The organism is Uliginosibacterium paludis, assembly GCF_039631355.1.
Lineage (GTDB): Bacteria > Pseudomonadota > Gammaproteobacteria > Burkholderiales > Rhodocyclaceae > Uliginosibacterium > Uliginosibacterium paludis.
In genome coordinates this window covers 1-115343 of sequence record NZ_JBDIVF010000007.1, presented here as the reverse complement: position 1 = coordinate 115343, position 115343 = coordinate 1, and the positions used below count along the sequence as shown (strand labels likewise).

Annotated in this window: 96 protein-coding genes and 2 tRNA genes (1 of these 98 running past the window's edge); 58 read left to right on the top strand and 40 right to left on the bottom strand. The window is 64.0% G+C overall.

The genetic code is table 11. From position 1 onward, the window contains the following. The 5 genes in view from ABDB87_RS15785 to ABDB87_RS15765 are tightly spaced (at most 20 nt apart) and all read right to left on the bottom strand, a layout consistent with a single transcriptional unit that may run on beyond the window. Positions 1–287, bottom strand: partial view of a site-2 protease family protein gene (locus ABDB87_RS15785; protein WP_345928801.1) — the start only. It extends 1822 nt beyond the left edge of the window; only the first 287 of its 2109 coding nucleotides appear in the window; the start codon lies at positions 285–287; its stop codon lies off the left edge, out of view. Next, the gene (locus ABDB87_RS15780; RefSeq protein WP_345928800.1) at positions 284–1633 is read right to left on the bottom strand and encodes an efflux RND transporter periplasmic adaptor subunit; all 1350 of its coding nucleotides are present in this window, start codon (positions 1631–1633) and stop codon (positions 284–286) included. Before ABDB87_RS15780 ends, ABDB87_RS15785 begins: the two co-directional genes overlap by 4 nt. A 2-nt stretch (positions 1634–1635) precedes the next feature. Next, entirely contained in the window at positions 1636–2385 is a 750-nt protein-coding gene (locus tag ABDB87_RS15775) for an efflux RND transporter periplasmic adaptor subunit (protein WP_345928798.1), read from the bottom strand. Next, entirely contained in the window at positions 2382–4280 is a 1899-nt protein-coding gene (locus ABDB87_RS15770; protein ID WP_345928796.1) for a TolC family protein, read from the bottom strand. Before ABDB87_RS15770 ends, ABDB87_RS15775 begins: the two co-directional genes overlap by 4 nt. A 20-nt stretch (positions 4281–4300) precedes the next feature. Beyond that, positions 4301–13354 carry an Ig-like domain-containing protein gene (locus ABDB87_RS15765; protein ID WP_345928794.1) on the bottom strand — a complete coding sequence of 3018 codons (9054 nt, stop codon included), beginning with the start codon at positions 13352–13354 and terminating at the stop codon, positions 4301–4303. A 346-nt stretch (positions 13355–13700) separates the two neighbouring features. Between ABDB87_RS15765 and ABDB87_RS15760 the strand changes: the two genes are divergently transcribed. From ABDB87_RS15760 to ABDB87_RS15710, 11 genes are all read left to right on the top strand, one after another. Beyond that, positions 13701–14093, top strand: coding sequence for a hypothetical protein (locus tag ABDB87_RS15760; RefSeq protein WP_345928793.1), 393 nt, complete (start codon positions 13701–13703; stop codon positions 14091–14093). Positions 14094–14175: 82 nt separating this feature from the next. After that, a complete protein-coding gene (locus ABDB87_RS15755; RefSeq protein WP_345928792.1) occupies positions 14176–16311 on the top strand; it encodes a TonB-dependent siderophore receptor in 2136 nt (711 codons plus the stop codon). 8 nt (positions 16312–16319) lie between these two features. Further along, the gene (locus ABDB87_RS15750; RefSeq protein WP_345928790.1) at positions 16320–17879 is read left to right on the top strand and encodes an ABC transporter substrate-binding protein; all 1560 of its coding nucleotides are present in this window, start codon (positions 16320–16322) and stop codon (positions 17877–17879) included. After that, positions 17876–18850, top strand: coding sequence for an ABC transporter permease (locus ABDB87_RS15745; protein ID WP_345928788.1), 975 nt, complete (start codon positions 17876–17878; stop codon positions 18848–18850). The genes ABDB87_RS15750 and ABDB87_RS15745 overlap by 4 nt, the downstream gene beginning before the upstream one ends. Next, positions 18843–19643 carry an ABC transporter permease gene (locus ABDB87_RS15740; protein ID WP_345928786.1) on the top strand — a complete coding sequence of 267 codons (801 nt, stop codon included), beginning with the start codon at positions 18843–18845 and terminating at the stop codon, positions 19641–19643. The genes ABDB87_RS15745 and ABDB87_RS15740 overlap by 8 nt, the downstream gene beginning before the upstream one ends. Beyond that, on the top strand, positions 19640–21055 hold the full coding sequence (locus tag ABDB87_RS15735; RefSeq protein WP_345928784.1) for an ABC transporter ATP-binding protein: 1416 nt from the start codon (positions 19640–19642) through the stop codon (positions 21053–21055). The genes ABDB87_RS15740 and ABDB87_RS15735 overlap by 4 nt, the downstream gene beginning before the upstream one ends. A gap of 336 nt (positions 21056–21391) precedes the next feature. Continuing rightward, positions 21392–22351: a sulfonate ABC transporter substrate-binding protein gene (locus ABDB87_RS15730; RefSeq protein ID WP_345928782.1), complete on the top strand. Its 960-nt coding sequence runs from the start codon at positions 21392–21394 to the stop codon at positions 22349–22351. Between the two features lie 67 nt (positions 22352–22418). Next, positions 22419–23585 carry an FMNH2-dependent alkanesulfonate monooxygenase gene (ssuD, locus tag ABDB87_RS15725; RefSeq protein WP_345928780.1) on the top strand — a complete coding sequence of 389 codons (1167 nt, stop codon included), beginning with the start codon at positions 22419–22421 and terminating at the stop codon, positions 23583–23585. A 9-nt stretch (positions 23586–23594) separates the two neighbouring features. After that, positions 23595–24371: an aliphatic sulfonate ABC transporter permease SsuC gene (gene ssuC / locus ABDB87_RS15720; protein WP_345928778.1), complete on the top strand. Its 777-nt coding sequence runs from the start codon at positions 23595–23597 to the stop codon at positions 24369–24371. 13 nt (positions 24372–24384) lie between these two features. Next, the gene (locus tag ABDB87_RS15715) at positions 24385–25188 is read left to right on the top strand and encodes an ATP-binding cassette domain-containing protein (RefSeq protein WP_345928776.1); all 804 of its coding nucleotides are present in this window, start codon (positions 24385–24387) and stop codon (positions 25186–25188) included. 19 nt (positions 25189–25207) lie between these two features. Further along, on the top strand, positions 25208–25759 hold the full coding sequence (locus ABDB87_RS15710) for an NAD(P)H-dependent oxidoreductase (RefSeq protein WP_345928775.1): 552 nt from the start codon (positions 25208–25210) through the stop codon (positions 25757–25759). Between the two features lie 728 nt (positions 25760–26487). On the opposite strand, the gene ABDB87_RS15705 is transcribed toward ABDB87_RS15710, so the two are convergent. From ABDB87_RS15705 to ABDB87_RS15680, 6 genes are all read right to left on the bottom strand, one after another. Further along, the gene (locus ABDB87_RS15705; protein ID WP_345928774.1) at positions 26488–28434 is read right to left on the bottom strand and encodes a family 2A encapsulin nanocompartment cargo protein cysteine desulfurase; all 1947 of its coding nucleotides are present in this window, start codon (positions 28432–28434) and stop codon (positions 26488–26490) included. After that, a complete protein-coding gene (locus ABDB87_RS15700) occupies positions 28409–29338 on the bottom strand; it encodes a family 2A encapsulin nanocompartment shell protein (protein ID WP_345928773.1) in 930 nt (309 codons plus the stop codon). Before ABDB87_RS15700 ends, ABDB87_RS15705 begins: the two co-directional genes overlap by 26 nt. A gap of 100 nt (positions 29339–29438) precedes the next feature. Continuing rightward, positions 29439–29660: a helix-turn-helix domain-containing protein gene (locus ABDB87_RS15695; RefSeq protein ID WP_345928771.1), complete on the bottom strand. Its 222-nt coding sequence runs from the start codon at positions 29658–29660 to the stop codon at positions 29439–29441. Beyond that, positions 29657–30634 (bottom strand): serine O-acetyltransferase EpsC, encoded by a 978-nt coding sequence (gene epsC, locus ABDB87_RS15690; RefSeq protein WP_345928769.1) that lies wholly within the window; start codon positions 30632–30634, stop codon positions 29657–29659. Before epsC ends, ABDB87_RS15695 begins: the two co-directional genes overlap by 4 nt. Further along, a complete protein-coding gene (gene cysK, locus ABDB87_RS15685) occupies positions 30631–31617 on the bottom strand; it encodes a cysteine synthase A (RefSeq protein ID WP_345928767.1) in 987 nt (328 codons plus the stop codon). Before cysK ends, epsC begins: the two co-directional genes overlap by 4 nt. Positions 31618–31688: 71 nt before the next feature. After that, on the bottom strand, positions 31689–32219 hold the full coding sequence (locus ABDB87_RS15680) for a rhodanese-like domain-containing protein (RefSeq protein ID WP_345928765.1): 531 nt from the start codon (positions 32217–32219) through the stop codon (positions 31689–31691). Between the two features lie 262 nt (positions 32220–32481). Here ABDB87_RS15680 and ABDB87_RS15675 point away from each other — a divergent pair, with 262 nt between their 5' ends. Further along, positions 32482–32967, top strand: a complete 486-nt coding sequence (locus ABDB87_RS15675) for a hypothetical protein (protein ID WP_345928763.1) — start codon at positions 32482–32484, stop codon at positions 32965–32967. A 66-nt stretch (positions 32968–33033) separates the two neighbouring features. Here ABDB87_RS15675 and ABDB87_RS15670 read toward each other — a convergent pair whose 3' ends face one another. The 7 genes from ABDB87_RS15670 to gcvA all read right to left on the bottom strand — a co-directional run bounded on the left by ABDB87_RS15670 (position 33034) and on the right by gcvA (position 42580). Next, positions 33034–35730 carry an exo-rhamnogalacturonan lyase family protein gene (locus ABDB87_RS15670; RefSeq protein ID WP_345928761.1) on the bottom strand — a complete coding sequence of 899 codons (2697 nt, stop codon included), beginning with the start codon at positions 35728–35730 and terminating at the stop codon, positions 33034–33036. A 3-nt stretch (positions 35731–35733) separates the two neighbouring features. After that, positions 35734–38181, bottom strand: a complete 2448-nt coding sequence (locus ABDB87_RS15665) for a TonB-dependent receptor (protein WP_345928759.1) — start codon at positions 38179–38181, stop codon at positions 35734–35736. A gap of 79 nt (positions 38182–38260) precedes the next feature. Further along, positions 38261–39040 (bottom strand): DUF6250 domain-containing protein, encoded by a 780-nt coding sequence (locus ABDB87_RS15660; protein WP_345928757.1) that lies wholly within the window; start codon positions 39038–39040, stop codon positions 38261–38263. Between the two features lie 53 nt (positions 39041–39093). Further along, entirely contained in the window at positions 39094–39501 is a 408-nt protein-coding gene (locus ABDB87_RS15655; protein ID WP_345928754.1) for an ExbD/TolR family protein, read from the bottom strand. After that, positions 39501–40199: a MotA/TolQ/ExbB proton channel family protein gene (locus tag ABDB87_RS15650; RefSeq protein ID WP_345928752.1), complete on the bottom strand. Its 699-nt coding sequence runs from the start codon at positions 40197–40199 to the stop codon at positions 39501–39503. Before ABDB87_RS15650 ends, ABDB87_RS15655 begins: the two co-directional genes overlap by 1 nt. 10 nt (positions 40200–40209) lie before the next feature. Further along, entirely contained in the window at positions 40210–40971 is a 762-nt protein-coding gene (locus ABDB87_RS15645; protein ID WP_345928750.1) for an energy transducer TonB, read from the bottom strand. Between the two features lie 697 nt (positions 40972–41668). Then, complete coding sequence (gcvA, locus tag ABDB87_RS15640; protein WP_345928748.1) at positions 41669–42580, bottom strand: transcriptional regulator GcvA; 912 nt, start codon at positions 42578–42580, stop codon at positions 41669–41671. 173 nt (positions 42581–42753) lie between these two features. On the opposite strand from gcvA, the gene ABDB87_RS15635 reads away from it, so the two are divergent. From ABDB87_RS15635 to ABDB87_RS15610, 6 genes are read left to right on the top strand one after another with little or no spacing between them, the layout of a single operon-like run. Continuing rightward, positions 42754–43527 (top strand): SDR family NAD(P)-dependent oxidoreductase, encoded by a 774-nt coding sequence (locus tag ABDB87_RS15635; protein ID WP_345928746.1) that lies wholly within the window; start codon positions 42754–42756, stop codon positions 43525–43527. A 24-nt stretch (positions 43528–43551) separates the two neighbouring features. Beyond that, positions 43552–43830, top strand: a complete 279-nt coding sequence (locus ABDB87_RS15630) for a hypothetical protein (RefSeq protein WP_345928744.1) — start codon at positions 43552–43554, stop codon at positions 43828–43830. A 59-nt stretch (positions 43831–43889) separates the two neighbouring features. Beyond that, positions 43890–44231, top strand: coding sequence for a carboxymuconolactone decarboxylase family protein (locus ABDB87_RS15625; RefSeq protein ID WP_345928742.1), 342 nt, complete (start codon positions 43890–43892; stop codon positions 44229–44231). 55 nt (positions 44232–44286) lie between these two features. Continuing rightward, positions 44287–45390 (top strand): flavin monoamine oxidase family protein, encoded by a 1104-nt coding sequence (locus ABDB87_RS15620; RefSeq protein ID WP_345928740.1) that lies wholly within the window; start codon positions 44287–44289, stop codon positions 45388–45390. Continuing rightward, complete coding sequence (locus ABDB87_RS15615; RefSeq protein ID WP_345928738.1) at positions 45387–46415, top strand: alcohol dehydrogenase; 1029 nt, start codon at positions 45387–45389, stop codon at positions 46413–46415. Before ABDB87_RS15620 ends, ABDB87_RS15615 begins: the two co-directional genes overlap by 4 nt. Next, the gene (locus ABDB87_RS15610) at positions 46415–47644 is read left to right on the top strand and encodes an MFS transporter (RefSeq protein WP_345928736.1); all 1230 of its coding nucleotides are present in this window, start codon (positions 46415–46417) and stop codon (positions 47642–47644) included. Before ABDB87_RS15615 ends, ABDB87_RS15610 begins: the two co-directional genes overlap by 1 nt. A 576-nt stretch (positions 47645–48220) precedes the next feature. On the opposite strand, the gene ABDB87_RS15605 is transcribed toward ABDB87_RS15610, so the two are convergent. Continuing rightward, positions 48221–48305 (bottom strand) — tRNA-Leu (locus ABDB87_RS15605). Positions 48306–48359: 54 nt separating this feature from the next. Here ABDB87_RS15605 and queA point away from each other — a divergent pair. The 8 genes from queA to ABDB87_RS15565 all read left to right on the top strand — a co-directional run bounded on the left by queA (position 48360) and on the right by ABDB87_RS15565 (position 55430). Next, positions 48360–49394: a tRNA preQ1(34) S-adenosylmethionine ribosyltransferase-isomerase QueA gene (gene queA / locus ABDB87_RS15600; RefSeq protein ID WP_345928734.1), complete on the top strand. Its 1035-nt coding sequence runs from the start codon at positions 48360–48362 to the stop codon at positions 49392–49394. Then, positions 49394–50503 carry a tRNA guanosine(34) transglycosylase Tgt gene (tgt, locus tag ABDB87_RS15595; RefSeq protein WP_345928732.1) on the top strand — a complete coding sequence of 370 codons (1110 nt, stop codon included), beginning with the start codon at positions 49394–49396 and terminating at the stop codon, positions 50501–50503. The genes queA and tgt overlap by 1 nt, the downstream gene beginning before the upstream one ends. A gap of 75 nt (positions 50504–50578) precedes the next feature. After that, entirely contained in the window at positions 50579–50902 is a 324-nt protein-coding gene (gene yajC / locus ABDB87_RS15590; RefSeq protein ID WP_345928730.1) for a preprotein translocase subunit YajC, read from the top strand. 55 nt (positions 50903–50957) lie between these two features. Beyond that, positions 50958–52805, top strand: coding sequence for a protein translocase subunit SecD (gene secD / locus ABDB87_RS15585; protein ID WP_345928728.1), 1848 nt, complete (start codon positions 50958–50960; stop codon positions 52803–52805). Between the two features lie 18 nt (positions 52806–52823). Further along, positions 52824–53762, top strand: a complete 939-nt coding sequence (secF, locus tag ABDB87_RS15580; RefSeq protein WP_345928726.1) for a protein translocase subunit SecF — start codon at positions 52824–52826, stop codon at positions 53760–53762. A 103-nt stretch (positions 53763–53865) separates the two neighbouring features. Continuing rightward, complete coding sequence (locus ABDB87_RS15575; RefSeq protein WP_345928724.1) at positions 53866–54540, top strand: cytochrome b/b6 domain-containing protein; 675 nt, start codon at positions 53866–53868, stop codon at positions 54538–54540. Between the two features lie 32 nt (positions 54541–54572). Further along, a complete protein-coding gene (locus tag ABDB87_RS15570) occupies positions 54573–54899 on the top strand; it encodes a DUF2322 family protein (protein WP_345928723.1) in 327 nt (108 codons plus the stop codon). 81 nt (positions 54900–54980) lie between these two features. Continuing rightward, the gene (locus tag ABDB87_RS15565; protein WP_345928720.1) at positions 54981–55430 is read left to right on the top strand and encodes a c-type cytochrome; all 450 of its coding nucleotides are present in this window, start codon (positions 54981–54983) and stop codon (positions 55428–55430) included. Between the two features lie 48 nt (positions 55431–55478). On the opposite strand, the gene queG is transcribed toward ABDB87_RS15565, so the two are convergent. Next, positions 55479–56555 (bottom strand): tRNA epoxyqueuosine(34) reductase QueG, encoded by a 1077-nt coding sequence (gene queG, locus ABDB87_RS15560; RefSeq protein ID WP_345928885.1) that lies wholly within the window; start codon positions 56553–56555, stop codon positions 55479–55481. Between queG and tsaE the strand changes: the two genes are divergently transcribed. The 6 genes from tsaE to ABDB87_RS15530 all read left to right on the top strand — a co-directional run bounded on the left by tsaE (position 56550) and on the right by ABDB87_RS15530 (position 62233). After that, entirely contained in the window at positions 56550–57038 is a 489-nt protein-coding gene (gene tsaE, locus ABDB87_RS15555; protein WP_345928718.1) for a tRNA (adenosine(37)-N6)-threonylcarbamoyltransferase complex ATPase subunit type 1 TsaE, read from the top strand. The genes queG and tsaE overlap by 6 nt on opposite strands. Further along, on the top strand, positions 57008–58297 hold the full coding sequence (locus ABDB87_RS15550) for an N-acetylmuramoyl-L-alanine amidase (RefSeq protein ID WP_345928716.1): 1290 nt from the start codon (positions 57008–57010) through the stop codon (positions 58295–58297). Before tsaE ends, ABDB87_RS15550 begins: the two co-directional genes overlap by 31 nt. Positions 58298–58475: 178 nt before the next feature. Next, complete coding sequence (locus ABDB87_RS15545; RefSeq protein WP_345928714.1) at positions 58476–59954, top strand: M48 family metallopeptidase; 1479 nt, start codon at positions 58476–58478, stop codon at positions 59952–59954. Positions 59955–60008: 54 nt separating this feature from the next. Then, positions 60009–60707: a fumarylacetoacetate hydrolase family protein gene (locus ABDB87_RS15540; RefSeq protein ID WP_345928712.1), complete on the top strand. Its 699-nt coding sequence runs from the start codon at positions 60009–60011 to the stop codon at positions 60705–60707. Between the two features lie 34 nt (positions 60708–60741). After that, entirely contained in the window at positions 60742–61311 is a 570-nt protein-coding gene (locus ABDB87_RS15535) for a LemA family protein (RefSeq protein WP_345928710.1), read from the top strand. Between the two features lies 1 nt (position 61312). Further along, positions 61313–62233 carry a hypothetical protein gene (locus tag ABDB87_RS15530; protein ID WP_345928708.1) on the top strand — a complete coding sequence of 307 codons (921 nt, stop codon included), beginning with the start codon at positions 61313–61315 and terminating at the stop codon, positions 62231–62233. A gap of 1 nt (position 62234) precedes the next feature. Here the strand turns inward: ABDB87_RS15530 and ABDB87_RS15525 are convergent, their stop codons facing one another. Both ABDB87_RS15525 and ABDB87_RS15520 read right to left on the bottom strand, forming a co-directional pair. Further along, positions 62235–63095, bottom strand: coding sequence for a 5'-nucleotidase, lipoprotein e(P4) family (locus ABDB87_RS15525; RefSeq protein WP_345928706.1), 861 nt, complete (start codon positions 63093–63095; stop codon positions 62235–62237). 184 nt (positions 63096–63279) lie between these two features. After that, positions 63280–64182, bottom strand: a complete 903-nt coding sequence (locus ABDB87_RS15520) for an amino acid ABC transporter substrate-binding protein (protein ID WP_345928704.1) — start codon at positions 64180–64182, stop codon at positions 63280–63282. Between the two features lie 385 nt (positions 64183–64567). On the opposite strand from ABDB87_RS15520, the gene ABDB87_RS15515 reads away from it, so the two are divergent. Both ABDB87_RS15515 and ABDB87_RS15510 read left to right on the top strand, forming a co-directional pair. Beyond that, positions 64568–65062, top strand: a complete 495-nt coding sequence (locus ABDB87_RS15515; protein WP_345928702.1) for a bacteriohemerythrin — start codon at positions 64568–64570, stop codon at positions 65060–65062. A 158-nt stretch (positions 65063–65220) separates the two neighbouring features. After that, positions 65221–66252, top strand: a complete 1032-nt coding sequence (locus ABDB87_RS15510) for an alpha/beta hydrolase (protein WP_345928700.1) — start codon at positions 65221–65223, stop codon at positions 66250–66252. 7 nt (positions 66253–66259) lie between these two features. On the opposite strand, the gene ABDB87_RS15505 is transcribed toward ABDB87_RS15510, so the two are convergent. Then, positions 66260–66844, bottom strand: a complete 585-nt coding sequence (locus ABDB87_RS15505) for a helix-turn-helix domain-containing protein (RefSeq protein WP_345928698.1) — start codon at positions 66842–66844, stop codon at positions 66260–66262. 109 nt (positions 66845–66953) lie between these two features. On the opposite strand from ABDB87_RS15505, the gene ABDB87_RS15500 reads away from it, so the two are divergent. From ABDB87_RS15500 to ABDB87_RS15490, 3 genes are all read left to right on the top strand, one after another. Then, complete coding sequence (locus tag ABDB87_RS15500) at positions 66954–68138, top strand: benzoate/H(+) symporter BenE family transporter (protein ID WP_345928696.1); 1185 nt, start codon at positions 66954–66956, stop codon at positions 68136–68138. Positions 68139–68284: 146 nt separating this feature from the next. Then, positions 68285–69220 (top strand): intradiol ring-cleavage dioxygenase, encoded by a 936-nt coding sequence (locus tag ABDB87_RS15495; protein WP_345928694.1) that lies wholly within the window; start codon positions 68285–68287, stop codon positions 69218–69220. Positions 69221–69311: 91 nt separating this feature from the next. Further along, positions 69312–70367, top strand: a complete 1056-nt coding sequence (locus ABDB87_RS15490) for a threonine aldolase family protein (protein ID WP_345928692.1) — start codon at positions 69312–69314, stop codon at positions 70365–70367. On the opposite strand, the gene ABDB87_RS15485 is transcribed toward ABDB87_RS15490, so the two are convergent. Then, on the bottom strand, positions 70361–71170 hold the full coding sequence (locus tag ABDB87_RS15485; RefSeq protein ID WP_345928690.1) for an AraC family transcriptional regulator: 810 nt from the start codon (positions 71168–71170) through the stop codon (positions 70361–70363). The genes ABDB87_RS15490 and ABDB87_RS15485 overlap by 7 nt on opposite strands. Positions 71171–71202: 32 nt before the next feature. Further along, complete coding sequence (locus ABDB87_RS15480) at positions 71203–72441, bottom strand: DUF2252 domain-containing protein (RefSeq protein ID WP_345928688.1); 1239 nt, start codon at positions 72439–72441, stop codon at positions 71203–71205. 201 nt (positions 72442–72642) lie between these two features. Between ABDB87_RS15480 and ABDB87_RS15475 the strand changes: the two genes are divergently transcribed. After that, the gene (locus ABDB87_RS15475; protein WP_345928686.1) at positions 72643–72771 is read left to right on the top strand and encodes a hypothetical protein; all 129 of its coding nucleotides are present in this window, start codon (positions 72643–72645) and stop codon (positions 72769–72771) included. Positions 72772–73254: 483 nt separating this feature from the next. Beyond that, the gene (locus ABDB87_RS15470) at positions 73255–73572 is read left to right on the top strand and encodes a hypothetical protein (RefSeq protein ID WP_345928684.1); all 318 of its coding nucleotides are present in this window, start codon (positions 73255–73257) and stop codon (positions 73570–73572) included. Between the two features lie 33 nt (positions 73573–73605). On the opposite strand, the gene ABDB87_RS15465 is transcribed toward ABDB87_RS15470, so the two are convergent. From ABDB87_RS15465 to ABDB87_RS15405, 13 genes are all read right to left on the bottom strand, one after another. Next, on the bottom strand, positions 73606–74532 hold the full coding sequence (locus ABDB87_RS15465) for a restriction endonuclease (RefSeq protein ID WP_345928682.1): 927 nt from the start codon (positions 74530–74532) through the stop codon (positions 73606–73608). A gap of 146 nt (positions 74533–74678) precedes the next feature. Continuing rightward, positions 74679–76031, bottom strand: a complete 1353-nt coding sequence (hflX, locus tag ABDB87_RS15460) for a GTPase HflX (protein ID WP_345928680.1) — start codon at positions 76029–76031, stop codon at positions 74679–74681. A 122-nt stretch (positions 76032–76153) separates the two neighbouring features. Next, a complete protein-coding gene (locus ABDB87_RS15455; RefSeq protein WP_345928678.1) occupies positions 76154–77809 on the bottom strand; it encodes a methyl-accepting chemotaxis protein in 1656 nt (551 codons plus the stop codon). 88 nt (positions 77810–77897) lie between these two features. After that, the gene (locus ABDB87_RS15450; protein WP_345928676.1) at positions 77898–79331 is read right to left on the bottom strand and encodes a pectate lyase family protein; all 1434 of its coding nucleotides are present in this window, start codon (positions 79329–79331) and stop codon (positions 77898–77900) included. A gap of 127 nt (positions 79332–79458) precedes the next feature. Further along, the gene (locus ABDB87_RS15445; protein ID WP_345928674.1) at positions 79459–80964 is read right to left on the bottom strand and encodes a pectate lyase family protein; all 1506 of its coding nucleotides are present in this window, start codon (positions 80962–80964) and stop codon (positions 79459–79461) included. 458 nt (positions 80965–81422) lie between these two features. Then, complete coding sequence (locus ABDB87_RS15440; RefSeq protein WP_345928672.1) at positions 81423–83333, bottom strand: ATP-binding cassette domain-containing protein; 1911 nt, start codon at positions 83331–83333, stop codon at positions 81423–81425. A 127-nt stretch (positions 83334–83460) separates the two neighbouring features. Next, positions 83461–83535 (bottom strand) — tRNA-Arg (locus ABDB87_RS15435). 60 nt (positions 83536–83595) lie between these two features. After that, entirely contained in the window at positions 83596–85209 is a 1614-nt protein-coding gene (locus ABDB87_RS15430; RefSeq protein WP_345928670.1) for a methyl-accepting chemotaxis protein, read from the bottom strand. Positions 85210–85371: 162 nt separating this feature from the next. Then, positions 85372–85659, bottom strand: coding sequence for an acylphosphatase (locus tag ABDB87_RS15425; protein WP_345928668.1), 288 nt, complete (start codon positions 85657–85659; stop codon positions 85372–85374). After that, positions 85656–87287 (bottom strand): SulP family inorganic anion transporter, encoded by a 1632-nt coding sequence (locus ABDB87_RS15420; protein ID WP_345928666.1) that lies wholly within the window; start codon positions 87285–87287, stop codon positions 85656–85658. Before ABDB87_RS15420 ends, ABDB87_RS15425 begins: the two co-directional genes overlap by 4 nt. A gap of 123 nt (positions 87288–87410) precedes the next feature. Then, complete coding sequence (locus ABDB87_RS15415; RefSeq protein WP_345928664.1) at positions 87411–87671, bottom strand: hypothetical protein; 261 nt, start codon at positions 87669–87671, stop codon at positions 87411–87413. Beyond that, positions 87671–89749, bottom strand: a complete 2079-nt coding sequence (gene metG, locus ABDB87_RS15410; RefSeq protein WP_345928662.1) for a methionine--tRNA ligase — start codon at positions 89747–89749, stop codon at positions 87671–87673. Before metG ends, ABDB87_RS15415 begins: the two co-directional genes overlap by 1 nt. A gap of 78 nt (positions 89750–89827) precedes the next feature. Beyond that, on the bottom strand, positions 89828–90244 hold the full coding sequence (locus ABDB87_RS15405; RefSeq protein ID WP_345928660.1) for a GNAT family acetyltransferase: 417 nt from the start codon (positions 90242–90244) through the stop codon (positions 89828–89830). Between the two features lie 158 nt (positions 90245–90402). Here ABDB87_RS15405 and apbC point away from each other — a divergent pair, with 158 nt between their 5' ends. From apbC to ABDB87_RS15380, 5 genes are all read left to right on the top strand, one after another. Further along, positions 90403–91494: an iron-sulfur cluster carrier protein ApbC gene (gene apbC, locus ABDB87_RS15400; RefSeq protein WP_345928658.1), complete on the top strand. Its 1092-nt coding sequence runs from the start codon at positions 90403–90405 to the stop codon at positions 91492–91494. Next, positions 91494–91859 (top strand): c-type cytochrome, encoded by a 366-nt coding sequence (locus tag ABDB87_RS15395; protein ID WP_345928656.1) that lies wholly within the window; start codon positions 91494–91496, stop codon positions 91857–91859. Before apbC ends, ABDB87_RS15395 begins: the two co-directional genes overlap by 1 nt. Before the next feature lie 154 nt (positions 91860–92013). Beyond that, positions 92014–93132, top strand: coding sequence for a hypothetical protein (locus ABDB87_RS15390; RefSeq protein ID WP_345928654.1), 1119 nt, complete (start codon positions 92014–92016; stop codon positions 93130–93132). 129 nt (positions 93133–93261) lie between these two features. Beyond that, positions 93262–93831: a dCTP deaminase gene (gene dcd, locus ABDB87_RS15385; protein ID WP_345928652.1), complete on the top strand. Its 570-nt coding sequence runs from the start codon at positions 93262–93264 to the stop codon at positions 93829–93831. Positions 93832–93986: 155 nt separating this feature from the next. Further along, entirely contained in the window at positions 93987–96236 is a 2250-nt protein-coding gene (locus ABDB87_RS15380; RefSeq protein ID WP_345928651.1) for an Orn/Lys/Arg family decarboxylase, read from the top strand. A 48-nt stretch (positions 96237–96284) separates the two neighbouring features. Here the strand turns inward: ABDB87_RS15380 and ABDB87_RS15375 are convergent, their stop codons facing one another. Then, the gene (locus tag ABDB87_RS15375; protein ID WP_345928649.1) at positions 96285–96734 is read right to left on the bottom strand and encodes a hypothetical protein; all 450 of its coding nucleotides are present in this window, start codon (positions 96732–96734) and stop codon (positions 96285–96287) included. 131 nt (positions 96735–96865) lie between these two features. Here ABDB87_RS15375 and ABDB87_RS15370 point away from each other — a divergent pair, with 131 nt between their 5' ends. From ABDB87_RS15370 to ABDB87_RS15335, 8 genes are all read left to right on the top strand, one after another. Continuing rightward, complete coding sequence (locus ABDB87_RS15370) at positions 96866–97633, top strand: ParA family protein (RefSeq protein ID WP_345928647.1); 768 nt, start codon at positions 96866–96868, stop codon at positions 97631–97633. A 59-nt stretch (positions 97634–97692) separates the two neighbouring features. Continuing rightward, the gene (locus ABDB87_RS15365; protein WP_345928645.1) at positions 97693–98652 is read left to right on the top strand and encodes a bifunctional riboflavin kinase/FAD synthetase; all 960 of its coding nucleotides are present in this window, start codon (positions 97693–97695) and stop codon (positions 98650–98652) included. Continuing rightward, complete coding sequence (gene ileS, locus ABDB87_RS15360) at positions 98645–101437, top strand: isoleucine--tRNA ligase (protein ID WP_345928643.1); 2793 nt, start codon at positions 98645–98647, stop codon at positions 101435–101437. Before ABDB87_RS15365 ends, ileS begins: the two co-directional genes overlap by 8 nt. Next, the gene (gene lspA / locus ABDB87_RS15355) at positions 101434–101940 is read left to right on the top strand and encodes a signal peptidase II (protein ID WP_345928641.1); all 507 of its coding nucleotides are present in this window, start codon (positions 101434–101436) and stop codon (positions 101938–101940) included. The genes ileS and lspA overlap by 4 nt, the downstream gene beginning before the upstream one ends. Next, positions 101937–102368 carry an FKBP-type peptidyl-prolyl cis-trans isomerase gene (locus ABDB87_RS15350; protein ID WP_345928639.1) on the top strand — a complete coding sequence of 144 codons (432 nt, stop codon included), beginning with the start codon at positions 101937–101939 and terminating at the stop codon, positions 102366–102368. Before lspA ends, ABDB87_RS15350 begins: the two co-directional genes overlap by 4 nt. Positions 102369–102423: 55 nt before the next feature. Next, positions 102424–103362 carry a 4-hydroxy-3-methylbut-2-enyl diphosphate reductase gene (ispH, locus tag ABDB87_RS15345; RefSeq protein WP_345928637.1) on the top strand — a complete coding sequence of 313 codons (939 nt, stop codon included), beginning with the start codon at positions 102424–102426 and terminating at the stop codon, positions 103360–103362. A gap of 114 nt (positions 103363–103476) precedes the next feature. Further along, on the top strand, positions 103477–104106 hold the full coding sequence (locus tag ABDB87_RS15340; RefSeq protein WP_345928635.1) for a DUF47 domain-containing protein: 630 nt from the start codon (positions 103477–103479) through the stop codon (positions 104104–104106). 5 nt (positions 104107–104111) lie between these two features. Continuing rightward, positions 104112–105119, top strand: a complete 1008-nt coding sequence (locus ABDB87_RS15335) for an inorganic phosphate transporter (protein ID WP_345928633.1) — start codon at positions 104112–104114, stop codon at positions 105117–105119. Between the two features lie 13 nt (positions 105120–105132). Here ABDB87_RS15335 and ABDB87_RS15330 read toward each other — a convergent pair whose 3' ends face one another. Continuing rightward, the gene (locus tag ABDB87_RS15330; RefSeq protein WP_345928631.1) at positions 105133–106899 is read right to left on the bottom strand and encodes an ABC transporter ATP-binding protein; all 1767 of its coding nucleotides are present in this window, start codon (positions 106897–106899) and stop codon (positions 105133–105135) included. 197 nt (positions 106900–107096) lie between these two features. Between ABDB87_RS15330 and ABDB87_RS15325 the strand changes: the two genes are divergently transcribed. From ABDB87_RS15325 to ABDB87_RS15300, 6 genes are all read left to right on the top strand, one after another. Further along, the gene (locus ABDB87_RS15325) at positions 107097–108671 is read left to right on the top strand and encodes a phospholipid carrier-dependent glycosyltransferase (RefSeq protein ID WP_345928629.1); all 1575 of its coding nucleotides are present in this window, start codon (positions 107097–107099) and stop codon (positions 108669–108671) included. A gap of 173 nt (positions 108672–108844) precedes the next feature. Beyond that, positions 108845–109165, top strand: a complete 321-nt coding sequence (locus ABDB87_RS15320; RefSeq protein WP_345928627.1) for a hypothetical protein — start codon at positions 108845–108847, stop codon at positions 109163–109165. Between the two features lie 21 nt (positions 109166–109186). Further along, positions 109187–111343, top strand: coding sequence for a type I secretion system permease/ATPase (locus ABDB87_RS15315; protein WP_345928625.1), 2157 nt, complete (start codon positions 109187–109189; stop codon positions 111341–111343). Beyond that, positions 111343–112725, top strand: coding sequence for an HlyD family type I secretion periplasmic adaptor subunit (locus ABDB87_RS15310; protein WP_345928883.1), 1383 nt, complete (start codon positions 111343–111345; stop codon positions 112723–112725). Before ABDB87_RS15315 ends, ABDB87_RS15310 begins: the two co-directional genes overlap by 1 nt. Before the next feature lie 4 nt (positions 112726–112729). Next, on the top strand, positions 112730–113347 hold the full coding sequence (locus tag ABDB87_RS15305) for a helix-turn-helix transcriptional regulator (RefSeq protein WP_345928624.1): 618 nt from the start codon (positions 112730–112732) through the stop codon (positions 113345–113347). A gap of 158 nt (positions 113348–113505) precedes the next feature. Next, on the top strand, positions 113506–115343 hold a 1838-nt coding region (locus ABDB87_RS15300), incomplete at its 3' end, for a retention module-containing protein (RefSeq protein ID WP_345928621.1).

Below are 115343 nucleotides of genomic sequence, written 5' to 3'. Positions count from 1 at the left end.
GCCAGCAGCTGGTTCTCGGCCAGGAAGGTCAGCAGGGTTTCGAGCTCCTCGGCGGAAGGCACCAGCAGCGTTTGCTGTGCGGTCTGCTGCAGCACGCTGAGCGGATCGCCGAGCGACCAACGCGAGAGCAGCTCGAACTCCAGCCAGCCGATGCGGTAGAACTGGTTGCTCACCGGATCCTGGATCACCCAGCCGGGCGAGCCGTCGGCATGTCGGGCCGCCTGGTGCAGCTGCAGGTCTTCACGCAGTGCCGGAAGCGAATCCGGCAGCATGACCGCGGCACTCACAGCCCCACCCACTGCCGCAGCGTGCCCAACGGGCGCCGCATCACCCAGTAGACCAGCGGCTGCCAGCCCCCGTAGATCTTGGCCACGCCGCGCAGACCGATATGCGTGCCCTGCCCGCCACGCAGTTCACCACGCACACGGTAGGCCGTGATGCCTTCGGGCGACACGGCCGCCTGGTAGCTGGTCTGCACCAGCTCGGCCGACAAGGCGTCGAGCGGTGCGGCCTGCAGGAAAACGCGCATCTTCGCGCCGGGCTCGAGCATGATCGCATCCCCTACCGGCACCCAGACCAGCACACCCTGCGGCGCCGGCTCCGCCAGCTGCGCGATGCGCTCGCCGGTGACCACCGGCTTGCCCAGCCAGTCGTCTGGGTCGCCATAGATCAGCAGGCCATCATGCGGCGCGCGCACCTCGATGCGCTTGAGCATTTCGTCGAGCCACTCCAGCTCGGCTTCGCGCTCCCGGACATGGCCCTGCAGGCTCGCCAGCTCGGCACGGCTCTGCGGCGAATCGAAGGATTTCTGGCTGGCGCTCAGTGCATCGGCACGCGCCACCGCGAGCGAGCGCGAGGCGACCTCGCGGCGGTTGCGCAAGGTGGTGTCGTCCATCGAAAACAGGAGCTCGCCCTGCTTCACCGCCTGATTGGGCGGCACATGGAAGCTGCGGATGACGCCGTCGGTAGGTGCGGCCACCGCCTCGGCGCGCAGCGCAATGATTTCGGCCGGCGCGATCACCGAGAGCCGCACCGGACACAGGCACACCGCAGCCAGTAGCGCACCGGCCCACAGCATGCGGCGCGGGCGCCGCTGCCAACGCGCCAGATAGCGGCGCCAGCCCAGCCGCGGACGCAGCCGGGCCATGCAAACGGAATAATGCACATGAAGCAGCGCAAGCAGCTCGGCCTCTGCCGGCAGCCAGGGTGTGTCGCGCACATAGGCGACCACGCCCAGCCGGCCTTCGCGCGCCGTGCCCAGCGGCACCAGCAGCACATATGCCGGCCACCATTCGGCCCAGCCGGCCTGCAAGGGCTCATCAAGCCCGGCGGGCGTGGCCACGATCGGCGTGCAATCACCTTCGGCGCGACCGGATTTTTCAAGCAGCAGCGTGCAACAGCGCTGAATCCACTGCCGGAAAGGCGTGTCTTCCTGCACGCTGGCAAGGCCGGACACCACCCGCAAGCCGAGATGACCGAGCTCGTCGAAGACGAGGAGACAGGCTTGCGAATACGGCTGCACCTGCCAGCTGTCATTGGCGATCAGGAAACCGAGCGCGGTTTCATCCTCGGCAAGGCTCGCGCGTTGCTGCAGGCTGACAATCAGGGGCCAGTTCGGCACTGTTGCGGACATGGTCAGGACGGAGGCGCGAAACGCGCGGTGCCGCTCATGCCCGGCAGCAGTTCGGGCGCGCTCTCGGCGATCACGCCTTCAAGCTCGATGGTCTGGCTGACGGCATCCACGCGGCCATTGAGCGCGGTGACGCGAGCCTTGTAGCGCTTGCCGGTTTCATCGATCTGCACTTCGAAACCGGTGCCCGGTTTGAGCCAGCCCGCCCATTTCGCTGGCGCGTTGAGGCGCAGTTTAAGCGGCCCGTCACTCACGATTTCGAGCAAGGGCTGACCCTGGGTCACGCCCTGATGCGACTTCACCGAGAGCTTTACAACCCGGCCGGCAAAGGGCGCCGCGAGCGTGCAGTAGGCGGCCTGCGTGCGCTGCAAATCGATCTGCGCGCGTGCCCGGGCCACATTGCTTGCAGCGGTGGCGACTTCAAGCTCGCTGGCCTGCTGCAAACCCTGCAGACGAACCTTCGCCTCATGGGTGTCACGAGCGGCGGCGAACTCGGCTTCCGACATGTGAAGGCGCGCCAGCTGCTCGCTGCAATCGAGCCGCACCAGCACCTGGCCACGCGTGAAGCGCTCGCCAAGATTTGCCTGTACCGCCACCACCCGGCCGGCCATCTGGCTGACCAGCGTCGTTTCCAGCGAAGGCGCGAGCAGCACCCGAATGCCCTCTTCTGCCTTCGCCGGCTCGGCAGCCTGCGAAAGCCCCGCAAGACTCAGGCCTGCCAGCAGCCCGCACAGGATCCCGCAGACGGGCTTCATTGCGCGCTCCCCGAGAGCCAGCTTTCGAGCTGACGCAGGTTCGCCAGTGCGGCCGCTTCGGCAAAGGCCGTCATGACACCCGCATTGCCGGCCGCCGGCAGGCTGCTCGCATGCTCCAGATGCTGCGCAGGCAGCCCGGTCTGCTCGAAGTCCAGCGCCCACTTCACGCGACGCACGCCATCCCGCACCGGCTCAGGCAGGAATCGCATCGTGAGCCGCGGCTCGCCGGTGCTGCCGGCAGCCTCGGTGATGCGGATGCCGTTTCGCGCCAGCGCGGCAACGATGGCTGCGCGGAGGCCGGCCTGCTGATCCGCACTGATGGCAGGGTCGGCACGGGTGTCGATCTGCAGCACCAGGGCGCGTTGCGCGACCGGCACGGTGCGCGGAGACGGAAACACATCCCCTTCCACCATGGCAACATGGCGCGTGACCGTTTGCGCCACCTCCTGAAGGCTGCTCGAAGACAGGTCTTCCGGCACCACCTCCAGCCCGATGGCGTTATAGATTCGCCCGAACGCGGCCTGCGCCGAAGCATAGGCCGCATTACGCTGGTATTCGGAATTGAGCGCCCGGACTTCGGCGCGCACGACCTCGAGTTCGCTGTCGGTGCGGCTCGACACGGTGGCCCGCGCGAAACCCAGCAGGCGCTGATCCACCACGCTCGAATCGCGCGCCACCTCCAGATCGGAGAGCGCGGTGCGATAGCGCTCGATGGCGACGCGCACCTGCGTGAGCACTGCCATCGACAGCGCGAAACGTCGCGCCTCGTCAGCCTTCTGCTGCGAGTCGAGCAAACGGTGCGTGGCCGGCGCGGCAAGCAGCTTGAAGAGGTTGAAATTCACGCGCAGCGCGGACTCCACCCAGTTGTTGTTGTAGAGATACTTGTTGGAGTCGTACTGCAGTCCGGTACTGAGGCTCAGGCCCGGCAGCAGGGCGAGGAGCTGGCGCCGGGCTTCGTCCGCGGTTACGCGCACACGGTAGTCTTCCTCACGCAGCTCCGGGCGATTCTGCAGGGCGAGCTCTTCAAGCTCGGCCACATTGAAGGGCACCGGCCGCAGCCCGGGTTCCTCGCTCTCGACCAGCGAGAACTCCGAACCGGGCGGCACATTCATCAGCGCGGCAAGCTCGCGCCTGGCTAGTTCCAGCTCCTGGCGACGGGCCGACAGCAACTGCCCGGCGTCGAGCAGCACACGCTGATAGTTGAGCGCGTCACGCGGCGAGAGCAAGCCCTGGGCCTCGGCCTCGCGCGAGCGGGCCAGCGCATCGCGCGTGCGCAGCGTGAGGCGCTGCGTTTCGCGGGCCAGGCGCTGCGCACCCACCGCGCGCCAGTAGGCCGAGCGCACGTCCTGCAGGATGTTCTGAATCACGCGCCGGCGGCGCTCCTCGGCAATCAGATACTGGTTGGACTGCTGTCGCGCGCGGTAATAACTCACACCGAAATCCAGCACGTTCCAGGAAAACTCGATGCCGGCCGCCACCCGCTGGCGCTCCTGCGAGGTGGAAGGCTCCAGCGAGACCTGACCAGTCCCCAGACTCACGCTGGTGCCGCCCGAATCATTGGAGCGGGTGTGATACCCGGCCGAGGCAAGCAGGTTCGGCAGCATGTCGTAGCGCGACACGTCTGCCAGCCCGGCGCTGAGGGCGGACTCCATGAGCTTGAGGCGGTAGTCGAGGTTGTACTTGAGCGCGCGGGCCACCGCTTCGTCGAAGCTCACCGGTTTGAAGATCGGCTCCTGCTCGGTATAGAGCTTGAACTGGTCGGCATTCACGCGGGCCCGGACTTCGTCGTCAGTCAGCGGCTTCGGCGTGATGGCGCAGCCGCCCAGCAGCAAGGCACCGAGCATCAGGGCAAGCGGCAGCGCCGACGGAGAAAGGCTTTTCAATGAGGCAGGCATATGACGGATCCTGTAATGACTCAAGAGTGTGTGGCGCTCGTACGTGGCAGCGCGATGCGCTGCGCGGCGTGACGACGCAACTGTTCGGTAAAGCTCGTGCGGGTCGGCAGCGGTACGGCGGCCGGTGATGGAGTGTCCTCAGGCAGGGTGGGCAGACGCTCACCCGCAAGCGGAGAAACCTCTTGCGCGGGGCGCTCCGCCTCGGCCGCGTCGGTCCACCTGCCCTGCCCGACCGCCACGCCGGCGCCGTCCTCAAAGCCCGATGTAGCACGGGTGCCGGCAGCGCCGGCGTCGGCATCCAGACGGGTCGCCAGTTCACTGGCCAGCGCGCGGGCCACCTGGCCTTCGCGCTCGGCCAGGCTCACCGCAGGCAGCACATGCAGGGAGGCGTCGAGCGCGACCTCGCCCAGCACGCCGCGGCCCAGTCCGGAGGCATTACCGGCGGCGGCCCCGCCCTGCTGCACTTCGCGCACGGCCGGCAGCACGAAGCTGTCATCGGAGCCGCCAAGGCTGGTGCCGAGGCTCGCAGGCGCCCGGGCGTCCGCGATGGGTGGCGATGCCGTCGTGGGCGCGGGAACGGCCGGCGTCACGATTCGGGGCAGAACGGAGACCACCGACGAGGCCAGCGAGGGGTTGCCTGCTTCATCACTCGCGGCGGCGGCACGGACGCTGGCGCTCACCGTGGTATTGCCCTGGGGCTGGAGGGAGAGCGCCCAGGTGCTCGCGTCGATTTGTCGCAGCGCCAGCAGACGCGCGCCGCCCAGCTCGATGCCTGCGGCACTCACCCCCTGCACCGGCTCATCAAAGCGGATCTGCAGCTCGAAGGCATCCTGCCCGTTGTGCACCGCAACCGAAGAGACGATCGTGGCACCCGGACCGCGAGTATCCAGATTCACAGCCAGCGCACGCGACATGTCGCCGGCATTCCCGGTCGTATCGGTGATCCCGGCCGTAAAGCTCAGCGAGCCCTCACTCTGTGCGCTCGCGGTGATATCGACGTAGCCGCTGCTGATGTCGCCGGACGACAGCGTGGCCGAGCCGACCAGCACGTCGCCCTGGTAAAGCTTCACCACGTCTCCCGCGACGGGGGCCGTCGCGCCGGATCCATTAAGCGTGACGCGCAGGGTCGGCGTGCTGTCGTTGGTCTTGGCGTCACTGCTGCTGGCGCCGGTGTCGGACGATGGCAGCAAGGCGAGTGTGGGCGCCACGGGAGCGGTGGTGTCCGGACTTGCGTTCGTCACGCTCTGGCTGCTGAAAGCAGCGGCCGCGTTGCCGGCAATGTCCTGCAGCGCGGTGCCACCCGGGGTGTAGCTCACCCGCACGTTGCTGTCGGCGTTGGTGATCGCGGAAGCCAGCGTGAGCGTCACGGTCTTCGCAGTGGGATCAACAACAACGCCAGCGACCGTTACGCCCGTTCCACCGTTCTTGCTGACCACGAAGTCGCTCGCCGAGGGTGTGCTGCTCGCCAGGCCGACGCCAGCTTCGTTGTAGCTGAGCGTAAGCGTGCTGCCCGACACACGGCCACTGAGGAGCGCCGGAGCGGTGGTGTCCAGCGTGAGCGCCACGGCATTCGAGTCGGCACCAAGGTTGCTCGCAGCGTCGGTGATGTTGGCCGTGAAGCTCAGGCCGCCTGCGCTCTGCGCGCTCGCGGTGATGTCGATGTAGCCCGCGCTGATGTCGCCAGAGGACAGCGTGGCCGAGCCGACCAGGCTTGCGCCCTGATACAGCTTCACCACATCACCCGCGACCGGCGCGGTGGCGCCCGTGCCATTGAGCGTGACGCGCAGGGTCGGCGTCGTGTCGTGGGTCTTGGCATCGCTGTTGCTCGTGCCGCTGTCCGACGACGCCAACAACGCTAGTGTCGGAGCGGCTGGCGCGGTGCTGTCACCACTCGCGTTCGTCACGGCCTGGTTGCTGAAGGCAGCGGCCGCATTGCCAGCAATATCCTGCAGCGTCGTGCCGCCCGGGGTGTAGCTGACGAGGATGTTGCTGTCGGCGTTGGTGATCGCCGCGCCCAGCGTCAGGGTCACGGTCTTCGCCGTGGTATCGACCACAACGCCAGAGACCGTTACGCCCGTGCCGCCGTTCTTCGTCACGATGAAGTCGCTCGTCGACGGCGTCGTCCCGGCCAGCCCCACACCTGCTTCGGCGTAGCTCAACGTGAGCGTGCTGCCCGAGACGCTGGCGCTGCTGAGGGCCGGTGCGGTGGTGTCCAGCGTGAGTGCCACGGCATTCGAGTCGGCACCAAGGTTGCTCGCAGCATCGGTGATGTTGGCCGTGAAGCTCAGGCCGCCTGCGCTCTGCACGCTCGCAGTAATGTCAACGTAGCCCGCGCTGATGTCGCCAGAGGACAGCGTGGCCGAGCCGACCAGGGCCGCGCCCTGATACAGCTTCACCACATCACCTGCGACCGGAGCGGTGGCTCCCGAGCCATTGAGCGTGACGCGCAGGGTCGGCGTGCTGTCGTTGGTCTTGGCGTCGCTGCTGCTGGTGCCGGTATCCGATGCGGCCAGCAAGGTCAGCGTGGGTGCCGCAGGGGCCGTGCTGTCGGCCGCGCCGTTGGTGACGGCAACCGTCGCAGTGGCCGTGCTGGCGCTGTTGCCAGCTTCGTCTTGCGCGCCGAAGCCGAAACTGCGATTGCCGACGGTGACGGTGCCAGCCGTGTTGCGATACTGGATATCGCGCAGGATACTCTGCGCCTCTGCCGTGCTGAGGCTACGGTAGTCCGCCTTCTGAATCGTGAAGACGCCACTGGCATAAGCGATGTTCACGCTGACGCCCCCCACGCTCACCGCACTGGCGCCGCCCGCACTGCCATCGGCGGCGAGCGTGGTGCTGCCGAAGCTGAGCGCTTCGCTGGCACCATCAGCCAGCCCGCTCACGCTGAGGGTCAACCGCGTCAGGCGGTTCGAAGCCTCCGTCAGTGTCAGGGCGTCGGCGTTGTTGTCCAGACTCACCTGCGCGCCATTGCTGCTCGTCAGGCTGCGCGAGATTGTCGTGCCATCAGAGGGCGCAAGATCGATGACGGGCGGCGTGGTGTCGGCGATGGTGAGCTCGCCAGTGCTGGCGTCGCTCAGGCTGTTGCCGGCCGTGTCGCGAATCGTAGCGGTCACGTTGTAGACGCCGTTGAAGCCCGCACTGACCGAGGCCGGCGTCAGCGCGTCGGCATCGGGAATCTGCAGGCTCCAGCTGTGGGCGACCGCGTTGTAGCTCAGCGCGCCGTCGCCATCGGTATAGGTCTTGCCGTTGACGGTGACGCTCAGCGTTTCACCCGCGCCGAGGGTGGCGCTGCCACTCAGGAGCGGCGTGCTGTCACTGGTGCTGAGACTGCTCACAGTGACCGGGCCACCGGGCGCGGTGGTGTCGATGACGATGAGCTGGGTCACCGGCGTGCCACCGGTGTTCACGCTCAGTGTGTGATTGCCGTCGGCCAGTGTGTGGCTCGTGTAATCGTACGACCAGGCGCCCTGCGCATCCGCCGTCACGCTGCCGAGCAGGTTGCCGTCCAGCGTCACCGCGACACTGTCGCCGGCGGTGGCCGAGCCGCGGAAGACGAGCGTGTTGTCCGAGGTGATGAAGTCGGTGGCGATCCGGGTGTCATTGCTGACCGAATCGATGCTCACCGGGCCGGACTTGTCGTGCAGCACGCGTGCCACCGCACTGACCGGTGTGCCGCTGGCGTCCACATAGGTCGCGGTGATTGTCAGCGTGCCGTTGGCAAGGTTGCGCAGGTTCAGCGCCCCCAGCTGCCACAGGCCGCCATTCTGCACAGTGGTGGTGTCAGTGATCGTCTGGCTGCCATCGGTGATGCTGATCTGCAGCGTGGCGCCGAGCGGCGCGGTCGTCGTACCCTGGATGACGACACTGCCATCTTCGGAACGGGTCAGGATGCTGTTGCCATCGCCGGCCGAATCGATCGGCGTGCTGATGCTGACGGTGGGCGCACTGAGGTCGATCAGCACCGTCTTGCCAGCGCTCGCGCTGTTGCCGGCGCGGTCGGTTCCGCTGATGCTGATCGCATACTCGCTGCCATCTGCCAGCGGGGTGAGGCTGCCGCTGGCAGGCACTGCACTGGCAAGATCCAGAGACCAGGTACCACCGCTCTGAACGATGACACTGTAGGTCGCACCACTGACGACGACGTCGAGACTGCGGCCGGCCTCGATGTCGGTCGTGCCGGTGATGACCGGCGTGAGGCTCGCGAGCTTGTAGTTGGTGGTGAAGCCGATGCTGGCCTGGGTGTCGACGATGACGTCCTGCGTTGCTGTGGCGCTGTTGCCGGCCGCATCGGTCGCCACGGCGGTGAGGCGATAAGTGCCGTCAGCCAGGGCGGCGAAGGCGCTGCGGTCCACCGACCAGGCGCCGCCGGTGGCGGTCACGGTGGCACTGAAGACGATGGCGTTGCTGGCGTCGCGCAGGCTGACCAGCACCTGCGAATCAGCCTCGGCCGTGCCGCTGAAAACCAGGGTGTTGTCACGCGTGAGGTAATCGGTGCCGCTGCTGCCGGTGTCCGTACTGATGCCGGTGATCGCCACGGCCGGCGCAGCGGTGTCAACGATCAATTCGTTGCTGCTGACGTCAGTCTTTCCGGTGCCGCCGCGGGTAACGGTGGCCGTCACTTCGTAGGTGGCATCTGGCAGCGCCGAGGCCGGCGTGAGCGACCAGTTGTCGCCGCTGATCGTGAGATTGCCGTTGGCCTGCGAATAGGTCGTGCCGTTGAGCAGCACGCTCAGCGTGTCGCCACCGAGATTGGTCCAGGTGCCGCTGACGGTGGGCGTATTGTCGTTGCTGCGCTGGGCATTGACCGCTGGCTTGTTATGACCGGTCGCCGTCGTGCTGTTGCCGTAGGCGTTGGTCGCCACCGCAGTGATTCGCGCATCGCTCGGAATGCCATTGGCAGGCAAGCTGCCACTGCTGGGCGTAGCAGTACCGAGATCGATACTCCAGTTGCCGCCGGCCTGCACCGTCGCGGCATAGCTGACGTCATTGACGCCGTCATTGTCGGTGTCGACCCAGACCACGATGGGCGCCCCCGCAGAAAGACTGGTGGTCCCGGTAATGAGCGGCGTACGGTCAGTCGCGAGGTTATCGGTGTTGATCGTCAGCGTGGGAGCGGTGGCAGCGCCAGTGGTCTCGAAAGCCTGTGTCGCTGAGGCGGCCACGCTGGTGCGGCCAGTCGTGCTGCCGGTGGCTGCTGCGGCTGCCACCGACACGCTGATGTTGCCGCTGCTGGCCGCAGTCGGCGTGACGACCAGCGTGTAGGTATGGGCATCAACGGTGCTGAAAGTGCCCGCAGTGCCATTGCTGACGCTGATGTTGCCGGCGACGAAGCCGGTCACGTCTTCGCTGAACGTGAAAGTGAAGGTGACCGGACCGGTAGCGGTACCGGCCACGTTGTCGGTGATGGTCGGCACCGGCGCGGGCAGCGACAGCGTGGGCAAGGCGACGGCACGGATGGTGATGCCGCCGTCGGGAGCGGTGGCCGTGACCGTCAGCGGTCCGTTGGCAAGCGTCTTGATCTGCGCGTTGGTGAGCGTGGTCGACCAGGCACCCGAGGCGGCGCTTGCCGTCAGGTTGACCGAGGTCGTGCCGTCGCTGACCACCAGGTTGATGGTGGGCGTACCGGTCAGCGTGGTGGTGCCGCTGAGAGTGACACCGCTGGCAATCTCGCCACTGGTGATGAGGTTGTCACCGGCAATGGTGCCGATGCTGATGGTATTGGTTGTGGCATTGGCGGTTACCGCCTGAGACCAGCTCAGCGCCTGGGCAATGTTGCCGGCAGTGTCCGTCGCCTGGCTCGTCGGCGCCACCGTGATGATGACGGTGCCGGTGGATCCGGACACCAGGTTGCCCGAGGTGGTGGCAGTCCAGTTGCCCGAGGCGTCGGTGGTGACAGTGCCCGTCCATTTGGTGGTGCCACTCTCGGCAACGGTGACGGTCAGCGAAGTATTTGCCAGCTCGCTGCCGCCCTTGATGACGCCGCCATTTTTCTTGATCTCGCCCGGTGTCGTGTTGAAGATACGGGGCGCCAGCGTGTCATGGGTGACCGAGCTGTCGGTGGCCGACACCGCAGTGCCGGAGAGCGTTGCCGTAACGGTGAGCACGCCGTTGTCGAGCGCGGACAGGTTGATGCCGGTGGCGGACCAATTGCCGCTGGTAACGCTGACGCCGGACACACTCACATGGTGGCCGTTGGCGTCAGTGATCACCAGATCAACCTGGCTCGCACCGGCAGCGGTACCGCTGATGGTGACGGCATCGTCTTCGGTAAGGTTGAGCCAGCTCGCTCCGCCCGCGCTGTTGCTGACCACGGCAGCGGCATTGGTGCTGGCCGTGCTGCTTATGCCGGAGATCGCCACGCTGGGCGTGGTGATGGTCAGCACCTGGGTGGCCACGGCGACGTTGTTGCTGTCGGTGGCCCGCACGCCATTGCTACCGGTAAAGCCGCCGGCGGGCTTCTGGCCGGCGATCGGCATGCTGCTGGTGTCCAGACTCCAGTTGCCGCTGCCATCGGTCGCGACTGAATAGGTTACTGCGTCACTGAGGTTGCCGTCGTTACCGGGGTCCAGCCGCACGATCACATAGCTGTTGGGCGTGCTGGAGCTGCCGGTAATGGTTGGCCAGATGGCGCTGCCGCTGCTGCCACTGGTGATGCCGACGCTCACCACCGGCACCGCGTTGATCACCAGTTCTCCGCTGCTGCTGTCGGAAATGCTGTCGCCGCCTCGCGTGGCGGTAGCCACCACGTTATAGGTGCCCACGCCAAGTGCATTGCCGCCGGGAATCGTCAGGCTCCAGCCGGTTGCGGTGGTCGTCAGGCGGCCATCGCCGGCCGTATAGGTCTGGCCGTTGACGCTGACCGTCAGCACATCGCCACTATTGCTGAGCCAGGTGCCGGTCAAGGTCGGCGTGGTCTGGGTGGTGGAAAGGCTATTGACCGTCGGAGCTGCCAGCGCAATGGTGCTGGCGCTGTTGCCGGCAGCATCCTGGCCGCTGGCCGTGATTTTGGCGTGACTGGTCAGGCCACCGGCAGGCAGGCTGCCGCTGGAGGGCGCAACGATGGCGGTGTTGAGCGTCCAGTTGCCGCCACTGCCGACCAGCACCGCGTAGCTGACAAGGTCGGTCAGCACGCCGTCGCCATTTGGATCGATGGTCACGGTCAAGGTGGAGCCGGCCGGCACGTCGGTGCTGGTGCCGCTGATCGTGGGTGTGCCAGTGGTGGCGAGCGGCGTGATCGAAATTACTGGCGGCAGACTGTCATGGGTGAGCGTCGTGCTGTCGCTGGCCGAACCGGTGACGATGCTGGTGCTGGCGTTGCCGCTCACCAGGTCGGCGCTGAATTGCAGGGAGCCCTGTGCGAAGTTCGACAGATCGCCGCTACCCACGCTCCAGTTGCCGCTGGCATTGGCCTGTGTCCACAGCGTGGTGGTGTGCGCGTTGCCAGTGTCAGTAATCGTGACACGCACCCAGCCATTGGCCGTGGCAGTGCCGCTCACCGTGAGGCCGTTGTCCTCGGTCGCGTTAACCAGGCCATTGGCATCGAGCGGCGTGGTGATGTGCACCGCGTCCGCCGCGCTGACCGGATTACTCGGAGACATCGGTGTGGTGAAGGCGCCCAGCGCAGCGAAGGTCGCATTCTTGTCGTAACTGGCGCCGACGCCGTTGAGGTCACCATTGATGGGGCCGGGCTGCGTCTGCGTAAAGGAGACGTAGGCGACCGCGGTGTCCTTGTTGAACCCCTGGATGCCGGTGGCACCGCGCGGCCCGTAAACACCGCTGCGATCCGTTTGCGAGGGTTTGGCCAGTACCGTGGCCACATCGGCCAGCGGCACCTTCCAGCTGATGAACACGTCGGTCTTGCCATCACCGGTCAGGTCGGAAGCGGTACCACTGCCGCCCAGCTGGCTCGCGCCCCAGTTCGGATCGTTGCCGGCACTGACGGCCGCCACCGAGTAATTGCTCGTCGCGAAGGGATACAGGCCATTGTTGGGCAACCAGCCGGTGGGCAAGGGGCTGGTGGTGGTGGTGTTGGGCGAGAGGTTGGCGCCGGTGCCGGGGTCCAGCAGGCGTACGGCCTGCGTGTTGTTGCGGCCATCAACCGAGAAGAAGATGTCGATGCGTCCATCCAGATTGGCGTCCATGCCGACGATGGCGACACCGGAGCAATTCGTGCTGCTGGTCGGGTTATCAATGCGCATCCGGAACGCCATGAAATCATCGTTCGGATTGTTGGGCGTGCCGTTGTCGTCAAAGGCTACATAGAGCGAGCCGTGCGCCGAGTCACCGATGATGTCGGTGTCGGCCGCACCGGCCTGGCTGTCACCATCCGGATCCTTGTTGGGGCCATACATGACGGCCGTCCAGCCATCCTTTCCGAGCAGAGAGAAGGCCGAAAGCGTGGCGTCGTAACGCTGGGCAGCCTCAAGCGTCAGGCAGACCTCGGCGGTGACATCTCCCCGCTGGTATTCGAAGTTCCAGTCACCGCTGAGCGCGCTGGAGCCGGTCGAATCGCGCGACGCCGCCACATCGGTACCGGTCAGGCCCGCCAGGGTGTCGACGAAGGATTCGCCGCTGCCATCGCGCGCCACATTGCAGCCATAGAGCAGCACATCGGCGCCACTTGCGAGCAGGCCTTGCCATTGCTGCAGCAGCGGAGCCTCTCCGGCAAGGCCCGCGGTGTCGTAACTCGCGCCCCCGATGTTCAGCACACCGTCGGAACCGTGCGAGAGCAGATGCACTGCCTGCGCGCCCGGACGGGCAGCCAGCGCAGCGGTCATCTGCGCCCAGGGGTCACTGCCCGGCTGCAACCAGACGATCTCGACACCCGCCCGCACACCGTTCGCGAGCTCGCCGGCATTCGGCAGGGACACATCAATGAAAGCGATCTCATGCCCGGCAGGTGCCGCCGCTGCAGGCGCGGGAGCTGCATCGGGGTGTGGATCACCCGCCGGCGCCGGGTCTGTCACGGCCTGCGCGGCCTCGGCCACCAATGCGCCATCAAACAGGATGCGCTGCTCAAGCTTGAGCAGGCGCAGGCGACCAGCGCCGGTACTCTTCCGAAGTCGGGCATTCATGAGTTTTCCGCTTTGTCTTTACCAGGTAACTCATGCGGGAACGGAAGCCGCAAAACGAACTTGAGTAGAGATTTACCGCCTTTTCTGCAAACCTTTGTGCCGTCACAGATCTCGGCAAAAACCTTGTCGCCAGAAGGGCAGCTTTCCTGCAAGCCGCAGCGGACAGCAGGCAGAAGCGGTTTTTCGCATGGTGTGCGAAGGATGGCTGTGCCGCAGCCCCGGCATTCACTGCGCCGTCCGGAACGCGGCACCAAGCCCATATGCAACAAGGTTGCATATGAGAACGGCTTGTGTTTGAATCCGCTTTCCCTGCGCTCGTGCGCCCGCGGCCCCTGATTCAGCTTCCATGAGACCACGCCTCTCCGCCTTGTCCGCGCTCTGCCGCATGCCTGACTCAGGACGTGGCAGCCTGCGCAGCGGCCAGCGGATCGTGCTGCGCTTGCTGTTGCTGGTGATCTGCCTCAATGCGTCCGTCATGCTTGGCCTGCATGAGGCCCAGCATCTGGAAAACCAGCTGAGCGCCTTGACCACGCAAGCTCCCGCGGACGATGACACGCCCGATCAGGGCTACTGCAGCCTGTGCCTCGCGCTGGCGCAGCAGATCGCGCCCGGCACTCACGACACCGCCCTGCCCCTCCTTCCCGGCAGCAGTGTATTGCCGCTGCGGGACGCACACGCTCTTCACTCCGCCCGTCTCGACGGACTGCGCTCGGCGCGCGCCCCACCGCGCGCCGCCTGATCGCCTTCCCCGCAGTGATCTCCCGCCGTGGCGCTGCCGCGCGCGGCAGCCTTTTGCACGTCCCGAGAACAACGGAGTTCCGATGAAATCCCCAACGCTGACAGCGTCCAGCCTCACGCTGGCCGTGCTCGCCACCCTTGCCCCTTTCTGCGCCCGCGCCCAGAGCGCCGACGCCCCGGTCGAACTTGACACCGTCAACGTGGTTGGCCGAAACAGCAGCGGCAGCTACCTCTCGGAGGAAGCCTCGGCCGCCAAGACCAGCCTGCCGGTTCGCGAGGTGCCGCAGTCCATCCGGCTCTTCACCCGCCAGGCCATCGACGACCTGGGTGCGACCCGCCTCGACGAGGTGCTCGACTATGTCGGCGGCATTTCGAGGCAGAACAGCTTCGGAGGCCTGTGGGACAACGTGGCCATCCGCGGCCTGCCCGGTAACGAAAATACCGGCATCGCCACCCTGCTCAACGGCGTATCGGCCAGCCGCGGCTTCAACGCGCCGCGCGACCTGGCCAGCGTGGAGCGCATCGAGTTTCTCAAGGGTCCGGCCGCAGCACTCTACGGCAGCAGCGAACCCGGCGGCACGCTTAACATCGTCTCCAAGCGGCCGCTGTGGAAAACCGCGAACTCGATCGAGACTTATGCCGGCAGCCATGGTGACTGGCGTACCGCACTGGACAGCACCGGCCCCTTGAGCGAAAGCCTGGCCTATCGCCTGAATCTGGCTGCCGAGAGTCGCGACGGCTTCCGCGACTACACGGATTCCGATCGACAGGTTATAGCCCCCGCCTTTACCTGGAAAATGGGAGCTGACACCAAGCTTGAATTCGTGGGCGAGTACCTTCGCCACGCCGCACCACTCGATCGCGGCGTGGTGGCAGTGGACGGCCAACTGGGCCAGATTCCGCGCGAGCGTTTTCTGGGCGAGCCAGCCGACGGCAAGATCACCTTGCGCAACAACAGCACGCAGGCGATCCTGAGCCATGCTTGGAGCGCCGACTGGCTCAGCCGTTTCGTGCTCTCGGAGCGCGAAACGCGTCTCAAGGGCTATTCCACCGAAGCCTCTGCGCTGCTGAGCGACGGCAGCCTGCGCCGCCAGCGCCGCTATCGGGATTTCGACTCGCAGGACATCGGCCTGCAGGCCGAGCTGCAGGGCAATCTGTCACTCGCAGGCTTGCCCAGCGAGCTGCTGGTCGGCTACGAGACCTATCGCTTCACGATGGATTCGCTGATGCTGCGGGCGAACCCGAGTGCTGCCGCACCCTATGCCATCAACATCTACAGCCCGGTCTATGGTCAGACTCAGCCCACACCCGTGGCCAACACCGACACCTATGAAACACAGCGCAACCAGGCCGTCTATCTGCAGGACACGCTCACGCTGGGCCCGGCCTGGCGGCTGATGGGGGGCCTGCGTGCCGACCAGTACACGCAGTCGCTCGAGAACTGCCGCAGCGGCAGTACCAGCCGGCAGTCTCCGTCTGCCGTTTCGCCGCGCCTCGGCATTAGCTGGTTGCCCTCACCGCAGTGGACCTTCTTTGCCAACAGTGGTCAGTCCTTCCGCCCGAATGCCGGCGCCGACCGTAACAGCGAGGCCTTCGAGCCCGAGAAGGGGCGCTCGTTCGAGCTCGGCAGCAAGTGGGAAAGCGCAGGCGGCAAGCTCGCCGCGAATGCCGCGCTGTTCCAGATCCGCAAGCAGAACGTGCTCACGGCCGATGCGCAGAACAGCAGCTATTCGGTGGCCGCAGGTGAAGTGCGCAGCCGGGGCGCGGAGCTGGAATTCTCCGGCCAGATCACCCCGCGCTGGCGCGTCAACAGTGCCGTGTCCTACACCCAGGTCGAAGTGCTGCGCGACAACACCCTGGCCATCGGCGAGAGCCTGCTCAATGTGCCCGCGGTGGTCGCCAGTGCCATGGCGATGTACGAGAACACGTTCAGCAATGGTCAGCGCTACGGCGTCGGTGGCGGCGTGACCTATGTGGGCGAGCGCCTGGGCCAGGCCCGCACCCAGGCCGAGGCAAACGCTGGCAGCCCCGCCTTCGAACTGCCGGCGTACACCACGGTGCGCCTGAATGCGTACTGGCGGCCGACGAAGTCGCTGCGCCTCACGCTGGACATCGACAACCTCTTCGACACCACCTACTACACCAGCTCCTACAGCACGCTGTGGGTGGCACCCGGCGCCGGCCGCAGCTTCACGCTCGGCGCGCAGTACAGCTTCTGAGGCTCCGCATGAATCAGACTCCCCCCAACCCGGCACGCCGCCGCCTGCTGAATGCCACCGGCATGGCGGCACTGGCAGCCGCATCAGGCCGGCTCCTCGCGCAAACCACCCCGCGCCCCCTGCTGATCGTTTCCTCCTGGGAAATCAGCGGACTTTCGCCTGCGGCGAGCGGCTACATCTTCACCCGGCTTCAAGTCACCGAAACCCTGCTGGGCTCGCGTGACGACGGCACGCCGGAACCCGCGCTGGCGGGCCGCTGGCAAGTGTCCGCCGACGGGCTGGAATGGCGTTTCGAGCTGCGCCCCGGCGCACGCTTTCATGACGGCAGCCCGGTCAGCGCGCAGGCGGTGCTTCACAGTCTGGAACGGGTACGCACGCCGCCGGGCCTGCTCGCGACCGTGCCGATCCGCAGCATGGATGCCCCCGACGGAAAGACGCTGCGCATCCGCCTCAGGAGCCCCTTCGTGCTGCTGGGCAGCGTGCTCGCCCACAGCAGCACGATGATCCTGGCGCCGGCCAGCTTCGACGCAAAAGGCACGGTGCGGGAGGTCATCGGCAGCGGCCCCTACCGCGTCGCGAAACTGGAAGCGCCGCATCAGGTCGAAACCCGCGTCTCCGAGTACTACGACAGCCCCCGGCCTGCGATTGGCGCAGTGCGCTACATGGCGGCCGGACGAGCCGAGACCCGTGCCCTGATGGCGGAATCGGGCCAGGCGGATCTCGCCTGGAATCTGGATCCGGCCAGCATCACGCGGCTGCGCAGCCGGAATGCCGTGGGCATTTCATCCGTGACCCTGCCCCGCACCCTTGCAGTGAGTCTGAACGCCGGCATTCCCGGCCTCAGCGATGTGCGGGTGCGCCGGGCACTGAGCCTGTCGATCGACCGCGCCGGCATCTCGCGGGCACTGCTGCGCGAGCAGGATCTCGCCGCCACCCAGCTCATGCCACCGACACTCGCCGGCTGGCACGAACCCTCGCTGCCACCCCTCACCCGGGACCCGGCGACTGCCGCACGCCTGATGCGTGAAGCTGGCTGGACAGCAAGCCCCGCTGGCTGGCGCGATGCCAAGGGGCAACTGCTGGAACTCAGACTCCAGACATTCCCGGACCGGCCCGAGCTGCCGGTGCTGGCTGCCGCGCTGCAAGCGCAATGGCGCGAGGCCGGGTTTGCGGTCAAGGTGAGCATCGGCAATTCGGGGGACATCCCCCTGGCGCATCGCGACGGCAGCCTGCAGATGGGGCTCGCCGCGCGCAACTACGCGATGCTGCCCGACCCCACCGGCACGCTCGCCCAGGACTTCGCACCGAACGGCGGCGACTGGGGCCCTGCGGGCTGGAGCAGTCCGATCGTCAGCGACGCGCTGCAGAAACTGCTGCGCGGTGGACTCACGCCTGACGAACAGCGTGCCGAACGCCGACGCATCCTGCTGGCACTGCAGCAGGAGCTGCCGGTGATTCCGGTGTGCTGGGTTCGCGCCCATGTGGCGGTGAATCGCCGCCTCGAAGGCGTGCGCCTCGATCCGCTTGAACGCAGCTTCCGCCTGACCGAAATGAGGTGGAAAGCATGAGCCCGCGTCATCTCCTTCACTGGCGCGGCGTGCTGCTGCGCCGTGCGCTGCAGATCGTCGCCCTGCTCCTCATCATCGGCAGCGCCAGCTTCCTGATGGTCCGCTCACTGCCGGGTGACATGGCCATGCGTGTCGCCGCGAGTCGCTATGGCTACGATTTCGTCGGGCAGGCTGCGGCCGGAGCCGTCAGCCAGGCGCTGCAGCTGCAACGCCCGCTGTGGCAGGCCTGGCTGGACTGGTTCAGCGACCTCCTGCGGCTCGACCTCGGTGAATCGCTGGTCAGCGGCGAACCAGTCTGGCATGAAATTGCCCATCACCTGGGTGCGAGCATCGATCTGGCCGTCGTAACGCTGCTGCTTGCCGTGCTGATCGGCCTGCCGCTGGGCATTGCCGCGGCCTGGCGACCCGGCGGACTCGCCGACCGCTTCATGCTGCTGTTTGCCGTGACGCTGCGCGCGACGCCGGCCTTCCTGCTGGGCATCCTGCTGATGCTGCTGCTCGCCGTGCATTGGGGCGTGCTGCCTGCGGCGCACGACGACCAGGGCGGCACGCTGTGGCTGCCGGCGCTCACGCTCGCGCTGGGCCTGGCCGCCGGGCTTGCCCGCATCAGCTGCAGCGCGCTGCGCGAAGCCCTCGCCTCGCCGGCCTGCGAGTTCGCCCGCAGCAAGGGGCTGACCGATCTGCAGGTTCTCATCCGCCATGCCTTTCGTCTCGCGGCCCTGCCGGTACTGGCCTATCTGGGCGTGCATCTCGTGCTGCTGGTCGAGGGCACCGTCGTGGTCGAAAGCCTCTTCGCCTGGCCCGGCCTGGGGCATGCCCTGGTGCACGCCGTGTTCGCGCGTGATGTCCCCGTCATACAGGGGGCCGCCCTCAGCCTGGGCCTCGTGTTCATTCTCTTCAACCTGCTGCTGGACACGCTGATGCTGGCCATCGATCCGCGCCAGCGCAAACCGGGAGCTTCCGATGCCTGATCAACAGACTTCACCCTTCATCCATAGGACAGGCTTCGGCCTGCTCCTGCTGGTGGGGGCCTTCGCATTGGCCGGGCCTGCGCTGGTCGGCGTCGATCCGGCCGCGCAATCGCTCGGCGACTCGCTGCTGCCGCCCGATGCCCGCCACTGGCTGGGCACGGACGTCTTCGGACGCAGCGTGCTGGCTCGCCTGGCGCAGGCCGCGCAGCGCTCGCTGGGCCTCGCGCTGCTCGCTGCCCTCAGCGCAGCACTGCCCGGCGTACTGGCCGGCGTGTGTGCCAGCTGGTGCGGTGGTCGCATCGAGCGCGCACTGGTAATGCTGGCCGACGCCTGCATGGCCGTACCCGGGCTGCTGCTGGTCATGCTGTTCGCCGCAATGGCGCCTGGCCACTACTGGGCGCTTTATGCAGGCCTGGCACTTTCCCTGTGGGTGGAATATTTCCGCATGGCGCGGGCCGCAAGCCGGCCGGTGCTGCACGGCGACGCGGTGCAGGCCTCGCGTCTGCTGGGCTTCGGCCGGCGCTACATCCTTCGCCATCATGTGCTGCCGGCACTGGCCCCGCTGCTGGCGACGCTGCTGCCACTGAGCGTGGCGCAGGCGGTGCTGGCTCTCGCCGCGCTGGGCTTCATCGGCGTGGGTCTTCAACCCCCGACCGCCGAACTCGGCGTGATGATGATCGAATTCTTCCCCTTCTACAGCGAAGCCCCGTGGCTCATCGCCGCCCCGGTCACGCTGCTGGTTTTCCTCGTGCTGGGAATGATGCTGCTGGCCGGCAACAAGGAGCACACATGAGCCAGGACATGCTTCTCCAGGCACAGGACATCGGCGTGCACGCCGGTGCACAGACCCTGTTGCGCGAACTCTCATTCAGTCTGCGGGCCGGCGAGGTGCTCACCATCCTGGGTGAAAGCGGCGCGGGCAAATCCCTGCTGGCCGACGCCTTGATGGGTAATCTCGCGCCCGGCCTCACTGCCACCGGCGAAGTCAGCGTGCGCGGCACGCGCAGCGCCGCGAGTGATACCCGCGCACGACGCGCGCTCTGGGGGCACCAGATCGGCCTGCTGCCGCAGGAACCTACGCTGGCGCTGAACGCCGTCCGCCGTGTCGGCCCGCAGCTTGAGGAAGTACTCCGCCTGGTGCGCAAGCTGCCTCCAGGCGAGGCGGCCGGGCAATGCGCGACCAGGCTCTCCGAAGCCGGTCTCGATGCCGCTGCGGCGCAGTATCCCTGGCAGCTCTCGGGCGGCATGGCACAGCGCGTCGTGGCCACGATGGCACTGGCCGGCGGCGCCTCCCTGCTGATCGCCGACGAGCCCACCAAAGGGCTCGACACGCACTGGCGCGACCATGTCACCGACATGCTTCGGCGCGTCGCGGCGGCAGGCGGCGCCGTGCTGCTGATCACCCATGATCTGCGCGTTGCCGGAGCACTCGGTGGCCGCATGATGGTACTGCGTGGCGGCGAGCTGATCGAATCCGGCACCACCGCTGATGTCCTCGCCGCACCGAGGGAAGCCTACACACGCGAGCTCATCGCGGCCGACCCGGCCCACTGGCCCGTTCGTGCAGCGCCGGTCACCGGCATGCCGGTGCTGCGGGCGCGCGGCCTTGCCAAGCGCTTCGGCGAGCGCCGCCTGTTCGCGGGCTTGAACCTCGACCTGCATGCCGGCGAGCGCCTGGTGGTGCAAGGCCCGAGCGGCACCGGCAAGAGCACGCTGGGCAATGTGCTGCTCGGCCTGCTGAAGGCAGATGCCGGCGAAGTGATCCGCGCGCCGGGGCTGGCTGCCACTGCGCTGCAGAAGCTCTATCAGGACCCGGTCGCCTCCTTCGCGCCATCACGCAGCCTGCTGGGCAGCCTGCAGGACGCCGCCCGGCTTCATGGCGAGGCCTGGTCGGCCGTCGAGGCGCGGCTCGCGGGGCTCAAGCTCGACGCCTGCCTGCTCGCACGTCGCCCGCATCAGGTCTCGGGGGGCGAGCTGCAGCGCATCGCGCTGGCACGCGTCCTCTGCGCACGCCCTGCGCTGCTCTTCGCCGACGAACCCACCTCGCGTCTGGACCCCATCAGCCAGCGCCAGGCCCTGCAGCTGCTGGGAGACGCGATGGACGAAACGGGTGCTGCGCTGCTGCTTGTCACGCATGATGAGGACATCGCCAGAGTGTTCGGCCAGCGCCTGCAACGCTTCACCGGAGAGGGGATCACCACCTGACACGGGTCGCGTCCGGCAGAGATGCAGGGGCCGGCGCGGACCGGCCTCCTGAATACGGCTCGGCAGGTGTTGGCCGCGCTCTCTGGCGCGCTCCGCCGCGGCCCCTCCTGCCGCATCAGGCGGAAGCGCACAACGCGCCTTCGGCGCGGCGGAGTACCCGGGGACGCGCGGTCGTTCCCGGACACAGTGAGGAATGGACCGCCTCCGTCATCGTATTCAACGCCATATAAGCTATTCGAAATTCCTTCGTTCTCAGCCTTGGGCTCTGTTCATACAGTGTGTCTCGACAACAAGACATGCATTGAACTTCACCCCGATCCGAGACAGGAATTACTCATGAACGCGTCCCAACGCATCCGGCGTCATCTCGTGGCAGGACTGGCTTCCAGCCTGGCACTCAGCTTCTTTCCCGCAGCCCACGCGGCCTATGAACCGAAACTTCTGCGCATCGGATTCCAGAAATCAGCCGCCACGCTGACCTTGCTGAAGGCCGAAGCGACCCTGGAAAAACGCCTGGCTTCGCTCGGCGTGGACGTGAAGTGGATCGAGTTTCCGGCCGGCCCGCAGCTGCTCGAAGGGCTGAACGTCGGCTCGGTGGACTTCGGTTTCGTGGGCGAGGCCCCGCCCATCGTGGCGCAGGCAGCCGGCGCCAACTTCGTGTACGTCGGGTATGAGACCGAAGCCCCCGCAGCCGAGTCGCTGCTGGTGCAGAAGGACTCCCCGATCCGGACCGTGGCGGAGCTCAAAGGCAAACGCATCGCCCTCAACAAGGGCTCGAACGTGCATTACTTTCTGGTCAAGCTGCTCGAAAAGCACGGGCTCAAGTACAGCGATGTGCAGGTCAGTTTCCTGACACCGGCGGATGCGCGCGCTGCGTTTGAAAAAGGTTCGATTGATGCCTGGGTCATATGGGACCCCTTCACTTCGGCCGCGGAAAAGCAGCTCGGGGCCCGGCAACTGGCCAACGGCGCCGGCGTGGTGAAGAACTATCAGTTCTTCCTGGCTGAGCGCGAGTTCGCGACCAGACGTCCCGAGGTCGTGAAGATCCTGCTCGAAGAGATCAACCGCAAAGGCCAGGCGATCCGCCAGGACATCCGGGGTGCAGCCAGCCGCCTCGCGCCCCTGCAAGGCCTGCCGGAAGACGTGCTCGAACAGGCGCTGACCCGGTACCAGCACGGGGTCTCTCCGATTACCGCGGAAGCGCTGGACTCACAGCAGAAGATTGCGGACACCTTCACCGAACTGAAGCTGATCCCCAGGACCTTCAAGGTCACGGACGCCACGCTGAAGAACTGATCCCGCCACAAGGCTTTGACGCGCATTGACGCCCGGACGCAGCCATCCGAACAGAGAGACACCCATCATGAAAGTACTCTGGTTCCTGCCCACCCATGGGGACAGCCGCTACCTCGGCACCAGCGAGGGCGCCCGCGAAGTGGACTACGACTATCTGCGCCAGATCGCCCAGGCGGCCGACCAGCTGGGCTACTACGGCGTGCTGACCCCCACGGGCCGCTCCTGCGAGGATCCGTGGGTCGTGACATCGAGTCTGATCGGCGCCACGAAAAACCTGCGCTTTCTCGTCGCGGTGCGCCCCGGGCTGCATCAGCCGGCTCTTGCTGCGCGGATGGCCGCCACCTTTGACCGCCTCTCGGGCGGACGCCTGCTGATCAATCTGGTGACAGGCGGTGATGCCGCAGAGCTCGCCGGTGATGGCGTTCCCACCTCCCATTCCGAACGCTACGAAGCCTCGGCCGAGTTCATCCGTATCTGGCGCGAGATCATCACCCGGAGCCATGCAGGTGAATCCTTCGATTTCGAAGGCAAGCACCTCTCGGTCAAGGGAGCGAAGCTGTTCTACCCGCCGCTGCAGCAACCGCATCCTCCTGTGTGGTTCGGGGGCTCTTCGGACGCAGCGCACGATCTGGCTGCCGAGCAGGTGGAAACCTATCTGTCATGGGGAGAGCCGCCTGCCGACGTGAGGAAGAAATTCGACGATGTGCGCGCCCGGGCTGCCCGGCTCGGACGCAAGGTGAGGTTCGGCGTGCGCCTGCATGTCATCGTGCGCGAAACCGAAAGTGAAGCCTGGGCCGCCGCCGAAAAGCTGATCAGCCGGCTTGACGACGAAACCGTGGCGCGTGCCCAGGCCAGTTTCGCGAAAATGGATTCCGAAGGTCAGCGTCGCATGGCTGCGCTGCACAGGCAGGGTGGCGGTCGCAGCCGGGCCGAGCTCGAGATCAGCCCTCATCTGTGGGCAGGTGTCGGTTTGGTGCGGGGCGGCGCCGGCACCGCCATTGTCGGCAATCCGGAGCAGGTCGCCGCCAAGCTGCGCGAGTACCAGGACGCCGGCGCGGACGCATTCGTGCTCTCCGGCTACCCCCATCTGGAAGAAGCCTACCGCTTCGCGGAGCTGGTCTTCCCCTTGCTGCCGCTGGAGCACGCGCTTCCCGAGAGCCTGCCGGGGCGCAAGCTGTCGGGGCCTTTCGGCGAGGTGGTGGCCAACAACCACATCCCGAAACAGGCCGCCTGAGCTCCTGCGATGAGTACGCTTTCGTCCCACCGCTGGAACCGGCTGCTTCCATGGATTCCGCCCGCATTGCTGCTGATCCTCTGGCAGCTCCTCGCGCAGACCGGCGTCATATCGGTGCGGGTGCTCCCTTCGCCGGCAAGCATCGTCCGCGCAGCCTGGACGCTGACCGCTTCCGGTGAGCTGCTTCAGCATGTAATCGTCAGCTCGCGGCGGGCGCTGACGGGTTTCGCCATCGGCGGCGGGCTGGGTCTGCTGCTGGGGCTCGCTACCGGCAGCAGCCGCAGGCTGGAGCTCCTGCTCGATACCAGCCTGCAGATGCTGCGCAACATTCCGCCGCTGGCCCTGATACCGCTGGTGATCCTGTGGTTCGGCATTGATGAGGCGGCCAAGCTCTTCATCGTGGCCATCGGTGTGTTCTTCCCGCTCTACCTGAACACCTTTCACGGCATCCGCTCGGTCGATCCCGGTCTGATCGAAATGGCCAGAAGCTACGGTCTCTCTGGCTGGCGGCTCTACCTCGACGTGATCCTGCCCGGTGCGCTGTCGTCCATCCTCGTTGGCGTACGCTTCTCGCTGGGCCTGATGTGGGTCTTGCTGATCGTGGCCGAAACCGTGTCCGCGGCGGACGGCATCGGCCACATGACCATGAACGCGCGCGAGTTCCTGATGACCGACGTGGTCCTGGTGGGAGTCCTGATGTATGCCCTGCTCGGCAAGCTCGCCGACGTCATCGCCCGCGCCCTCGAGCGCCTGCTGCTGCGCTGGCACCCCGGCTATCAGAGCTGAAAGGATGGATCGCATGGAACACAATCCCGCCGCCATCGAAGCCATTTCACGGCATGACGGACATCTGCGCGGCACCGCGCTGAGCCTGCGTGGCATCGTGAAGCGCTACGGTGAGCGTGAAGTACTCCGGGGCATCGACCTGGAAATCCAGCCGGGCGAATTCGTCGCCATCGTCGGCCGCAGCGGCTGCGGAAAAAGCACCCTGCTCCGCGTGATCGCGAGGCTGGAAGACACGCAGGGCGGCGTGCAGCTGCACAACGGTCGCCAGCAACTCACGCTTGATGACACCCGCATCATGTTTCAGGAGCCGCGCCTGCTGCCCTGGAAACGCGTCCTTGCCAACGTCGCGCTGGGCCTGCCACCTGCGCGGCATCCGGAGGCGCTCGAAGTCCTGACCGAAGTCGGCCTGGCCGAACGGGGACAGGAATGGCCCAGCCGGCTCTCGGGCGGGCAGCGACAGCGTGTTGCGCTGGCCCGGGCGCTGGCGCATCGGCCGCGCCTGCTGCTTCTCGACGAACCGCTCGGCGCACTCGATGCACTCACCCGGATCGAGATGCATGAACTGATCGAGCGACTCTGGCTGCAGCACGGTTTCACTGCGCTGCTGGTCACCCATGACGTTCAGGAGGCCATCGCCCTGGCCGACCGGGTGATCCTGATCGAAGACGGTCGCGTCACGCAGGACCTGGCTGTCCGCCTGCCGCGCCCCCGCGCCCGGGGCGACGCCAGCTTCGCCGCCCTTGAAGCGCGCCTGCTCGATCAACTCCTCGGCCGACAGCCGCAAGACAGAGACCACGCGTCGGATCTCGCCGCCTGACCACGGAAAGCACAACGCCATGGCACACATCATCACCCTCGCCGGAAGTCCCTCTGCACACTCGCGCTCCACCCGGCTGCTCGGCGAAGCCGAGGCGCAGCTGCGCGAGGCCGGCTTCAGCGTACAACGCTTCTCGATCGAGGATTTCCCGCCGGCAGACCTTCTCAGGGGCGGCACCGACAGCCCGGCCGCCCAGGCACTCAACGCCGCAATCGAGGAGGCCGACGGGCTGCTGATCGCCTCACCGGTCTATCAGGCTTCCTTTACCGCCGGGCTCAAGGGCATCCTTGACCAGATCCGGCACCGCGGACTGCGGGGCAAGGTGGTGATGAGCCTCTCGACCAGCGGCAGTGCTGCATCCCGCCACGCACTGGAGCTCTCACTGCTGCCGGTGCTCCGCTCACTGGAGGCCCGGCATATCGAGCCCGGGCTGAACGTGCCTGACAAGGACTTTCCCTCTCCGGCGGAAACGACTGCGCCCGATATTCCCGACGAAATCCGCATTTACCTGCGAAATGGGCTCGCCACATTCTGCGAGCGCGTCGACTCGGCCCAGACAACGCTGGTCTGAATTCATCGCGCACGACACGCCACCGAGCCTGGCGCAAACGCCTCATTAAGCTCCCCTGCTTTGCCGGAGCAGTCGGGCAAGGTTCGCGCTCGTCTGGCTCAGCCGGTGAGCTGCCGCGCGCAGGCTCTGAAACGTCCGGGACGGAAAGACGCGACAGCGCAACGCAGTCCGATCCGCAGCACAGCCGCTTGAGGATGGAAGTCGCGCGTCATGACGATCGCATCGTGCGCCCCGAAACAGCACATCCTGATTCCGGACTGCCCGCATCGCTGGCGAGCATGCCATCTGTACTTCTTGCGGATTGTCCGCCAAGGTGTCGGGTCGAAGCGCTCGCTTCGCGCACGCCCTTCTTCTTCCCTCGGTGCTGAGTGCTTGCAGGCTGAAACCGGTGGGCGTGCTGCCTGGTGCGCGATAAAGGTCCGACATGGCTTCGTGTGCTGCGCTGTCGGCGCCCTCCCTCACCAGCGCTGCTTCCTGCCTGCGCCGCGCGCATGCGCCGACACCGCGCATCTCCCGAAGAAAAACGCCGACCCCGGATTGCGGTCGGCGTTTTCTGTTTGCGGCAGCCGGTGTCTCACGGTCCGGGACGGCTCAGTCCTGATCCGGATCCTCCCGCCGACGCACCCGCGGCAAAGGCTCGAGTAATGCAGCCATCAGCACGATCAGCACCAGCACGCCCAGAACGATGCGCTCCCCTTCCGACATGCCGGCGGCAGCCTTGCGATCACTCAGCGCCTTGCAGTAGCAAGGCGATACACCACCTGCACCATGCGATCCACTTCTTCGCAGGTGTTGTAGAAGGCCAGCGAGGGCCGCACGGTCTGCTCGACACCGAAGCGCCGCAGAATCGGCTGCGCGCAATGGTGGCCGGTGCGCACCGCAATGCCTTCGCGGTTCAGCGCTTCGCCCACTTCCTGCGTGGTGAAACCCTTGAGCACGAAAGACGCGACACTGGCCTTCTCGGCTGCCGTACCGATCAGGCGGATGCCCGGAATCGTGAGCAGGCCTTGCGTGGCGTAAGCCAGCAAGTCGTGCTCATAGCTGCCGATATTCTCGATGCCGATGCGATCCACATAATCCAGCGCAGCACCAAGGCCGACTGCATCCGCGATGTTGCCGGTGCCGGCTTCGAAGCGGTTGGGCGGCGGCTGATAGATCGTGCGCTCAAACGTGACGTCCGCAATCATGTTGCCCCCACCTTGCCAGGGCGGCATGTTCTCCAGAATGTCACGCTTGCCATAGACCACGCCGATGCCGGTCGGGCCGAAGATCTTGTGGCCCGAGAAGACGAAGAAGTCGGCATCCAGCTGCTGCACATTCACCCGCATGTGCGACACGGATTGCGCACCATCGACCAGAGCCTTGGCGCCCACGCTGTGCGCGAGGGCGACAATGTCCTTGATCGGCGTGACCGTGCCGAGCGCATTCGACACCTGCGTCACCGCGACGATCCTGGTCTTGTCGTTGAGCAGCTTGCGATACTCGTCGAGCAGGATCTGGCCGGTGTCATCCACCGGAATCACGCGCAGCTTCGCCCCCTTGGCGGCAGCCAGCTGCTGCCAGGGCACGATGTTGGCATGGTGTTCCAGGTTGGAGACGATGATCTCGTCGCCCTCGCCAACGTTCTGCGCGCCCCAGGTCTTGGCAACCAGGTTGATGGCCTCCGTCGCCCCACGCACGAAGATGATCTCGTCGGAAGAGCTGGCACCAATGAAGCGCTTGACCTTGTCGCGCGCGCCTTCGTAGGCATCGGTCGCCCGTGCAGCCAGTTCATGCGCCGCACGGTGAATATTCGAATTCTCGTGGGCGTAGAAATAGGCCAGACGGTCGATCACGGCCTGCGGCTTGTGGGTGGTGGCGGCATTGTCGAACCAGACCAGTTGCTTGCCACTGCTTTTGCCACTGAGCCGCTCCTGCAGGATCGGGAAGTCACGACGCACGGCGTTCACATCGAAAGGCGGACGTGCGCCTGCTTGCGAAGCCGGGGCGCGGCCGTGTTCCGACTTGTCGTGGCCACGCGTCAGATCGGTGAAGTAGAACCACTGCTCCTTTTTATCAGGTCCCGCGTCGGGGCTTCGCGGAGCTGTGCCGACCAGCAGATCGCGCAAACTGTCTTCGCCGGGCAGGCCAAAGGCACGTGCGGTGACGCGGTCTTCGCGCGGTGGCTCGATCTCGGCAGACGGTCTGGGATACGCGCTTGACTCGCCAATGAAATAGAAAGGCGAAGCAGGCGGATTCCCGGGAAGCGGCGCCGGCGCATGCGTACGCGCCTCTGTCGGCTCGATGGCCGGCAATGCGGCAGCATAGGCCTCGGGCACGCCCGGCGACGGCGCACGGCTCGAGGCGCCGCGCGCATCGGCCACCTTCTCCGGCACGCCGGTCTGGGTCTGCGCGGCGGGCGCCAAGGCGGGTCCGCGTGCGCCCAATGCCAGCACCGGCTCCGGCGCCTGCGGTGGCGTGCCGAGCTGGGAGGGGCCGCCGAGATGGCTCAGTCCGAGCGGCAGACCGTTGGCAACGCCTCCCGGTGCAGCCGTCGTCGCTCCCGCGCCCGGCAGGGCCGCAAAGAACTCGTTCGCCAGATCCGCCAGCGAAGCGATGTCGATAAGGCCCGCGGGCGGTGCGAGCCCGCTCGCTCCCGATGACGCCGGATTACTTGTAGGTGTCGGGATAGTCATGGAACTTGCCGATCTCCACGTCATCAAGCACGGCGAGTGCGTCGTCGGTCAGCACGGCCAGCGAGCAGTACAGCGAAATCAGGTAGGACGCGATGGCGTTGCGGTTGATGCCCATGAAGCGCACCGACAGACCCGGACTCTGTTCGCCGGCCAGGCCCGGCTGGAACAGCCCGATCACGCCCTGGCGCTTCTCGCCGACGCGGATCAGCAGGATCTTGGTCTTGCCATCGGCCACCGGTACCTTGTCCGAAGGAATCAGGGGAATGCCGCGCCAGGTGAGGAACTGCGAGCCAAAGAGCGACACGGTGGGGGGCGGCACGCCACGACGGGTGCACTCGCGGCCGAAGGCGGCAATCGCCAGCGGATGGGTCAGGAAGAAGGCCGGTTCCTTCCAGACCTTGGTCAGCAGCTCATCCAGATCGTCCGGCGTCGGCGCGCCGGTGAGCGGATAGATGATCTGGTCCGGATGCACGCTGGCCAGCAGGCCGTAGTCCGGGTTGTTGATGAGTTCGGATTCCTGGCGCTCCTTGATCGTCTCGATCGTGAGCCGCAGCTGTTCCTTGATCTGGTCGTGCGGGCTGCTGTAGAGATCCGATACCCGGGTATGCACATCAAGTACGGTACTGACCGCGTTGAGGAAGTATTCGCGCGGCTGGTCCTCGTAGTCGACGAAGGTGTTCGGCAGCTCGCCCGAGCCTTCGCGCTGGGTGCAGGCGACCTGCACGTCCTGCGGATTCCGGACCTTGTTGAGGCGGTAGATGCCGGCTTCGACCGGCTGCCATTGCAGCAGGTGGGTCAGCCAGCGAGGCGTGATGATGGAAAGCTGCGGAACGGTTTTTGTTGCATTGGCAAGCTGGCGTGCGGCGTTGTCACCCAGTGCGTGCTGAACTTCATTCTCGGCCATTCATGGCTCCCGGTTGGATTCGTGGGACAGGAAAAATCGTGTCGCGGACTATGCATTTCCCGTGATGGCCACTCAACATGCTATCGCCATCACGAATGCCTCATGTTTTCTCGCAGCGGGCAAGCAGCAGCGAGGGTTGAAGCCCCAGTCCCGAGGCAAGCTTGGCGACGGTGGCAATGGAAGGCGTCGCCACGCCGCGCTCGATCTCGCCGACGTAGGACCGGTTGAGATTGGCGCGCTCGGCCAGCTCCTCCTGCGTCCAGCCGCGCGCTTCGCGCTGTTCGCGCACGACCCGTGCGAAGCGGTGTTCAAGCAGGCTCATGTATCAGACTCCGTCGCCTCGGCAGGCAACTCGTGACGCGAGCTGGCCTGGGTCACGTTGCTGCCGGGCGGGATGCTGTGCGTGAGCCAGACGTTGCCGCCGATCACCGAGCCACGGCCGATCGTGATCCGACCCAGCACCGAAGCTCCCGCGTAAATGACCACGTCATCCTCGACCACCGGATGACGCGGCAGGCCCTTGTGAAGAAGCCCTTCCGCGTCGCTGGTGAAGCGCTTGGCGCCCAGCGTGACCGCCTGATAGATCCGCACATTGCTGCCGATCACACAGGTTTCGCCGATCACGACCCCGGTGCCGTGATCGATGAAGAAACCCGGTCCGATGCGCGCCCCCGGATGAATGTCGATACCGGTTTCCGAATGGGCGAGCTCGGCAATGATGCGTGCGACCAGCGGCACGCCCAGGCCGTGCAGGCGATGCGCAATACGGTGATGGATCATTGCCACCATGCCCGGGTAGCAGAGCAGCACTTCGTCCACACTGCGCGCGGCGGGGTCTCCCTTGTAGGCTGCGGCCACATCGGTATCGAGCAGGCTGCGGATGCCGGCGAGAGCGAGCGCAAAGTCCCGGACCACGGTGGTGGCCTGCAGCTCGACGGACAACAGGCCGACGGGCGCATGGCGGCTGATGTAGCCCAGCTCCAGACGCACCTGTGCGAGCAGCCCGTTGAGTGCAGCATCCAGCGTGTGCCCGACGTAGAAATCCTCGCTTTCCTGGCGCAGGTCGGCAGGGCCGAGACGCATCGGGAACAAGGCGCCGCGCAAGGCCAGCAGGATGTCGCGCAGCGCGTCCCGTGAAGGCAGATCGCGGCCGCCGAACTCCTGCCTGCGCTGCTGCCCCTCGCGCCAGGCTTCCCGCACCGCCCTCAGGTCGGCTACGACGTGATGGAGATCCCAGGCCGGAATGGCACCTGATGACCGCCCCTCGATACCGGGATCAGGAATGCCGAGGTTCATGCCGGCGCCACCGCGAGGCCTTGCGCATCGAACACGCCCTCGAACAGCGCGGAGCTCAGGTAGCGCTCGCCCGAATCGGGCAGGATGACCACGATGGTCTTGCCGGCGTTACCCGGCTGCGCCGCCACACGCACGGCGGCCGCCACCGCCGCACCGCTCGAAATGCCAGACAGGATGCCCTCTTCGCGAGCCAGACGCCGTGCATAGTCGAGCGCCTCCTCGTTGCTGACCTGCTCGATGCCATCCACCAGCGAGAGATCCAGCACAGCCGGCACGAAGCCCGCACCGATGCCCTGGATCTTGTGCGGCCCCGGCTTGACCGGCTCGCCATTGCGAGTCTGGCTCAGCACCGGGCTCGCCGCGGGCTCCACGGCGATCGAGCGGATCGCTTTGCCCTTCGTGTGCTTGATGTAGCGCGACACGCCGGTAATCGTGCCGCCGGTACCGACGCCGGACACCAGAATATCGATGGCCCCTTCGGTGGCTTCCCAGATTTCGGGGCCGGTCGTGGTTTCATGAATGGCAGGATTGGCCGGATTCTTGAACTGATGCAGCAGCACATAGCGTTGCGGATCAGACGCCGCGATTTCCTCGGCTCGCGCCACGGCGCCACTCATGCCGCGCGCACCTTCGGTCAGCACCAGCTTTGCGCCAAACGCTGCCAGCAGCTTGCGCCGCTCGACGCTCATGGTCTCGGGCATGGTGAGCGTGATGGGAATGCCGCGTGCAGCCGCCACGAAGGCGAGCGCGATACCGGTATTGCCTGAAGTCGGCTCCACGATCTCCTTGCCCGGCCCGAGCAGTCCGCGCCGCTCCGCATCATCGATCAGCGCGGCACCGATGCGACACTTGACGGAATAAGCCGGATTGCGCCCTTCGATCTTGGCGAGAATCGTGGCTTTGCTCTGGCCCACGATCCGATTGAGTTTCACCAGTGGCGTGCCACCGATGGAAAGCGAATTGTTTTCGAACCACTTGCTCATCTCTTGTCACCCCACGCTGATTGAAAAAAGGAAAGACAGCCGGCCAACGGACTGGCCGGCACCGGCAGCACTCAGTCCTGCACCCAGGGCAGGCCGTGATGACGCCAGCCGTTATGACGACCCCGCTGCAACTGCTCGTCGAGGTCGCCTTCAAAGCCTTCAAAAACATTGAATACATTGTTGAAGCCCGCTTTTGCGGCGGCTTCGGCGGCAAGTGCGGAACGCTTGCCACTGCGGCACAGGAGCAGGATCACGGTGTGCTTGCCGAGCTTCGTTTCCAGCTCGCGCACAAAACGCGGATTGCGGGTCAGCGCGGTACCGGTCGCCCAGGCCACATGACGCGCTTCCGGCACCTGACCGACAAATTTCAGTTCTTCGGCACTGCGCACGTCGACCAGCACGGCCTCCCCCTGACTCACCAGCGCCCAGGCCTCCTGCGGCGTCACGCCCCCGGCATAGGGCAGCCCCTGGCGCCCGGCTTCCTCACGCGCCCGCTGCAGCACGGGCGGCAGCGGGGCCGGACCGGCATTCGTGCCCTCGGCACCGGTGCGTGCCTGAGCAGGCTGGGATGACGTTTGGATGGCGGCGGTGATGCTCATCATTTCTCCTTCATGTACGGAGGTGGCTGAGGGGACGCCAGACCGCTGCCCTGCCACCGTTGGAATCCAGCTTATTCGCCGTCTTGAGCCAGCAAAACGAAGAAAAAGACAGGGGCTTATGCAAATACCTGATAAGCACGCCGGCATATGCGTGTTCAGGGCAGATCCTTCAGGGGATTAACAAAGCAGAAATGCTTCGTTTGCATCATCCAGGTCGCGCAGCAGAATCCCGCCCATTCAGATCACGCTTCACGGGAGTCCGGTCATGCCCCTGTATCTCGTCGAATCCACCGCCAGTGCTCCGGTACGCCTTTCCTTGCGGCGCCGGATCCACGATGCGCGTCAGTACTCCACCCGGGTCGTCGAAGCCCTGCTCACGACCAGCAGTGACGATGTGTATGCCGTGGTGGAGGCCTCGACGCCTGCAGAGGTCGAGCTTTTCGCCGACCGGATCGGTCTTTCGGCACGGGGCGTACAGGCAGTCGAACTGGTCGGGCAAAGCATGGATGAGGTGCTGTACTCGCCGGCGTCCTCGCGCGTGAACTGCCTGGTGCGTGCGGTGGCCGGCAGCCATGCGCCACAGGATGATGAAAGCGGGGACCCGCTTCATTTCGAGCGCGCCTACCAGCCGGATAACGGCGGTGAAGCCATCTTTCTCTACGACACGCAGAACGCGGCCCGGGCGATCTTTGCTCAGGAACGGCTCGGCACCGACGTGCGCGGGCTCAGCCGGGTCGAAAAGGTGGCCTGAATGCACGACAGGCCGGGCAAGGCTTCCCGCCCTGCCCGGCCCGTTCCCGGCCATCCTGATCTGGGCTCAGTCCGTCGGCGTGCCTGAAGTGGCCAGCAAGCCGATCAGCGCGAGTCCCCATTGCGCCGCCGCGTTGGTCGAGAGCCCGGGGACCTCGTCGCCCGCATGCAGCACCTCGGGCAACCGGGTGCGCACCCGCTCGAAATCGTGCTCGACCAGCCCTGCCTTGCCCGCCTTGAACTGGGCCCAGGCGCGCGGATGCATTGCCGCATCCCCGAGCTTGAGCCCCGCGTAGCCGAGCAGCCTGGCATGGCCCTGCCCCAGATTGAGCGGCCCGAGCGCCTTGCCAAGCGCTTGCGTCTGCACCGCAGCCGGTGCGTTGTAGAGCACGCAGTAATCCAGCCAGGCCTTGCGGAAGGCGGCGTCCGGAATGCAGCGGATCAACTCGCTGCAGACTTCGGCCAGTCCGAATACCGCACTCAGATGCGACACCGCGATGCCGCCTTCGCGGTCGATCAGGAAGGCGCCGGTGCGCAAGTCCATGAAGCCGCCCCCGGTGAAGAAACCATGCGGCTGCGCGGCGATGGATGCCATGCTGGCCAGCAGACGATCCCGGTAGCGGGTCGATCCGGTGCGCTCCCACTCGGTCAGCCACGCCGCGGCCACCGCGCCCCAGTCGGTGCCGAAGGACACCGCCGCGAGATGCGCGGCATCCTCGCCGGCGGGCGCCTTCTGGCCCACCTTGCGGCCGGCGATCACCTGCTGCAGGCGCTGCACCGCGTCTGCCTGCTCATGCAGCAGATCACCCGTGCGCTCATCCGTGCTCAGGTAGTAATAGAAGCGCCGGTTGATCGCGGTGGAGACACGCAGCTGCTTCGCGCTGTCGCCCCAGTGACGCACGTTGTGGCGCGAGCCCAGCGGGCTGAAGGGGCCGGCATGATGCACGTCGACTTCACCGCAGTGCCGGCTCATCGCTTCGGCCATCAGGAACACGTCTTCGCGGCCGCTGTGCAGGAAGTAATGCCAGAGCCAGACCTCGGTGCTGAGTTCCGAGTTGTCCCAGGCGAAGCCGCCAACGTCGTAGCGCCACACATGCCGGTACGGGTCGTATGTGTGCATGACGTCGCCATAGTCCCAGAACCCGTACCAGCGCCTCGCCTCGACCTCGTTGCGATAGAAGTCGAAAAGCCCGCCAAGCCTCGCCTCCAGGTACGCCGCCCGTGGATCATTACCTGCCGGTGACCAGAGTTCGCTGAATGCTTCGCCCGCAAGGTAGCGTGCAGCGGTGCTGACCAGCCGCGGTGGCTGCTGGATGCGGCGGGCGATATTCACCAGCCCGGCAGCCTGCGGCATGGCGGCACCAAACTGCAGCTCCAGCTCGCTGCTTCGCGCCACGCCGTAAGGGCGCCCGAACTCCGGCTCGTAGTCTTCGTAGGTGATGTCCAGGCCACGCAACTGGCTGGCGTAGTCGGTCTGCCCCATGCCGTCGTGATGGAAACGCATGTCCATGCCGGGCGCGTCGGGCGCCCAGAGCCACAGCGTGATCTGCGCTTCATCGCTGGCCGCGGCGCGGATATCCAGCTGGCCGGGATGGCTCTGCCAGAAGTTGCGGATACCGAAAGTGACGCTGCCCTCCGGCGTGCCGAGGCAGGCACAGCCCGCAGCACGGCTGCCGGTTGCGGCCTGCAGCCATCCCGCAGGGCTCGCGCTGCGCTTGCGGATCGTGAAGGCGTCGGCGTGCGCCTGGAGCAGGCTGTAGTCACCGAAGTCGGGAATCAGGTCCAGCCCCTGCGCGATCCGCGGCGGTATCGCCGGCAGGCGCTCGCCTCGCCGCTGTGCGCCAGCCAGCGCTTCGCCGGCTTCGCGCCGCAAACCGGTGAGGCCTTTGACCGCCTCGGCGAACACGCCGCCTTCGTCACTGACGAAGCGCACATGCCGCTCCTGCGTCGGCCCGCTCAGCGGCACGCCGAAGCGCAGACCGATGCCACGGATCGTTTCGGTCCGCTCATCGAGGTCGTAGACGAAGCTGTGCACGATGCGCACCGCGTCGGAGTTGCGGTAGAAGTAGAGTCGCAGCACAAATGGCAGCACGGCGCGGCCGTCGTCGCGCTGATGCACGCCTTCGATCCGCACCAGCACACGCGCCGGCCCCGCCTGTTCCACCCGTGCTTCACGAATCAGCGAGCGGTAACGCTGGCGCAGGCTGCTGGTGGTTTCGGCGTCATCCGCGGCCTCGTCCACCAGCGCGACGAGCTCGGCGGCCCGGGCGGCTGACCGCCCCGGGCCGTCGATCTGCTCGAACAGCCGGGCGCCGCTGCGTGCAATCGTGCAGCGGAGCCGACCAGTGTTGATGACAATGTCCTTGCCGGATTCATCGACAAAGGCCTCGCCCGCCCTTCCCTTGCCGCTGCCTGCGAGCCCCGGATTTTCGGGCAAGGCCCGGTCATCGCCGGACGGTGCGAGCGCATGGCCGGTCCACTTCAGCGAGCCGTCAGGCCAGCGTGCCATGGGCCAGCTCTGCAGGGGAAAGCCCTCCGCCAGCGAGAAGCCGGCAGGGGCGATCTCGCGCAAGGCCCCGCGCGGCCAGGGAATGCCGAAGCTCGCGCCGCGAAAGCTCGCCGGGGCGCTGCCCGCAAGCCAGCGCAGAGGCGTGGCGGGCAGCGTCCGGTCTGTCGCAGCGGCGGCCGCAGACGCATTCAGTGCGCCTGCGGGCGTGACGAGCAGCGAGGCTGTCTTGAGAAAGTTTCGCCGGCTGATCGTCATGACTCAGTAGTCATACTTCAGCGTGGCACCCACCGTACGCGGATCGCCGACATAGCCCAGGACGGTTCCGCTGCCCGTCAGACGGGTGTAGTAGAGCTTGTTGAACGCGTTGGTGACCCACAGCGAAGCGTCCCAGTTGCCGTCAGTGGTCTTGAGCTTCGTGCCCACCGTAAAGGCTGCCAGACCGTAGCCGGGAATGCGCGTGTCGGCGGCATCGTCGACGGTGCCGTAGGTCCAGCTGCGCCAGGTGTAGCGTCCCGACACATAGGGCTCGTAGTTGCCTGCTTCCCAGCCGTATCGGGAAGCGAGTGCAAAGACGCGCTTGGGTGCATTGAAGACGCGCTTGCCGGTGAGGTCGCAATAGGTGGCGCTGATCTCGGCCGGGCAGATGGCCTTGTGATAGTCGGTGTAGCGGGCATCGTTGAGGATGGCGCTCAGGGTGACATCCAGCCCCTTGATCGGACGCGCGTTGATGGCGGCCTCGATGCCCTGGCTGCGGTAGTTGCCGGCGTTCATCAGGTAGCTGGTGGCGTTCTCGACGTCATAACCCTGCGTCTGGAACTGCGACACCGAGGTGCGGAAAACGTCAGCCAGGAAGTTGAGCTTCTCGGGCACCAGTACGCCCTGCACACCCAGCTCGATATTGCGGGTGGTTTCGGGCTTGAGCAGCAGGGTGTCATAACCTGCAGTCTTCGCTGCGCCGGCCGAAACATTGATGCCGCCTGCCTTCTGACCGTAGCCATAGGCGAGGTAGCTGCTCCAGTCCTCGTTGAAGCGGTACTTCAGACTGCTCGTGGCCGAAGGCAGTACCTTGTAGTCGCGGACATAGGTATCGATATTCACCCGGTTACGACGGATGAAGCTGCCCGTGCGCTCGTCATAGGTGTAGCGGCCACCGAGCTGGAAATCGAGGTCGGGCGTGAGGTGCACCGTGCCGCGTGCGTAGGCCGAACTCATCTCGTCATGCAGCATGCCGAAGCGCTGGATATCCAGCCCCTTGAAGGCGCTGCCGGCATAGGTCGTGACGATCGCCGTGTTGGCATAGCGGGTGTGGGCCTCGGTGTCCTGCTTCTGACGGAAGTAGCCGATGCCGGCGAGGTAATCGAACCACTTCCCGCGCGGCGACTCGAGCCGGAAGTCCTGCGCAATGGAGGTGTCGGCCACCTTGGTCCCGCTGTTGGAATAGATGCGCACGCTCAGCTCGTCGGCATAGGCCGTCGAGTAGTGATACTGCCGCCAGGAGCTGATGGAGCGCAGCACATAGCCATTGCTGAACTTCCAGCTCGCGTCCCCCGACACCCCGCCCTGCTCGGTGCTCGAGGTGGTCACGTCATCCTGCCAGGTCTCGCGGCCGCCGGTGGTGTAGACCGCGCCGATGTTGCGCGCCGTGGCGGGAAAGGACGAGGCGACTTTCTGGAACACGCGTGTCGGGCTGGCGAGTTCCTTGCTGTAGTCGCCCGAAAGCTTGAATTCGAACTGGCTGTCGGGCCTGAATAGCAACTGCCCGCGAGCACCGGTGCGCTCATAGCCGTTGATGCGATTGCCGTCGGAGAGGTTCTTCACCGAGCCTTCGCTTTCGGCGTGCACGGCGTTGAAGCGGTAGGCCAGCGTGTCGCTGACCGGGCCCGACAAGCCGGCAGACACCTTGGACGTGTTGCGCTCTGCATACGAGATGCTGGCCGAGCGCTCGGGTGTGAAGGACGGCTCTTTGGTATGGATGTCCACCGCTCCACCGGTGGCATTCATGCCGAACACCGTGCCGTTGGGGCCCTTGTAGACATCCACGTAATCGATGTCTGTCAGCGAGCGGATGATGCCGGGGCGCGGGAAGTAGACGTTGTCGACAAAGGTGGCCACGCTGCTGGGCATGCCGATGTTCTGGTCGCCGCTGCTCTGGCCGCCACCGTCACCCACGCCGCGGATGGAAAGCTGGGTGTCGTTCGAATCGGTACTCTGCACGAACAGACCGGGCACGACGAACTGCAGATCCTGGATATCCTCGATGTGTTGCGCCTCCAGCGTGCTGCCCTTCTGCCGCGACACGGCAGTGGGCGGGCGCTGGGGATGGGCTTCCTTGCGTCGCTCGCCACTGACCGTGACGGCCGCGAGTGCCGTCACGTTCGCATCCGCGCGACGGACCACGAAACCCTTTTCTCCCGGCGCGGCTTCCAGACCGGAGCCGGCCAGCACCCGGGCGAGCGCTTCGCTGGTGCTGGCCCGGCCATTGAATGCGTTGGCCTTCAGTCTTGCGACGAGCTTCGGGTCAAAGCTGACCGGCTCGCCACTGCGCGCTGCGATATCCTGCAGGGCCTCTTCGAGCGAGCCGCCTGCAATGCGGTAGTCGGTCACCCTGTTTTCCGCTGCAAGCGCCAGCGGGCTGGCGAGGATGATGCCGGCGGCCAGCAGTGCGGCGCTGAGCGGACCGGGCCGGAGATGGGGGCGTTGCTTCACGTGTTGCTCCTTGTCGAGTTTTTTCAGGGACGAACGCTGCCCTGCCGGACAGGCATTCGAAGATTGCGATGGTTGAAGATCAGAGACGGATGACGCTGAAGTCGCTGATCAGGAAGTGACTGGTCGTGGTACGAAAGGCGAACCAGCCCTTGCGGTAAGGGGCCGGGTCACGCCAGGAAAACACCGGCACATCGTTGGCCAGCACGACCAGACCGGCACGATCGGCGGCCGGGGCGAGCGAGCGGATCCGCACCTGGATCGGCCGGCCGTCCTCGAGCCGTGCAAAGGCAGGCAAGGGGCCCGCATCGTCGGCCGGCGTGACTTCCGGCGGGTCGGCATAGCCGGTGATCTGGGGCCGCGCGCTGGTGCCGTCATAACGGCGCAGACGGGTTGTCCGGTTGCCATTCGCGCCCAGCCCGACGTAATACAGATTCAAGGGGTTGTAGGCGTTCAGGCTGCCGTCTGCCTTGATGACGGAAGGATCCTCACCTGAAGCAGTGCTCGCATTCCAGAAGAAGTTGAGGTCCGAAACCCGGTCAGGGAAACCGGGAAAGCTCGCCTTCACCGGCGTCGCCTTGAAGCGGATTTCGTAGTCGCCCTCGAAGGGCTCGCGGAACCAGATCGTGACCCCTGCCGTGGCATGCACCTCCAGCACGCCGTCATGCGCCTCGACGCGCGTGTCAGCCGCCTGGGACTCCACGCGCCAACTCCCCAGACCGTGCCTGAAGTCATCGGTGGCCAAGACCTTCCCGGCCTGCGCCTGCACGGCAAGCGGCATCAGGCAGAGGGCCAGTTTCAGCACGCTGTGCCCGCGCCAAGCCAGCCGGCTTCGTAACCCCGCCACGCTCATCATCACCATTCCCCGTTTCTGTCGTGTTCTTGATATTCGATTCATCAGGCCTGAAACCTGTCTCACTCGGGCGCGGTGAGCAGGGAAAGCTTCGAGAAGCCGGCATGCTCCAGCGCGCCCAGCAATTTCGCTACGGGCTCATAAGCGGCTTTCACATCCGCCTGGATCTGGATACTCAGCCCGTCGCCCTGCGCGTTCCGGGCAAGGGAGAGCTCACTGACCACCGCGTCCAGATCCGGCACCTGGTGCTCGCCCACATGAAAACCACCGACCGCATCGATACTGACCGTAACCGGCTTCTGCGGCTGTGGCGAACTCGCCGCCTGCGTTGCGGGCAGATTGACGCTGATGCTCTGGGTGAGCGCAGGAATCGTGACGATGAAAGCCACCAGCAGGACCAGCATCACGTCGACCAGAGGGGTGACGTTGATGTCGCTTACGACATCGTCATCCGCATTCGAAAAAGCCATCAGGCCACCTCCTTCCGCGAAGTGATCACGGTGGCGGCAACATGCGTCGGCGCCAGCAGGAAGGCGTTGAGCTGTGCGAGCTTGAGGAACTCGGCTGCCAGATCCTCGAAACCCGCCACGCTGAGTTTCACCCGACGCTGGAAGGTGTTGTACGCAATCACCGCCGGAATCGCGACGGCAATCCCGATACCGGTGGCAACCAGCGCCTCGCCGATCGGGCCCGCGACCACATCAAGACTTGCCGAGCCCTTCGCGGCAATGCCGGTGAGCGCACGCATGATGCCCCACACGGTGCCGAAGAGCCCTACGAAAGGAGCAATGTTGCCGGTCGTCGCGAGGATGCCGAGACCGCTTTCGAGTTGCTTGCGCTCACGCTGGATCTGTTGCTGCAGGGCGCGCTGAACGAGATCCTGGCGATCCCAGATCTGTTCGTTGCGGTGAAGATGTTCGGTCGCTGCGCGCAGCACCGATTGCCCGGCCTGAACGATGCGGCCCAGCGCACCGCCCTGCCCGGCCTGCCCCTGCAGGAAGGCCAGACTCGGATTACCCGAGAAAGCCTGCAGAAGCGCGCGGCTGCGTCGTGCTTCGCTCACGAAGCGCAGCAGCTTGTAGACGATGACGCCCCAGCTCAGGACGGACAGCAGGACCAGGCTCCAGAGCGTGCCATCCACAATGGCGGTGGTCGGAATATTGTTCATGATGCGTGACTCACTTTCCCAGTTTGAATACGACAGGCACACTCGCCCATCCATCGACAGCCTGTCCGGCGCGCGTGGCCGGAACGAACATCCAGCGCCGGACCGCACGCAGTGCGGCCTCGTCAAGCGCTCGCGATCCGCTCGACTGATCGAGCTCCACCGAGGCCGGACGGCCGCTGGCCAGCACAAACACCTTCAGCCTCACGACACCCTCCAGCCCACGCTCGAGTGCGGACTCCGGATACACCGGAGGCGGATTGTTGAGATAGCCCAGCTGCCCTGTCGCGGCAGTTTCCGGCAGAGGCGCCTCATGCGGAGCCGCCACCGGTGCAGCGGGTTCGGCGGACGACGCGCTGGCTGCACTGGATGCGAGTGCCGGCTCGGCCGGGCGAGCCTCCGGCGCCGGCGCCTGGGCCACGGTCGGGCGGGTCACATGGGGCTGGACAAGCTTGGGCTGCACCGTGCGGGGCTGGGGCGGCCGGGGTTCGGGGGCCGCCTGTGCAAGTGGCAGCGGACGCGCCAGCGTCACTTCCACCGGAAGCGGATGCGGCGGGTCGATCTCGTCGGCCGAAGCGGGATGCACAAGGCGCCAGAGCAGACCATGAACAAGAAGCACGCCCAGAATCAGTACCGCCAGCACGGCACGCGCTCCTGGCTCAGGCTCGATGGCGCGAACCAGCCCGGATTCGAGGGCTGCAGGCAGCGCGCGCGCGGTTGCCACCCTGAGTGGCCTGCGGGAAGAAAACCAGCGCGCGGGGTACTCGCTTGTCATGATGCGTACGCTCTGACGACGACGCGCAAACCCGCCTCATGAATTCCGGACCACATCCTCTTCCCTTTACGCTGATTCTGGCGCCAGACCGGATGGCGGCGCGGGTGATCAGAGTGCCAATCAGGGAATACCAGGGGAACGAAGTTTTTCTTCGATCGAAATTCAGCGCGCGCTGCTTAAGAACGCCCCGCATATCAGGTATCGCTGAATATGCATATTTCATTCATGACCACCAGACACCCGCAGCGTCACCACCCTCTGAGCACCGAGATGTTCGGTTCGTGACGGTCCTGTCCTGTTGCTCCGTATTTGCTGAGTCAGATCAGGCGCTCATGTGATTTCATGAAGACGTACAAAGACCGAAAGGAAGAGTTGATTCGTGACGGAGCACCAAGGCCACACAGTCAGCAGCTGCGGCAGGAAACCCAAGCCTTGGAAGGGTCGCCCTGAAGCGCTCGCCCTATTCAGGCGACACTTGGTGTCGTGAGCAGCGACGCATGCCCGCCAGACCGAATCATCCTCCGCACGGGTCGCGCAATGCAGACACAGGTTTCTCACATAGCCATACTGAATGCACAGCAAGGGCAAGTGCTGCGCACCGCAGCGAGTCGGCCAAAGCGGCCAGTCAAACGGGTTGCTATTGAGGTCCGCTTTTGCTCTGTTAAGAGACATTGCCGGCAGAACCGGCCTTCGACTGTCATACGCTCTTCGCTTCTTTGATCAACCAGTCACGAAAGGCCAGCAGCTTTGGCTTGGACGCGCACTCGGTTCGATACACAACGTAATAGGCTAGAGGCGAAGGAAATTTGATCTCGGGGAATAGTCGGATCAGCCGACCACTGTTCAGATCATCGTGTGCCATGACGCTACGGGCCAGCGCCACGCCGTGCCCCTCGGCGGCGGCTTGGAGAACTGCAGCGGAGTTGTTGATCTTCATCCCTCGCTTCACCGAGACATCCTTTACTGATGCGCGCAGTAGCCAAGCTTCCCACGAAGGAAAGCTGGGATGGCTGTCCATCGAGAGGTCGTGGATCAGCGTTTCATGCGCGAGATCAGCGGGCTCATTCAATACGTGCGTACGCAGCCATTCCGGCGAGCACACCGGATAGACCTCTTCTTCCATCAGTTTGTCGGTTGAAAGCCCTGGCCATTGGCCCAGACCGTATCGCACACCGATGTCGATTCGCTGGGCGACGAAGTCCACTGCCTTGAGGCTGGTATCGAGGCGTACATCGGTATCCGGCCAGGCGGTCTGGAACCTGTCGATGCGCGGAAGCAGCCATTTGGCAGCGAAGGCGGGACTGACCGTCACGGTCAGGATGCCGCTCGCCGAGCCTTCCCTGAGTCGTTCCAGCCCCAGTGCCAGTCGGTCTAGGCCCGCCCGGATGTCCGGCAGGGCCTGCTCAGCAATGTCCGTGGTGACAAGCCGCGCTTTGCCGCTGGTATTGCGCAGAAACAGGGGCGTGCCTAGCCAGTCCTCCAGCGTGCGTACGAGTTGTCCAACCGCTGCCGGGGTGACGTGGAGCTCCGCCGCCGCCACAGAAAAGCTCTGGTGTCGGGCGCTGGCTTCAAAGGCGCGCAAGGCATTCAGGTGGACAGGTGACTTCATGGCGGTAAAGTTTTTCTTTCAATTAAGGACACTTTATCTCGTTTGTCGACGGCGTGGCAGAAGAGAAAAATCAGTTCCAAGCCGAACAGATTGAGCGGCGACTCCGGGACGGGACGGTACGTGTCCGATACCGCCTGGCATGAACAGTTTTCTGACAGAAAGAGAGATTTCGTATGAGCAATCAATTCAAGGGCAAGAAGCTGCTGGTCGTCGGTGGTACCAGCGGCATGGGCATGGAAACGGCCCGCATGGTCCTCACCGAGGGCGGCAGCGCGGTCATCGTCGGCCACCGTGCAGACAAGGCCGAAGCGGCACGTCAGGCGCTGGCGCCGCTGGGGCAGGTTCAAGTTCTGACCGCGGATCTCGGCACCGATGAAGGTGTGGCAGCCCTGCTCAAGACAATCGACGAGCAGCATGCGGACATCGATCTTCTGGTGAATGCGGCGGGAGTCTTCTTCCCCAAGCCCTTTCTTGAGCATGAGGGTGCCGATTACGAGCAGTACATGAAGCTCAATAAGGCGTTCTTTTTCATTACCCAGAAGGTTGCGGCGAATCTTGTGACAGCGGGACGCCCGGGATCGATCGTCAACATCGGCTCGATGTGGGCCAAGCAGGCGATCGTGGCCACGCCATCCTCAGCCTATTCCATGGCCAAGGCCGGCCTGCATGCGCTGACCCAGCATCTGGCGATGGAGCTCGCGCCGAAGCAGATCCGTGTGAATGCCGTTTCTCCGGCCGTGGTGGCAACTCCGATTTACGAGGGCTTCATCCCGAAGGACGAAGTGCATACCGCACTGCAGGGCTTCAACGGTTTCCATCCAATCGGTCGGGTTGGCACCCCGCAGGACGTTGCCGAAGTCGTCACCTTCCTGCTGTCGGACAAGGCAGGCTGGGTGACGGGGGCAAACTGGGACGTGGACGGCGGAGTCATGGCCGGGCGCAACTAATCATTTCACAAAAGGAGAAGCAACATGGTCTATCTGCAGATCACGCTCAGGATCGCTCCCGTCAACCGGGCCGCCGCCGCCGTGTATGAGAAGTACAAGGCCATATTCCTGAGCAGCATCACGGGCGCGAAGACAAAGGAACTGCTGGTGCGGGATGAAGATGTTCAGGTTATGCACGGCTTCGACAGCGTTGAGAACGCCAGCGCCTACCTGCAGAGTGCGCTCTTCACCACCGATGTAGTGGTAGCGCTCCAGCCGCTGCTGGGTGCTGCACCTGACGTACGTATCTATCAGGCGGCCTGATCACCTCTGGCCGGGCAGCAAGCTTGCGCCCGGCCACACCCCGAAATGGAGAGTAAACAATGATGCAAGACTGGAACACCTATCGAGAGACACTGATCAGCCGCGTCGGCGACTTCGCCAAGCTGAGTCCGGACGTACTGCGTGGGCTGCATGCGATCGAGAGCAGTGCGACCAAGACCGGACGACTCGAACCGAAGATTCATGAACTGATCGCGCTGGCTGTGGCAGTAACGACCCGCTGCGATGGCTGTATCGCAGTCCATGCCAAGAAGGCCGTGGAGTTGGGGGCTTCGAATGAAGAAATCGCCGAAGCCCTTGGTACCGCTATTGCACTCAATGCCGGTGCTGCCCTGACCTATACAGCGCGCGTCTTCGACACGATCGACGCGCTGCCCAAGTAGTCGCCGCGTGTGAGGAGCCTCTGGCTCCTCACTTCGCCCCAAGTGAAAGAAAATCATGAAGAGTTCCGTCGTCATCGTCGGAGGGGGGCTTGCCGGCCTGACTGCTGCCCGCCATTTTCATCAGGCCGGAATCGACTTTCAGCTTCTGGAGGCCCTCGATCGCCTCGGTGGCAGAATTCTGTCTGTCGACGCGTCTGGTGAGATGTCGGACGATGGCTTCGACCTTGGTCCCTCATGGTTCTGGCCTGGCATGCACTCAGCCATGAGTTATCTCGTGGATGATCTCGGGCTGCCCTTCTTTGCGCAGCACAGCGAGGGTGATCGCGTATTTCAGCGCCTGCACGATGAAGCGCCGCGGCGCTTTCCGGGCATTCGGCAGGAGCCGGAATCGATGCGTCTTATCGGAGGCGTCGGCCGCATCATTTCCGCACTGGCTTCCGAGCTTCCGGAAACCCGCATCCAGCTTGGCACGCGCGTGACGAACGTTACCCTTGATGGCCCCGCTGTCGAAGCCGGCTTTGTCGATGCACAAGGAACGGCTCGCGGCCTGAAGGCCGCACATGTCCTTTTTGCCCTGCCACCTCGCGTGCTGGAGGCGTCGGTCGTCTTCACGCCCGCCCTCGATACGGCAACAGCCCGGAGCTGGCGAGATATGCCAACCTGGATGGCGCCTCACGCCAAATTCTTCGCACTCTACGAGCGCGCATTCTGGCGCGACGCCGGGCTTTCCGGCATGGCTCAGAGTCTGGTCGGTCCGCTCGTCGAAATCCACGACGCGACGACAGCTACCGGCAAAGCAGCCTTGTTCGGCTTCGTTGGAGTTCCTGCCCGGCAGCGCGCCAGCGCCGGACAGGACGCCATCATTAAAGCGTCCATCAGTCAGCTCGCATGTTTGTTCGGACCACAGGCCAACAGCCCCAGCGCAACTTTGTACAAAGACTGGGCAACCGATCCGCTCACCGCAACCGATGAAGACATCCGCGCAGGTGGACATCCATTTTCGGACGGACTTGCGCCGGTTCCAGGTGAATGGCAGAACCGCATCCTGCTTGCAGGAAGTGAAGCCGGACGCCGGGAGCCGGGTTATCTGAGTGGCGCCGTCGAAGCGGCCGAATACGCTGTGCTGGAAGTTCTCAAGCTACTGGAGCATACGAATTGAAACCGACCTATCGCGCCATGCAAGTCACGCGCCCAGGCTCTCTGGAACTCATCACTCGAAACACCCCAATACCCAAAAGTGGAGAGGTGCTGATCGAGGTCGAGGCCTGCGGAATATGTGGGGCTGACATCGCCGACATTGAGGGGGTAGATACAGCCTTGCAATCGCCGCGTGTGCCCGGTCATGAGGTTGTGGGGCGTATCGCCGCCATTGGCGAAAACGTCTCCACGCGCTGGAGGCTAGGCCAACGTGTCGGCGTTGGCCGCCTTGGTGGTCATTGCAACGAATGCCGCCAGTGTCGTCAAGGCAGATTCCAATTATGCGAGAACCAAGTGTTTGTAGGCTCCACCGGTGATGGTGGCTATGCCGAGATGATGCTGGCGCGCAGCACGGGGCTGGTGTCGATTCCTGAGGAACTGGAGGCCGTGGAAGCGGCGCCCATCCTCTGCGCCGGGATTGCCACTTTCAACGCACTTAAGAAATCCGGGGCAGAAGCCGGCGATCTCGTCGCCATTCAGGGTATCGGCGGTCTCGGACATATGGCGCTGCAATACGCTCGCCGGATGGGTTTCAGGGTCGCCGCCGTCGGGCGTGGAGAGGATATCGCTGAAGACGCTAGACAGCTTGGAGCACATCTCTATATTGATAGCCATGCTGAAGACGCAGCAGCCCGCCTGAAGTCCTTGGGCGGCGCACAAGCGATCATCACCACGGTTGGTCAGGCTGATGCCGTATCCTCACTGTTGTCCGGCCTGGCGCCACAGGGTCGGTTGATCTTGCTCGGCGCCGGAAAAGCGCCGCTAGCGCTGTCGGCAGGTCAGCTGATCGTCGGCGAGCGCAGCGTGCTGGGTTCGATCACTGGCACCCCTTACGAGAACGAGAAAGCACTCGGCTTCAGCGTTCTGAGCGATGTCCGCCCCTGGATCGAGATCCTGCCGCTCGAACAAGCATTCGATGCCTATCAGAAGATGAAATCCGGCGACGTGAAGTTCCGGATGGTTCTGACAATGAAAGCCAACACCTGATGTCACATACACCTGCCTCCTCTTCGGTAGAGCAATTCCCGCAAGCCCTCTACACCCACGCCAAAGGCAATGTGGTCAGACTGACTGCTGCACAGGCTCTCTCGGGAGCAAACGCTGTCGTCGTCTATGCCACTGGCTCCATCGTGGGCAACATGCTCGCCCCCAATCAGGCCCTGGCAACGCTCCCGATCACGATTTTCGTCATCGGTATGGCCGCATGTTCGCTTCCTGCCGGTGCTATTGCCCAGCGCTACGGTCGCCGCGTCACCTTCATGATCGGAACAGGGTGCGGTGTTCTGGTGGGCCTGCTTTCGGCCATGGCGGTTGTGATGGGGCTCTTTTGGCTGTTCTGTTTGGCCACCTTCTTTGGCGGAGCCTATGCTGCCGTCGTGATTTCATTCCGCTTTGCGGCAGCTGACTGTGTTCCACCGGATCAACGGCCGCGTGCCCTGTCTTTTGTCATGGCCGGAGGAATATTTGCGGGGGTGATCGGGCCGCAGCTCGTGACTCACTCAATGGATCTCTGGGTGCCTTACACCTTCGCAGGGACCTTTCTGGCGCAGGCGGCTGTAGCCGCGATCTCCGCGCTGACCCTGGCGGGGGTGCATCTGCCCAGACCCGAGCGGAACAACGCCACTGGCGGGCGTCCAATCGGCGTCATCGTTCGCCAGCCCCTGTTCCTGACTGCTGTGAGTTGCAGCGTGGTGTCCTATCTTCTGATGAATTTCCTCATGACGTCTGCGCCTTTGGCCATGCGCATGTGTGGTCATGCGCAGGACGCCTCCAACCTTGGCATTCAGTGGCATGTCATCGCGATGTATGCCCCCAGCTTCGTCACCGGCAGATTGATCACTCGCTTCCGTGCCCAGCGCGTCGTGATGGCTGGGCTGTTGCTGACGGGTTTGTCGATCGCGGTCGGGTTGATGGGTACTGACATTGCGCATTTCTGGCTGACCCTCATTCTGCTCGGCATTGGCTGGAATTTCGGCTTTATCGGGGCGTCAACGCTTGTCCTCGAATGCCATCTCCCCGAGGAAAAGAACCGCGTCCAGTCGTTCAACGATTTCATCGTATTCGGGACTGTGGCGTTCGGCTCCTTTCTTTCAGGTGGCGTGCTTACGGCCTACGGCTGGAATACTGTGCTTTGGCTGTCACTGGTCCCTCTTCTCTTGACGATTCTGGCACTTGCTCGATCACAGGTCGGTCGTCGTGCAAGTGTCTCGGTATAGGCCAAGTCACTTCGCAGGGGCGAACGGCGGCTAGTCGATGCTCAACAGTCGTTCATGGAGTGTTGTTTTATCGTCCGCTTTGGCCGAATTCCGGGCGCAAAGGTTGGGATAGGCTTGAGGAGGCGACAGGCTTTCTTGCTGTGCAGCCAAAGTGACTAAGCAGAAACGTTCTGCAAAATTAGTACCCAGCGCACCCTCAGCACACTCAAGCCACAGCAGCTCAATCTGGGATGACGCGCGGGAGCTTTAGACGGGTAGCTTTGCAGCTAGGCTATGCGTGCTGAACTTTCATGACTTACCGAGCTGATACCCAGGCTGCGTGGACAAGACCAATACCACACGCTGTAAGCCGTCGCGTCGTGAGATCTACACTGGAGATAAACAGGGGTGGTGACCACTCCCACACAGTACCAGCCGAGTGTTGGAGGCAAGAGCTCAACAAGGGAACTTGTGGGTCAGCCGCAGCTTCGCTTGGTCAACTCTGGTCAAATTTGACCGAGGAAACCCGGGATCTTCCGGTATCATCCGGGACGAACTTACCTACCCCAAGATGTTGCAAAGGCTTGCTGCAGCTAGTGGTGCCGGGAAAGGGACTCGAACCCTTACACCTTGCGGCGGCGGATTTTGAATCCGCTGCGTCTACCGATTCCGCCATCCCGGCACGGGATGAGGCGCGGATTATGGCCCAAGCCTTGCCGCAACTCAAGCTGGATTCATGCTGACCCTAGACGATTTTGATTACGACCTGCCTCCGGAGCTCATTGCCCAGGCAGCATTGCCCGACCGTTCTGCCTCCCGTCTGCTTGTAGCGCGCAGCGATTCGCTGCAGGACCGCGTGTTCCGCGATCTGCCGGAACTCCTGCGTGCCGGAGACCTGCTGGTCTTCAATGACAGCCGCGTATTGCATGCCCGGCTCTTTGGTCAGAAGGAAACCGGCGGGCAGGTGGAGGTGATGGTCGAGCGGCCGGTCGGCGACCACGAAGTGATGGCGATGGTCCGCGCGAGCAAGTCTCCGAAGCCCGGCTCGCGCATCCGGCTGGCCGACGCATTCGATGTCGAGGTGGTGGGGCGTGCGGGCGCGAACAACGAGTTCTTCCAGCTTCGCTTTCCGGCAGACGATACGGCGGTGAATTACATCGAGCGTTTCGGTCGCCTGCCGCTGCCGCCCTATATCGAGCACGCGGCCGATGCGTCGGACGAGACCCGCTACCAGACGGTTTACGCCCGCGAACTGGGCAGCGTGGCAGCGCCCACGGCCGGTCTGCATTTTGACGATGCACTGTTCGAGACACTGGCTGCCAAGGGCATCCGGCGCGCTTTCGTGACGCTGCATGTCGGCGCGGGCACCTTCCAGCCGGTGCGCGAACACGATCTCTCTCGCCACCAGATGCACCGCGAGCTCTACAGCATCCCGCAGGACACGGTGGATGCGATCGCAGCGACCCGCGCAGCAGGCGGACGCGTGATCTGTGTCGGTACAACCTCGCTGCGTGCGCTGGAGTCTGCCGCGCAGGGAGGCGCGCTTGTGGCGGGCAGTGCAGAAACGGGGATCTTCATCATGCCCGGCTATGCATTCCGTGCTGCGGATGCGCTCATCACCAACTTCCATCTGCCGAAATCCACGCTGCTGATGCTTGTCTCGGCACTCGCCGGGATGGATACAATCCGCAAGGCCTATGCGCATGCTGTGGCACAACGCTATCGCTTCTTCAGCTATGGCGATGCGATGTTCCTCGAAAGAAACTCCTGATGAAATTCGAACTCCTCAAGACCAGCGGCCAGGCGCGCCGCGGCCGCCTCCATCTTGCTCACGGCATTGTCGAAACGCCGGTCTTCATGCCGGTCGGCACTTACGGTACGGTCAAGGCGATGAGCCCGCATGAGCTGGACGACATCGGCGCCCAGATCTGCCTTGGCAACACCTTTCACCTCTGGCTGCGCCCCGGCCTGGAAGTGTTCAGCAAATTCGGCGGCCTGCATGCATTCATGGGCTGGGACAAGCCGATTCTCACCGACTCAGGCGGCTTCCAGGTCTTTTCGCTCGGCGCGCTGCGCAAGATCACCGAAGAAGGCGTGAAGTTCTCATCGCCGATCAATGGCGACAAACTCTTCCTCACGCCCGAGATCTCGATGCAGATCCAGCACGGTCTGAACTCCGACATCGTGATGATCTTCGATGAGTGCACGCCCTACCCGGCCACGGTGGATGAGGCGGCAAAGTCGATGCGCATGTCGGCCCGCTGGGCACGCCGGTCGCGTGACGAGCATGATCGCCTGGCAAACAGCAACGCGCTGTTCGGCATCGTCCAGGGCGGCATGTACGAGAGCCTGCGCGACGAGTCGCAGGCCGGTCTGGAAAAGATAGGTTTCGACGGCTATGCCATCGGCGGCCTCTCGGTCGGCGAGCCCAAGGAAGACTTCTATCGCGTGCTGGCCCACACCGGCCCGCGTCTGCCTGCAGACAAGCCGCACTACCTGATGGGCGTCGGCACGCCGGAAGATCTGGTCTATGGCGTTTCGCAGGGCGTCGACATGTTCGACTGCGTGATGCCGACGCGCAATGCACGCAATGGCTGGCTCTTCACCCGCTGGGGCGACCTGAAGATCCGCAATGCCAAGCACAAGCAGGACACACGACCGATCGACGAGCACTGCAGCTGCTACACCTGTCGCCATTTCTCGCGCGCCTACCTGCATCACCTCGATCGCGCCCAGGAGATGCTCGGCCCGCGCCTGATGACGATTCACAACCTTCATTACTACCAGGATCTGATGCGGGACATCCGCGCGGCGATCGACGCCGGCGAGTACGCAACTTTCCAGCAGCGATTCGCGTCTGATCGTGCTCGCGGGGCTTGATTTCACCCCGGACAGCCCCAGCTGGAGGGCTGCTATACTCGTCCGCTTTATCTCAATTCATCTACGGAGAAGACAATGATTTCCGACGCATTCGCACAGACCGCCGGCGCGGCTGATCCCACCGGGGGCTGGATGAGCATGCTGCCCATGCTCCTGATGTTCGTGGTGCTCTACTTCCTGATGATCCGTCCGCAGATGAAGAAGGCCAAGGAACACAAGGCCCTGATCGATGCGCTGGCAGCCGGTGACGAAGTGATCACCAACGGCGGCATCGCCGGCAAGATCTCCAGCGTCGGGGAGAACTTCGTCAAGGTTGAAATCGCGAGCGGCGTCGAGATTTCGGTCCAGAAACCGGCGATTGCCGCTGTTCTGCCCAAGGGCACACTGAAGAGCGCGTAAAGAACCGACGGGGGCGCAAGCCCCCGTTCTGTCTCATTCCATACCGTCCGTCACCATGAACCGTTATCCGCTCTGGAAGAACCTGCTGATCGCCATCGTGCTGATCCTGGGTCTGCTCTACACGCTGCCGAACTTCTACGGTGAAGTCCCTGCCGTGCAGGTCTCTGCGGCACGCTCGACCGTCAAGGTCGATGCCACCACCGAACAACGCGTACTGGCAGCGCTGTCTGCAGCCAGCATCCAGCCGACCGGCCTGATCCGCGATCAGGGCGGCCTGCGTGTGCGTCTGGGCAATGAAGACACCCAGCTCAAGGCGCGCGACATCATCGAGCACACGCTCAACCCCGACCCGCAAGACGCCTCCTATGTGGTGGCGCTGAACCTGCTCTCGGCCAGCCCGCAATGGCTCACCTCGATCGGCGCGCTGCCGATGTACCTGGGTCTTGACCTGCGGGGCGGCGTGCATTTCCTGCTCCAGGTTGACATGAAGGGCGCTGTCACCAAGCAGATGGACGCCACTGCGGGCGACCTGCGCAGCCTGCTGCGTGAAAAGAATCTCCGCCATGGCGGCATCACCCGCGACGGCGAAACCATCGTCGTCCGCCTGCGCAGTGCAGACGACCGTGACAAGGCACGCAGCCTGATCCGTGACGCACGCGGCAGCGAACTCGGTCTCACCGAGCGTCAGGATGGCGAAGATTTCGTTCTGGTCGGAGCACTGACCGAGCAAGGGCGTCGCACGATCCAGACCGAAGCCGTCAAGCAGAACATGGTCACCCTGCACAACCGGGTCAACGAGCTGGGCGTTGCCGAGCCGGTGATCCAGCAGCAGGGAGCGGACCGCATCGTGGTCCAGCTGCCCGGCGTGCAGGACGTAGCCAAGGCCAAGGACCTGATCGGCCGTACCGCCACGCTGCAGGTACGCATGGTCGCTGAAGACGTGAACCCGCTGCAGCCGGTGGGCGCCGACGTTTTCAACGAAATCCGCGATGGCCAACCCTACCCGGTTGCCACCAAGAAGCAGGTCGTTCTGACCGGCGACCGCTTCGTCGGCGCTCAGGCTTCCTTCGATTCGCAAAGCCACCAGCCGGTGGTCTCGGTCCGCCTCGACACCGCCGGTGGCCGCATCATGCGGGACACCACGCGCGAGAACCTGAAGAAGCGCATGGCCATCATCCTGTTTGAAAAAGGCAAGGGTGAAGCCATCTCGGTTGCCACCATCCAGGGCGAATTCGGCAACCAGTTCCAGATCTCGGGCGCGTTCAGCACCGAAGACGCGAACCGGCTCGCGATCCTGATCCGCTCCGGTTCGCTGGCGGCGCCGATGGACATCATCGAGGAACGCACGATCGGCCCATCGCTGGGCGCCGAGAACATCAAGAAGGGCTTTGACTCCACGCTGTGGGGCTTCGTGGCGATCGCGGCGTTCATGTGCGTCTACTACGTGCTGTTCGGTCTGATCTCGACGATCGCGCTGTCTGCCAACGTGCTGCTCCTGATCGCGCTGCTGTCGCTGTTCCAGGCCACACTGACCCTGCCTGGCATCGCGGCCATCGCGCTGACGCTCGGCATGGCAATCGACTCGAACGTGCTGATCAACGAGCGTATCCGCGAAGAACTTCGCAACGGCGCCTCGCCTCAGGCGGCCATCGATCTGGGCTACCGCCACGCCTTCGACACCATTCTGGACTCCAACATCACCACGCTGATCGCCGGTATTGCACTGCTGGCCTTCGGGTCAGGGCCGGTCAAGGGATTCGCCGTGGTCCACTGCCTGGGCATCCTGACCTCGATGTTCAGCTCGGTGCTGGTCTCGCGCATGATCACCAACTTCATCTACGGCAACCGCCGCAAGCTCGAGAAGCTGGCCATCGGCCAGATCTGGCGCGTGCAGGCGAAGTAAGGAAACGGGAAGAGAAACATGGAACTGTTCCGCATCAAGAAAGACATCCCGTTCATGCGCCATGCGCTGGTGTTCAACGTCATTTCGTTGGCCACCTTCCTGCTGGCGGTTTTCTTCCTGTTCCACCGTGGTCTGCATCTGTCGGTCGAATTCACCGGCGGCACGGTCATGGAAGTCACCTACAGCGAAGCCCCGCAGCTCGAGCAGTTGCGCAGCGCACTGGGCAAGGCCGGTTATGTCGACGCTCAGGTCCAGGCTTTCGGCAGCTCGCGTGACATCATGATCCGCGTGCCGAACCGCCAGGCCGAAAACTCGAACGCGGTATCGGTCAAGGTCATGGACACGCTCGCCAGCGTGCAAGGCCCGAAAGCCGATCTGCGCCGGGTCGAATTCGTCGGACCTCAGGTCGGCGAGGAGCTCGCCAGCGACGGCGCCATGGCGCTGCTGGTCGTGATCCTGGGCATCGTGATCTATCTGGCATTCCGCTTCGAGTGGCGCTTCGCGGTGTCGGCGATCATCGCCAACCTGCATGACGTGGTGATCATTCTCGGCTGTTTCGCCTTCTTCCAGTGGGAGTTTTCGCTGCCGGTGCTCGCCGCCGTGCTGGCGGTGCTGGGCTACTCGGTGAACGAATCGGTCGTGGTGTTCGACCGGGTGCGCGAAACCTTCAAGAACAGCCGCATGCGCGGCCTGGAAGTCCCTCAGGTGCTGGACCACGCAATTACCAGCACCATCTCGCGAACCATCATCACTCACGGCAGCACGCAGATGATGGTCCTCTCGATGCTGTTCTTCGGCGGCCCCTCGCTGCACTACTTCGCAGTGGCCCTGACCATCGGCATCTGCTTCGGCATCTACTCCTCGGTGCTGGTGGCCAGCCCGCTGGTGATGTGGCTGGGCGTCTCCCGCGAACAGTTCATCAAGCAGAAGGTCGAAAAGGAAGAAGCTGTCGTCTGACATACTTTTACCTTCCGGAAAAACGGCTCCCCGCGCGGAGCCGTTTTTTTTATTCCGTCATTCTGCGATGATCTGCGCACCTCAACTGCGCAGGAGCCTGTCAATGACCGACATCAAGAGTACACGCCGGATCCGGGTCTGGGATCTGCCACTGCGACTCTTTCACTGGGCCCTGCTCGTCTGCGTCTGCGGCGCAATTGCGACTGGAGAGTTTTCATCCGAAAAAGATTGGCATGCACGCTTCGGCTATGCCGTACTAAGCCTTCTTATTTTTCGGATCGTGTGGGGATTCGTCGGCAGTACGCATGCCCGCTTCCTGAATTTCGTGCGCGGGCCCGGCGGCATACTCGCCTACCTGAAGAAGATGAAGTCCGAAAGCGGCGTCATGATCGGACACAACCCGATAGGTGCCCTGTCCGTCATCGGCATGTTGCTGGTGTTGGGTTTACAGGCTGGCAGCGGCTTATTTATCACCGATCAAGAGCTCTTCGAAGGTCCATTTTTCAAATACATCAGTAACAGCACAGCCAGCTTGTTAGCCCAGATCCACGAAGCCAACGCCACCCTGATTTTCATCCTGATCGGCCTGCACCTTGCGGCCATCCTTTTCTATCGCTTCGTGAAGCGGGACAATCTCGTCACGCCGATGATCACGGGCAACAAGGAAGTCCCCGCAAGCGCGCCCGAACAGAGCGCCGCCGGCGGTTCGGCCCTGACGGGTCTCGTCATCTTCGGCATCGCCTCAGCGCTGGTGTGGTATCTCACCACCCGGCTCTGATTTCCGTTTTTCCGCATCAGGCACCACAGAACATGGCATTTGCAGACAATCTCAAGCAGCTTCCCGGCATTTCCCACCTTGCCGCCATCGAACTCCTCGGCGAAAACGACAGCATCGCCGGACTCATCGAAAACAAGCCCGGTCAGGCAGGCTCGGTGGCCGTCTACAACCACCTCGCGCAGTTCTACGGTCTCATCACGGCCGAGGCGGCACTCAAGGGACTCGAGATCTATGCCGAACACACGGAAGACGCCCGTCTCAACCCGGGCAAACATCCCAACATCGACCGCCTGATCGCCGTAGCGGCGGGTGGGCCAGCGTTGCGCGTGCGCCATGTTTTTGCAGGGAACGCAGGCTGAATCCAGCCTGTTGATGGAGTACCCGGTTGCCGCCCCCGGCGCCGGGAATCGAAGTGACACACCAGATGGAGAGATCGCAGCATGAAAATCAAGCACCTCGCCGCACTGCTCGGCGCCTGCCTGAGTATCGGCACCGCCTTCGCCCAGGCCAAGCCTGAAAGCCAGATCGAATACCGCAAATCCGCCATGACGGTCACCGCCCGCAGCTTTGGCGTACTGGGCGCCATGGCAAAGGGCGACATTCCCTTCAACAAGGAAGTCGCAACCCGCCACGCCAACCTGCTCGCCAACCTGTCAGATCTTCCGCTGAGCGCCGGCGCATTCGGCCCGGGCACCGACAAGGGCGCGCCCACCAAGGCCGATCCGAAGGTTTTCAGCGAACCCGAGAAATTCAAGGCGGCCTACGAGAAATTCACCGCGGCCACGCATGGCCTGCCGGCGGCAGCAGGCGACCTGGCCACGCTGAAAGTGGCAGTGGCTGATCTGGGCAAGACCTGCAAGGGCTGCCACGATGACTACCGCATGAAGTAAAGCGCTGCGCTCTCAGGCCATCAGGCCGGCCCTTCGAGGCCGGCCTTTTCACGTACCCCGGGACGCATGACGGGCGAGCGCCCACAGCACATGTTCGCGCACGAGCGCCGAAGGGTCATCTGCCCTGCGCCGCAAGGCCTCCAGTACTGCCGGCGTGGCCGGTGCATTGCCCAGCCCGACGGCCAGGTTGCGCAACCAGCGTTCATGGCCGATGCGATGAATCGGACTGCCTGCCAGACGTTCATTGAACTCAGCCTCGCTCCAGGCGAACAGCTCGACCAGCAAGGCCTGATCCAGACCGTTCCGGACAGCGAAATCCGGCTCCGTCGCAGCCTGGGCAAAGCGATTCCAGGGGCAGGCGAGCTGGCAGTCGTCACAACCATAAACCCGGTTGCCAATCGCGGGCCGAAGATCTTCCGGAATGCTTCCGGCATGCTCGATCGTGAGATAGGAAATGCATCGCCGAGCATCCAGCCGGTAAGGCGCGACGATAGCCCCGGTCGGACAGGCCGGGATACAGGCCGTGCAGCGCCCGCAATGCGGCTTGACAGGCTCGTCATGCGGCAAGGCCAGATCAACGAAGAGCTCGCCCAGAAAGAAGAAGGAGCCAGCCTCACGCGAAATCAGCAAGGTGTGCTTGCCGCGCCAGCCCAGACCGGCCCGGCTGGCAAGCTCGACCTCAAGCACCGGCGCCGAATCCACGAACACGCGATGCCCGAACTCGCCTGTGCGCGTCGCGACATGGTCGGCCAGCTTCTGCAGGCGCTTGCGCAGCACCTTGTGATAATCACGCCCCAGTGCATAGCGCGAAATGGCCGCGCGCTCGCCATCCGCCTGCAGGGCGAGCGCGGCAGACAGATCGGGCTCGGGCCAGTAGTCCATGCGAACGGTGATCACGCTGACCGTGCCCGGCACAAGTTCTGCCGGCCGGGCACGCTTCAGACCGTGCCGGGCCATATAATCCATGCCGCCGTGGAAACCGGCAGCGAGCCAGTCGAGCAGCCCCTGCTCCGCGCTGTCAAGATCCACGCCCGTGACGCCAAGGCCGGCAAAGCCGAGCTCACGGGCCTTGTCGCGGATTTCCCGCAACAGCCCCACCGGATCGAGGGAAGAAGTCGAATGCATCACGCCAGCGATGATACCTGCGCACTGAAACTGGAGCTTGCCGACACCGCTGCCACCGAAGCGCTCGGCGCGGCGCTGCTGCCCGTGCTCGGCCCCGGGCTCACGATCTGGCTGAGTGGTGACCTCGGCGCCGGCAAGACCACGCTGACGCGGGGACTGCTGCGTGCCACCGGCTTCAAGGGAAATGTAAAAAGCCCGACCTACACCTTGATCGAAGTTTATACAGTTTCTAGAATTACGCTGTATCACTTTGATTTTTATCGGTTCACACATGCAGACGAATTTCTTGAAGCAGGGCTCGACGAATACTTCGGCGCGGAGGGCACCTGTCTCGTCGAATGGGCGGACAAAGCCGTGCCGCACGTCCCCTCGCCCGACATCGAAATTCGCCTGCAGGTCACCGGCAGCACACGTCTGGCCATCATCCACGCATGCAGCAAACGGGGGCAGGAATGTCTGAAGCAGATCGCCCTTCCGCGCTGATTCCGCCGCGCCGCCGCCTGCTCAAGGCGGGATTCGCGCTGATGACGCTCGCCGTCACGCCGCTCGGGATGGCGCAGGGCGCTTCCCGCATCCTCGCCGTGCGCGTGTGGCCCTCGCAGGACTACACCCGCATCACGCTGGAAGGCGCAGGCAATCTCAAGTACTCGCACCAGATCGTGAAGGATCCGGAGCGCCTCGTGCTTGACCTGGAAGGCGTCGAGTTCGACAGCGTGCTGCAGAGCCTGCCCGAAAAAATCTCGGAAACCGACCCCTATGTGCGACTGATCCGGGCCGGCCGCAACCGGCCTGGCGTGGTCCGCATCGTCGTGGAACTCAAGAGCGAAATCAGCCCGCAGATCTTCACGCTACCACCGGCGGGCTCCTACGGTCCCCGTCTGGTGATGGACCTCTACCCGAACGAGCCGGTTGATCCGCTGCTGGCCTGGATGGAGAAGACCGCACGGCCCGACGCGAGCGAGCCCCCGCGCAGCGTGGCAAACGCCAACCGCGAGCCCGCACCGAAGCCGGAAAAACGCCGCAACGATTCGGCGCCGATGATCACCATCACGCTGGATCCCGGCCATGGCGGTGAAGACCCCGGCGCGATCGGTGCGCGAGGCACTTACGAGAAAACAGTCACACTGGCCGTCGCCAAGCGCCTCAAGGCCAAGATCGACGCAGAGCCCAACATGCGTGCCATGCTGACGCGGGACGCGGACTTTTTCGTGCCACTGGGGCAGCGCGTCGAGAAAGCGCGCCGTGTACAGGCCGATCTCTTCGTTTCAATCCATGCCGATGCATTCATCAAGCCTCAGGCCCGCGGCAGCTCGGTCTTCATTCTCTCCGACCGGGGCGCGACCAGTACCGCCGCGCGCTGGCTGGCCAACAAGGAGAATGCGGCCGACCTGATCGGGGGCGTGAATATCGGCGTATCAGACAGCCACCTGGCCAAGACCCTGCTGGACCTCTCCCAGACCGCTACCCTCAACGACAGCATGAAAGCGGCCAAGGCGGTGCTGGATGAAATCGGCAGCGTCAATCAGCTGCACAAGGGCGATGTCGAGGAAGCCTCCTTTGCCGTGCTCAAGGCGCCTGACATTCCCTCGATGCTGGTCGAGACCGCTTTCATCTCCAATCCCGATGAAGAAAAGCGCCTCAATGACGAGGCCTACCAGGAACGCCTGGCCGACGCGATGCTGCGCGGGATCAAGCGCTACTTCGCCAAGAACCCGCCTCTTGCCCGGACCCGGCGCGCCTGAGGACGTCTGCCGGAATTGGGGTTTTTGATGTTTTGTGACATTTAGCGTCACCTGCATACCCACTCGCGTCACCCGCAGAAGCTGCCGGAAGGCGCCGCCTGCCGGAAAGACGGCCCCCGGCACCATGGCACACGGCTTGCGTTGGCCAATCCATAATCATTGCCAACGCAAGCTTTTCATGACTTCTACCGAGTACCAGCAACTCGTCAGCCGGCTCGAAAAAGAGAGCGTCCGCTCGCCCGGACTTTACCGCACCAGGCTCATCGCCCTCGCCGCACTGGGGCATGCCTATGTCATCACACTGCTCCTCATCACGCTCGTGCTGATGGTCATGGCTGTGGTGAGCCTGCTCGATGGTGAATATCTCGACGCAAGCCTTCGTCTTGCCACCAGCCTGCTTTCCGGCGGCATGTGCCTGGCCGCTACCCGTTTGCGGCTGCCGCAACCGGAAGGCCGGATGCTGACCCGTGACGACGCACCGCAACTCTTCGGCGTCATCGACAAGATCCGCGCCAAGCTCGACGCACCGCTGATCCACCGTGTGGTGATCAACGACGTCTTCAACGCCGCGATCTTCCAGGCTCCCCGTCTCGGCATTTTCGGCTGGAGCCACAACACGCTAGTGATTGGCCTGCCGCTCATGCAGGCGCTCTCCCGCAAGGAGTTCGCCGCGATCCTGGCTCACGAATACGCGCACATATCCCGCCATCATGGTCGCATCGACGCCTGGGTACATCGCTCGCGCATGCTCTGGAGCCATGTCGAAAACGGCATGAACCAGCACAAGGCAGGCTTTGTGGAACGCATCCTCACGCGCTTCCTGCGCTGGTATATCCCCGTGCTCAACGCCTACACCGGCGTGCGCCTGCGTCAGGATGAACTCGAGGCCGACCGCATCGCCGCAAGCGTCGTGGGCCGGCAGACCATGGCCGATGCGCTGATCGCCCAGTCCCTGCGCGGCCGCTTTCTGGAGGAGCGGTTCTGGCAGGGCCTGTGGTCCCGGGCCGATCATCACCCGGCACCGCCCTTTCTGCCTCACGCCACGATGCGGACGGCACTGAGCCGCGGCCTGTCGGCCGATGAAGCACGCTTCTGGCTGATGGAGGCGCTGGAAGCCCGCGCCGACGCACACGATACCCATCCGAGCCTGCGTGAGCGCATCGTCTCGCTCGACAGCGGCAGCGAGTTGCCGCCCGACGCCAATCACAGCGCGGCGCAATCGCTGATCGGGGATCTGCTGGGCGGCCTGCAGACTGACTTCGACGAACTCTGGCTGAGCCACAACGCGCCGGCCTGGCGCCTGCGGTATCACGCGGTCAGCTCTGCGCATGAAACCGTCAAGCGCATGGAACAGAAACCCTCTGAACAACTGGGTCCGGAAGAAATGGCGCACCTCGGGCTCGCACTCGATACGCTGGGACGCAGCGAAGAGGCGCTGCCACTGTTGCGCCGCGCGGCCGAACACCCGAACGGCAGCGCCGAAGCAGCGCTGGCTGCGGCACGCCTGCTGAAGTCTCGTGACGAAAAGGCGTCTGACGGCTACATGAATACGGCGCTGCGTCGCAATCCGGCGCTCGTGCGCCAGACCGTGGCCGCCAACACCTGCTGGGAACACCCGCCCGCTCCGCGGATCGCGGTTCAGCACCGCGTCGCCTGATCAGCGCCTTCCGGGCCATAATCAGGCTTTTACCGCCCTGTCAGGATTCCCGCCATGTCCGCCGAATTCGTCGTTCCCGTGTCCCCCGTGGTCGCTCTGCCGGTGGCCGGCAGCAGCGCGCAGTTCCCCGTGCGTCGCATCTATTGCGTCGGTCGCAATTACCTCGAACACATCCGCGAACTGGGCAACGACGAGAAGGAGCCTCCGATCTTCTTCACGAAGCCGCGTGACGCGATCGTTCAGGATGGCGAAACCATTCCCTACGCGCTGGCCACCGCCAACTACCACTATGAGCTGGAGCTGGCTGTCGCGCTCAAGTCGGGCGGCAGCAACATCACCGAAGAACACGCGCTCGATCATGTCTACGGCTATGCCATTGCGCTGGACATGACCCGCCGCGACCTTCAGAAGCAGCTCACGGCCAGGTCCGGACCGTGGGATGTCGCCAAGGCTTTCGATCACTCCGCCCCGTGCTCAGCGATCCACCCGGTCGAGCGCGTGGGCCATCCCGCACGAGGCAGCATCCGGCTCACCGTCAATGGCCAGGTGAAGCAGGATTCCGACCTTGCCGCGATGATCTGGAACGTGCCGCAAATCATCAGCCGCCTGTCGGCATTCTTCGATCTGCAACCGGGCGATATCATCATGACCGGTACGCCGGCAGGCGTCGGACCTGTCCAGCCTGGTGACGTGCTGGTCGGCAGCATCGACGGCCTCGGCACGCTCACCACCACCATCGGCGCCCGAGCCTGAGGCGTCCGACCAGAAAAAGAAAAGGACAACGCACATGGCAGGCTGGATCGCGGCAGGTTTTCTTGTATTCGTTCTGATCTACGGCGTGATGCTCTACAACGGGCTGGTCAGCCTCAAGCACGGCGTTGCCCGAGCCTGGGCCAACATCGATGTGCTGCTGCGCCAGCGCCATGACGAACTGCCCAAACTGGTCGAGGTCTGCAAGCAGTACCAGCAGTTCGAACAAGCCACGCTGGAGCGGGTGATCTCTGCTCGTGCAGGCGTGGCCAGCGCCCGGGCCAGCCAGGACATTCCCGCGCTCGGCGCCGCCGAAGGTGCCTTGCGGGCCGGTCTGGGGCAGCTTTTCGCGGTGGCCGAGGCCTATCCGGAGCTTCGCACCAGCGAGCACTTCATGCAGTTGCAGAATCGCATCAGCGGGCTTGAAAACACCATCGCCGATCGCCGCGAGCTCTACAACGAAGCCGTGAATCTCAACAACGTCCGGGTCGAGCAGTTCCCTGACGCGCTGATTGCCCGCCTGTTCGGATTCGATCTGAAACCGATGCTGGAATTCGCTGCGACAGAGAAGGCGGACGTCGACATGCAGGCGCTCTTCAGGAGCTGAGTTGCAGATCCACGTACTGCCGCAGGATCTGCCTCGGCTGCTGCCGGGCCTCCTGCCCGGTCTGGCATCCGGGCTGCTCTTCGTTCTCTGGATCGGCCTTCGCGGCGAGCCGCCCGCCAACTGGCAGTTCGGCCTGCTCCTCGCCTGGTTTAGCCTGCTGGCCTGGATCGCGGCCTACCGACGCTACCGCTTTTATGCCGACACCCCGCGCGCGGCTTCCATCCAGACGGCACCGCAGGGCTATGTCGCGCTCGAAGGCATCGGCCGCCCGCTGCCGGGAGACCCGCTTCGCTCCCCGCTGAACTACCTGCCCTGTCTGTGGTATCGCATCCGGGTCGAGCGTCGCAGCAGCAATGACAAATGGGTTGTCGAAACGGATGAGTGCAGCGATGACTCGTTCGTTCTCGAAGACCGCAGAGGCGAGCGCTGCACGATCGACCCGGCCGGTGCCAGGGTCGAGACCAGTCTGCGTGACCAGGTTCGCGAGGGCGACACGCGCACCACGCAATGGCTGCTGATTCCGGGCACCCGCATCAATGCCCTCGGGCATTTCCACTCACGTCGTCCGATCGAAGACCGCGCGGCCCTCAAGGTCGAGGTGCGCGACCGGCTGGCTGACTGGAAAGCAAGCGGTCATGCCATGCGGAACTTCGATGCCGACGGCAATGGTCAGCTCGACATGCAGGAGTGGAACAGCGTCCGCGAGGCGGCCGAGCAGGAAGTCCGCAACGAGCGCGAAGCTGCGGCCGATTTCCCCGCCTATCATCTGCTGAGCCTGCCAGAAGACGGCCGGCCCTTCGTGATCTCGGATCAGCCACATGAGCAGGTCCGTCGCCGCTATCAGCAGCAGGCCTGGCTCTGCCTGGCCTGCTTCTTCCTGGCACTCTCAGCCAGCGCCTGGCTGAGAACACACAGTCTCTGAATCAGGGCTCGGTCTTGCCCGCCCAGGAGTCAGGCCCCTTGAGCAAGGGAATGCGGGCGGCCGGATCGGCCGGCAAGGCCTTTTCCCACGAGCCATAACTCGGGTTCGGAATCATGAAGAGATTCTTGCCGAAGTTTGCCAGCAGCGCCTGGGCCGCGGCATCCGGTTCACCCTTGCGCAGACGCGCGACGCTGTCGACCGGCAGGAAGTCGCCCATGTCATCGCCCACCAGCATGACAATGTGATGCGTGCGGGCAATCGTTTCGCGCCTCGCGCTCTTGTCGCTCGAGTTCCATTCCGGACGCTGCTTCCTGAGCATGAATGCCGCCGGGTCATTCGCACGCGGGAAGCCGAGTTTGCGGAGGTTGTTCTGCGTGTGCGTCAGGGCCGGGCAGGGATCGGTCGGCTCTGGCGTACATTCGCGATTGGTCACATAGAACACGTCCGCGCCCAGCCTGGCGGCCTGCTGCGTGAAGGCCACGGCGCCCGGCACGGCAAGTGCCTCTTCGAGTGCCAGCCATGCCGCCCAGCTCTTCGGCGCAAAGCTCTGGTTGGTCTGCACCGCCCAGGCGTCATAGGCGGAGTTGTCCAGCACTGTCTCGTCCACATCCAGCACCACCGCGGGCCGCTTGCGGCTGGCCTCGCCACGCTCGAGAGAAGCCCAGGCCTTCGAGCGGATCAGACCCGGCAGGGCGGCTGTCGCGGCCTGGTAAGCCATGGCAGCTGCAGCATGGTGCTCCAGAGAGAACTGGGTCCAGTACACGCCGTTGACCTGCGAGATCGAGCGGGTAGTCGGTTCGGCCGAAGCTGCGCCCGCCAGCAGCGAGAGCGCAACAGCAGCGGCAATTGAAGAGGCTTTCACGTCGTTTCCTTGCTATGGAGTCATGAATCAGGCAACCGGCACACCGGCTTGGGCGCAATTTTCCGCGCGCAAACGATTTGCGCCCATACCGCCGGAAAGAAAACAGCTATCGGTCATCGCATATTGTGCGCGTGCCCGGAAAAAAGGCGCCCGAAGGCGCCTTGCTTGCGAAACCGGGCGGCGATCAGAGCGTATAGCCCAGCACTTTTGCGAAGCCCGAGTCCTTTCCTGGACGGGTAAACGCCTCCTGCGTCAGGCGTGAGACCGGCACCTGCATCTGCGCCGTGTTGAACCACTTGTCATAGATGCCGCGGATCTCGCCGCTCGAGTAGAGACCCGCCAGGGTCTTGTCGATGAATTCGCGCAGCGCCTTGTCGTCCTTGCGGACCATGATCGCGTAGGGCTCCACCGAGAGGTAGTCTTCGGTCAGCGTGTATTTGTCCCGGTCAGGCAGCGCGGTCAGCATGCCGGAGAGCAGCACGTCATCCTGCGGGAAGGCCGCCACCTGATTCGACACCAGCGCCTTGAGCGCCTCGGCGTTGCTGCCGAAGGTCTGCAGACGAGCGCCGGAGAGTTCGCCCTTGCCCAGCTGGGCGAAGAGCTTCTCGGAAGTGGTGCCCTTGCTCAGTCCGACCGTGGCTTTTGAGAGCCCCTGCAGATCCTTGATGCCGGAATCCTTGCGTGTGAGCAGCTTCATGCCCGCCACGAAGATCGTGTAGGAGAAGGACACCTGCTCCTGACGGGCCTTGGTGTTGGTCGTCGAGCCGCACTCCATGTCGGCTTCGCCGCTGCGGATCTTCGGAATCCGTTCTGGACCACTCACCGTGATGTACTGCACCTTCAGGTTCGGCAACTTCAGATCCTTGCGCATGCGCTCCACCACACGCTGGCAGAGTTCCACCGAGTAGCCCACCGGCTGCCCCTTCTCGTCGAGATAGGAGAACGGACGGGCGGACTCTCGATTGGCGATGGTGATCGTCTGGGTCTGGCGGATGCGCGCGAGCGTATCGGATTCCTGGGCAAAGGCGCCGTGACTGAGCACGAGCAGCATCGCGGCAGTCAGTCGGGCCGGAAGGCGGGAGGGCATGGAGAACATCATGAAAACCTGGGCTGGAAGAGCATGGAAAACGCCGCACCCCGGCTCATCCGGCAGCGCGGGACACGCTTTCCGGCCGCCCGGGATACGAAGCGAGGATTAGTATGATTTTAAAACCAACGGGCAAAACATGCTGCGGATAGTTCACTTTCGTCAGCCCACATGCTGCCCGCGGGTGAGCCACACGACCTGAAAAACCCCAGCCCAATCAGTCACCTGGCGAGGGATAGCGTCTCGCGCCCGGATGCTCATCGGGGTTTTCCACAAGTAAAGCGGCCGCACTTTCGGGTTGGCGCATTGATGCAAATCAAAACCCCGCATGACTGGCGGCCTAGTCTGGGTCTTGCCGCGAAAGAACAGACGGAGGAGACCCGAAATGATCGAGACAAAACCGGCAGAACTCTTTACCTGGAACGACAGCTACAAGGTTGGCGTGGAAGAGATCGATTCACAGCACAAGGAGCTCGTGCGCCTGCTCAACGAACTGCATGTATCGATCCGCGAGCACCACGGCTCCGCCACCTCGCGTGAAATCCTGAATCAGCTCGTCGACTACACCCGCACGCACTTCATGGTCGAAGAGAGCCTGATGCGGGTCTCCGCCTACCCGGAGATGCAGGCACACAAGCATCAGCACGAAACGCTGATCGAACAGGTCCGCGCCCTGCAGGAAAAACTCGACAGCGGTGTCGCCTCGATCAGCTTCGAGTTGCTGCATTTCCTCAAGCGCTGGCTGATGCACCACATCAATGGCGATGACAAGCAGTTCGGCGCCTATTTCCAGCAGAGCAAGGGCGCGCCGCAAACCGGCACAGCCCCCGGAGAAAAGGCGCCCCGCAGCTGGTGGAGCCGGGTCTGGCAGGCCGACTAGCCTCGCGCAGCGCGATCTGCTTGCCATAAAGCCCGTCAGCCACCTTAATGTAACAGGCTGGCCGCGGGCACCTGACGCCTGCACTGCCCTGCCCGCCCGGCCCTTTTGCCGGCAGCGGGCATGCGGCATTTTGCCCGCCCTCGATCCGGAGCAAGCCGATGCGCATCTATTTCGCCACCAATCGCGATCCCGACAACGCGGACACGCCAACCGACTTCGGCGAACGATTCAGCGCCAACGGACTGACTGACCTGCGCTTCGGCGTAGCCGAGGTCAGCGGCAAGAAGTTCGATCGCTACACGCTGGAAGTGGCGGACGAAAAACTCGATGTCGGACTGGCCAGCGCAGCAGTGGGCGACCTCTCAGGCCAGAAGCTGGGCAGCCAGGAAGTCTTCGAGAGGGTCCGCCGCGAAATGCTCGAACAGCAGCAGGATTGCCTGATCCTGGTCCACGGCTTCAACACCAGCTTTGCCGGCGCCCTGCAACTGGCTGCCCGGGTCAAGGATTTCTACGCGACACGGCCGATGACGGTTTTTCTCTTTACCTGGCCTTCGGATGGCTCCCTGCTGCCGTTCAAGGCCTACGCGAGCGACCGTGATGATGCGCGCGCCTCAGGTGTCGCGCTCGGTCGTGGCCTGCAGAAGCTCGCCGCCTATCTGCGCGGCACACGCCCCGAAGACTACTGCGGGCAAAACGTTCACCTCTTTGCGCACAGCATGGGCAGCTATGCGCTGCGCTGGGCACTGCAGGGCATCCGCTCCTGCAATGGCGGCCAGTTGCGCAGGCTGCTCGACCAGATCGCGCTCTTCGCACCGGACGAGGATGACGACGCTTTCGAGCTTGATCACAAGTTCCAGACCCTGCCCGACATGGCCCGCCGCGTGACGGTCTATCACAACGCAGCCGACCAGGCGCTGATCGTCAGCGACCGCACCAAGAACAATCCGGACCGACTCGGAGCGAGCGGCCCGCGCAACTCACGCGCCCTGCCCGACAAGGTCAGCGTCGTCAATTGCGAACCGGCGCTGAGCTTTACGGCCGACCCGACCGGCCACCACTACTTCTACCAGAACGAGGCCGTGCGCCGCGATGTGCTCGCCGTGCTGGCAGGCACGCCGCCACAGGACATCGAGCGCCGTGAATATCTCGCCGATACCCGCAGCTACAGACTGGTACGTGCGCGGCGCTGAGACCGGCTCAGGCGCCGTAATGAATCAGGTCATGGCAAACCGCCGGCTCGCTGCCGGCGTTGCGGTAACCGTGCGGCCGATCTGCCGCAAACCGCACCGCCTCACCCTCCCGCAAAACGTGCCAGTGCCCCTCCACCAGCACTTCCATCTCGCCACGCACCACCAGCACATGCTCGGTCACCCCTGCAGCGTGAGGATCCGAGAGGCGCTCGTAACCGGGCAGCAGGGTGAGCTCCATCCATTCAAAACCGAAACGGGCATCAAAGGGGAACAGCGGTGCGACCAGCATGTCGTCGCTCGCCGGCCGGGCGCGTTCGCTCGCCACGCTGCGAAACAGCGTGTCCTGCCCGGGTGCTTCACTGACCAGAAAACGGGTGAGCGAACAGCGGAAGCCGCCCGCAATCTTCCAGAGCGTCGCAACCGTAGGGCTGGATTCGCCCCGCTCGATCTGCCCCAGCATGGCCTTGCTGACGCCGGTTTCACGGGCCGCCTGATCCAGGCTCCAGCCGCGGGCTGAGCGCGCCTCGCGCAAACGGGTGCCCAGCACGGGCGCTTCCGGCGGCATGCCTGAGTTGTCGTGTTCGTCGTTCATCTGTTCCTGTCCGGCAGCGCACAAACCGGTTGTGCGCTATAACGCACACCGCTATGCTTTTCATGTGCGCCATAACGCACGACTGAACTTTAACCGACGGGATGGCCCGATGAAACCCGACACACAACACGCCCCGCACCCGCCCCGAATGGCGCTCGCCCACCTCTCGGCCGGCTTCATTGCGGTGCTCGTCGGCTACACAAGCTCCGCCGCGATCGTTTTCCAGGCCGCGCGCGCAGCGGGTGCCGGCCCGGCAGAAATCGCCTCCTGGCTCTGGGCGCTCGGTTTGGGCATGGCGCTGACCTCGATCGGCCTCTCGCTTCGCTACCGCATGCCGGTGCTCACCGCCTGGTCCACGCCGGGGGCAGCCCTCTTGGCAACCGGGCTCGCCGGGGTTCCCATGAGCGAAGCCATCGGCGCCTTCATGTTTGCCTCCGCGCTCATTGCGCTGGCCGGAGTCAGCGGAGGATTCGAGCGCCTGATGCATCTCGTGCCACGCAGTCTGGCCGCCGCGCTGCTTGGCGGGGTGCTGCTGCGCTTCGGGCTGGAGGTGTTCGCCCGGCTGCCCGAACAGGGCTGGATCATCGGCAGCATGCTCACCTGCTTTCTGCTGGCCCGCCGGCTGCTGCCGCGCTATGCGGTGCCGGCAACGCTGCTGGCAGGGCTGCTGGTGGCGGGCTTGCGCGGTGAGGTCCATCTCGCCGGCCTGAGCTTCCAGCTGGCCCTGCCCGTCTTCACGATGCCGGCTTTCTCGCCCACCACGCTGATCGGCGTCGGGCTGCCTCTGTTTATCGTAACCATGGCGTCCCAGAATGTTCCCGGCCTGGCCGTGCTGCGGGCCAATGGCTACGAGCCGCCCACATCGTCCCTGGTCGGCTGGACCGGACTCACCGGCTTCATGCTCGCGCCCTTCGGCGGGTTTGCCTACAACCTCGCAGCCATCACGGCCGCCATCTGCATGAGCCGGGATGCCGATCCGGACCCTTCACAGCGTTTCCGCGCCTCGATCTGGGCGGGCGTCTTCTACGGGCTCACGGGCCTCTTCGGGGCGACAGTTGCCGCATTGTTCGCGGCCTTCCCGCAAGCCCTGATTCTCGCCATCGCCGGGCTGGCACTGCTCGGCACGATCGGCAACAGCCTCGCCGGAGCCCTGCAGGACGAAACAGAACGCGATGCGGCCCTGATCACCTTTCTCGCCGCAGCCTCGGGGTTCTCGCTCTGGGGCATCGGCAGCGCGTTCTGGGCCTTGCTGCTCGGCCTGATCTGCACTGCCCTCGCTCGCCGCTCCGCCTGACGCCCGCCACCATTTGTCGCGGCAAACGGGCATATGTAAATCGCATGACTCCGTTTTGCAGGCTTTAACAGACCGAGGTGTTAGCTTTTCTCCGGCCAGCCGGCTCGATCCGGCTGCTCCACAAAACATGACCCCAGGAGAGAAGCATGAGCACAGACCAACCGGCCGGACGGCCGGATCCCCAGCGCCGTGCGCTGATCGAACGCCTCGGCACACTGGGCATTGCGGCCCTGCTGCCGGCCTGCGGGGGCGGAGGCGGCAGCGGTGCAAACACAGGAGACAGCGTGGCGAGTGCTTCGGCATCGAGCTCGTCTGCTGCCTCCAGCAGCTCGGCCACGAGTGCCTCGGGCAGCTCGCGAAGCGCTTCGTCCGCATCCAGCGCGTCGGCCGGAAGCGGCTCGGCGTCCAGCAGCCCGACATCGTCGGGCAGTGCCCAATGCACGGCGATCCCTGACGAGACAGCAGGCCCCTATCCCGGTGACGGGACAAACAGCAATGCGAGTGGCGTCGTCAACGTGCTCACGCAGAGCGGCGTGGTCCGGCAGAACATTACCTCGAGCTTCGGCAGCGCCAGCGGCGTGGCAGACGGCGTGCCCCTCACCATCCGCCTGACGCTGACCGATGCCGCCTGCTCGCCGCTTTCGGGTTACGCCGTCTACCTGTGGCACTGCACGCGGGACGGGAACTACTCGCTCTATTCCAGCGGCATTACCGGCGAAAACTATCTGCGCGGCGTGCAGGTATCGGATGCCAGCGGGCTGGTCAGCTTCACCAGCATCTTTCCCGGCTGCTACAGCGGTCGCTGGCCGCACATCCACTTCGAGATCTATCCCTCGCTGTCGGTGGCAACGAGCGGAAACTACGACGTCAAGACCTCACAGCTTGCCTTGCCTGCCGACGCCTGCAGTACCGTGTACAACAGCGTCAGCGGCTACTCCGCCAGCATTGCGAATTTCAAGGCCATCACGCTGGCCAGTGACAACGTGTTCGGCAATGACAGCGCCGTACTGCAACTGGCTAGCGTGAGCGGCAGCGTCTCGGCGGGCTACATCGCCAGCCTGCAGGTCAGCATTGCCCGCTGACGCATCGCCCTGCCCCGCAATTTTCTACAAGCGGGGCCGGGCATCCTTGCGCATACTCGGCACACGACAGATCACGCAAGGACCCGGTTTCATGAGCAACACCTCCCGCCCTCCGGAAAAGGTTTTCTCGAGCGACAACATTGCAGGCGCTTCGCCTGCAGTCATGGATGCGCTGCTTGCCGCCAACGCCGGGGCTGCCATTCCCTATGGCGGTGATGAACTCACCGCGCGTGTCCGGATGCGGCTCTGCGAGGTTTTCGAGCGCGATGTCGGCGTCTTTCTCGTGCCGACCGGCACGGCGGCCAATGCGCTGAGTCTGGCGGCTATCACGCCGCCCTGGGGCGCAGTGCTCTGCCACCCTGCCAGCCATATCAACAACGACGAATGCGGTGCGCCGGAATTCTTCATGCATGGCGCCCGGCTGCGACTGGTCGATGGCGCCGATGCGAAGATCGATCCGGTCGCGCTCGATGCCGTCGCCGGACTGAAGGCGGGCGACGTGCACAGCAGTCAGAACACGGCCGTCAGCATCACGCAGGCAACCGAGACCGGCAGCGTCCATTCACTCGACGAAATCGGGCAGATCGGCGAGATCTGCCGCCGACATGCCCTTCGCCTGCATATGGACGGCGCGCGTTTTGCCAATGCGCTGGTTTCGCTGGGCTGCACGCCAGCCGAAATGACCTGGAAGGCTGGTGTTGACGTGCTCTCGTTCGGCGCGACCAAGAACGGCGTGCTGGGAGCGGAAGCCATCGTGTGTTTCGACCGCAGCATCGAAACCGAGCTCGCGTTCCGTCGCAAGCGCAGCGGTCACCTCTTCTCCAAGATGCGTCTGCTCTCGGCGCAGATGAGCGCCTATCTCGAGCACGATCTCTGGCTCGCCAACGCCCGCCAGGCCAACGCCATGGCCCGGCGCCTGGGCACGGGCCTGCGGGCGCTGGCGGGTGTGGAGATCATGGGGCGCACCGAGGCCAACATCCTCTTCTGCCGCCTGCCGCAAGCCCTGATCGAGGGGCTGCTGGCCGAGGGCTTCGTGTTCTACCACGACCGCTGGGGCCCGGGCGTCGTGAGGCTCGTGACTTCATGGGCCACCACTGAAGCGGACGTGGATCATCTGCTGGCCCGCGCGCAGGCGCTGCTTCAGTAACGGGTCGGTGCCACACCGAAGGCAGCACGAAAGCAGCGGGTGAAATGGCTCTGGTCGTAAAAACCGAGCTCCTGCGCCAGCTCCGCCACGGTGCGACCGCCTCTGGCCAGCAGATGGCAGGCGCGCTCGAGCCGCAGGCGGATCAGCCAGTTGTGCGGCGTGAGCCCGAAGCGCCGGCTGAAGCGGCGCAGAAACTGGAAGCGGCTCATGCCGCAGAGCACCGCGAGATCCTCCAGCGTAATGCGTTCGGCAAGCCGGCTCATGCAATAGTCATGAACGCGGCGACATTCCGCATCACCCAGGGCGCCGGCCACCGGCTCCGGTCCGGGGTGCTCTCCGCTGGCCTCCATCAAGCCGGCAAACACCTCGATGAGCCCCGATTGCGCGGCCAGGGTCACCGTTTCCTGTTGCCCGCCAAGTGCTTCATGCAGACATCGCAACTGACGCGCAAGGCGCGGATTCTCGAGGATGACGCCGGATTGCGCGGGCACTCCGTCCCGACCGGCGATCTCGGAGCAGAGCGGCAGCAGGAAGTCGGGCGCGATGCGGAAGGTGCGCAGGCGGAAGCCCTCATCACTGCCTGCGCCATCATGCACTTCACCAGGCGGCATGAAGGAGACGGCGCCCGGCGCCAGCAGATGCGTCGTCCCGCCGAAATGCTGCGCCTGCACGCCGTGATCAAGCACCCCGATGTGGTAATCCAGATGGTAATGCGGCCCGAAAGCCCGACCAGCCAGGCGCGCGTCGCCCAGCACGAAACCCGGCGCATCGGCAAAGCGGTGGTAGCGGACCCTGTCTGTCATGGGATCGATCCTGCGTCAGGCGCGATGGGCTGTCATGTATTTTCTTGCAGGCCGGCGAGGGTCTCGCTGGGCATGGGTACGACACCGGCGGCGCAGGCTTTCGCGAAGTCCTGCCAGTTCCTGCGGATCTCCCGGGTGGCTTCGGCAGCCAGAGCCAGCAGAGGCTCTTGCCAGTCATTCCGCTCTGCAAACGCCACCAGCTCGTCGGCGCAGGCCGATCCGTAATGACCGCTCGCCCGAAGCTGGGCCCAGCCGAGCACGCAGGCCTCGGTTTCCAGCAAACCACGCAGCCGGCCGGGTCGTCCCCGGCAAATCCGCAGGTCGACGCGGTCCTGCGCAGGCTGCAGCTCCCGCAGAACAGCCGCACGCCCGTCCAGTTTCACGGCGTGCAGCAGGGCAATGCTGTTGGCCTGCATGCAGGCCTGGACCCTCACCACGCGCTCGGCTTCGTCAGCCCACGCCGGCTGAGGCAGACCGCATTGCCGGGCCAGGCTCGAAGGGCGAGCTTCCTTGAGATCAAGCAGATAGTTCCCCGCCGGGCCACCCTTGCCGCGCACCAGCAGGATGTAGCGCGTCACGCCCAGACTGCCATTGCCACTGATGCGCCGTGCAGCATCGATGAGTGAGAAGAAATGCGGATCCGGCTGTGTGATGCCGAAGTCCGCCATCCATGCCTCCAGCATCTTCCGCTCGGACTTGCTGACAGGCAGCGCCTTGCGGCCATCCACCCGCAGGCTGCGATGCTCGTCCGCGAGGTCGGTGCGGCTGTCGAGAAAATCCTCGCGACTGCGGCTGCGCAGTGACTCGAGCAAATCGGCCACCACGCCTTTCGCGGTTTCGCGCTCGACCCAAAGCGGCTTGCGGCCAGTCAGGGCTGCAACATAGCCGCTCAAGGCCTCGCGACACAGCTTGCCGGCATCCTCCGCTGCAATATCGAGCACCTCGGCACTGACCAGCGCACTGGTCAGCAAGCGCAGCAGGTCCATGCCGGCAGGCGCGAGCAGCGCATCGTCGAAATCGTTGATGTCGAAATGCACCAGCCGGTTGTCTGCCTTGTAGCTGCCGAAGTTCTCCAGATGGAGGTCGCCACAGGCCCAGACCCGGGGCGCATCAAACAGCATGCCGGCCTTCGGCAACCAGGCGTTGTACAGATGCGCCGAACCACGCATGAAGGCGCTCGGGCTTTCACACATCCGTGCGTACTTGATGGCGAGTCGCACCGGATCGCGGCCGGCGTTGAACGCCAGAATCTCCTTCACGACATCGGACATGTCCCTTCTTCCTCTCCGCTCCGACCGGCGCAAACGCTGCCAGTCTGCAAAGGATAAGCCTGCCCGAGGCATATGACACGCCGGCAAGCTGTCCGACATCAAACCCGCCCGCAGCCTGCCCTGCCCGGCCGGGCGCGCTCCGGGCAAGCGCCTATACTGGATGTACGGAGCCTGTCCGGCCCCTGTTCAGGAGAAGCCAGCATGAGCAAGGAACGCCATACGACCAAGGAAAGCAAGAAACCCGCACAGCACAACCTCAAGGAAAAACGGGCGATCAAGCATGCAAGAAAGCATGCCGCGGAAGCCCCGGCACCCATCATCCAGCACTGACCCAGTCAGACCGGGCAACGATGCCCGGCTGAAACACGGCCCGTCACCTGCGGCCCACCTTCCGGCACGGTCCAGCCGACTGTCGCAACAAGCGGCATTCGAGCAAGTGTCCTTGCCGGTCAGGCTTGCGCTCCTGGCGGGCTTTTTCATGTCCGCTTCAGTGCGAGCGGCACACGCGCCAGGCCGCCCCGGAGCAAGTAGCCTTCCCTGATCCGACGTCCCGGAAAAAATGTCGGGAGATCACGGCCCTGCGCCGCGATCAGCCATGCCGACCTGACGCAGCGCCTGGCTGATGCCCCAACGCCTCTTTTGAGAGCCGGAGCCCGACGACCCCGAAAAATCCTGTGAGACGCCCGCAAAGACCGTCCAGAACACGATTGCTGCCGCCGAAACTCCGGTTTGCAAACGAATGTGACTGCCTTGTCATCCGATCAGGGCAAACCCCTATAATCGAATCGACACAGTTTTTTGCGGTGCAACATCATGAACGCGCTGACCGACGCATCGTCCAACATCCCCCACCGGTTCTGGCTGCTGAGCATTTTCCGCTCGCTGGGCGCGGGCAATCCGCTGCTGATTGCCGGCCCGTCCGCTTTCGCTCATTACCTCGATGGCGTGCCCCAGGTAGCCCTGCTCGCCTCCTATCTCGAACGGCATGGCTGGCTCGCGAAGGTCAGCGATGCACGCAGCGTTCCCCGCTATCACCTCTCGGAAAAAGGGCGTGCGTTCTGGATCGAGGGAGAGCGCTGGTGGCACCAGCTGAGCTGGCTGGAGCGCTGCAAGATCCGCCTGCTCGGCTGAATCAGCCCCGCTGCGGCGCTTTTCAGGACGGGCTCAGGCCACGATCCGGGAGGGACGCATTCCCAGCATCTGTCTGCAGTCGGGAAAATTCGGACAGGCCCAGAACAGCCCCCGGTCTCCGAGCCGAGACTTCATTTTCACGCCGCAGACCGGACAGCTCGGCGTGCGCCAGTCGCCCTGGCAGATGTTGTACAGCAGCCTGTCACTCACATCGGCAGGCAGACGCCGGAGCATGCTCAGAAAGAGCGTGCCATCAATCAGCGTAATGCCGCTCTCGGCCGCGAAATCGCAGGCCTCATGCGAGAACTTTCCGGGCGCCATGAAGAAGGCCTTGCCGATGCGCTCACGCGTCATGAGTTCGCGCAGCTCGCGAATCGGGCCGACGCCGACAAAACGCTCTCCCCATGCCTTGCACAGCACGATGGCCGTGCAACGCTCGGCATCGAACTCGTCCTGATAAAGCCGGATATCTACACCGCCTTCGGCACCGATCGGCGTGCTGTAGGCATTGATATCCCGCGCACGGTAGTAGGCCACGCAGAGATCCTCGAAGCGCTTCCAGTCGAGCTCGTGTAGCAGATCGAGACTCCACTCGGCAGGTTCAGCCAACGGGTCGAAGCCGGTTGTCTCATCCTGCTGCGCACGGCGTGCCGCAAATGCACGCTCCGACGCAGGATCGGAATCCGCTTCCCGGATTGCCGGAATGCCTGCACGATTGCGGCGCAGGATCTTGCGCAAGGCCATGCCACCAAGGAACAAGGCCAGCCCGGCCCACAGCAGATTGAACACAGGCAGAAGCATCTGCCAGAGCGGGTAGCGTGCCGGCACGGACATCAGCTGCCCGCCAAAACGCAGCGCCAGCGCGACGCTGCCGGCACACAGGCTTAGTGAGCACGCACCGACCAGCACGCCAGTGAAGCGCCCCTCGCTGTGTCTGCGATTTCCCGCAATTCGGACCATACCCGCGCCTGAAGAATGTTCTTCACTGATTTTAGGCGATGTGGAAAACACGCCGGGCAGGAATCAGACCGGCTTGTGACATCCTGCCCGATATGCCAGTCAGCCCCTGATTCAGCGGTCAGATCCCTGATCCGGCGGACACTCGCTCAGACGAGTCCGGCAAAGCGCGCCCTGAGGGTTTCGATCACATGCGCTTCCCCACGCACCCGGAACCGCGCACCTTCTTCATCGGCCCGCTCCTCCAGCACCGCACAGCTGGCATAGATTTCGCCCCGGCCCTGCTGGGCTGACCAGGGCAGGAAGAATTCTCCCTCGACCAGATCCTGCTGGAAAAAGCCCACGATGGTTGCATGCAGGCGTGCGACATCAGCCGGATCGCGCGCACTCATGACGATGCAGCCCGGGTATTCGGTTTCGAGCCGTGCCCGGCATTCCGCCTGGGCCTGCGCATCGCCCACGAAGTCGATCTTGTTGAACACGCGCAGGCGCGGGATATCGTTCGCTTCGATCTCGGCCAGCACCGTATCCGTCACTTCCCGCTGCCGCTCGAAACCAGGATCGGAAGCATCGATCACATGCAACAGCAATGACGCGTCCAGCGCTTCATCAAGCGTCGACTTGAACGAGGCCACCAGCCCGTGCGGCAGATTCTTGATGAAGCCCACGGTGTCGCTGACCAGCACACGCGGCACGCTTTCCGGATGCAGGGCGCGGACCGTGGTGTCGAGCGTAGCGAAGAGCTTGTTTTCAACCAGGACTTCGCTGCCGGTCAGCGCACGCATCAGGGTCGACTTGCCCGCGTTGGTATAGCCCACGAGTGCCACACCGGCGAGCCCCTGGCGCTCCTGGCGGCGGGCGCGCTGCGTACGCCGCTCGGCTTCCATCGCCTGGATCTCGAGTTGCAACTCGGCAATGCGGTCGCGGATCTTGCGACGATCCAGTTCGGTATGTGACTCCCCCGAGCCACGTCCGCCCACGCCGCTGCGTTGGCGCCCCTGAGAACCGGCGAGTTTCGCTGCTTCGCGCAAGCGCGGCGCCATGTAGCCCAGACGTGCAATCTCGACCTGGGCCTTCGCAGCGCGACTGCGCGCGTTGCGATGAAAGATCTCGAGGATGACCATCGTGCGGTCCATCACCTCGCACCCAAGCTCCAGCTCGAGATTGCGCGCCTGAGAAGGTGAAATCTCGTGATCGACGAGAATCAGGTCGATCTCGCCGGCATCCTCGACAGGCGGGAGCCTGCTGCCGTCGGATTCGTCAAAGCCGGCCTGACCGTTGATATAGCTTGCCAGCTCCTGACGCTTGCCGACACCCAGGTAGCCTGTCGTGTCGAAGCTCTGCCGCTTCTGGATGAAGGTTCCGATGACCTTGAAACCAAGCGTTCTGGCCAGCTCACGCAGCTCGGCCAGCGAGGATTCGAATTCCAGGTCGCTGACGGAAGGCAGCTGGACGGCGGCCACGATGGCGCGCAGGACTTTGTCTTTGACTTCGGAAGGCATTCAGGATTTCGGTCGATCAGGAAGAGGACGGATAGTACCCGTCATTGCGCCGCACACCGAGCCCGATTCGTGCAATGGAAACAGGGAAACGCCGGGCGTGTGTGCCTGACGCCTCCTTCAGGCTAGACGCGGAAGCTTGCTGCCGCCTCGTTGAGCTCGCCCGCCAGACCGGCCAGCGCATGTGCAGTAGCGCTGGCACTTTCGACAGCCGAATCAGAATCCTCGACCATGCGGGCGATCCGCTCAACGTTGGTGGCGATGCTGTTGCTCGCTGCCGTCTGCTCTGCCGTGGCGTGCGCCACATCGCGGATCTTGACCAGGGTTTCACTGGTTTCGCCGTTGATGCTGCGCAGGGCTTCTGCCGCCTCGTTTGAAAGCGCGACGCCGCGCTCGACCAAGGGTAAAACGGTTTGCATGCTGGTCACCACCGAATCGGTATCTGCCTGAACGGCGGCGATGGTGGTCGCGATTTCAGCCGTCGCCTTGGTGGTGCGCTCCGCGAGCTTGCGCACTTCATCGGCCACCACCGCAAAACCTCGGCCCTGCTCGCCTGCGCGCGCCGCTTCGATGGCGGCATTGAGCGCCAGCAGATTGGTCTGCTCGGCAATTTCCTGAATCGTTCGTGCCACCCCGCCGATCTGACGGGTGCGATCGACCAGACCTTCGATCCGGCCCGCGGCCTGCTCAACCGTCTGTGATACCGCCTTGATGGCATCTGCGGCGGCCGACACCTGCTGCTCACCGCCTGCTGCGAGCTCCGCCGAGCGGCTGGAATTGGCTTCGGTTTCGCGTGCGTTGTCGGCAATCTGGCCGACGCTCACGGTCATCTCTTCGATCGCCGCTGCCGTAGCCGCCGTAGCGCCAGCAGACTGACTGGAGGCATTCCGGATCTCGCCCATGCGCTCGGCGATACCGTTTGCCGCCTGATTGAGTTCCGTTGCGCTGTGCTTGATGCGCCCCATCATCTTCTGGAGATTGCCCTGCATGCGGGCCAGCGCATCGACCAGGCTACCGGCCGGCGCAGCAGGCAGATGCTCGCCGAGATCCCCGGTGGCTATCCGGTTGGCCGCTTCGGTCACGACGCCGGGCTCCCCGCCCAGCTGCCGGAAAATGCCGCGCGCCATCGTGACCGCCAGACCTGCGGTGACGGCCACGATCGCCATGCCCGCGAGCACCAGCGTAATCGCATAACGACGGAAGGCTGCGTCAATGTCGTCGGTGAAGAATCCCGTACCCACCGTCCAGCCCCAGGGCGCGAAGCGGCTGACCCCGTTGAGCTTGGGAATCTGCGGCGCATCCTTGTCAGCGCCGGGACGGGTGGTGTAGATCGTCACGAAAGCCGGATCGGCCTTTGCCAGCGCGTCCCGATAGACTTCGACGGTCGTACGACCGTCCGGCACCTTGGAGCCGACATCCACCTTTCCGAGCCGCTCTTTCTTGGCGTGCGCGACCAGGACGTTTTCAGGCGTACGCGCAAACACGTAATCGTTGCCGGATTTCAGACCCGACAAGGCTTCTCCCGCGCGGGCCTGCGCCTCCTGGGTCGTCATCTTTCCGCTGGTTTCCAGCTCGTGAAAGTACTCAAGCACGCCCTTGGAAAGCGCCAGCAGCGTACGAGCCTGCGTTTCGCGCTCGGCCACCATGGTGCTGCGGATGGCCTGGAGACCGATCCCTCCAAACAAGACCAATCCGATGACGGTGCTCGCGACGAGCAGGCTGAGACGTCTGGAGAGCTTCATGGCGAGTGCTTTCTGTCTGTGCTGCGGTTCAAGAGGCATGCCATATCCTCTACGGCAGTACCGCCCGCCGGCTTGACCGGAAAAAGGCCCGACTTCCGTACGTCAGCGCATTGTCAGAGGCCGCCGCTCAGCGAAACACGCCCTTCCCGGGTCCCGCCTGCGCACGCACGAAAGCCTCGACCGCCTCCGTCGGCAGCAGATCGGGCCGCGGCACGGGCCGCCAGTTGAAGGATTCGATGGGATTTTTCGGTCCGGCGGCATTGAACTGCGCCGCAATACCGACTGGCTTGCCATTGAGCCATGTACCGGTGTCATGCAGGCCCGCGCCGGCCACGAAATAGCTCACCAGGCCTGCCGGCTCGGCGAGCCCCTTGACGAGAAAAACATTGTTTTCCGACACGATGCGCGCGGACTTGCCCAGCCCGAAAGCATATGCAAACGGGTACTGCGGATCGGCCTTGTCGCCGATGTAAAGGTTGTTATAGCTATGGACTTCGCCATAGCGAACAAGCTGCTGCCGCTGCCGGAGGCCCTCGAAGAGATTGTGTCGCCAGGTCACCCGCAACTTGCCCTCGTCGGTGGGTGAATTGTCGCTGCCGCCCACGAGCATGGCCTTGTCGTGGTTGAAGAAATGGCTATTCGAGACTGTCACGTAATCCGAACCGTTGGTGATGTCGAGCAGCCCGTCATGCGGCGTGACCTTCTGCTCGGGCTGGTGATAAGGCTTTGCGAAGACGTTGGGAATGGTCTTGGCGAGGCTTTGCCCGTCTGAAAACGAGCAATGGTCGATCCAGACCCGCGTGGCGCCCTTGAGCGAAACCAGGTCGAACTCCGCGTTCCAGCGGCCACCATTGCAGCGATGCGGACCATTGAGTTCATCCACAAAGACAGGCTGACAGCCGGAGACGGATTGATTCACGCCGAAATCATCAATGACCGGCTGGGTGCGATCGAGACGGTAAGAGTCCGCCGGGTTCCAGCCGGGAAAGTGGTCGTAGGCGTCCTCGAAGGCGATATTGCGGATGATGACGTTGCTGACGCCGCGATCCAGGTAAAGGCTGCCGCGAATGATCCGGGCATCCTTGCCGATGCCGATGAGCGTGGTGTTGGAGGGCACCAGAATCTGCACCTGACGCTTCTGGCGATTCCAGGAGCGCAGCCTTGCCTCCTCGAGCGGACCGGCCACTTTCGGCGGTTTGCCGCCCACGAGCGGCTGGCGGTTCCAGACGTTCGGATCCACCATCTTCTTGTAGGCCTCAAAGTCATACGCCGGATCCACATAGTCGGCATAGCCGAGCTCGCGCCCGGAATCGTCGGTCGAAAGATTGATCGTGCCCTGGATGCGGAGGATCTTCGACGCGCTGCCGGCAGCCTTGAGAGCATCAACCAGTTGCTTCCGGTTGCTCACCACCCGGATGTTTTCAGGCGTGGCACGCGCGCCCCCCGTGACCTGCCCGTCGATACCGCCCCAGCCATCGCCTGCGGCGAGCACCTGGCGCTCCAGACCTGGCAAATCCGGCAGGACAGGCGCTCCGGCGCACGCGGCAAGGATGAATGTCATTGGAATCAGCAAGCTCACCCGCATGGACCGCAACTCCCCTTGTAAAGGCATGAACACGAACAGACAATAAAAAACCGGCAGCCACAGGACTGCCGGTTTTTCTGACACATCAGACCGGTTCAGGCAATCAGAGCTTGCCCGGGCCGGCATTGGCTTTCACGTAAGCCGGCACCTCGGCGGCAGGCAGAACCTGCTTGCCGTAAAGGGTCGGCTTCCAGCCCACATCGGCCTTGAGCGGCGTACCACCGGCAGCGTTGGTTTCTGCCAGCAGATCAACGGCCTTGCCGTTGAGCACCGACCCCTGATCGAAGAAGACCTTGGCGCCGCCATAAGTCGAGACGGCAATGTCGGCGCCGCCATTCTTGATCTCGAACACGTTGGCTTCGGAGTAGATGGCCGAGTCCTTGCCCACGCCGACCAGCCCGCGGGCGATGTTGGCGGTTTTCGGTTTGTGCTCGAGTTCATAGCGGTGTTTTTCGATTGCCGTGTTGCCAACACCCAGGCCAGTCGCATCTGCAACGAAGTAGTTGTTGTAGACGTGCACCTTGCCGAAGCGGACACGCGGCGCGCGCTGACCGACATTCTCGAAGTAGTTGCTGTGCAGGGTTACATTAAGCTTGCCCGGATCGATCTTGGAGCTGTCGCTGCCGCCGATGAGGAAAGCCTTGTCGTGATCCTTGAACACGCTGTAGGAGATCGTCACGAAATCCGCCGCATTGGTAATGTCGACCATGCCGTCATGATGCTGCAGCTTCTGCGTTACTTCGTTGTGCGGGAAGGGGTAGGGCGCGGGGAAAAGGTGGTCCGGCCGATCGCCGTCATTGAAGCTGCAATGATCGATCCAGACGCGCTTGCCGCCGTTGACCGAAATACTGTCGTACTCGGAGTTCCAGCGACCGCCGGGGCACTTCTGCGGTCCGGTGTTGGCATCCACGTAGTTGTCCTGACAACCGGGGTAGCTCTTGTCGATCTTGAAGCTGTCAGCCGGATCCCAGGCCGGGAAATAATCGAATGCATCCTCGAAGGCGATATTGCGGATGATGACGTTCTCAGACTCCGGCCCGATCCACACATTGCCCTTGACGATCTTGGCGTCGCTGCCGAGACCGACCAGAGTGGTGTTGGAAGGCAGCTTGAGCGTGATCTGGTCGCGCTGCTTCTTGACGGACGCGTCACGCGCCTCTTCCTGCGGCCCGGTCAGTTTGCGGTTCGGCCGGCCGTTCGATTCGAGCTTGGTGTTCCAGACGGCGGGCGCATACGTCTTCATGTACTCATTGAAGTTGTAAGGTGCAACCGCGTAGTCCTTCTCGGTCAGCTCACGTCCCGAATCGTCGGTCGAAAGATTGATGGTTCCCTTGATACGGATGATCTTGGGCAGTTTCCCAGCCTTCGCCACCGCGTCAAACAGCTCCTTGCGGGTGCTCACGGTGAAGTCATTTTCCGGAGTGGCGGCGCTGCCTCCCGTCACCGGGCCGCTGGCTGCAGCCCAGCCATAGTTCGCCGGCATGGCCTGACGACCGATATCGGCTACAGCAGCGTCAGAGCCTTCGCCTGACATGCCACCTTCGACGGTGATGCATCCACCAAGAATTCCGATCATGGCAAGGGACATCGCCAGAACGCTCTTTTTCATCTTCTCCTCCGAATTGACGAAACAAATGGCTCCGGCTGCAAGCGCCCAATTCTGAGCTTCGAAAGATGTTGCTTATTTCGACGCGGTTGGCTGAACTTGCAACCATTAGACCGGAAACATACGCCCAATGCCCCGGCTCTGCCAGTACAAAAAAACAAGCCTGGAAACAAGCTTTCTAGTCAAAGTGACGGGCGATCGCGACATCGGAGAGGGCCGAACAATGAAAACCCTATCCGTAGAAGCACTGAGTCAGATGCTGGCACAGCGACCGTGCGGGCCGGGCTGAACAGAGGCGTCGCTTTACTGTTCTTTACAAAGCCGTAGCGAATTGTCCCAGCGTCACGATGCCCGGCCGGCAAGTCATGCCAGCAGGCAACCGCAGGGACGGCGAAGACGCTCTGCGGTTGCCTGCCGGTTGCATGAAAGCATGGCAGCCGGGGGTTCCCGGCGCTGCAAAGTCAATGACCTGCTTTGGATTCGAGCACTTCCCAGCGCTCAAGCAACTCCAGCAGGGTGTCGTCGATTTCAGCCAGGCGGGCATTCATGGCTGGTACTTCAGCCCCCCGGGAACGATAGATGTCGGGATCCGCCAGTTGCTGCTGCAGGCCGGCTTGCTCGGCCTCGAGTGCGGAAATTCTGCCAGGCAGCGCCTCAAGCTCGCGCTTCTCATTGAAACTCAGCTTGGCCGTCCGGTTAGCGGCGGGTTTGCGTTCAGCCTCTGCCGGCTTGCTGCCCGCGGCCCGGTCAGCCGCGGCCTTTTCAGCCGCTTCACGCTCGGCGCTCACGACCCTCAGCCAGTCATAGTAGCCGCCTGCATATTCGCGCCAGATGCCTTCCCCTTCGGCGGCGATGGTCTGTGTCACCACGTTGTCCAGAAAGGTCCGGTCGTGGCTCACCAGAAAGACAGTGCCGCTGTAGGACTGCAGCAACTCCTCGAGCAGCTCCAGGGTTTCCACATCCAGATCATTGGTCGGCTCATCCAGCACCAGGATATTGGCAGGGCGGGCGAAAAGCCGCGCAAGCAAGAGGCGGTTACGCTCTCCACCGGAGAGGGATTTGACCGGGCTGCGTGCGCGCTGAGGCGAAAACAGGAAGTCCTCCAGATAGCCGATGACATGCTTGCGCGCACCGCCGATCTCGACATAGTCGGAACCGGGGCTGATCACGTCGGTCAGGGGCGCCTCCGGGTCCAGTGCTTCGCGAAACTGGTCGAAATAGGCGATCTGCTGCTTGGTGCCGCGGCGCACGCTGCCGGAGTCCGGCTCCAGCTCGCCGAGAATGAGCTTGAGCAGCGTGGTTTTGCCGGCCCCGTTCGGCCCGAGCAGGCCAATCCGGTCGCCTCGCATGATGCGGGCCGAAAAACCGCGGATGACGATTTTCTCGCCAAATGCGATGTGGACGTCCGCAAGCTCTGCAATCAGCTGACCGCTCTTGTCGCCGCGATCGAGCTGCAGATTGACCTGCCCGACCCGCTCGCGCCGTGCCGCACGTTCGTTGCGCAAAGCCTCCAGACGCCGTACCCGGCCTTCGTTACGGGTCCGGCGCGCCTCCACACCCTTGCGGATCCAGACCTCCTCCTGTGCCAGGAACTTGTCGAACTCCGCGTTCGACTTCGCCTCCATCTCCAGCATCTCGGCTTTGCGGCGCTGATACTCCGAAAAAGAACCGGGAAAGCTCCCGAGCCGACCGCGGTCGAGCTCGATGATGCGGGTCGCAACGTTGTCCATGAACGCCCGGTCGTGCGTGATCACGACCACACTGCCGCGAAAGCCCCGGATCAGCTCTTCCAGCCAGCCGATGGCGGCCACATCCAGATGGTTCGTCGGCTCGTCAAGCAGGAGCAGATCGGGCTCACCCGCCAGCGCACGAGCCAGCGCCACCCGCTTGATCCCGCCGCCCGACAGGCTCGACACCCAAGCCGCTCCTTCAAGCTTGAGGCGATCAATGACCTGCTCCACCTTGTGGTGCAGGCTCCAGCCGCCGCTAGCCTCGAGTTCATGCTGAAGTTCGGCCATGCGCGCAAGCACGGACTCATCACCCTGCGCCAGCGCATGGGTGGCCGCATGATAGTCGGCGATCAGGCGGGCCGCGTCGCCCACGCCTTCCGCGACGGTAGAGAACACATCCCGGTCCAGCTCAAAATCCGGCTCCTGAGCGACATAGGCGAGCTTCAGCCCCGGCTGACGCCAGACCGTGCCGTCATCCAGCCGGGCGGATCCCGCCAGCGCCCGCAGCAAGCTCGACTTGCCCGCACCATTGCGGCCGATCAGCGCCAGCTTTTCGCCCGGCTCAAGCACCAGCTCCGAATGGTCGAGCAAAGCCACATCGCCAAAGGCGAGACAGGCGTTTTCAAGGGTAAGCAGAGGCATGGCAGACGGCGAAGCAAGGGAAGGGGCGGATTGTAACGCGGCCGCCCCGCGGCTCATTGAGCGAAGCATCCGCGCGGGATACAAAAAAGCGCGCAGTTCCAAGGAACGCGCGCTCATCCATGTCGCCTGGCAGCCCCAACAGGAATCGAACCTGTACCTGCCCCTTAGGAGGGGGCTGTTGTATCCATTCAACTATAGGGCCAAGCGAGGCGCGCAATGATACAACATCCGGCACACCTTGCCGCCCCCGCCGGCCACAAACTCAGACCTTGTAGGCCTCCAGCGCGCGGGCGATGTCCCTGCTCATGTCCGACATCTGATGGACGGCCTCGGCGGAGTCGGTGGCGGCTGCCGAGTTGCGCTCGGTCATCTGGGCGATCTGCTCGATCTGCTGGGCGATGGTGGTACTTGCAGCGCTCTGCTCCCTCACGGCCTCCGAGATATCCTCGACTACATCCACGACCATGCCGGACCCGGATTTGATGGCCTGGATGGACTCGCCCGCCTGGCGTGCGTGATCCACGCCATTCGCGACTTCGCGCACGGCTTCACCCATCGTATCGACCGCAAGACGGGCACTGTCCTGCATGCGCGCCAGCAGTGTGGTGATTTCCTGAGTCGAGTTCGCCGTGCGCTCCGCGAGCTTGCGGACTTCATCCGCAACCACGGCAAAGCCCCTGCCCTGTTCGCCGGCACGTGCGGCCTCGATGGCGGCATTGAGCGCGAGCAGATTGGTCTGATCGGCGATTTCCTTGATGATGTTGGCTGCCGAGGAAATGCTTTCGCTGTCGTTGCGCAAGGCGCCGATGCGGGAGGAAGCCAGCTCCACGGTGCGGGCGATATTCTGGATGCCGCCGACGGTCGCCAGGATGACCTCGGTGCCCCGTTCGGCCTTGTCACGCGACTCCGCGGTATGGCTGCTGGCTTCGTTGGCCTGGTTCGCCACCAGTGCGATGCTGACGGTCAACTCTTCCACCGCCGCGGCCATGCCGGACGAGGCATCGCTCTGCTGCCGGGAGTTCTCGGCAATGCGATGCGCGCTCGACTCCGCGGCACGCGCCACCTCCAGCATCCTGCCGGTTGCAGTCTGGATTTCTCCGAAGCTGCTGCGCAAACGGGCCAGCAAGGAGTTGTAGGCAGACAGCGTGCGACCGATCTCGTCGCGACTGCGGACCGGGATGTCGGTACGGAAATCGAGTTCCTGCGCGGTGCGCGAAATCGCGCCCTGCATCGCAGCCAGGGGACGAACGATGGAACGCCCCAGCACAAACCCCAGCACGCCAATGACGGCCAGCCCCAGAACGGCGGCACCGATGGTGGCACTGATCGTAGCGGCAAATGACGATCCCGCGCTGCGTGCGACCGCATCGGCCTGGTCAGCCTTGATTTTCAGGAGCTTGTCGAAGGCATCTGAGAGCTGCTTGTGAACCGGCCCCACTTGGGTCAGCATGACGCCAAGCGCCATCTGCTGCTCGCCCATGCGCGCCAGGTTCCGCACCTGGTTCATCTTGGCCGAATAGGCCGCAATGCCCAGCTTTGCCTCGTCCAGAACCGCCTTCTCATCGGGATCAGTGGTTTTCTCGGAGTAGAAATTGATCTGCTCGACGATCCCCTTGCTGAGCTCATCCATGCGGGCTTCAACGACTTTGGCAGCTTCGGGATCGGAGGCCGAGACGCGGTCATAGGCCGCGCCGTGAAGCGTCAGATAGCGGGCGCGCACGTCGCCGGCAGCCATGACAGCAGGCAAGGTCGTCGAGGTGATGTCGTCTACCCCGGTCTTGACACGATTGAGGCCCGTGATCGCTACCCCGACGATTGCTGCGCACGTAGCCAGCGCAAGCAATACGAGCAGGAGGATCTTGCGTGAGATGCTCATTGTTAACTCCCGGATTTTTGCAATGCCGGCTTTTCACCGGCCCTTGCGGAGTAACGGCGCTCATCCCATGTGCTTGAGGGAAGGCCCCTTACGGGAAACCCCTATTCAGAAAAGGGAAAGGCGGCAGACCCGCAGCCTGCCGGGGTTTGCATCATTCCGCCGTCATGCATCCGGCAGACGCTGGAAGCCAGGAGGTCGCTCATCCACCCGTTCCACGCTCAATTCATCCACCCGCGCGGCAGGCGGCCCCAGGCTGGCCCAGAACAGCAGCGCGGCGACGGCCTCGGCGCCTCCCCAGACGAGAGCTTCGACCGTGCCATCGCCGCAATTGCGCACCCAGCCCTGCAGACCACAGCGCACGGCCTGCTCCGCCAGGCTCCAGCGGAATCCGACGCCCTGCACCCTGCCCCGCACGCGGATCAGCCTCGCCTCGCTGGTGTCGGTCTTCATTCGCACTCGTTCAGGAGGGTTCGCGCGCGCAGGAGAGCGGCCTCCATGTCGTCGCAGAAGTTGGCCACGCCGAGCGCCCCGACAAAGCCTGAGCGCTGCAGGATGGAGCGTGGCTGGCGGCTCGCGCCACACACCACCAGCTGGGCGTCCCGACGCGCCAGCGCCCGGTGGACGCCTTCGAGCCAATCCACGCCCGAGGTGTCGATATTGATCAGGTCCTGCAGATCAAGAATGAGCACCTGCACGCCCGGGTCCGCCACATCAATCAGCGCATCAAGCTTTGAAACCGCACCGAAAAACAGCGAACCGCGCAGGTCGAAAGCATTCAGTCCATGGCGTGGGTGAATGGCGGAGGGTTCTGCCGTGGTGAGGTCCTGCATGCGATAGATGAAGAACAGGCTCGCCAGCACCATCCCGATTTCCACAGCGATCGTCAGGTCGAAAAGAACCGTCAGCAGGAAGGTGGCCAGCAGGATGATGCGGTAGTTCCAGGAGAAATGCCGGAGTCGCGCGAACTCGTGCCATTCCCCCATGCGGATGGCCGTCACGACGACGATCGCCGCAAGCACCGGAATCGGCACCCAGGCCGCCAGGGGTGCGGCCACCAGCACGATGGCCAGCAAGGTTGCGGAATGGATGATCCCGGCCACCGGGGTTCGCCCTCCCGCTCGTACGTTGGTGGAAGTGCGGGCGATCGCGCCGGTCGCGGCGATGCCACCGAAGAAGGGCGAAGCCATGTTGGCGATGCCCTGCGCCATGAGCTCCTGATTGGGGTCATGCCGGTCGTCGATCTGAGGATCGACGACGCGGGCAGACAGCAGCGATTCAATCGCGCCCAGAAGCGCGATCGTGATCGCTGGCGCCAGCAGTCCGCGAATCGAGGACAGATCGGGCAAGGGGAAGCTCATCGACGGCAAGCCCTGGGGAATCCCGTTGAAGCGACTGCCGATGGTTTCAACCGGCAAGTCCAGCAAGGCGCTCGCAAGCGTGCCCAGCAGCAGGCCCGCCAGCTGCGCCGGCACATGGGCCAGCACGCCCAGTCGGCTTGACTGATTCATCCAGAGGAAAATCAGGCACAGGGTGCCCAGTGCGAGCGCGGTGGCAGACAGGCTGGCTGTTGGCGCGAGTTCAGCCAGCATGCGCATGCGGGCAAAGAACTCCGCCGGCAAGGCCCCGCCTTCAAGACCGAAAAAATCCTTGATCTGCGAGAGCGCCAGCACCACGCCGATGCCGTTGGTAAAGCCGATCACGACGGAAACCGGAATGAAACGGATCAGATTGCCCAGCCGCGTGATGCCCATCACCAGCAGAATCAGGCCGGCGAGAAAGGTGGCCGCCAGCATGTTGTGCACGCCGTACGCAGCCACGATGCCGTAGAGAATGGGTATGAAGGCGCCGGTCGGCCCGCCGATCTGCACGCGCGAGCCGCCCAGAATCGAGACCAGGAAACCCGCAACGATGGCCGTCCAGATGCCGGCACCGGGCGACACGCCACTGGCGATGGCAAAGGCCATAGACAAGGGCAGCGCCAGCACGCCAACCGTAAGACCAGCGGAAAGATCGGGAATGAAACGCGCCCTCGAGTAACCGGCGAGCGCTTCAATCAACTTCGGGCGAAACAGGAACACTTGGGATCTCCAGGAATTGGACGATTGAAAGCTTCAAATCCTGAGATCCCGAAAACGCAGGTGATGCGACACGATCCAGCGGCGGGTGCGTGTCAGTGGCATCGTCCGGCCCCTTGTCTCGCCTTAACGGCCGGACGATCGTTCGTCCGCCCCCTGTTCCAGCGTGGCGCGCAGCAACTGCGCCGCGGCAAACAGCATCAGGATCGCGCCGCCCGCGATCATTGCGCCTGCCTGCAGCGCATCTGCCGGCCAGCTTCCGAAGAGCGATGTGCCCTGCACCAGACGCATGAGACCCGCCGCAAAGCCCAGCATGCCTGCCACGTCCAGCAGCAGCCACAGGGCCGTGCGTGGGGTGAGTGACAGTTTGCGGCGGGAGGGACTCATCACTTCACCCGCATTCCCGGCCGGGCTCCCGAATCGGGCGACAGGATGAAGAGCCCCGGCACTTCGCCCGAGTCGTCGGACGCAGCCAGCACCATGCCTTCACTCATGCCGAACTTCATCTTGCGCGGCGCGAGGTTGGCGACCATCACCGTCAGCCGGCCCACCAGCGTGGCCGGATCGTAGGCGCTCTTGATGCCGGCGAAAACCTGACGCGGGCGATCCTCACCGATATCGAGCTGGAGCTTCAGGAGCTTTGCGGCACCTTCCACATGCTCGGCCGAAACGATTTTCGCGATGCGCAGATCCACCTTGCCGAAGTCGTCGATGCTGATGTGAGCGGTCTCCGCTTCCGCAGCCGGCGCAGCCACAGGAGCCACCGAAGGCTTCTTCTCTTCTGCCTTGGCAGGTGCGGCGGCCGCGGCTTCGGGCTGATCGAAGAGCTTGTCCATGATCTTGGCATCCACGCGGGTCATCAGGTGTTCGTAAGTGTTGATCGACACCAGCGGGCTGTCGTCTTCCCAGGCCGCGAAGCTGCAGTTCAGGAAGGCAGCGACGCGCTCGGCAATTGCCGGCATGATCGGGGCGAGCATGCCGGTCAGGATGCGGAAAGCGTTCAGTGCGACGCTGCAGACCTGGTGCAGCTCGGTCTCGGCGCCTTCCTTCTTCGCCAGCTCCCAGGGTGCGTGGGCGTTTACATATTCGTTGGTGCGATCAGCAAGCGCCATGATTTCGCGGATGGCCTTGGAGAATTCGCGATCATCCAGATACTGGCCCACCAGCGCACGTGCGGCGCGCAGATCCGCCAGCAGGCTCGCGCCCTCGGCAGGCAGGTCGACAGTGAGGCGGCCATCGAAGCGCTTGGTGATGAAGCCTGCACAGCGGCTGGCGATGTTCACATACTTGCCGACCAGATCGGAGTTGATCCGGGCGATGAAATCATCCGGATTGAAATCAAGATCCTCGACGTTGGCATTGAGCTTGGCCGCGATGTAGTAGCGCATCCACTCGGGATTCATGCCGATGTCAAGATAGCGCAGCGGGCTGATACCGGTGCCGCGCGACTTGCTCATCTTCTCGCCCGACACGGTAATGAAGCCGTGCACATAGACGTTGTCCGGCATCTTGTAGGGCTTGCCCGCAAAATGCAGCATCGCCGGCCAGAAAAGGCAATGGAAATAGACGATGTCCTTGCCGATGAAGTGAACCTGACGCGTTTCCGGATCAGCCAGGAAGGCTTCGAAGTCGCCCCCCGTCTTGCCGAAGTAGTTGGCAAGGCTCGCCAGATAGCCCACCGGCGCGTCGAGCCAGACGTAGAAATACTTGCCCGGTGCGTCGGGGATCGGAATGCCGAAATAGGGCTCGTCCCGCGAGATGTCCCAGTCGGCCAGCCCGCCTTCGGTGGAGAGCCATTCCTGCGCCTTGTTGGCAATCTGCGGTTGCAGTCGGCCGTCCTGCGTCCACCCTTTCAGGAACTCGACACAGCGTGGGTCAGAGAGACGGAAGAAGAAATGCTCCGACTCGCGGATCACCGGCGTGGCGCCGGTCAGCGCGGAGACAGGGTTCTTAAGCTCGGTCGGCGCATACACCGCACCGCAGACCTCGCAGTTGTCGCCGTTCTGGTCTTTCGCACCGCACTTGGGGCATTCGCCCTTGATATAGCGGTCGGGCAGGAACATCGACTTGACCGGATCGAAGAACTGTTCGATGACGCGGCGATCGATGAAACCGGCGTCACGCAGGCGGCGATAGATGTCCTGCGACAGACGCGTGTTTTCTTCGGAGTCGGTCGAGTGCCAGTTGTCGAAACTGATGTGGAAGCCGTTGAGGTATTGCGGCCGCTCGGCAGCGATCCGCGCCACCAACTGTTGCGGCGTGATGCCCTCGCCCTCTGCCTTGAGCATGATCGGCGCGCCGTGCGCGTCGTCCGCACACACGAAATGCACTTCGTGCCCGCGCATTCGCTGCAGACGGACCCAGATGTCGGCTTGGATGTACTCCATGATGTGGCCGATGTGGAAAGAGCCGTTGGCATACGGTAATGCGGTGGTGACGAATAGCTTGCGCTTCGATGCGGTCATTGCGGAAACACCCGGGGCGTTGGAAAGAATGCGAAGGCGTGATTGTAGCCGAAGGCCGCAGCCCGACCTTCATCCTGCTCAATCCGGAATCAGGCGCTTGCCCAGCGAGACCGCGGCATCCTGGCTGTAACCGAGTGCCGCGTAAAACGCGAATGCGGCCGTGTTGTCGGCCCGCACCTGCAGGTTCAGCTTGGGGCAACCCAGCGCCAGCATTGCCTGCTCGATGCGTGTCATCAAGGCGCGCGCATGGCCCTTGCCGCGCTGATCCGGCGCCACACAGAGGTAGTTCACCCAACCGCGATGCCCGTCATACCCTGCCATGGCCGACGCGATGACGACACCTTCCAGCTCACCAACCAGGAAGAGTTCGGGCTGAACACTGAGCTTGCGGGCAATGTCGCGAGCCGGGTCATTCCAGGGCCGGGTCAGGCCACACGCGTGCCACAAGGCGATCACGGCCGCTTCATCAGCCGCTTCATAGGATCTGATCTGCATGAAATATCAAGAGAAAAACCGGAAGACGAACGCTAGCCGAGACCGCCCCGACCCGGCAAGCCGCCACATCAAACCCGCGCACCGCGCGGCAAGCGGCGCGCCGAATGTTAATCTTGCGGCTGGACACGCCCCCGAAACCCTCCAGAGCAAAACGCATCATGAGCACCACTGAAACCAGCCTGCTCGCCGTGCTCGGCGAGCTGATCGACCCGAACACCGGCAAGAGCTACGCCTCGGCCAAAACCATCAAATCCGTTCGCCTTGCCGACGGCAAGGCAGAAATCACGGCTGAACTCGGTTACCCCGCGGCCAGCCAGTTCACCGCGATCGCGCAGCAGCTGGAAGCCGCAGCCCGCACCCAGCCCGGAGTGAACACCGCCAGCGCCAGCGTCAGCAGCCGGGTGGTGGCGCACGCCGTGCAAGGCAATGTGAAACTGCTGCCCGGCGTGAAGAACATCATCGCCGTGTCCTCCGGCAAGGGGGGGGTCGGCAAGAGCACGACCGCTGTCAACCTTGCCCTTGCCCTCGCCCAGGAAGGCGCACGCGTCGGCCTGCTCGATGCAGACATCTACGGCCCGAGCCAGCCCCAGATGCTGGGAATTTCGGATGCCCAGCCGCAATCGGAAGACGGCAAAACCATGATGCCGCTCGAAGCACACGGTCTGCAGGCTAACTCCATCGGTTTCCTGATCGACCCGGAGCAGCCGATGGTGTGGCGCGGCCCGATGGTGACCCAGGCACTGCGCCAACTGCTCTTCGAAACCAACTGGAAAGATCTCGATTACCTCGTGATCGACATGCCCCCGGGCACCGGCGACATCCAGCTCACGCTCGCCCAGACCGTGCCGGTCACTGGCTCGGTGATCGTCACTACGCCGCAGGACATCGCCCTGCTCGACGCCCGCAAGGGGCTCAAGATGTTCGAGAAGGTCGGCATTCCGATTCTTGGCATCGTCGAAAACATGAGCATCCACATCTGCTCGAACTGCGGCCATGCCGAGCACATTTTCGGCGCTGGTGGCGGCGAAGCGATGTGCGCGGAATACGGCGTACCGCATCTGGGCAGCCTGCCGCTGGACATCCGGATCCGCACCCAGACCGACGCCGGCGCGCCGACCGTAGTCACCGAGCCGGAGAGCGCCATTGCCGAGGCCTATCGCAGCATCGCGCGCAAGGTAGCCGTCAGCATTGCCGAGAAGCAGCGCGACATGCGTCTGCGCTTCCCGACCATTGTGGTGAACAAGGACTGATGCGGTTGGCATCTGCCCTGCTGGCGGCAGCGCTTGCGCTGCCGCTGCCCGCGCCTGCTTCAACGCCCGATGCGGCGGCCCTTTTCGCGGACCAGTGCGGCGACTGCCACACGCTGGAAACCGGCCGAAACAAGCGCGGCCCCAGCCTCGCCGGGCTCATCGGTCGCCAGGCAGGCAGCGTGCCGGGCTACAACTACTCGGACGCCATGCGACGCTCGGGTGTGACCTGGACGCCGCAACGGCTCGCGCAATACCTGGCCGCCCCGAAAACCGATCTCCCGGGCACGAAGATGCGTCTGCTCATCGCTCCGAACCCCGCACAGATCAGCGAGCTGATCGACTGGCTGGAAAAACAGCCCAGATAATCCCGCCTCGCGCAACAATTTATCTCTCTGCTCGCGGTTTATCTCCGGTTTCTACGGGAATACAGTTCCCTCGACAGAACTGGAGAAAAACCATGCCCCGCCGCTTCACGCTCAGCCCCCTCCGCGCCGCCCGGTCTTACGGAGGACAGCGCTGATGAACCGCCCTTCGCACCCCGACGCCCTGCTCCACGACACCGCGAGCGGACTCGACTATCGCATCCGCCCGATCTGCGAGGGCAGGACGCGAGGGATCGTCGTCCTGCTGCATGGCGTGGGCGGCAATGAAGCAAATCTGATGGGCGTCGCTCAGGCGCTTCCCGAAGATCTGCTGGTGGTGCTGCCAAGGGGACCACTGACGCTGGGCCCGGGTCAGCATGGGTGGTTCCAGGTCGCGTTCAGTGCCGAAGGCCCGCGCATCAATCCGCAGCAGGCCGAGTCCGCCCGCCTTCAGCTTCTCGCGCTGCTGGGGTCACTCCAGGCCAGCACGGGAACCCTGCCGGGCCACACGCTCGTGGCCGGCTTCAGCCAGGGCGGGATCATGAGCGCCAGCATCGCCCTCACGTCGCCCTGGAGCGTGGCAGGCTTCGGCATCCTGTCAGGACGCATCCTGCCCGAAATCGCCTCGCAGACGGCACCTCTGCCTGCGCTGACCCACCTGCAGGCCTTCATCGGCCACGGTGACCGTGACGCGACCTTGCCCTCGTTCTGGGCCGACCGCGCTGAAACACTGATGAAGGATCTCGCCATTCACACTCGCGCACGGCGCTATCCCGCGGCACATGAAATCACCCGCGAGATGCTGGAAGACTTCGTTCAGTGGGCGGACGCCCTGCTGCATCCGGAAGCCGTCCGGCTCAGTCTGGGTGACGAAACGCTGGAGCTGACGGCGGACGGGCGCAGCTTCGCGCTCGCCGCTGGCGCGCGCCTGATTGCACAGAGGCATTTCCATCACTCACCGCCGACTCCAGTCGAACTGGAGAACGCCATCCAGGACGTGGAAGACGCGTTGACGCCAGCCTGGAAGCACGTCAGGGCTTACGCGCTGGAGACGACGGACCGCTGGCCCGGTGCGCTGGCCGCATTCGCCGGACAAAGCGGTCCGGAAATCGACCGCGAAACGGTGGAAGCCTGCTTCAACCGCCTCGCAGCGCTGAGCGAAGGGCGTCCGCTGGCGCAGGACCCGCTGCCTGAAGACCCTCTGTTTGCGGCGCGCCTGCTGGTATTGCGGGAGCTGATGCACCACCTCGATTTCACGGTTCTCCGGACCGTCTGAACGCTCGCCGGGCCGGCGCCAGATCAGGAATGCGACAGTCTGTCGCCCGCTTGCAGCCAAAACCCCCATTTCGCGAAGGTTTGCCCTTAGAATTCGCGCTCTTGCATTCATCGACAGCGCAAACCGACCGTGAGCATCAAGTCTGACAAGTGGATCCGCCGCATGGCGGAACAGCACGGCATGATCGAACCTTTCGCACCGGAGCTCGTGCGCGAGGCGAACGGCCACAAGATCGTGTCATACGGCACCTCGAGCTACGGTTACGACATCCGCTGCGCCGATGAATTCCGCGTCTTCACGAACATCAATTCGACCATCGTCGACCCGAAGAACTTCGACCCGCAGTCCTTTGTCGAAGTCTCCGGCAAGGGCTACTGCGTGATTCCGCCGAATTCCTTCGCGCTTGCGCGAACGATGGAATACTTCCGCATCCCGCGCTCCGTGCTGACCGTGTGCCTGGGCAAGAGTACCTATGCACGCTGCGGCATCATCGTGAACGTCACGCCTTTCGAGCCGGAATGGGAAGGTCATGTGACGCTCGAATTTTCCAACACCACGCCCCTTCCCGCGAAGATCTACGCGGGTGAAGGCTGCGCCCAGGTGCTTTTCTTCGAGTCCGACGAGGTCTGCGAGACCTCCTACAAGGACCGCGGAGGCAAGTACCAGGGACAGGAAGGCGTGACCTTGCCGAAAATCTGACGCCTATCGACGACCGTTTTCCGCCTGATCGGGGCCGCAACAAGCTGATGCTTGGCGGCCCCTTGTACTTGGTGCTTTACATTCCGTAACCCGGCGGCCACACACTTCAGGCCGCAGCTGCCTGCCGGGCAGCATCCAGCCAGACAGGAAATGCCATGCGCTTCCATTTTCCGATCATCATCATCGACGAGGACTTCCGCTCGGAAAACACCTCGGGCTTCGGTATCCGCGCGCTCGCCAAGGCGATCGAGGCCGAGGGATCCGAGGTTGTCGGGGTCACCAGCTACGGCGACCTTTCCTCTTTTGCCCAGCAGCAGAGCCGGGCGTCCGCGTTCATCCTGTCGATCGATGACGAGGAGTTCACCTCGGATGAAGCCGACGAAACGATCGCCGAGCTGCGTGCCTTCGTCGAGGAGATCCGCTTCCGCAATGCAGACATCCCCATCTTCCTGCATGGCGAGACGCGCACTTCACGCCACATCCCGAACGACGTGCTGCGCGAGCTGCACGGCTTCATCCACATGTTCGAGGACACGCCCGAGTTCATCGCCCGCTATGTCGTGCGCGAAGCGAAGGCCTATCTCGAATCGCTGGCCCCGCCCTTCTTCCGCGCGCTGACCCACTATGCAGCGGACGGCTCGTACTCCTGGCACTGCCCGGGCCACTCCGGCGGCGTAGCATTCCTGAAAAGCCCGGTGGGCCAGATGTTCCACCAGTTCTTCGGCGAAAACATGCTGCGCGCCGACGTCTGCAATGCCGTCGACGAACTCGGCCAGTTGCTCGACCACACCGGCCCGGTGGCGGCCTCAGAGCGCAATGCCGCGCGCATTTTCCACGCCGACCACCTGTTCTTCGTCACCAACGGCACCTCGACTTCCAACAAGATCGTGTGGAACTCGACAGTGGCCCCGGGCGATATCGTGGTGGTCGACCGCAACTGCCACAAGTCGATCCTGCACAGCATCATCATGACCGGCGCAATCCCGGTCTTCCTGATGCCCACGCGCAACCACTACGGCATCATCGGGCCGATCCCGAAGAGCGAGTTCAAGTGGGAAAACATCCAGAAGAAGATCGCGAGAAATCCCTTCGCGCTGGACAAGAGCGCCAAGCCGCGCGTGCTGACCATCACCCAGAGCACTTATGACGGCGTGCTCTACAACGTGGAAGAAATCAAGGAAGAGCTCGACGGCAGGATCGACACGCTTCACTTCGACGAAGCCTGGCTGCCGCACGCGGCTTTCCACGATTTCTATGGCGACTACCACGCGATCGGCGAGGATCGCCCGCGCTGCAAGGAGTCGATGGTGTTCTCCACCCAGTCGACCCACAAGCTGCTCGCCGGCCTCTCGCAGGCTTCGCAGATCTTGGTGCAGGACTCGCAGTCGCGTCACCTCGACAAGGACCTCTTCAACGAGGCCTATCTGATGCACACCTCGACGAGCCCGCAGTATTCGATCATCGCGTCCTGCGACGTTGCCGCCGCAATGATGGACGCTCCCGGCGGCACCGCGCTGGTCGAGGAATCCATCGCCGAAGCAATGGAGTTCCGCCGTGCGATGCGCAAGGTTGACGAGGAGTGGGGCACCGACTGGTGGTTCAAGGTCTGGGGGCCGGACTACCTCGCCGAAGAAGGCATGGGCGAGCGCGAAGACTGGATGCTCAAGGCCAACGACCGCTGGCACGGCTTCGGCAATCTGGCCGAAGGCTTCAACATGCTGGACCCGATCAAGGCCACGATCATCACTCCGGGGCTGGATGTAGACGGCAGCTTTGCGGACGCCGGCATCCCGGCCGCGATCCTGACCAAGTACCTGGCCGAGCACGGCATCATCGTCGAGAAGTGCGGGCTGTACTCCTTCTTCATCATGTTCACGATCGGCATCACCAAGGGCCGCTGGAACACGCTGGTGACCGAACTGCAGCAGTTCAAGGACGCCTACGACAGCAACAGCCCGCTCTGGCGAGTGATGCCGGAGTTCATCGCGAAGAACCACCGCTACGAGAAGCTGGGCCTGCGTGACCTCTGTCAGCAGATCCATGACGTATACAAGGCGCGGGACGTCGCGCGGCTGACCACCGAGATGTATCTCTCGGACATGGTGCCGGCCATGCGCCCCACCGATGCGTGGTCGATGATGGCTCACCGCAAGATCGAGCGCGTGTCGATTGACGATCTCGAAGGCCGCGTTACCGCCATGCTCGTCACGCCCTACCCGCCCGGCATTCCGCTGCTGATCCCCGGCGAGGTTTTCAACAAGACCATCGTTGACTACCTGAAGTTCGTGCGCGAGTTCAACGAGCATTTCCCGGGCTTCGAGAGCGACTGCCACGGGCTCATCAAGGAAATGCGCGACGGCAAACTGCAGTACTGCGTGGACTGCGTCAAACCTGACGCCGTCTGAAAAACAGGACGGGGCGCCGCGGCGCCCCGTTTTTTCGTCTCCGTCAGCTCAGCGACTGAAGATGTACTTGAACTGGAAGACCACCGCGCCGTCGACATAGGGCTTGATCGTCGGCACCACGTAGATCTGGGTCGCCAGTCGCTCCCCGCGCCACTCCAGCGTGGGCATCAGCGTGCCGATGACGGCCGACTTGTGATAGCCCGTCATCAGGCCGCCAGAGAGGCCCGCCCTGAAACCGGCGCCGAGGGTCCAGGGATACCAGTTGGCAAGCCCGTAGAACGTTGCCCGCCGGATGCTGTTCTTGTACACGCCGGCAGACCACGACAATTCATCACTCCAGTCGCGCTCATAGCCCAGGCCGTAGTTGAACTCATTGTGGCCCAGGTCCCGCTCGAAGTGATAGGACGCGCCCCCGACACTGATCATTTCCGCTGCACTGGCCGGTGTCACCATGCTCAATGCCATGAGCGCCACACCCCATCCGGTTGTTTTCTTCATCCTCTCCCCCTTTGAGTCGAGGATTGTAGCCGAGCACGCCCCGCCCTTAATGCCGCAGAATCCGCTCCTGCAGCGGAGCGGTTTTTGGCAGAATGTGTGCAGTGCAGCATCAACCTGGACAGGGGCCCGAGATGAAGCGCGTCGTATTCAACCAGAAAGGTGGCGTCGGCAAGTCCACCATCACCTGCAATCTCGCCGCCATTGCCGCCTCGACCGGGCTGCGCACCCTGGTGGTCGATCTCGACCCTCAGGGCAATTCCACTCACTACCTGCTTGGCGCCGAAGCCGGCTCGGCCAGCCCGGACCTCGCCGATCTGTTCGACCAGACCCTGGCCATCCGCTTCGAGTCGCGTCCGGCGCTGGACTACGCCCTGCCCTCTCCGTTCGAGAAGCTCTCGGTCATGGCCTCCTCCCCCCGCCTGGAAGAGCTCATGAGCAAGCTCGAGTCCCGTCACAAGATCTACAAGCTGCGTGACGCACTTGATGAGCTCGCCACGGACTTCGACTGCATCTACATCGATACGCCGCCTGCGCTGAATTTCTACACGCTCTCCGCCCTGATCGCCGCCGAGGGCTGCCTGATCCCGTTTGACTGCGACGATTTCTCGCGCCGCGCCCTGTATGCGCTGCTCGACAGCGTCGAGGAGATCCGGGCCGATCACAACGAGGCGCTGCAGGTCGACGGCATCGTAGTGAATCAGTTCCAGCCGCGCGCCAGCTTGCCCCGGCAGCTGGTTCAGGAGCTGCTGGACGAAGGCCTGCCCCTGCTGCCGACCTACCTGTCGTCCTCCGTACGCATCCGGGAGAGCCACCAGCTCGCCCGTCCGATGATCCACATGGATCCCCGCCACAAGCTCACCCGCGAGTTCATTGCATTGCACGAGCGGCTCGCCCGCTGAATCAGGCGCCGGAGACCGTCTCCGGACTGCTATAATTGCTCCTTTTTTCAGCAGCTTTCATGCGGATTTACAGGGGCATCCGGGCAGGAACCAGTGAGCCATGCGTCCTCACCATCGGCAATTTCGATGGTGTGCACCTTGGACACAAGGCGTTGCTTGAGCGCACACGCGAGAAAGCTGCCGAACTCGGCCTGCCGGCTACCGTGCTGTGTTTCGAGCCTCACCCTCGCGAATTCTTCGCGCCGGAGAGCGCACCGCCCCGGCTGTGCAGCATGTGGCGCAAGATGGCGCTCCTGCAGGCCGCCGGCGTGGACCAGATCTGCATGCAGCGCTTCGACGGGGCCTTTGCCGCACTCGATGCGCAGGACTTCATCCAGCAGGTCATCGTTGAAGGCCTGCAGGCACGACACCTGATCATCGGTGACGACTTCCGCTTCGGTCGCGGCCGTGGTGGCGATCTCACCATGCTGCAGGCCGCCGGTCAGGCTGCGGGCTTTACGGTCGAAGCAATGGGCACCCAGGAGGTGGCCGGCGAACGCGTGTCGAGCTCCGCCGTCCGTGCCGCGCTGCAGGCTGGCGAAATCGAACACGCCACGCGGCTTCTGGGCGAGCCCTTCGTGGTCGAAGGCTGGGTTCAGCATGGTGACAAGATCGGGCGCACGATCGGCTTCCCGACGGCGAACATCCGCATGCGCCAGGAGACCTTGCCGCTGTCGGGCATCTTTGCGGTGACCGTCGATGGCGGGCCGTTGCGCCACGCGGTGGGTGCAGCCAGCATCGGCTATCGCCCCACGATCGCGGCAGGCCTGTCGCTGCGCGTCGAGGTTTTCATCCTCGATTTCTCGGGCGACCTGTATGGCGAGAAGCTGTCGGTCCGCTTCTGGCACAAGCTGCGGGATGAAAAGAAATACGAGTCGCTCGAGGCCCTCAAGGCCGCGATCGGCAAGGATTGTGATGATGTACGCGCGTGGTTCGCCACGCACCTGGAATATCTGAGCTTGCGAGACACAAATGGCTGATTACAAGCAGACCCTGAACATGCCTGACACCCCCTTCCCGATGCGCGGCGATCTGCCCAAGCGCGAACCGGGCTGGGTGCAGCAATGGCAGCAGAAGAAGCTCTACGAAAAGATCCGCAAGGCCAGCGCCGGCCGGCCCCGCTTCGTGTTGCACGACGGCCCGCCGTATGCCAACGGCAATATCCACATCGGCCACGCACTGAACAAGATCCTCAAGGACATCATCATCCGCTCGAAGACCCTGGCCGGCTTCGACGCGCCCTACGTGCCGGGCTGGGACTGCCACGGCCTGCCGATCGAACACAAGATCGAAGTCACCCACGGCAAGAACCTGCTCGCCGACAAGGTGCGCGAGCTGTGCCGCACCTACGCCGCCGAACAGATCGAAGGCCAGAAGAAGGACTTCATCCGCCTGGGCGTGCTGGGCGAGTGGGACAATCCCTACAAGACCATGGCTTTCCCGAACGAGGCCGGTGAAATCCGTGCGCTCGCGACGATGGTCAAGAACGGCTGGGTCTTCAAGGGGCTGAAGCCGGTGAATTGGTGTTTCGACTGCGGCTCGGCGCTGGCTGAAGCCGAGGTCGAGTACGAAGACAAGAAGTCGGACGCGATCGATGTCGCCTTCACCTGTGCCGTGCCGGATCAGCTCGCCGTGGCGTTCCGCCTGGATTCGCTGCCCAAGCCCGCCGCCGTGGTCATCTGGACAACCACCCCGTGGACGATTCCCGCCAATCAGGCACTGAACATCCATCCGGACCACAAGTACGCGCTGGTCGACGTGGGCGATCGCCTGCTGGTGCTGGCGGAGGAGCTGGTTGAAAGCTGCCTGAAGCGCTACAAGCTGCAGGGCGAGATCATTGGCAAGGCCGAGGGCACGCGCCTGGCCGGCATCACTTTCCGCCACCCCTTCTACGACCGCGTGGCACCGGTCTATCTGGCGGATTATGTCGGCGTGGACGCCGGCACCGGCATCGTGCATTGCGCCCCGGCCTACGGCGCGGAAGACTTCCAGGTCTGGCGCGCGAACGGCCGTGGCTTTGACGAGATCCTGAACCCGGTGCAGGGCAATGGCGTGTATGTGCCGAGCCTCGAATTCTTCGGCGGCCAGTTCATCTGGAAGGCCAACCCGAACATTGTTGCCAAGCTTGAAGAAGTCGGCGCCCTGCTGCGCCACGAAACCATCTCGCACAGCTACATGCACTGCTGGCGCCACAAGACGCCGGTGATCTACCGTGCCACCGCGCAGTGGTTCGTGGGCATGGACCACAAGCCGGACGGCACGACCTCCCTGCGTGAGCGCGCGCTGCAGGCCGTGGAAGACACCGCCTTCTTCCCTGCCTGGGGCAAGCCGCGCCTGCACGCGATGATCGCCGGCCGGCCGGACTGGTGCATCTCGCGTCAGCGCAACTGGGGCGTGCCGATTCCCTTCTTCCTGCACAAGGAAACCGGGGAGCTGCATCCGCGTACCGTCGAGCTCATGGAGATCGTGGCCCAACGCGTCGAAACCGAAGGCATCGAAGCCTGGTTCAAGCTGGACGCCACCGACCTGCTCGGCGCGGAAGCAGCGCACTATGACAAGGTCACCGACACACTCGACGTGTGGTTCGACTCCGGCACTACCCATGCCCATGTCATGCGCGGCTCGCACAAGGCACAGCATGCCTTCCCGGCCGACCTGTATCTGGAAGGCTCGGACCAGCACCGTGGCTGGTTCCACTCCTCCTTGCTGACCGGCTGCACCATCGATGGCCGCGCGCCTTACAAGGCGCTGCTGACCCACGGCTTCGTGGTCGATGCGCAGGGCCGCAAGATGAGCAAATCGCTCGGCAACACCGTGGTGCCGCAGGAAGTGACCGACAAGATGGGTGCTGAAATCCTGCGCCTGTGGGCTGCCTCCACCGATTACTCGGGTGAAGTCTCGATCGGCAAGGAAATCCTCGACCGCGTGGTGGAAACCTATCGCCGCGTGCGCAACACCCTGCGTTTCCTGCTCGCCAACACCGCCGACTTCAAGTTCGAAACGGATGCGGTGGCTGCCGAGCAGCTCTTCGAAATCGACCGCTACGCGCTGGCGCTGACGAAGAGCCTGGCCGAGGCTGCGGAAGCCGACTACGCGAAGTACGAGTTCCACCGCGTGGTGCAGGCGCTGCAACTCTTCTGCTCGGATGATCTGGGCAGTTTCTACCTCGACATCCTCAAGGACCGCCTCTACACCAGCGCCACCGGTTCGGTTGCACGCCGCTCGGCGCAGACCGCGCTGTGGCACATCACCCAGACGCTCGTGCGCCTGATGGCACCGATCCTTTCCTTCACGGCAGAGGAAGCCTGGGCGGTGATGAGCGGCGACGCGGAAGACTCGGTGATGCTGCACAGCTTCCACACGCTGCCGGAGATGCCTGCCGACGAAGCCCTGGCAAGCCGCTGGACGACGATACGCGCCGTGCGTGCAGAGGTCATGAAGGAAATCGAAGCCGTACGCACCGCCGGCCAGGTCGGCGCTTCGCTGCAGGCAGAAATCACCGTGCATGCGGCCGGCGAAAAATTCGCCGCGCTCGCCGCGCTCGGGGATGACCTGCGCTTCGTGTTCATCACCTCAAGCGCCAGCGTGGCGGAAGTGGCCTCGGAAGCCGACGAGAAAATCATCGTCACCCCGTCGTCCCACCAGAAGTGCGGCCGCTGCTGGCACTACCGCGCCGATGTGGGTCGCAATCCCGAGCATCCAGAGCTGTGCGGCCGGTGCGATGACAACCTGCACGGCGCGGGTGAAGCACGGAGCCACGCATGAAGCGCTTTGCAGGCTGGGTGCTGCTCGCACTCGGCGTGATCGGGCTGGACCAGTGGAGCAAGCTCACCGTTTTGCAGTATTTCGCTGAATGGGAATCGCGGCCGGTCACGGATTTTTTCAATCTGGTGCTGGTCTACAACCCCGGTGCGGCTTTCAGCTTTCTGGCGAACCATGCCGGCTGGCAACGCTGGTTCTTCGTGATTCTGGCGGCGGTCATCTCGGCCTGGCTGTTGCGCCTGATCTGGATTCACCGCAGCGAGCGTCTGCAACCCGCGGCCTTCGCCCTGGTCGTCGGGGGCGCGATCGGCAATGTCGTCGATCGGCTGGTCTGGGGCAAGGTGGTGGATTTTCTGGACTTCCACCTGGCCGGCCATCACTGGCCCGCCTTCAACCTGGCGGATTCGGCGATCTGCCTCGGCGTGATCCTGATGATCACCGCCCAGATGCTCGAGAGTCGCGAAGCGAAACAGAACGCTGAACAGAAAGCAGGCAAGCCCCAATGAAAACCATCCAGCCCGACAGCCTTGTGACCCTCAACATCCGCATAGCGGACGCCGAGACGTCCACGGTGATGCACTCCACTTTCGAAGCAACGCCGCTGACCCTCAAGTTCGGCGCAGGCGAACTGATGGCATCCATCGAGCAGCGCATGCTCGGACTGCAGGAAGGCGTTCAGCAGAGCTTCGACCTGCAGTCCGGCGAAGCCTTCGGGGCCTATCGCCGCGAACTGGTCGAGCGCGTGGCGCGCGAACACATCCCGGCCGAAATGAACATCCAGGCCGACACGGTCTATGCCTTCCCCGCGCCGGACGGCAGCAGCTACCCCGGGCTCGTGCGGGAACTCACCGACAGCTACGCCCTGGTCGACTTCAACCATCCGCTGGCCGGCCGCTCCGTGCGCGTGGATGTACAGGTTGTCGGCGTGATCTGATTGACGGGCCGGAAAGCCCTTCAGCCCCTTTCCGGCTCACCACAGGAAACCGAACATGAGCAACTCCGAAATCCTTCTCGCCAACCCGCGCGGCTTCTGTGCCGGCGTCGAGCGTGCCATCGCGATCGTCGAGCGCGCCATTGCCCTGCATGGCGCGCCGATCTATGTGCGCCATGAAGTGGTGCACAACAAGTTCGTGGTGGAAGATCTCAAGGCCAAGGGCGCTGTTTTCGTCGAGGAACTGGACGAGGTTCCGGCGGGTGCCACCCTGATTTTTTCGGCACACGGTGTGCCGCTGGATGTGCGTCGCGCAGCCGATGCGCGCGGACTTCGCGTGTTCGACGCGACCTGCCCGCTCGTGACCAAGGTGCACGTGGAAGTCTCGAAGATGCGGGACGCCGGTCGCGAGATCGTGATGATCGGCCACAAGGGTCACCCGGAAGTGGAAGGCACGATGGGCCAGGCCGAATCCGGCATGTATCTCGTGGAATCGGTCGAAGACGTGGCCGCGCTGCAAGTCGCCAATGAAGGCATGCTGGCTTACGTGACCCAGACGACGCTGTCGGTCGACGACGCGCAAGTGATCGTCGATGCACTCAAGGCGCGATTCCCGGCCATCGTCGGCCCGAAGAAGGACGACATCTGCTACGCCACCCAGAACCGCCAGGACGCCGTGAAATTCATGGCGCCGCAAGTCGATCTGGTGATCGTGGTCGGCTCGAAGAACAGCTCCAACTCGAACCGGCTCCGCGAGGTTGCGGCGCTGCGCAATGTGCCGGCCTATCTCGTCGACAATGCCGGCGACCTGGATCCGGCCTGGCTGCAGGGACGCCGCCGCATCGGCGTGACGGCGGGCGCCTCCGCGCCCGAAGTACTCGTTGATGAAGTGATCGAGCGCCTCAAGGCGCTTGGCGCGGGCAGCGTGCGACCGCTCGACGGCGCGATCGAGAACATCACCTTCCCGATTCCGCGCGAACTCCAGCCGGAGAGTTGAACCGGCAAGACAGGCGGCCTGCAGAGGCCGTCTGTCCCGTCGCGAGACGGCAGCATTTTCTGACCACCAGCGCTGCTATCATCGAAAACAGCGATCAATCCTGGGGACGTACCCATGTTCGGACGGTTCATGCCGCGTGAAGGCCGTTTCTTTGACCTCTTCAATGCCCAGGGCGAGCATGTGGTGGCGGCTGCCCGGCAACTGCAGGCGCTGGTCGATGCCGGCCCGGGGGACATGGCGGCCATCGTCGCGGCCATCGATGAAATCGAGACCGCGGGTGACAAGACCACGCGGAACACCTCCAACCTGCTCCATACCACCTTCACCACGCCCTTCGACCGCGATGCCATCCATGCGCTGGTCAACAAGATGGATGACATCATCGACTCGGTGCAGGACGTGGCCGAAGCGATCAGCCTCTACAACATCCGCCGTCTCACCCCGGAAGCAGCCCAGCTCGCCCAGCTGACCTATTCCTGCACCGAGCGGGTCCGCCAGATGGTCAAGCTGCTCGACAACCTCGAGCAGTCCGCCGACATCCTGCACAGCTGCCGCGAAATCGAGCGCATCGAGCAGGAGTGCGACCGGGTGATGCGAACCGCGCTGGCCCGCGTCTTCCGCGACGAGCGCGACGCCCTCCAGGTCATCAAGATGAAGGCGGTCTACGAGGGGCTCGAACGCATCACGGATCATTGCGAGCAGGTCGGCAAGATCGTTGAAGGCCTGATCCTGGAGAACGCCTGAGCAGCATGGAAGCCTTCCACGCCAGTCTTGCCGTCATCGCCTTCCTGATTGCGCTGACGATCGTTTTCGATTTCCTCAACGGTTTTCACGACGCAGCGAACTCGATCGCAACGGTGGTCACCACCGGCGTTCTCAAGCCGCATCAGGCAGTGATCTGGGCGGCCTTCTTCAACTTCGCCGCGATCTTCGTGTTCCACCTCAGCGTGGCCAGCACGATCGGAACCGGCATCGTGAATCCGGCCTTCGTTGATCAGTACGTCATTTTCGGCGCGCTGGTGGGCGCCATCAGCTGGAACATCCTGACCTGGTATTTCGGCATTCCGTCGAGTTCGTCCCATGCGCTGATCGGTGGCATTGTCGGCGCCACGCTCGCCAAGGCGGGTACCGGCCCGCTGATCTGGCATGGCATCGGCAAGACGCTTGCCTTCATCGTGATCTCACCCCTCCTGGGGCTGCTGCTGGGTTCGGTCATGATGCTGGCCATTTCCTGGGTCTGTATCAGGCAGACGCCGAGCCGGGCAGACCGCTGGTTCCGTCGGCTGCAACTGGTTTCTGCCGGCGCGTACAGCCTCGGGCATGGCGGCAATGATGCACAGAAAGCCATCGGCATCATCTGGCTGCTGCTGCTCTCGGGCGGCTATCTGCAGCAGGGCGAGGCTTTGCCGGGCTGGGTGATCGTGGTGAGCTACGGTGCCATCGGACTGGGTACGCTCTTCGGAGGCTGGCGCATCGTCCGTACCCTGGGACGTGGCATTACCAAGCTCAAGCCGGTGGGCGGCTTCTGTGCGGAAACCGGTGGCGCAATCAGCCTGTTCGCTGCCTCGATGCTGGGCATCCCGGTGTCGACGACCCACACCATCACCGGAGCCATCATCGGTGTCGGCTCCGCCCATCGCGTATCTGCCGTACGCTGGGGCCTGGCACGCAACATTGTGTGGGCCTGGATCCTGACCATCCCCTGCTGCGGTCTGATTGCCGCCGCGTCCTGGTGGGTCGGTCGCCAGTTGTTCTGAGAGCCGCCGCGTTTCAGCCGCCCTGGATGGCGTGCATGCGGCCGAAGTGGCCCGTTTCGCGCCGCGCCAGTTCTTCGAAGCTGCCTTCCTCCACAATCTGCCCGTGCTCGAAGACGAGAACGCGGTCGGCCTGACGCAAGGTGCTGATGCGATGCGCAACGATGATCAGCGTGCGGTCGGGCGCATGCTCTGCCATGAGCGCTTCCGTCACCCGGCTTTCGGTCACCGAATCCAGCGCTGAGGTGGCTTCGTCCATCAGCAGGATCGGTGCGTCACGACAGATCGCGCGGGCAATACCGACACGCTGACGCTCGCCACCGGAGAGCGCGTAGCCCTTCTCGCCGACCATGGTGTCCAGCCCGCCAGGCAGCCTCGCCAGCAATTCGTCCAGACAGGCGATGCGGCAGGCGCTCGCCAGGAGCTCCGCACTCACTTCCCGCATCATCGTGATGTTATCCCGCAGCGAGAAGTTGAAGAGCTCAGTCTCCTGCAGCACGACCGCCACGCGGTTGGTCAGCGCTTCATGCCGGATCCGGGCGACCGGCACGCCGCCGATCGACAGTTCGCCTTTCTCAAGGTGATAAAGACCCAGCATGAGCTTGATGAGCGTCGACTTGCCGGATCCCGAATGCCCGGCAATTCCAAGCACCTGCCCCCGCGGAATGCTCAGTGACAGGGGGCCGACCGCCGGCTTGTCCCCGTACCTGAAACTGGCGTCCTGCAAGCGTATGGCATCCCACTCGGCGGGAAATTCCAGCCTGCCCTTCTCCTGCGGATTGCGTCCCCAGAAGATGGACATCATCCTGCCGAGATTCGACTTGCGCTCGATCATCAGCTGGATCTTGTCGGTGAAGTCCACCGACGCGTCCCGCAAACGGTCGAAATAGGCGGCATAGGTCAGGAAGAAGCCGGGCAGCAGATGACCGTGCATCACCATCCAGCCGATGACGAGCAGGAAAGCGCCCCAGCAGATGCTGTTGTGGATCTGGAAGCACATCCACTTCGTATTGGACAGACGCAGCCTCTGGTAGGACAGGCTTCTCGCCAGTTCTTCGCGCTGGGACACCGTGCTGGTCATCTTGCCGGAAGCGCCCAGCGCCTTGACGGCGAGGATGTTGGAAGCGCTTTCGACGAAGCTGCCACTGGCATTCTCGATGGATTTGTTGATGCTGTCGGAGAGCAGCGAGATGCGGCGATCAAACCAGGACTCGATGCTGATCAGCACCCCGAGATACCAGGCGAAGAAAAGGATGAATGCAGGGTGAAGCAGCATGCACGCAATCAGCGAGCCCACGAAAGCAGCGAAGGCCGAGCTCAGGCTGTTGACCATGTCGCCGGTCCATTCGCGGACGGCTTCGGAACCGGTAATGATCCGCTGCGCCTTGTTGCCCGTGCTTTCCTGCTGATGCCAGCTCAGGGAGTAGTCGAGCAGTCGCTCGAAACCCCACACTTTGGCGCGGTAGCGGGCGTTGAGGCTGATGCCGCCGAGGACGCGTTTGGACGACAGCCTTATCATGGCGACCACTGCATGGCTGCCCGCCAGGATCGCGATGAGCCCCACCAGGTGGCTCACTGCAGGACGCGCAGCCGGGTCGGCTGCCGCATAGGCAATCAGGAAGTTGGCAGACATTCCGATCAGCAGCGGCGGCAGCATCGTGTAGAACATCACGGCCAGCAGCACCGCGAGGAAAAACAGGTATTGCCAGCGCTCTTCAGCGAGAAAGAACCAGAGCGCGCGGGGCAGATCGGAAAAGCGGAAGCTGTCGGCCGACTGTTGCATGAATCTGTACCGGAGCGGGAACTCAAGCGCGAAATTATAGGCTTGCGCGCCAGACACTGATTGACCTGTGCCAGCTGACGGACGTGGCGGGCACATTCTCATGACCTTTTGGAAAGCGCCGGGGGGCGCATAGCGGAGATCGGGACGACAAGATGGCCAGACAGAAAAACACTCCCCAGGCAGCAGCAACTGCCTCCATGCCAGGCCAGCCTGCCGGCGTACCGGGCCAGCCGGCGGGTACGCTTGACCGCGTTTCGGACAGGCTCGACCGGGTGGGCGACCGTATCCCGGAAGCGCTGAAAACACCGCTGTGCATGCTCATCGTGCTGATCCTCGGCCTGGTGATGTACTTCGCCGGTCGGGCCGAGCCGACCCATGCTTTCTGGGACGAGAACTATCACATCACCTCGGCCGAGCGTTATCTCGCCGGTGTCGGCCAGCTCGAGCCGCATCCGCCGCTGGGCCTGATGCTGATCGCACTGGGAGAAAAGCTCACCTCGCCGAATGCGGCAATCGACAAGACGCCGCTACTCGCCGACAAGTACATCAATGGCGACAACATCCCGCAAGGATTCTCGTTTGCCGGCATGCGCCTGATGCCCAGCCTGTTCGGCGCGCTGGGCGCCCTGCTCTTTCTCGGCCTGATGATCGAGCTGACCGGCAGCCGGCTGACCGGCCTGCTCTTCTCCACGCTCTACCTGTTCGAAAACGCCTGGATCGTGCATTTCCGCGCGGTGCACCTCGACAGCTTCCAGATGTTCTTCTGCATCGGCACGCTCTGGATCTTCCTGCGCATGTGGAAGCAGCAGACCGCGCTGCGGGCAGGTCAGTACATCGGCATGGCCGCGCTCTGCGGCCTGGGGATCATGGTCAAGATCAACGCGGCCATGCTGCTGATCCTTTTCCCGATCATCTACTTCAAGGACGCAGGCACCCGCGCACGCGGCTTCCGCTGGGGCGAGCAGCTTCGGCACTTCGGCATCAAGGCCGGCAGCTCGGTGCTGACGGTGCTGGCCGTCACCGCAGTCGTGTTCGCGCTGCATGCGCTGATCGGGTCGAAGCCGGTACCGGCCGGCTCCTCCGGCAACACCGACAACGAATTCATGTCGCAGACCTACAAGGACTACCTCGGCCAGCGCAGCAGCCTCGGCCCGTCAACGCTGCTGGCGATCACCGATGACTACTTCAAGTTCATGGACCACGATCACAAGGGCGTGCCCAAGCTTGACGTCTGCAAGCCGGGCGAAAACGGCTCGCACCCGCTGCACTGGCCGATCCACGACAAGACCATCAACTACCGCTGGGATTCGGCGGACGGCTTCACGCGCTATGTACAACTCGTCGGCAACCAGGTGAGCTGGTATCTGGGCCTGGCAGCCGTGCTGCTGTCTTTCCTGACAGTTGCCAACCGGCGCCTCTTCAACATCGACGCGGGCAGCGGGCGCAGCTATGCGCTGATCGAGGTCTTTACCGGGCTGTATGTGGTGTTCATGCTGCTGCACCTCTACCTCGGCGCCCAGCGCGTGATGTATCTCTATCACTACTTCATCGGCCTGCTGATCAGCTATCTGCTGATCGTGCTGAACTGGCAGAACCTGTGCGAGTTCCACAAGCTCGGCCAGGGCATGCGCCGGCTCAGCGCGCTGATCATCGCGGTGGCCATCCTGGTCAGCGGCATCTTCTTCCTGCCGCTCTCGAACCACTGGCCGCTCAACAAGGACCAGTGCGAGCGCCGCAACATCTTCAGCCACATCGTGAGCTGTCAGGGCTGAGGGTGGCAGGCTCCGCCCGCTCCGGCCGCCAACCGGCGACAGAGCGGGCGCATTTCGGCTCAAGCACCGCCAGAGTGTGACGAAATAAACATCATGCGTACGCTACGGGCAGCCCTTTCAGGCCGCACCGGGCGGAGACTGATAAAGTTGCGCCCTAGCCGAAAGTGCAAGTCATGCCCTATATCCGACGTTCTCCCCAAGGTGAAATCGCGGCGCTTCTGAACGAAGCCGCGCCGGACGCGACAGAGTTCCTGCCCGCCACCGCCCCCGAAGTCTGCCGATTCCTCGGCACTCCCGCCGCAGAGGCGTTCAACGGACTCGACTCCGACTTCATCCGGGTCATGGAAGACCTGATCGACGTCATGCTCGACAAGGGCCTGCTGCGGCTGACCGATCTGCCCGCTGAAGCCCAGCGCAAACTGCTCGCTCGCAAGGACATGCGCAGGCAGATGCAGGGCGCATTGCGTCTGCTTGATGACAGCGACGTGATCTGAGCCATGGAGATTTCGCACCCGATGAGCTCGAACGACACGGTCTGGCAGCCGCCCGAACACGCTCTGCATGCCGACCCCCTGCTTGAATGCCTGACCCAGCTCACCCGCATTCACGGCAATCCCTGGACGGCGGAAGCCCTCGGCGCGGGGCTGCCCCGCGCCGCCGATCTGCTGCCGCCCTCCCAGTTTCCGCGCGCGGCAGCCCGGGCGGGCCTCAAGGCCCGCCTGCTGCGCCAGTCGCCCGAGGCGCTCAGCAATCGTCTGCTGCCGGCCGTGCTGCTGATGCACAACCGTCGCGCCGCACTGCTGGTGGGGCGTACCGACGCCGGCGGCTACCGCATCTGCCTGCCCGAGGCGATCGAATCGGCGGTTGAGATGAGCGGCGAAGAGCTGGCCCCGATGCTCACCGGCGTGGTCATCATCGTGCAGCCCAAGTTCCGCTTCGACGCCCGTGCACCCCAGGTCAGCAAGCTGCGGGGCGAGCACTGGTTCTGGAGCGCGATGTTCAGCAACTGGCGCCTGTATCGGGACGTCATGGCAGCCGCGCTGCTGGTCAATATCTTCGCGCTGGTCATGCCGCTGTTCTCGATGAACGTGTATGACCGCGTCGTACCCAACAAGGCCATCGAGACCCTCTGGGTGCTGGCCATCGGTGCGCTGCTGATCCTCTTCTTCGATTTCGCCCTGCGCACGGTTCGCGCCTTCATCATCGACGTTGCCGGCAAACGCGTGGACGTGATCCTCTCGGCCCGGATCATGGAACGCGTGCTCGGTGTGCAGCTCTCCTCCCGCCCGATCTCGGTGGGATCCTTTGCCGCCAACCTGCGGGCCTTCGAGGGCGTCCGCGATTTCATCGCCTCGGCCACCGTCACCGCACTGATCGACCTACCCTTCGTCTTCATCTTCATTCTGGTGCTGCTCTGGATCTCCCCCCTGCTGCTGATTCCCACGATCGTCGGCATGGCGCTGATCCTGCTCGCCGCCCTGGTCACGCAGAGCAAGATGCACGAGCTGACCGAAACAACCTACCGCGCTTCGGCTCAGCGGAACTCCGGACTCATCGAAAGCCTGGTCGGTCTGGAGACGATCAAGACGCTCGGCGCCGAAAGCGAAATGCAGCGCCGCTGGGAACGCGCCACGCTCTTCATCGCACAGGTGAGCGCCCGCACCCGCCTGCTGTCCTCCTCCACCATGGGTTTTGCCCAGGCCGTGCAGCAGGCCGTCAATATTTTCACGATCATCATCGGGGTCTATCTGCTGTCCGACAACGAGATCTCGATGGGTGCGGTCATTGCAGCCAGCATGATTTCGGGTCGGGCGCTGGCACCGCTGGGACAGGTGGCGGGGCTGATGATGCAGTTCCAGCACGCCCGCACCGGCCTCATGTCGGTGGACAGCCAGATGGTGCTGCCGGTCGAGCGCCCCGAGGAAAACGCCTTCCTGCACCGCCCGCATCTGCAGGGCGACATCGAGTTCCGGGATGTCAGCTTCGCCTACCCCGGCAGCGAGCAGCTGGCGCTGCGCAAGGTGTCGTTCCGGATCAGCGCGGGCGAGAAGGTCGGCATCATCGGCCGCGTCGGCTCGGGCAAAAGCACCCTGGAAAAGCTGATTCTCGGCCTCTACCCCCCGAAAGAAGGCGCGGTGCTGGTCGATGGCATCGACGCCCGCCAGATTGATCCTGCCGAGCTCAGACGCGCCATCGGTTTCGTACCGCAGGACATCACGCTGTTTTTCGGCAGTCTCAAGCAGAACATCATGATGGGCGCACCGCTGGCGACCGACGCCTCCATCCTCGCGGCCGCCAATCTGGCCGGCGTGACCGAGTTTGCCAACGCGCATCCGAAGGGTTTCGACATGCTGATCGGCGAGCGCGGCGAGTCACTTTCCGGCGGACAGCGGCAGGCGGTCGCGATTGCGCGCGCGGTGCTCTCGGAGCCGCCCGTGCTGCTGCTCGACGAACCGACCAGCAGCATGGATCACCAGTCGGAGGACCAGCTCAAGCAGCGCCTGCGTGGCTACGCCGCCTCGCGCACGATGATTCTGGTGACACATCGCACTTCGCTGCTCGAACTTGTCGACCGCCTCATCGTGATCGACAACGGCACTGTGGTGGCAGACGGCCCGAAGGCGCAAGTGGTTGAAGCCCTGCAGCATGGCCGGATCGGGAGGGCTTCGTGATGGCCGTCTTCCGCACATTGCTGGCCAGCGCCTCGGCGCTCTATGACAAGGCCATGAATTACGCCGAGCGGCGCGAAATCCACAGTGATGACGACTTCGCGGCCGACGCGGAATGGCTCATCGACGAGCAGTCCCCGCGCGGCGCACGCGTGGCGGTCTGGACCTCGCTGGTCGCGCTCTTCGTGCTGATCGTCTGGGCGGCGCTGGCCGAGATCGACGAAGTCACCAAGGGCCAGGGCAAGGTCATCCCCTCGCGTCAGCTGCAGATCGTGCAAAGTCTCGACGGTGGCATGGTGTCGGAAATCCTGGTGCACGAAGGTCAGCAGGTGAAGCAGGGGCAGTTGTTGCTGAGGATCGACCCGACCCGCTTCATGTCGAACCTGAAGGAGAACCGCGCTGAATACCTGGCCCTGCTGGTGAAGTCGGCCCGGCTCGAAGCGACGGCCGAAAACAGGCCCTTCTCCGCGCCGGCTGACGCAGCGGCAGAGATTCCGCAGATCGTGGAGCAGGAACGCGCCTATTACGAATCCATGCGTGTCGAGCTCGCGAACAACGTCGGCATCGCCCAGCAGCAACTCGCCCAGCGCGGCCAGGAACTCAAGGAAGTCCGCGCCAAGCGCGAATCGGCCGAACAGGGCTACCAGCTCACCCGCCAAGAGCTGGACAAGACCCGCCCGCTGACGCGGACGGGCGCCGTGTCCGACGTTGAACTGCTGCGTCTGGAGCGCGAGGTTTCCCGCTACAAGGGCGATCTGGACATGGCCAACGCGCAGATCCCGCGCCTGGAGTCCGCAATGAACGAGGCCCAGCGCAAGATCCAGGAGGCGGAGCTCACGATCCGCAACCGGGCCAGGATGGAGCTCTCTGAAGTCAATTCCCGCCTGGGCAAGCTCTCGGAAGGCAGTGTTGCGCTGCAGGACAGGGTCAAGCAATCCGAGATCCGCGCGCCGGTCAATGGCACGGTCCGGCAGTTGCTGGTCAATACCGTCGGCGGCGTGGTTCAGCCGGGCAAGGAAGTCATCGACATCGTGCCGAGCGACGACGCGCTGCTGCTCGAAGCCCGCGTATTGCCCCGCGACATTGCCTTTCTGCGTCCGGGCCAGAAAGCGCTGGTCAAGTTCACCGCCTACGACTTCTCGATTTATGGCGGTCTGGAAGCACGACTCGAGCAGATCGGCGCAGACTCGATCACGGACGACAAGGGCAACTCCTACTACGTGATCCGGGTGCGCACCGACAAGAGCGTGATCGGTGAGGAGAAGCTCCCGATCATTCCCGGCATGGTGGCCGAAGTCGACATCCTCACCGGCAAGAAAACCATCCTTTCCTACCTGATGAAACCGGTATTGCGTGCCCAGGCGAATGCGCTGAGGGAACGCTGAATCCATGACCCAAAGAACTGTTCATGTCCTGACCGACGACGATGCCCTCTTCCAGCGTTTCATGCGCTTGGGGGACGTCTGGTCGGTATTGCGATTGCAGGGCCCCGAGCGCCTCGACGCATTGCCTGCGGAAAGCCTGGTCGTCCTGGATACCGCCTGTGCCGGCCTCGCCGCGACAGCGCTGGAGCAATGGCAGGCCTGGTCGGCCCGCTTGCTTGCGGTGGTGGTCAGCAGCATGCCGACGGACGACGAAGGGCTCTACTTCCTTGATGCCGGGGCGTCCGGCTACAGCCATGCCTACGCGGCAGAAGTCACGCTTCGCCAGATCCTCGATGTGGTGGTCAGCGGCGAGAAGTGGGTGGGAAAGAGTCTGCTCAACCGCCTGCTGGCCGGGCTGCAGCAGGCGCGGGAAAACCATACGGACAAGCGTACGGTACTGCTCACCGGACGCGAGCGCGAAGTGGCGCTGCTCGCTGCCAAGGGGCAATCCAACCAGCTCATTGCCGAAACGCTGCAGATCACCGAGCGCACGGTAAAAGCCCATCTGAGCGCCGCTTTCGAGAAACTCCAGGTGTCTGACCGGCTTCAGCTTGCACTGAAAATCCACGGCATTCCGCACTGAGCGCTTTCCGCATTTACACAACGAGTGCGAAAAAAATCACACGCGTAGACACTTTCTGACAAAAATCCACAAAGCCCTGTACACAAGGACAATGTGCCCCAAGGGCATGCCACGTAGATTCCGCCGATCAATAATGAAAACGGCATTCTGCGAAAACCATGGCAATCCCCAACAGCGCAGCGGTTCTCCCCCATGTAGCAAGCATTCTGCGGATCGACGGCAAAGCCTACCTCCGCGACGCAACCGGTCTTCTCCAGCCGCTCAAGGCGGGTGACGAGATCCGGGAGGGCCAGCAGTTCGTGGTAGCCGCCGACGGGGGGATGGAGCTGCGCCTGGCCGACGGGGAAACTATCGCCGTCGGAGGGGGGCGCGAGATTCTCGCAGACCGCGAGTTCCTGAGGCAGGAGCCCGTCGAGGGCATCGATGCCGCAGTCAAGGCCCTTGCAGGCACCGAGGCCGAACGGGTCATCGCCTCGCTCAACGCTGGCCGGGATCCGCTGGCAGACCTCGATCCCACCGCAGCCGGTCTCTCGGGAAGCGATGGCAGCAATGCCGGCCACAGCTTCGTCCGGGTCCTCAGGATCGCCGAAGAGCTGAGCGGCCAGTCATTCGAGTTCAGCTCGGCCGCCGCAGCGCAGGAGCTCGCGCTCCCCGAGACGAGCCAACCGGACATCCAGGCCGAAGCCCCGGCAGCTGCCGATCCGGCCACACCACCGGTCGCCGCCACCCTCAGCCTTTCAAGCTCGGCCACGACGGTCACGGAAGGCGGCTCGGTCGTCTACACCGCCACCGTGAGCAGTCCGGTCACTGGCACACCGCTGATCCTCACGCTGTCCAATGGCCAGACGATCACCATTCCGGTCGGCAGCACCAGCGGCTCCAGCGCGCCCTATGCCGTGCGGGGCGACGATGTGTACGCCCAGGGCGACCAGACACTGAGCATTTCAGTCTCGAGCAGCTCGGGCGGCGGCTTTTCGACCCTCGACACCAGCGCAAGCTCAGCGACGGCCAACACCACGGTCCAGGACGACACAGACCTCACCACCGTCAGCCTCTCGGCCAGCAGCACGGCAGCCGAAGGCGGCACGATTACCTACACCGCGAGCCTGGATCACGCCGCAGCCACGCCGGTGACCGTTGCGCTGTCGAACGGCAGCAGCATCACGATTGCGGCCGGTGCCACCACCGGCTCGGTCAGCGTCCCCGCTCCGTCCGATGATGTGTATGTCGACGCGGGCAACACCAGTGTCACCATCACCGGTACCAGTGGCGGCGGCTTCGAACGCCTGGTCGCGAGCAGCACCCCGGCGGTGACCGCAGTGAGCGATACGATCGACACCACCAGCGCCACGCTGACCGCCTCCTCCTCGGTGGCCGAAGGCAGCACCATCACCTACACGGTGACCCTCGCGAGTGTCGTGACCGGTTCGGACGTGACGGTCAAGCTCGTCAATGGCGAGACGATCACCATTCCGGTCGGAAGCTCGTCCGGCAGCGTCACCACCGCCACGGCCGACAATGCCTATACCGGCTCGTCTGTCGTCACCAACCACATCGACACGATCTCGGGCGGCAACTTCGAGAGTCTGGTCGCCGACAAGACGGCCGTCACGACCACCGTCACCGATGAAGCGACGCCGGACGCGACGACCGTGACCCTCACGGCCTCCGCCACGGCCGTCACCGAAGGCGGTTCGGTGGTCTATACCGCCAGCGTCGATCATCCGGTCACCGGCAGCCCGCTGGTGATCTCGCTCTCCAATGGCCAGAGCATCACCATTCCGGTCGGCAGCTCCTCCGCTTCCAGCGCGCCGTATGCGGTGCGCGCGGACGATGTGTATGCCCAGGGCGACACGGCACTGAACGTCTCCATCACCGGCACCGCCGGTGGCCAGTACGAGGCGCTCACCACGACGTCCTCCGTCTCGACCACCGTGTCGGATGACACGGACATCACGACCGTGTCGATCACGGGCTCGGGCAGCGTCAATGAAGG

Bases quoted from the DNA above. Each gene is read 5' to 3' on its own strand.
- ABDB87_RS15475 (WP_345928686.1), top strand. From the start codon at position 72,643: ATGAGCAAGGAACGCCATACGACCAAGGAAAGCAAGAAACCCGCACAG.
- ABDB87_RS15650 (WP_345928752.1), bottom strand. From the start codon at position 40,199: ATGAACAATATTCCGACCACCGCCATTGTGGATGGCACGCTCTGGAGC.
- ABDB87_RS15760 (WP_345928793.1), top strand. From the start codon at position 13,701: ATGAGACCACGCCTCTCCGCCTTGTCCGCGCTCTGCCGCATGCCTGAC.
- tsaE (WP_345928718.1), top strand. From the start codon at position 56,550: ATGCATCACGCCAGCGATGATACCTGCGCACTGAAACTGGAGCTTGCC.
- ABDB87_RS15405 (WP_345928660.1), bottom strand. From the start codon at position 90,244: ATGCAGATCAGATCCTATGAAGCGGCTGATGAAGCGGCCGTGATCGCC.
- ssuD (WP_345928780.1), top strand. From the start codon at position 22,419: ATGAAAGTACTCTGGTTCCTGCCCACCCATGGGGACAGCCGCTACCTC.
- ABDB87_RS15695 (WP_345928771.1), bottom strand. From the start codon at position 29,660: ATGAGCCTGCTTGAACACCGCTTCGCACGGGTCGTGCGCGAACAGCGC.
- metG (WP_345928662.1), bottom strand. From the start codon at position 89,749: ATGACCGCATCGAAGCGCAAGCTATTCGTCACCACCGCATTACCGTAT.
- ABDB87_RS15780 (WP_345928800.1), bottom strand. From the start codon at position 1,633: ATGTCCGCAACAGTGCCGAACTGGCCCCTGATTGTCAGCCTGCAGCAA.
- ABDB87_RS15425 (WP_345928668.1), bottom strand. From the start codon at position 85,659: ATGAAGACCGACACCAGCGAGGCGAGGCTGATCCGCGTGCGGGGCAGG.
- ileS (WP_345928643.1), top strand. From the start codon at position 98,645: ATGGCTGATTACAAGCAGACCCTGAACATGCCTGACACCCCCTTCCCG.
- epsC (WP_345928769.1), bottom strand. From the start codon at position 30,634: ATGAACCTCGGCATTCCTGATCCCGGTATCGAGGGGCGGTCATCAGGT.
- ABDB87_RS15635 (WP_345928746.1), top strand. From the start codon at position 42,754: ATGAGCAATCAATTCAAGGGCAAGAAGCTGCTGGTCGTCGGTGGTACC.
- ABDB87_RS15465 (WP_345928682.1), bottom strand. From the start codon at position 74,532: ATGGTCCGAATTGCGGGAAATCGCAGACACAGCGAGGGGCGCTTCACT.
- ABDB87_RS15330 (WP_345928631.1), bottom strand. From the start codon at position 106,899: ATGCAACAGTCGGCCGACAGCTTCCGCTTTTCCGATCTGCCCCGCGCG.
- queG (WP_345928885.1), bottom strand. From the start codon at position 56,555: ATGCATTCGACTTCTTCCCTCGATCCGGTGGGGCTGTTGCGGGAAATC.
- ABDB87_RS15510 (WP_345928700.1), top strand. From the start codon at position 65,221: ATGCGCATCTATTTCGCCACCAATCGCGATCCCGACAACGCGGACACG.
- ABDB87_RS15775 (WP_345928798.1), bottom strand. From the start codon at position 2,385: ATGAAGCCCGTCTGCGGGATCCTGTGCGGGCTGCTGGCAGGCCTGAGT.
- ABDB87_RS15645 (WP_345928750.1), bottom strand. From the start codon at position 40,971: ATGACAAGCGAGTACCCCGCGCGCTGGTTTTCTTCCCGCAGGCCACTC.
- ABDB87_RS15675 (WP_345928763.1), top strand. From the start codon at position 32,482: ATGCCCCTGTATCTCGTCGAATCCACCGCCAGTGCTCCGGTACGCCTT.
- ABDB87_RS15430 (WP_345928670.1), bottom strand. From the start codon at position 85,209: ATGAGCATCTCACGCAAGATCCTCCTGCTCGTATTGCTTGCGCTGGCT.
- ABDB87_RS15310 (WP_345928883.1), top strand. From the start codon at position 111,343: ATGGCCGTCTTCCGCACATTGCTGGCCAGCGCCTCGGCGCTCTATGAC.
- ABDB87_RS15365 (WP_345928645.1), top strand. From the start codon at position 97,693: ATGCGGATTTACAGGGGCATCCGGGCAGGAACCAGTGAGCCATGCGTC.
- ABDB87_RS15450 (WP_345928676.1), bottom strand. From the start codon at position 79,331: ATGACATTCATCCTTGCCGCGTGCGCCGGAGCGCCTGTCCTGCCGGAT.
- ABDB87_RS15630 (WP_345928744.1), top strand. From the start codon at position 43,552: ATGGTCTATCTGCAGATCACGCTCAGGATCGCTCCCGTCAACCGGGCC.
- hflX (WP_345928680.1), bottom strand. From the start codon at position 76,031: ATGCCTTCCGAAGTCAAAGACAAAGTCCTGCGCGCCATCGTGGCCGCC.
- ispH (WP_345928637.1), top strand. From the start codon at position 102,424: ATGAGCAACTCCGAAATCCTTCTCGCCAACCCGCGCGGCTTCTGTGCC.
- ABDB87_RS15395 (WP_345928656.1), top strand. From the start codon at position 91,494: ATGCGGTTGGCATCTGCCCTGCTGGCGGCAGCGCTTGCGCTGCCGCTG.
- ABDB87_RS15375 (WP_345928649.1), bottom strand. From the start codon at position 96,734: ATGAAGAAAACAACCGGATGGGGTGTGGCGCTCATGGCATTGAGCATG.
- ABDB87_RS15535 (WP_345928710.1), top strand. From the start codon at position 60,742: ATGGCAGGCTGGATCGCGGCAGGTTTTCTTGTATTCGTTCTGATCTAC.
- tgt (WP_345928732.1), top strand. From the start codon at position 49,394: ATGAAATTCGAACTCCTCAAGACCAGCGGCCAGGCGCGCCGCGGCCGC.
- ABDB87_RS15655 (WP_345928754.1), bottom strand. From the start codon at position 39,501: ATGGCTTTTTCGAATGCGGATGACGATGTCGTAAGCGACATCAACGTC.
- ABDB87_RS15505 (WP_345928698.1), bottom strand. From the start codon at position 66,844: ATGAACGACGAACACGACAACTCAGGCATGCCGCCGGAAGCGCCCGTG.
- ABDB87_RS15670 (WP_345928761.1), bottom strand. From the start codon at position 35,730: ATGACGATCAGCCGGCGAAACTTTCTCAAGACAGCCTCGCTGCTCGTC.
- ABDB87_RS15610 (WP_345928736.1), top strand. From the start codon at position 46,415: ATGTCACATACACCTGCCTCCTCTTCGGTAGAGCAATTCCCGCAAGCC.
- ABDB87_RS15715 (WP_345928776.1), top strand. From the start codon at position 24,385: ATGGAACACAATCCCGCCGCCATCGAAGCCATTTCACGGCATGACGGA.
- ABDB87_RS15315 (WP_345928625.1), top strand. From the start codon at position 109,187: ATGAGCTCGAACGACACGGTCTGGCAGCCGCCCGAACACGCTCTGCAT.
- ABDB87_RS15490 (WP_345928692.1), top strand. From the start codon at position 69,312: ATGAGCAACACCTCCCGCCCTCCGGAAAAGGTTTTCTCGAGCGACAAC.
- ABDB87_RS15770 (WP_345928796.1), bottom strand. From the start codon at position 4,280: ATGCCTGCCTCATTGAAAAGCCTTTCTCCGTCGGCGCTGCCGCTTGCC.
- ABDB87_RS15320 (WP_345928627.1), top strand. From the start codon at position 108,845: ATGCCCTATATCCGACGTTCTCCCCAAGGTGAAATCGCGGCGCTTCTG.
- queA (WP_345928734.1), top strand. From the start codon at position 48,360: ATGCTGACCCTAGACGATTTTGATTACGACCTGCCTCCGGAGCTCATT.
- ABDB87_RS15305 (WP_345928624.1), top strand. From the start codon at position 112,730: ATGACCCAAAGAACTGTTCATGTCCTGACCGACGACGATGCCCTCTTC.
- ABDB87_RS15325 (WP_345928629.1), top strand. From the start codon at position 107,097: ATGCCAGGCCAGCCTGCCGGCGTACCGGGCCAGCCGGCGGGTACGCTT.
- ABDB87_RS15495 (WP_345928694.1), top strand. From the start codon at position 68,285: ATGAGCACAGACCAACCGGCCGGACGGCCGGATCCCCAGCGCCGTGCG.
- ABDB87_RS15480 (WP_345928688.1), bottom strand. From the start codon at position 72,441: ATGTCCGATGTCGTGAAGGAGATTCTGGCGTTCAACGCCGGCCGCGAT.
- ABDB87_RS15350 (WP_345928639.1), top strand. From the start codon at position 101,937: ATGAAAACCATCCAGCCCGACAGCCTTGTGACCCTCAACATCCGCATA.
- ABDB87_RS15380 (WP_345928651.1), top strand. From the start codon at position 93,987: ATGCGCTTCCATTTTCCGATCATCATCATCGACGAGGACTTCCGCTCG.
- ABDB87_RS15445 (WP_345928674.1), bottom strand. From the start codon at position 80,964: ATGAAAAAGAGCGTTCTGGCGATGTCCCTTGCCATGATCGGAATTCTT.
- lspA (WP_345928641.1), top strand. From the start codon at position 101,434: ATGAAGCGCTTTGCAGGCTGGGTGCTGCTCGCACTCGGCGTGATCGGG.
- ABDB87_RS15390 (WP_345928654.1), top strand. From the start codon at position 92,014: ATGAACCGCCCTTCGCACCCCGACGCCCTGCTCCACGACACCGCGAGC.
- yajC (WP_345928730.1), top strand. From the start codon at position 50,579: ATGATTTCCGACGCATTCGCACAGACCGCCGGCGCGGCTGATCCCACC.
- ABDB87_RS15765 (WP_345928794.1), bottom strand. From the start codon at position 13,354: ATGAATGCCCGACTTCGGAAGAGTACCGGCGCTGGTCGCCTGCGCCTG.
- ABDB87_RS15750 (WP_345928790.1), top strand. From the start codon at position 16,320: ATGAATCAGACTCCCCCCAACCCGGCACGCCGCCGCCTGCTGAATGCC.
- cysK (WP_345928767.1), bottom strand. From the start codon at position 31,617: ATGAGCAAGTGGTTCGAAAACAATTCGCTTTCCATCGGTGGCACGCCA.
- ABDB87_RS15485 (WP_345928690.1), bottom strand. From the start codon at position 71,170: ATGACAGACAGGGTCCGCTACCACCGCTTTGCCGATGCGCCGGGTTTC.
- ABDB87_RS15740 (WP_345928786.1), top strand. From the start codon at position 18,843: ATGCCTGATCAACAGACTTCACCCTTCATCCATAGGACAGGCTTCGGC.
- ABDB87_RS15700 (WP_345928773.1), bottom strand. From the start codon at position 29,338: ATGGCCGAGAATGAAGTTCAGCACGCACTGGGTGACAACGCCGCACGC.
- ABDB87_RS15515 (WP_345928702.1), top strand. From the start codon at position 64,568: ATGATCGAGACAAAACCGGCAGAACTCTTTACCTGGAACGACAGCTAC.
- ABDB87_RS15340 (WP_345928635.1), top strand. From the start codon at position 103,477: ATGTTCGGACGGTTCATGCCGCGTGAAGGCCGTTTCTTTGACCTCTTC.
- ABDB87_RS15625 (WP_345928742.1), top strand. From the start codon at position 43,890: ATGATGCAAGACTGGAACACCTATCGAGAGACACTGATCAGCCGCGTC.
- ABDB87_RS15455 (WP_345928678.1), bottom strand. From the start codon at position 77,809: ATGCCTCTTGAACCGCAGCACAGACAGAAAGCACTCGCCATGAAGCTC.
- ABDB87_RS15545 (WP_345928714.1), top strand. From the start codon at position 58,476: ATGACTTCTACCGAGTACCAGCAACTCGTCAGCCGGCTCGAAAAAGAG.
- ABDB87_RS15500 (WP_345928696.1), top strand. From the start codon at position 66,954: ATGAAACCCGACACACAACACGCCCCGCACCCGCCCCGAATGGCGCTC.
- ABDB87_RS15730 (WP_345928782.1), top strand. From the start codon at position 21,392: ATGAACGCGTCCCAACGCATCCGGCGTCATCTCGTGGCAGGACTGGCT.
- ABDB87_RS15565 (WP_345928720.1), top strand. From the start codon at position 54,981: ATGAAAATCAAGCACCTCGCCGCACTGCTCGGCGCCTGCCTGAGTATC.
- ABDB87_RS15520 (WP_345928704.1), bottom strand. From the start codon at position 64,182: ATGCCCTCCCGCCTTCCGGCCCGACTGACTGCCGCGATGCTGCTCGTG.
- ABDB87_RS15705 (WP_345928774.1), bottom strand. From the start codon at position 28,434: ATGACTATCCCGACACCTACAAGTAATCCGGCGTCATCGGGAGCGAGC.
- ABDB87_RS15335 (WP_345928633.1), top strand. From the start codon at position 104,112: ATGGAAGCCTTCCACGCCAGTCTTGCCGTCATCGCCTTCCTGATTGCG.
- ABDB87_RS15660 (WP_345928757.1), bottom strand. From the start codon at position 39,040: ATGGTGATGATGAGCGTGGCGGGGTTACGAAGCCGGCTGGCTTGGCGC.
- ABDB87_RS15415 (WP_345928664.1), bottom strand. From the start codon at position 87,671: ATGAGTCCCTCCCGCCGCAAACTGTCACTCACCCCACGCACGGCCCTG.
- ABDB87_RS15755 (WP_345928792.1), top strand. From the start codon at position 14,176: ATGAAATCCCCAACGCTGACAGCGTCCAGCCTCACGCTGGCCGTGCTC.
- secF (WP_345928726.1), top strand. From the start codon at position 52,824: ATGGAACTGTTCCGCATCAAGAAAGACATCCCGTTCATGCGCCATGCG.
- secD (WP_345928728.1), top strand. From the start codon at position 50,958: ATGAACCGTTATCCGCTCTGGAAGAACCTGCTGATCGCCATCGTGCTG.
- ABDB87_RS15570 (WP_345928723.1), top strand. From the start codon at position 54,573: ATGGCATTTGCAGACAATCTCAAGCAGCTTCCCGGCATTTCCCACCTT.
- ABDB87_RS15680 (WP_345928765.1), bottom strand. From the start codon at position 32,219: ATGATGAGCATCACCGCCGCCATCCAAACGTCATCCCAGCCTGCTCAG.
- ABDB87_RS15470 (WP_345928684.1), top strand. From the start codon at position 73,255: ATGAACGCGCTGACCGACGCATCGTCCAACATCCCCCACCGGTTCTGG.
- ABDB87_RS15540 (WP_345928712.1), top strand. From the start codon at position 60,009: ATGTCCGCCGAATTCGTCGTTCCCGTGTCCCCCGTGGTCGCTCTGCCG.
- ABDB87_RS15745 (WP_345928788.1), top strand. From the start codon at position 17,876: ATGAGCCCGCGTCATCTCCTTCACTGGCGCGGCGTGCTGCTGCGCCGT.
- ABDB87_RS15550 (WP_345928716.1), top strand. From the start codon at position 57,008: ATGTCTGAAGCAGATCGCCCTTCCGCGCTGATTCCGCCGCGCCGCCGC.
- apbC (WP_345928658.1), top strand. From the start codon at position 90,403: ATGAGCACCACTGAAACCAGCCTGCTCGCCGTGCTCGGCGAGCTGATC.
- ABDB87_RS15620 (WP_345928740.1), top strand. From the start codon at position 44,287: ATGAAGAGTTCCGTCGTCATCGTCGGAGGGGGGCTTGCCGGCCTGACT.
- gcvA (WP_345928748.1), bottom strand. From the start codon at position 42,580: ATGAAGTCACCTGTCCACCTGAATGCCTTGCGCGCCTTTGAAGCCAGC.
- ssuC (WP_345928778.1), top strand. From the start codon at position 23,595: ATGAGTACGCTTTCGTCCCACCGCTGGAACCGGCTGCTTCCATGGATT.
- ABDB87_RS15735 (WP_345928784.1), top strand. From the start codon at position 19,640: ATGAGCCAGGACATGCTTCTCCAGGCACAGGACATCGGCGTGCACGCC.
- ABDB87_RS15370 (WP_345928647.1), top strand. From the start codon at position 96,866: ATGAAGCGCGTCGTATTCAACCAGAAAGGTGGCGTCGGCAAGTCCACC.
- ABDB87_RS15710 (WP_345928775.1), top strand. From the start codon at position 25,208: ATGGCACACATCATCACCCTCGCCGGAAGTCCCTCTGCACACTCGCGC.
- ABDB87_RS15575 (WP_345928724.1), top strand. From the start codon at position 53,866: ATGACCGACATCAAGAGTACACGCCGGATCCGGGTCTGGGATCTGCCA.
- ABDB87_RS15440 (WP_345928672.1), bottom strand. From the start codon at position 83,333: ATGCCTCTGCTTACCCTTGAAAACGCCTGTCTCGCCTTTGGCGATGTG.